Genomic DNA, 114,192 nt, shown 5'->3' with positions numbered 1-114,192 from the left:
TGGACACATCCTTTCTTAACTAAATATTATTTTAACTTAGTTCGTCTTAATGTGTCCACTACTTTATACTAACACCACTTACTTTTTAAAATAAACTCACTACTAATATGCGTTCGTAGAAGTAACTTTATTCTATTAATTATAAATATAAAATCTTAGTTAAATTTATAATTAAGCTTCTTCTTTAATTCCCATTATCATAGTAGCTGCAAAAGCAACACCTATTGCTATAATCATTCCTATGATATAGTTTAACATTGAAGTAGAATTTGTTATTGCTATTCCTGGTATTCCAGTAACACCAACTGCAGTCATTCCAACCTTCATGGCTACTACATATGCACCACCTACAGCACCACCTATTGCTGCACCTATAAATGGAGTTTTATATCTTAAGTTAACACCAAATATAGCTGCTTCAGTTATACCAAATAATGTACTTATTGCTGATGGAAGAGCAACAGCCTTCATCTTTTTATTTTTAGTTAATAAGAATGCTGCAAAACAAGCTCCACCTTGAGCTACATTTGCCATTGACCAAATTGGTAATAATGTATTTATACCAGTATCAGCTAAAAGCCCAAGTTCTACAGCATGGAAGCTATGATGGATACCAGTTATAACTATTGATGAATATGCTCCACCAAATAAAAGCCCTGCTATTATTCCAAGCTTCGTTATGGCAAATGTTAAGAATGAACTAATTCCAACTCCAATGATATTAGCTGCTGGTCCTATAACTGCTAAAGCTAAGAATCCAGTTATTAATACTGTTATTAATGGAGTTAATAATATATCTAGTAATTCTGGAACAATTTTTCTAGTTCCTCTTTCTATATATGACATAATAAATACTACAAGTAATATAGGTAACACAGTTCCTTGATATCCAAGTAATGGCATATCAATTATTCCTAAAACTTTAATAGTTTCATATCCAGCACCTTGATCCCATGCATTCATTAAAGCTGGATGAATCATAATTCCACCGATTGTTGCTGCCAAATACGGATTAGCTCCAAATACCTTTGCTGCACTTATAGCAACTAATATTGGTAAGAATATAAATGCTGCTGAACTAAACCAATCAAGCATCATCCACCACCAAGTGTTTGTATATTGATCTAATCCAAACTTACTTAGCATTCCCATTATACCCATTAAAAGTCCTGCTGCAACTATAGCTGGTATAATTGGTACAAATATATCAGATAATATTTTAGCTAACTTTTGAAATGGGTTTAATTTCTTAGCACCTTCTTGTTTTACTTCTGCTGTGCTCATTTCAGTTATTCCACAAATTTTTATTAGCTCTGCATATACTTTATTAACAGTCCCTTGTCCAATAATAACTTGGAATTGTCCCCCATTAATAAATGCTCCTTTAACTATGTCTAGTTTTTCCAGCTCTTCTTTATTAGCTAAACCTTGTTCTTTTAATACCATTCTTAATCTTGTTGCACAATGTGCTGCACTTGCAATGTTTTCTGCACCACCGATATATTTTAATATATCTTGAGCTGCATCATAATACTTGTTAGACCCCATTTTAAAATCCTCCTTAATAATTTTATAATCTTATAATTTCCTTGTATTAAAGGACTTATTCGCATAGTGGTAATGTTCCCACAATATTTATTTAAAAATGTGGTAATGTTCCCACCATTTTTATAAATTGTTTTACGTTTTCATTTTTGTCTTACTAGTTATGTCGAAATTTGTTATTATTCAATTTGAATATGATTATATAATTTAATTTTATATAAGTCTATAGTTTATTTAAAATTTTATATAGGAAATTTATAGTGTTTTTATATAAATTTATTATTTTTAATTTTAAATAGTTTTTATATAGGAACATTCCCACATAAAAACCATTTAAAACCTTTTCATAACCATATTATACACTATTTCTTTCAACTAGTAAACAATTTATCTTTACTTTTTTTACCACTTTTTCTTTTTTATCTATTTCATTATTTAGCTTTTTTAAAATTATCTCTGCTGCTTTTCTTCCAGCCGTTTTATAGTGATAATGTACTGTTGTAAGCTTTGGTGTTATTACTCTAGAAATCTTAGAATCTCCCATACCAACTACTGCTATATCCTCTGGCACCTTATAATTATTATCTAATAAATACTCTATTGCCCCTAGAGCTAAATTGTCAGTAACAGCAACAATTGCTGTAGGCGTATTTTTGCCTTCCATTATCTCTTTAGCTAGCCTATATCCACTTTCCTCATTAAAATCACCAATTTTAATATTTTCATAATTTATATTAATATTATTTTTTTCAAGAGTCTTTATGTAAGCTTGTTTTCTATAAAGTCCAACAGCTATATCTTCTTCATAGACACCAATATAACCTAATTTTTCATGACCTTTTTTAATTATATAATTAGTTATATCTTCTGTTGCTTGAAATTCATCAAAAAATACAGATGAACACTCTTTAATATCCTGTGCAACAACAACTATTGGAACTTCTAAACTTTCAATTGCTTTTACATGTTTTTCTGTTACTTTAGTTGCCATAAATATTATTCCATCAACTTGATTTGATTTGAATATATTAAGATATTCTAACTCCTTCTCTATAGATAAATTTGTATTTGCTATTAAAATATCATATCCATTAGGTGATAAAACTTCTGTAATTCCTTCAACCACCCTTGCTGGTGTTTCACTGCTTATCTTAGGAACTATTACTCCAATTAAGTTAGTTTTTTTAGTTCTCATCCCCTTGGCTTGTCTTTGAGGCGTAAAACCTGTTTCATCAAGTACTTTCTTTATTTTTTCTCTTGCTTCTTCACTAACATATCCATTATTTAAATATCTAGAGACAGTAGATTTTGATACTCCTGCTAGGTTTGCTATGTCAATTATATTTAATGCCATTAACCTTTTTCCTCCATTATTTTTGAAATCAATTACTATTTTATCATTTTTTAAATACTTTCACACTTAATTCTTAATATTTTTCCCTTATTATTATGAAATATATTCTTAAAAAAATAAATATATAACTTCAATTAACTTAATCAAAATTTGCAGCTTCACTCATATAGGAATAATTTCACTTATATATTTGTATATTAAAATAATTGTTATTTTAAATTTGGTAAATAATTCTTTCAAAATAGATAATACTATATATAGTACTTTTTCTATAATATAACTTGTTTTGAATTTATTATTTATAAGTACTTTTAACTAAATTATAATTTTACTTATGGATTTTCACTTAAAGGAGTGATATTATGCCAAACGATAAAGATAATAAATCTAAAATAGCCATTAAAAATATCATATTTAAAGTATTTTATTATATTTTAATAATAAACTTATTTGCTTATTTTTTCTATTGTATAGGTAAAGTACATCCTAGTAATTATGTTTCTAAAAATAAACTATTAAATAGCATAAATATTAGTACTAGTGTTGGTAGCTTTGATAATTCTAATATACCTGAAGATTCTATCGATCCATATGAAGATGAATTAAACGCCTTTATAACATCAGCTTTTAATACAAGAAATGATGGTTTTTTAAATGGTAAAGTTTCACGACTTTATGATTATTACGGTACTTCTTCAGCAAATGGTCAATATTCGCTAAGCTATGAATTTAAAAGAATTTCTTATTTGAGGGATTGGGCTTTAGAACGAGCTATAATTTTTACTTCAATTAATTCATTAGTAATTATAAATAATATTATTAGAAATGATAATAAAATTATTGTTGATTTAGATGAACACTATACTTTTAACTATATACACAACAAACAAGTTGCTGCAAATAAATTCACCTTAACAATTCCACATATATTAACTCTTTATACTACAGATAAATCTAATAATTCTTTTTATATAGATAAAGATTATTATTCTGATATATTTAATGATGATTTAGATAATTATATTTTTACATTATCTGAAGTAACTTTACCTTATACAACAAGAATTAATCCTAATTATGAGGTATCTAGCAGTTATAAGGAAGATGATATTATCCGCTTTGATAAATCATTTTTTACAGACCATAAAGCAATAATTTCTGGATATGATTCTAATGGGTATCCTTTAATAGATAGTAATTTATTTAACATTTCAAATATGCCCTTTGATTTGGGTTGGAAAGAAAAAAACATAAAACTTTCTTATTAATAAAAATAGCTCAATAAGTACAATTCTTATTGAGCTATTTTTTTAATATCTATTTCTTTCTTTCATTTGACGTTCAATATCTCTCTTATGAGCTTTTTCTAACATTGAATCTCTCTTATCATAATTCTTTTTACCTCTGCAGATTCCAAGAGCAACCTTAACTCTTCCATTCTTTAGATATAATGATAATGGAACTAATGTATATCCATCTCTAGATACTAATCCTGCAAGTCTACCAATCTGCTCTTTATGAAGTAAAAGCTTTCTCTCTCTTAATGGTTCAACATTAAATATATTTCCTTGTTCGTAAGGACTAATATGCATATTTAAAATAAATATTTCCCCATTTTTTATATCAGCATAACAATCCTTTAAATTACATTTACCACCTCTAATAGATTTAACTTCTGTCCCTACTAATTCAATTCCCGCCTCCATTGTTTCTTCAACAAAATAATCATGACGAGCTTTTCTATTTTCAGCTAAAGAATTACTATTTTTAACTCTTGCCATACTCTCACCCACTTTTTATTACGCGTTTTTCTTAATTATATCAAGAAGCATTTAAAAGTACAACACAGATAAATTACGAAGCAATTTATTTAGTGAAGAGTGAATAAGTAAGAGTGTTTCGCACTTTTATTCAATTACTCATTAAACTCTTCTTCCGGTTCAAATCCTTCTTAAACATCAAAAGCTTCTTCTTCTGGTTTTGTTCCAAACTCTTTTTTTACTTCTGCAATTATTGAAGCTGTTTCTTCACTTGGTACAATTTCTTCTAAGTTTTGTTCACTATCTAATATATCAAAGAAGATTTCTCTATTATCAATATCAACTTTAGCACATTTTACTTTTACAGAATCTCCAAGTCTATATATTTTTCTTGTTCTTTGTCCTAATAACATTAAATGTTGCTCATCATAAACATAATAATCATCATCTAAATCAGTTATATGAACAAGTCCTTCTATTGTATTTGGAAGTTCAACAAATATACCAAATGATGTAACTGAAGAAATAATTCCTTCGAACTCTTCTCCAATTCTATCCATCATATATTCTGCTTTCTTTAAATCATCAACTTCTCTTTCAGCTTCTTCTGCAAGTCTTTCCATTTCTGATGATTGTTTAGCCGCTATATCAACTATAGGAGCTAATCTAGTAGCTCTTTTTTCATCAATTTTACCATTTAAATATTCCTTAATTATTCTATGAATTTGTAAATCAGGATATCTTCTTATTGGTGATGTAAAATGACAATAGTAAGTTGCAGCTAATCCAAAGTGTGCTGAACATTCAGGCGTATATTTTGCCTTCATCATACTTCTTAATAAAAGAGTACTAACTACTGTTTCTTCTTTTTTACCCTTTACTTTTTCTAATACGTCTTGAAGAATTCTTGGATGGATATCTTGAGATACTTTCATTGTATATCCTAAGTTATAGATGAAATCTCTAAATTTCTCTAATTTTTCTTCATCTGGGCTTTCATGAACTCTATATACAAAAGGTAAATTAGTCCAGAACATATGCTCAGCAATAGTTTCATTACAAACAAGCATAAATTCTTCTATCATTCTATTTGCTATTTCTCTTTCATAAGGCTTTATATCAATTGGCTTACCATTATCATTTAATATTATTTTAGATTCTTCAAAGTCAAAATCTATAGCCCCTCTTTTCATTCTTTTTTCTCTAAGAATTAAACATAGCTCTTGCATTGTTTTAAAATCATCTATTAAGTAATCATATCTCTTAATAAGCTCTTCATCATTATCTCTTAATATTTTAGTAACATCTGTATAAGTCATTCTTTCAGATGTTTTTATAACTGTTTCAGCTATTTCATGATCACAGACTTTTCCCTTATTATCAATACTCATAAAACAACTTAATGCTAATCTATCAACTTGTGGGTTAAGTGAACAAATTCCATTAGACAGCTTTTTAGGCAACATCGGTATAACTCTATCTATTAAATATACAGAAGTACCTCTTTTTAACGCCTCTTTATCTAGTGGATTCTTTTCTCTTACATAATGTGTAACATCTGCAATATGAACACCTAATCTATATTTACCATTATCTAATCTTTCTATAGAAACAGCATCATCAAGATCTTTTGCATCCTCACCATCTATAGTAACCATTCTAAGATTTCTAATATCTTTTCTTCTTTGAATTTCTTTTTCTTCTATTTCTTCAGAAATCCCCTCTGCATATGCTAAAACCTTTGGTGGAAACTCTTCAGGAAGACCATATTTCTTTATTATAGTTAAAATATCTAGACCCTTTTCTCCCTTTTGGCCTAAAACTTCTTTAACAATTCCCTCTGGGCTTCTTCTTTTTTCTGGCCATTGAGTTACTTCTACTATAACTACATCTCCATGTTTAGCTCCATTTTTATCTTTCTTAGAAACAAATATATCTTGATTTAATCTAGTATCTTCAGGAACTACAAATCCAAAATTTCTACTATCTTCATATATACCAATTATTTTATTATTTGCTCTTTCAAGTACTTCTACAACTTCACCTTCTCTTTTCTTACCATTAACATCATCTCTAGTAATTTGAACAAGTACTCTATCATTATTCATTGCTCCATTAATAAATGAACTTGGAATAAATACGTCTCTTTCCCCTTCTTCTTCCGGTATTAAAAATCCAAATCCTTTTTTATGAGCTTGAAGCTTACCTTTTATTAATCCTAATTTTTCAGGAACTGCAAATTTATCCTTTTTAGTTCTTACTATTGAACCTTCTAATTCCATTACCTTTAATGCTCTCTTAAAAGCTTTATACTCATCTGGATTAATGTCAAAAACTGAAACAAGTTCTTGAATATCCATTGGTCTATATGCTTCTTCTTTCATGAAACTAAGTAATGTTTCTTTTATTCTCATGTACTGTCCTCCGTTTAAAATTATATTTAACCTCATCCAATATTTTCTTATACACACTATTTATTATACTACCACATGTATGTTTTTTTATTCAATAAGTAGTACTTTAAATATCTATATTATAGTTTATTCATCTTTGTCACCTTTAAACACAGTATGAATAAATTGCGAAGCAATTTTATTCAATTTTTATATAAAAATAGACCACTAATACTAGTGGTCTACGTTATATTTTTTAAATTATATTTAAAACTACTGTATTGATAGCAAATAAAAGCATTGAAACTATAGTAACTTTAACTAACATAGCTTCCTTAGTCTTTGATTTATTCTTAGTAAAGAATGTCTCACTTTTACTACCTTGAATTAACCCGCTTAAAGCATCAGCTTTACTCTTTTGCATTAATATTGAAATAACAACTATTAATCCTAAAACCGCTTCTAAAACAAATAAAAAAGTCTTCACGGTTACACCTCCCATATTGTACTTTCGTGCATTTTCACTTAATTTTATCATACCATATTAAATATTATATATCAAGATTATTTACAAATAACTCCATTATTATACAATTGTTACTTATTTACTAAAGCTTTATTATTGAGTTTACTTTTATTTAACCAACTTATATTTCTATTTTTTCTAGATACTTTAATAAAAAGTACAATTAATCCACTTATTATTACAAATGAATAAAAACTAATTCCTCTACTTAATAGCATTGCCGAACTTAAAGTATTTGCTGGAAATAATGTCTTAAATAAAGTTAAAAATCCACTTTCGCTACTTCCAACTGATCCTGGAAGAGGTATAGCTGATACAGTAATAAATAAAATTGATTGCATTGAAAAAACAGTAAAAAATGAAAATGTTGAAAGATTAAATGCTTTATATACAAAAAATGTTACACTATACATAAAACAAATTTGAGCAAATGCTGTTAATACTACCTTAACTATAACACTTTTATTATTTTTTATAAATAATGCACTTTCTTGATATTGCTTAACTTCTCTTTCTACTACAGATCTTAATTTTATTGAATTTATAAACTTTATTTTACTAGTTACTTTAAAAAATATATTTACTATCTTACTTATAAAATTATTAGAAAATATAGCTAAAACTATAAAACAAAACATAATAAAGTTAAATATAATTCCAACAAAAATTAATACTTTAATTCCAGTATTTAAACTTATAATAAAATCACAATTAATAATAAATGATATTATAGCAATAGATATTGTAACAAACTGAAAACTTGCAAGCTCTATAAGTAATATTAATGATGAATGTGAAAATTTAATATCATCTTTACTCATATAATAAACTTGCATTGGCTGTCCACCTGATGCTGATGGTGTAATTGAACTAAAGAAAAATCCTACAAATGAATATTTTAATCCCTTTAAAATACTTATATCATAGTTAAATAATTTCAACATACGTCTAATATTTATTCCTTCGCAGCAAATAAATATAAACATACATACCATGCCTAAAAACACATATATTAAATTAACATTTTTTAAGGATTCCATTATATTCTCTATACTATTATCTTTAAATAAAATAAAAAATGTAATAGCAATTAATCCTACAAACAATATACTACTCCTTAAAATTTCTTTTACACTCATAGTTTTATTCATAAAGTTCTCCTACCTTCAAAAATTTATACCCTTCTTCCAGCCAAATAGGTATTGTTTTTTCTAAAGCTTCAATGGTTCTTTTAGGCGCTTCATTTTCTCCTCTTCCATCATGCAAACAAATAATACTCCTATTTTTAGATTGTTCTAGTAATCTTCTTGATATTTCATCTGCTGTTATATTAGCCTTCCAATCACCTATAATTACATCCCAAAGAACTAATTTTAAGTCATGCTTTTTTAAATTATAAATAGTTTCTAAATTAAGATGTCCCCATGGAGGTCTAAAAGATTTTACATTTACATTTAAGCTTTTCATTATTTTTAAACTTTCTTCAAACTCTTTATTTGTATATATAGGTCCATTTAAAAGACCATTTTTATGCTCTAAAGAATGAAGTCCTATAGTATGCCCTTCTTTTTCCATTCTCTTTATGATTGCAGGATTTTTTTCTGCAAATTTAGCTACAACAAAAAATGTTGCCTTTATATCATATTTTTTAAGCAAATCTAAAAGAGTACTTGTATACTTTTCATCTGGTCCATCATCAAATGTTAGTGATAAAAACTTATTCTCGCTTACTTCATTAACAATAGGAGTTCCCCTAAATTTATAATAAAATGTAGGAACTATGCTATATGACACTATTAAAATTAATACTACAATTGTAAATATCATTCTTAAGCCTCCTTTCCAAATCTATTTATAATTCTTAAAATCTCTTCTTGATTAACATTTTCCTTAATTTTTTTCATATTATTTTTCATAATCTCTATAGACTCATCATCATTAATAATAGACAAAATATCATCTGTAATATCATCCTTCTCATTCCAAACAACTTGTCCGATTCCTCTTTCCTCAATAAATCTTGCATTTTTAACTTCTTGCATTAAAAATGGATTTACAACATAAATTGGCGTTTCACTATAAATAGCTTCAAACAGAGTTATACCTCCTGATTTAGACACTATTAAATCCGCATTTCTCATATACTCATTTATTTTATTTGTATATCCTATAACATTAATATTTTTATATTTACTTTTTAACTCTTCATACATACTTCTATTGTTCCCAGTTATGATAGTGGTCTTTATATCTTTTTCATTATTTAACTTATTAAATAAATCTTCATTAAAGGAAATTAAGCCTAATCCTCCACCCATTATAAGAATTTCTTTTGTTTTTTTCTTATTAAATTCTATAACATTGTTTTTAAACTGTTGTTTAACTGGAATTCCTGTAACAATTATTTTACTTTCGCTAATTCCTTTATTAATTAAACTTCTCTTTATACTTATATCTCCAACAAAATAGAAATCTGTATTTTTATGAATCCATTCATTATGACTTGAAATATCAGTTATAAATGTAAATAAAGGAATATTAGATTTCTTTATTGACTTATACTTAGAAATATATTGAGAACTTATAGGTAAAGTTGAAATAATTATATTAGGTTTATATTCTTCTAATAGTTTATCTATTTTTTTTACAAATATATAATTAAAAGTTTTTATATTATTTTCTTCATTATTTGTATTTATAAAATTATATAAATTTGACCATTTAGTTACTAATACATTAAAGCTTTTATAAATTAATTCACTTGCCTTTGGCATTAAATAATCTAATATATCAATAATCTCAACTTCTATATTTGAATTAGTATTATTTATTTCTTGTTTTATAGCTTCTGATACTGAATAATGTCCAAGACCAAAACGTCCTGTGAAAATTAATATTTTCATATCTACTTCCCCCAAGATTCTTTCTGTAATTTAATTATAAAAACTAAATCTTAACTTTTATTAACTCTTAATCTTAAGAATTCCTTATATAAATAACTCTAATTCTTAATATTTCATTAACATTTAAGTTACAGTTTGTTTTAAATATACTTTTACAATAAATATTCTAAAAAAATAATGGCAAACAGCTCAATTTATAATAAACTTGCCATTTGCCATATTAATAACTTTTATTCTTTTATATTAAAGAAAGCTTTCTTTCCTCTATATTCTGCTACGTCATCAAGTTCTTCAGCTATTCTTATTAATTGATTATATTTTGCAACTCTTTCTGATCTTGCTGGAGCCCCAGTCTTAATTTGTCCTGCATTAACAGCAACAACTAAGTCTGCTATAGTAGTATCTTCTGTTTCACCACTTCTATGTGAAATAACTGCTGTATATCCAGCTCTATTAGCCATTTCTATAGCATTTAAAGTTTCTGTTAAAGTACCAATTTGATTTAATTTAATAAGAATTGAATTAGCAACTCCTCTATAAATTCCATCTTCTAATCTTTGAGTATTAGTTACAAATAAGTCATCACCAACTAATTGAACTTTCTTACCTAATCTATCAGTAAGTAGCTTCCAACCTTCCCAATCTTCTTCTGCCATACCATCTTCAATTGAGATAATAGGATATTTATTAACCCAATCTTCAAAGAAATCAACCATTTCAGATGCAGTTAAAGTTTTTCCTTCATGTTCTAATACATATTTACCATCTTTATAATATTCAGATGAAGCAGCATCTATAGCTATAAATATATCTTTTCCTGGTTCATATCCTGCTTTTTTAATAGCCTCTAAAATAACATCAATAGCTTCTGCATTACTCTTTAAGTTTGGTGCAAATCCACCTTCATCTCCAACACCTGTTGAATATCCTTTTTCATTTAAAGTTTTCTTTAATGCATGATAAACTTCTGCACAAGCTTGAACTGCTTTATCAAAATTATCAAATCCTACTGGCATAACCATAAATTCTTGAAGGTCAACTGAATTATCAGCATGAGATCCACCATTTATGATATTCATCATTGGAACTGGTAATACCTTTGCATTAACTCCACCAACATATTGATATAAAGGTAATCCTAAATAATTAGCTGCTGCTTGTGCTACTGCTAAAGAAACACCAAGTATAGCATTAGCTCCTAATTTACCTTTATTATTACTTCCATCAAGTTCTATTAACATCTTATCAATATATGTTTGATCAAAAACATTACATCCAATTAATTCTTCAGCTATTGTATCATTAACATTTTCAACAGCTTTTAAAACACCTTTACCCATATAGTAATCTTTATCACCATCTCTTAATTCAACAGCTTCATAAATACCTGTTGATGCTCCTGATGGTACTGCCGCTCTTCCCATTGTTCCATCCTCTAGATAAACTTCTACTTCTACTGTTGGGAAGCATCTAGAGTCTAATATTTGTCTTGCTACGACATCTACAATTTCAACAAAATTTTTCATTTTATATCCTCCTTATTTTTAACATTAAATGAAATATTTTATTATCCTATCTAATATCTACCCATCTATTTTTTACAATGGTCTTAAATAATATTCCTCTATTCCTTCAAATTTTTAATTTAGTCAGATAAAACTTCCTTCGAGGCACATAAAAAAAAGGCTGATTTTCAACAATCAACCTTTGTCCATTTGTCCAATGAGCATATAGGCTTAATATTCCCTTGCATAATATTGATTAATTTTTTCTTCCCATTCTGCTCCTCTTCTTTTGTCAATTATATAAATTCCTCTTAAAAACTCCTCTAACACATCTATTCCATCAAGACCTTTCATTAAGTGCCTAGGATAATCAACTTTTCTTTTATAACATTGTTTTGGATCTATAACTTTTAACCTTTGATTTTTATCTACATATATATCTCTGCATCTTGCATCTAATTTTGTAAATTTCAATGACTTAAATTCATTAATTAACCTATATAAATTATATATAAGCTGCTGACTTAATCCATTCTCTTGTATATAATCATCTAATCTTTCCCCATTTACCATATCTCTTAATATATAATAGTCTCCACTCTTATATATCTTAGGAAAATATTTAGATTTCTTTACTCTATATAATATTTCTGCTTCACTCTTACAAACATTTTTGTCTGTAAATATTTTTATAGCTCTATTCCCAGGTACTTCATAAACAATTCCATTATGTCCTTCACCTAATAACTTTGCATCTTTAAATAGACTTTCTATATCTTTATCGAAGTCTGCTGAATATGCATATGTTCTTGCCATTATAACCTACCTTAATTAATATTTATACTATTATATTAATTACAATATAAATTTATAACAAAATAAGTTAGAATAAAAAATGTAAAGCACCTAAAAATATAATTAAACTATAATTGCATATTTTTGTTTATTTTTATAAATTGTAGGCAAAAAAATAGAGAGAACTTATTAGTTCCCTCTTGATATATTAATATTAATTAAAATCCATTATTTTCTGCTACTTCTTTAATCCATCTACCTGATTTTTTTATTGTCTTCTTTTGACTTGCTAAATCTACTGCAATATATCCATATCTATTCTTATAAGCATTACACCAAGACCAACAATCTATTGGAGTCCATGAATGATATCCAAAACAATTTGATCCCTCTTCTATTCCCTTGTGTAAATATTGTAAATGCTCTTCAAAGAATTCAATTCTATAATCATCTTGTATTGATCCATCTTCACCTATATACTTTTCTTCACCTTCAACACCCATTCCATTTTCAGAAATGTACCATGGAATATTATTATAGTTGTCTCTAATGTTTACTGCAATATCATACATGGCTTTAGGATATATTTCCCAACCTCTATATGGATTCATTCTTTTTCCTGGCATATCATAATAATCAAAGTACTTTTCAGGCATCCATCCCTTTGTATTATCAATTTCTGATTCTTTTGCTTTTACTCTTCTTGGTTGATAATAATTTACCCCTAAGAAATCAACAGTATTTTCTTTTATAATATTTAGCTCTTCATCTGTACTTTCCCATAAAATATTTTCTTCTTTTAATAATTTAACTAAAAGACTTGGAAATTCACCCTTTACTGCTGGATCTAAGAAAGAATAATTAAAGATTGTATCTGCAACCTTTGATGCATATAAGTCTTCCTCACTATTACTTCTTGGATAAGCCGGCGTTAAGTTAAGTACTACTCCTATCTTTCCACCTTCCTTTCTACATCCTAACTCTTTAAATTTACTAATAGCCTTTGCAGATGCTAAATTTAAGTTATACATAGTTTGTATAGCTTTTTTTCCATCAACTATCTTTGGATAATGAAATTCATATAAATACTGTCCTTCAACTACTACCATTGGTTCATTGAAAGTTGTCCAATGTTTTACTCTATCACTAAACAATTTAAAGGCTGTCTCTGCAAATTTTACAAATAAATCAACAACATGCTTTGATGTCCATCCACCATATTTATCATATAATTCAACTGGTAAATCAAAATGATGTAAATTCATTACTGGAGTCATTCCATTTTTTATAGTTTCATCTATAACATCATTATAAAATCTTATTCCATCTTCATCAGGTTCTCCTGTTTCTAAATCCTTAATAAGTCTTGTCCATTGTATTGAAGTTCTAAAACTATTTAATCCAATCTCCTTTAACATGGCTAAATCTTCTTTATAGCTGTTATAAAAGTTTGATGTTACTTCTGGTCCAACTCTATCAAAAAATATTTCTGGTTCTATTTCATACCAATAATCAAATACGCTTTTATGTGGCTTATTAAATGATCCTTCACTTTGTGGTCCTGATGTTGCTGAACCCCACCAAAAATTTTCTGGGAATATATATTTTTTATCCATAATTACCTCCTAAATTTTCAAATACCTTTTATATCTAAATTATATATATCTTTAATTAACATGTCTATACTTTTAATTAACATATAATTACTTTTATATATTTTTCTGAATTTATCCATATAAACTAGAAAATTTACAAAATAAAAATAAGTCATTAAACCTAAATAATCTAAATTGATTTAATGACTTATTTTTATATAACTGTTATTGTTTTAAATTCATATTTATCATATCTATGTCTAGCAAATGAATATTCAAAAGCTCTTCCATTTTCTAAATAAGCAACTCTTTCCACTTCAATAACTGGCTCATCCGCATTTAACTTTAATGAATCTCTATCAAGTTGTGTACTTTTATCAGCTCTTATAGTAGAGTGTGCACTTTGAATTTTTAATCCTAACTTATCTTTAATATAATTATATATTGACCCTTCTACATCTGACATTTTTATATCTGGAATTACGCTTATAGGCATATATGTTTTTTCTATAACTAAAGCCTCATTATCAACATATCTAACTCTATATATAAAATATACGAAGTCACCTTCTTCTATTTTTAAATTATTAGCTATTTCACGTTCTGCTGGAATAACCTTAAACTCTAAAATTTTACTAGTTACCTTATGACCTAAATTATTATTAGTTAGTCCTGAAAATTGTCTTTTATCTATTATTCCATGTATCTCTTTTTCAGTAATATCCTTAATAAAAGTACCAGATCCTCTTCTTTTTACTATTAACCCCTCTGATACTAATAAGTCTAGTGCTTTTTTTACAGTCATTTTACTAACATCATACTTATTACATATCTCTTTTTCAAATGGTAACCTTTCATTAGGCTTATACACACCATTAAGTATATCCGCTTTTATATCACTTGCAATTATTTCATATTTATTCATTAACTCACCTCCCTTTTAGAATTTATTTATATATATTATAACATAAAGCCGGCCTTAGCCGACTTTATCAAATTAATTCTATACTATAAATATCTCAAGTTGTTGTTTAAGCAATAAAAAAATAGGACCATATTAAAATTACTATTTCACAAGTTCACTAACTTGCTCAATACATATATTTTAATATAGTCCAATTTATACTTATCTATTTTCACCTAAAAATAATACTGCTAAAACTCCTGGTCCTGCATGAGCTCCTATAACATTTCCAACATAGTTAATAACTACATTTTTAAATTTAACTTCTTCTAATATCATATCCCTTAAAGTTTCTGCATCTTCTAAACAATCTCCGTGACATATATATAAAGTTTCATTCTCACTATTTGCAGCTTTTTCTTTTGCCTCATTAACTAAGAATCTTAAAACTTTCTTTTTCCCCTTAATTTTTTCACCTTGAGCTACTTTTCCTTCATCATCTATATATAATGATGGTTTAATATTTAAAAGTCCTCCAATAGCTGCTGTAGCACCCGAAATACGTCCACCTCTTTTTAAGTGACTTAAACTATCTACTACAAAAGAATGTACAACTTTCTTTTTATTTTCCTCTAACCAAGTAGCTATTTCTTCTACACCTAATCCTTTATTTCTCATTTCACAAGCTTTAACTACTAATAAACCTTGTCCACTAGCAACACTAAGTGAATCAATTAAAAAAATCTTTGCATCCGGATATTCTTCTAATATATTATTTCTTGCTATATTAGCACTATTAAAAGTACCACTTAACGCTGAAGATATTGTTATACAAATTATAGAATCTCCATTTTGTACAGATTTTACAAACTCTTCTTCAAATTCATGAGCATTAACTTGAGATGTTGTAGGCGTAGCCCCTTCTCTCATTTGTTCATAAAAATCCTTATAGCTTAATGTTTTACCTAAGTCATCTTTTATTACTTCCCCATTTAAGTTTAATACTAATGAAAGTAAGCCTATATTATTATTATCTATATATTCTCTTGCTAAATCACACGACGAATCTGTTATTATTTTTATTGCCATAATCTTCATCCTCCACTAACTCTATAAATAGTTGTGTTTTTGTCTTAATGAGATTATATATACAAATTACATCGTTGTCAAATCTTTTGATTCTCAAAGTTTTTGTTTTGTATTTTAATCAAAAAAAGAGAGGCTTATGCCTCTCTAATATATAAACTATTTAATTAATGATTCACCTGTCATTTCAGCTGGAACATCTAAGCCCATTACTGTTAACATTGTTGGTGCTATATCAGCAAGCTTACCATCTTTTAAAGATTTACCTTCTGTATTATTAGATACCCATACAAATGGAACTGGATCAGTTGTATGTGCTGTGAATGGATTTCCTGTTGTGAAATCAATCATAGTTTCAGCATTTCCGTGGTCAGCAGTTATGAATACTGTTCCATCTAATTCTAAAACTTTATCTACAACTCTTCCTAAGCATGTATCTACAGCTTCAACAGCAGCCTTAGCAGCTTCCATTACTCCTGTATGTCCAACCATATCTGGGTTAGCATAGTTTAATATAACCATGTCATATTTTCCTGAATCTAATCTATTGATTAATTCATCTGTTAATTCTGGTGCGCTCATTTCTGGTTTTAAGTCATAAGTTGCAACCTTTGGAGATGCAATAAGAGCTCTATCTTCACCTTCGTTTTCTTTTTCAACACCACCGTTGAAGAAGAATGTAACGTGAGCGTATTTTTCTGTTTCTGCTATTCTTAATTGATTTAATCCCTTAGAAGCAACATATTCACCTAAAGTGTTAGTTATAGCTTCTGGTCTGTAAGCAACTTCAACACCGTCTAAAGTCTTATCGTATTGAGTCATTGTTACAAATGTTAAATCTAATGTTTCTCTTTCAAATCCTGTGAATTCTCTATCATTGATAGCTCTAGTTATTTCTCTAGCTCTATCTGGTCTGAAGTTAAAGAATACTACTGAATCTCCGTTTTGGATTGTTCCAGTTGGAGCTCCGTTGCTTTCGATAACGCATGGTAATACGAACTCATCTGATTTATTATCAGCATAAGATTTTTCCATACATTCAACAGCAGATGTAGCAGTTTCACCTTTTCCAAGTACCATTGCATCGTAAGCTAATTGTACTCTTTCCCATCTGTTATCTCTATCCATTGCATAGTATCTTCCTGAAATAGTAGCAATTTTACCTACTCCGATTTCAGTCATGTAGTTTTCTAATTCAACTACGAAGTCTTTTCCTGAACCTGGAGCAACGTCTCTACCATCCATGAAGCAGTGAACATATACGTTCTTAACTTCTTGTTCTTTAGCTAATTTTAATAATCCTTTTAAATGATCTATATGAGAGTGAACTCCACCGTTAGATAATAATCCCATTAAATGTAATGAAGTATTATCTTTCTTTGCATTTTCCATAGCTTTTAATAAAGCTTCATTCTTGAAGAATCCACCTTCGTTTATTTCCTTAGTTATTCTTGTTAATTCTTGATATATAATTCTTCCTGCACCGATGTTTAAGTGTCCAACTTCTGAATTACCCATTTGTCCATCTGGTAATCCAACAAACATACCACTTGCTTGTAATTCTGAGTGAGGATAGTTAGCAACTAATCTATCATAATTTGGTTTTTTTGCAGCAGCAACTGCATTTCCATCGCTCTCTGGAGCTATTCCAAATCCATCTAATATCATTAACATTACAGGTTTCTTCGCCATAATTCCCTCCAAATATATATATACTTTTTTAGTTTCAAAAAAAGTGATAACTTTGTGAGTTTCATTATGAAATTAAAGTATGTTGAATCTCACTTGTCATTAGTATCTTTAATTGAACCATGTTTATTATACTATAATTATTATTACTAAACAATATAGATACTTTTTTGTAAACGATTGTCTAAAAAATTTTCTGATAATTTATTTTTTACTAAAAGAGGCAAAAATATTTAATTATTTTGAAAACACTAAAAAGATTATTAGACTTATTCATCTACTAATCTATATCCAACTCCAACTTCAGTTAATAAAAATCTTGGGTTTGCTGGTTCTTTTTCAATCTTTCTTCTTATATTAGCCATAAAAACCCTTAAAGATTGATTTTCACCACCAATTACCCCTCCCCATACCTCTTTAATAATATAATTATGAGTTAATACTTTCCCAGCATGCTTAACTAACAAAGCAAATATTTTAAATTCAATTGGTGTAAAGTGAACCTCCTCCCCCCTGAATCATTATCCTTCTTTTCTCTAAATCTACTTCTAATCCATCAACATTATAATTATTTACTATTTCTGAACTTTCTTTATTTCTTCCTACTCTTCTTAGTAGTACCCTTACTCTTGCAAGAAGCTCTCCCATACTAAATGGCTTAGATAAATAATCATCAGCACCCAAGTCCAAAGCATCTATCTTATCTCTGTCTTGTCCTCTTGCAGATACTATTATGATTGGTGTATCTTTAAACTCTCTAATTTTTCTAATTACCTCTATTCCATCCATATCAGGTAATCCTAAATCTAGTATTATTAACTCTGGATTATAAGACATTGTCAATGCTATAGCCTCATTACCAGTACAACCTTCTATAATCCTATATCCTTGTGTATCTAAAGATATTTTAATAAAATTTCTAATAGCCTTTTCATCCTCAACTACTAAAATCATAGTATTATTGTTCATAATTACACTCCTAATTATAAATTTTACTCAACAGGTAATGTAAATATAAATTTTGCTCCACCTGCTTCATTATTCCTAACCTTTATATCTCCACCATGAGCTAAAACAATAGATTTACATATGGCTAACCCTAGTCCTACTCCTCTTCTAGAGTCTGCATTATTCTTATTGCCTTTATAAAAGGTTTCAAATAAATGATCTATATCATTTTTATTTATTCCAGGGCCATTATCACTTATTTCAAAATAAACATTATTCTTATTTCCATAAACCTTTATCTTTACTACAGAACCTTCTGGAGTATACTTTACTGCGTTATCAACTAAATTAATTATTACCTGTTCTATGAGTTTTCCATCCATTGGCACAAATAATACATCTTGTGGAATATCCACAGTTAATTTATGATTATTTAATCTACTTTTCAAATGTTGTATAGATTCTGATAATATTTCTTCAACTATTTCTGGATTCTTTTTAATTTCTAACTTTCCACTTTCTATTCTCGTCATACTTAATAAGTTTTCAACTAACCTTATTAGCCATTCTGAATCATTATTAATTTCTTTTACAAGATCAATCATAACCTCCCTACTCAACTCATCATAAGAAGATAAAATTAAATTACTAGAACCTGCAATACCTGTTAATGGTGTTCTTAAATCATGAGAAATTGCTCTTAATAAATTGCTTCTTAATTGCTCTCTTTCAAATTCTAGCTTAGTTTCTTCCTTTTCTTTAACTAACTCTTCTCTATCTAAAGCTAATGACATCTGTGCTACTACGGCTTCAATTAAGCTCATATCATCTTTATCAACATCATCATTTCCAAAGTAAACTCCAAGAACTCCAAATATTTTTTCCTTAACTATTATTGGTATATAGTATACCTCACTTCCATTATGAGTATCTGTTCCTCTACCTGCCCTTTTCCTATTATTTAGTACCCAATATGCAATTTCAAAGTTCTTTTCATTACTTAATTGCTCTTGTCTAAAATTATTATTTATATTTTTTATAATATAATTGCCAGTTAAAATACCTTTTTTAGCTTCAAAGCATATAGTATCTCTTCTTAATCCTTGAGCAAGATGAGTAATACCAGTATTAATTATATTTTCTTCTCCTGATAAGTTAATAAAACTTCTACTTATTTGATATAACATTTGAGCCGCTTCTTCACGTTTTTCAAATATATCAGCTTGCTCCTTAATCCTAGTAGTTAAAGTTGATGTTATTGTTGCAACTAACACAAAAAACGGGAAAGTTACTAAATAAGTAGGATCATCGAACTGTAATGTTAATTTAGGATGTGTAAAGAAAAAATTAAAACATATTACATTTATAAAAGCAAAAATTATACCAATTGCATATCCCTTAGTATTAACAGAAATAAACAATATAGCTAGTATATATACCAATAATATATTAGCTTCTGCAAACCCTCAATAATTTATAATAATAGCTATAGTAGTTGCTAATAAAGAAAATGTAATTGCAATAATAATTCCCTTTTACTAAAATATAATTTATCCCTTAGTGTTTTATCCTTAATATTAAATTTTATTTTTTTAGGCATTGGTTTTATTGAAGTTGGAATTACATGAACTTCAATATGTTTAACCTTTTCTATTAATTTATCTACTATATCTTTTCTATTGATTTTTAATAATGCTTTTTTACTTGATACATTTCTTCCTATTATTATTTTAGTTACATTTCTATAATTACAAAATTTTATAATTGCTTCCACAATATCATCACCATGGATCATTTCAACTATAGCCCCTAGTCTCTCTGCTAAATTTATATGTTCTCTTAGTCTTTTCTTTTCTTCATCAGTCATAGTTTTAGAATTTAAATTTCCTACATATAAAGCTATCCATTCTGTTTTAAATGAAGATGCCATTCTAGCTGCATTCCTTATAACAGTTGATGATGATGGTGATGAACTTATACATGCCACTATTTTTTCCTTTGTAGGTAATATATCAATGTTTCCCTTTGATAATCTAGATATTTGAACAACACTATTAACTGTATCTGCAGTTTTTCTTAATGACAATTCTCTTAATGCCTTTAGATTATCATCAGTAAAAAAGTTACTTTTAGCTTTATCCACATTTTCTTTTTTATAGATTTTACCTTCATCAAATCTCTTTCTTAAATCACTAGTAGCTATATCTATAAGCTCTATTTTATCAGCTTTATCTACAATATAATCTGGTACTGTTTCTTTAACAAAGACACCAGTAATACTTGCTATAACATCATTTAAACTTTCCAAATGATGAACATTTAATGTAGTATAAACATTTATACCTGCATCTAAAAGCTCCTCAATATCTTGCCATCTTTTTTTATGCCTAAATCTTGGTGGATTAGTATGGAGCAATTCATCTACCAATAATACATCCGGACTTCTTTCTAATGCAGAATTAAGGTCAAATTCATCAATTTCTACACCTTTATAATCAACTTTTCTTGTACTTAAAATTTCTAACCCATTAATTAATTCTAATGTATCTTTTCTTGTATGTCTTTCAATATATCCTACTACGACATCAACATTATTATTTTTTAATTCATGTGCTTCTTGCAGCATAGCATAGGTTTTTCCTACACCAGCTGCATATCCAAAAAACACCTTAAGCTTTCCTTTTTTTAAATAGCCCTCTTCGTTTTCTACCATTTTTAATAACTGTCTCAAATTAGGCCTATTATCCTCTTCCATCATTAATTATCACCCCAAAATAATGTGAAAATTTCACCGCTTCCCGGAAAAGTAATATTCCATTTTTCGTTCTCACTGTAGTTCGCAGTTTTATTCAATAGCATAATTATACCAATTCCATTCATAAACCTCTATCTATTTTGTACTTCATCTAATTTTAAATTTAGTTCAACTACATTAACATAAGTTTACCCAAAGAAGCCTAAAATCCTTTTTTGTTTTACTTCATCTATTATATCTTGAACTTCTTTTTCACTCATATTTCTTGCTTCTGAAACTCTCTTAACTTGATATTCTGCTGCAGCTACTGATATATCTGGATCTAAACCACTACCTGAAGCTGTTACTAAATCTACTGGAATTTTCTCCTCTGTTCCATTATATTTTTGTAATTCTTCAACTCTTTTTGCTATAATTTCTTCTATCTCATCTCCTGCAGGTGTTTTATTCGAACCAGCACCAGCAACTCCATTATAAGGATAATCTGCTGTTGCTGATGGTCTTCCCCAGAAATATTCTGGTGATGTAAAGTTTTGTCCTATAAGCTTTGATGCTACCACTTCTCCATTTTTTTCTATTAGACTTCCATTAGCTTTATCTTTAAAAAATGTTTGAGCACATACAGTTATAAACGTTGGATATATAACTCCTACAATTAAAGTAAATATTAATAAAATCCCTAAAGATTTTTTAAATACTTTCCACATATCTTTTCCTCCCTAAAATATACCTAAAAGATTTATTAAAATATCAATTAGCTTTATAGCAATAAACGGTACTATAATTCCACCTAATCCATAAACTAATAAATTTTTCTTTAAAAGCTTATGAGCTGGTGCTTCTGAATACTTAACACCTTTTAATGAAAGTGGTATTAATACTACTATAATTACTGCATTATAAATAACTACTGATAGTATTGCACTTTCTGGACTTGATAATCTCATAATATTAAGCTTGTCTAACACAGGAAATATACTCATAAATAATGGTGGTATTATAGCAAAGTATTTAGCAACGTCATTTGCAATACTAAATGTTGTAAGGGCCCCTCTAGTCATTAATAATTGCTTACCTATCTTAACAATTTCAATAAGCTTTGTTGGGCTTGAATCTAAATCAACCATATTTCCAGCTTCCTTTGCTGCTTGTGTCCCTGAATTCATAGCAACTGCTACATCTGCTTGAGCAAGTGCTGGTGCATCATTTATTTGTTCCATCTCCAGTCATTGCAACTATATGACCAGCTTGTTGATAATCAGCAATTAAATTAAGCTTAGCTTCTGGAGTAGCTTCTGCTAAGTAAGTATCCACTCCTGCTTCTGCTGCTATTGCCGCTGCAGTTAATGGATTATCTCCAGTAATCATTACAGTCTTAATTCCCATTTCCCTTAAATCACTAAATTTTTCTTTAACACCTGATTTTATAATATCCTTTAAATGTACAACACCTAAAACTTTCTCATTTTCAACAACTACTAAAGGAGTTCCTCCTTTTCTAGATATTCTTTTAACTATAACATTACATTCATTTGGATAGTCTCCACCCATTTTTTGAACATATGCTTTAATTGCAGATTCTGATCCCTTTCTTATTTCTCTATTTTTATAATTCATACCACTCATCTTTGTTCTTGCTGTAAATGGCACAAATTCTCCTTCTTCATTTCCTTCTTCCTTGAAATTATATTGAGTTTTAGCTAACTCTACTATACTTTTACCTTCAGGTGTCTTATCTGCTAATGAACTTAATGCAGCAACTTCTGCTAACTCCTCTACTGATATATTTTCTAATGGTATAAATTCTGCTGCTTGTCTATTACCTAAGGTAATTGTTCCTGTTTTATCTAATAACAACACATCTACATCTCCAGCCGCTTCTATTGCCCTACCCGAAGTAGCTAAAACATTAGCACTAGTTAATCTACTCATTCCAGCTATTCCAATTGAAGATAATAAAGCTCCTATTGTTGTTGGTGCTAAACAAACTAATAATGCAATTAACGAAAGAATTGATATTGATTCTCCTCCACCATTTAACTTAACTGCAAAATCACCAAATACATAAAGGGTTGATGTTATTACTAAAAATATTATTGTTAATGAAACTAATAATATTTGAAGAGCAATTTCATTAGGGGTTTTCTTTCTTGCAGCTCCCTCAACCATTGAAATCATCTTATCTAAAAATCTTTCTCCACTACCCGCTGTGACCTTCATTACTATCCAATCCGAAACAACAGTTGTTCCACCTGTTACAGAACTTCTATCTCCACCATCTTCTCTTATAACTGGAGCACTTTCACCTGTTATAGCACTTTTGTCAACTGAAGCTATTCCCTCAATAACTTCACCATCTGCTGGTATTTGCTCCCCAGCTTTAACTAATACAATATCACCTTTTACTAAATCTGATGACTTAACTACATCTCCAAGTCTATCAACTATACTTCTTAACCTCCTACACATTACATCCTTTTTAGCTGCCCTTAATGCATCAGCTTGTGCCTTTCCTCTACCTTCTGCAATTGCTTCCGCAAAGTTTGCAAATAAAACAGTAAACCAAAGAAACAGTGTTATTAAAAAAGTAAATAATCTTTCTTGTCCTTGACTCTCATTAAAAAATGTTGATAAAAATATAACAGTTGTTAATATTGAACCTATATAAACCACAAACATTACTGGATTTTTATATTGAATCTTCGGTGATAATTTCTTAAAAGAATCCTTAAAGGCTTCTTTTACCATGTTTCCATCTATAAAAACTTGCTTCTTTTTACTCATAGCAAAATCTCTCCTTCACTTCAAACTACTAAAACAACATTTGTAACTGCTCTACTATTGGCCCTAAGGCTAATGCTGGGAAGAAGCTTAATGCTCCTATCATTAGTACAACTATTATCAACAATGTTACAAATACACCATTATTAGTTGCTAATGTTCTTGCTGAGCTTGGTATATATTTTTTCTTTCCTATTGAACCTGATATTGCAAGCATTAATACTATCGGTACAAATCTTGCTAACAACATTGCTATTCCTAATAAAATATTTAATGGAACTGTATCTGCACTAAATGCAGCAAATGCACTACCATTGTTGTTTCCTGCTGAAGAAAGTGCATATAAAATTTCTGAGAATCCATGAGCACCACCATTGTTTAAACTCTCCTGTATTGATGGTATTACACATGCTATAGCTGTACCAATTACCACTATTAACGGAGTTGTTATTACTGCTAATGATGCCATTTTCATCTCAAATGGTTCTATTTTTTTACCTAAATATTCAGGGGTTCTACCAACCATAAGCCCTGATATAAATACAGTCATAATTATAAATGCCATCATTCCATAAAGTCCACAACCCACTCCCCCAAATATAACCTCTCCTAACTGCATTAACAACATTGTTATTCCTCCACCTAATGGAGTATAAGAGTCATGCATTGAATTTACAGATCCATTAGAAGCTGCTGTAGTAGTAACTGCCCAAAATGATGAACTTGCTATACCAAATCTTACTTCCTTTCCTTCCATATTACCGCCAGCTTGTGTATCTGAATAACTTATATCTACTATTCCATTTTGTTCAATTTGAGGTGTAGCCTTTTGCTCTAGCATACCAACACTAAATAAGCAAAATGCATAAATTATAAACATTGCTAAAAATATAGCTCGTCCTTGTTTTTTATCTTTAACCATATATCCAAATGTAAAACATAGTGCAACTGCAATTAATAATATAGATATAACTTCAACAACATTTGATGCTAATGTTGGATTTTCTAATGGATGTGCTGAATTTACACCAAAGAATCCTCCTCCATTAGTTCCTAATTGCTTAATTGCTATTTGGCTTGCTGCTGGCCCACCTGGAATTATTTGAGTATCTATAACTGTTCCATCTTCTAATTTATATGGATCTATTAATTTAACTTCTTGATATTCTTTAAAGTTTTGAACTACTCCTTGTGATACTAAAAATAAAGAAACTACTATTGATAATGGCAATAATATATATAATAATGACTTAGTTAAATCCACCCAAAAGTTTCCTATTTCTTTTGACTTTCTTTTCATGAATCCTATTATTACAGCAATTAAAACTGCTATACCTACTGCTGCTGAAAGGAAATTTTGAACTGATAATCCTAACATTTGAGTTAAATAACTTAAAGTTGTTTCTCCACTATAAGCCTGCCAATTTGTATTAGTTGCAAAACTTGCAGCAGTATTAAATGCTAAATCTGATGATACATTTGATATCCCCTCTGGATTTAATGGTAAATACTTTTGTAATACCTGTAATAAGTAAACTACTATAAATCCTAATAAATTAAACATAAGAACAGCACCAGCATATTGCTTCCATCCCATGCCTTTTTCTTCATCTATTTTTAGCAACTTTTACAAAAACTTTTCAATAGGGCTTACTATAGGGCTTAAAAAGACTTTCTCTCCTGAAAATACTTTTCCCATATACTTACCTAATGGTACTGCTAATAAAACTAAAACAACTGTATATACAACTATTTGCAAAATAACATTAATCATAAATTTTCACCCCCAACTAAGCAATAAACTAAGTAGCATAATAGTGAAACTACTAGAATGAATGATACTATTACTAATCCATCCATATTTACCCCTCCTTGATTTTTACTACAAGTTTATAATATAGTTTTGAAAATTAAGATGGTGTTAAGATGTTAAGAAAGTATAAAGATTTTTAAGTTCCATGATGAACTTAATATTAGTAGGTATTCATATAATAAATCATAAGTAATTACAAAGGATGATTTATTATGAAAAAACTTTTGATTTATGTTATTATTCTTACATTAACTTTGGTTATATGCTTAAATTTATTTTTATTTTATAATAACTCTTCTTTATCTAGTATTGTAAATAATTCTTCAGATAACAGAAATACTATAATAGAATTGGATGAATTTAAAAGTAATATAACTGAAATGAGTGATGCTAAGGAATCTTTTATTCTAACTGGAAATTCAAAATATAAAACTAATTACGAAGCTTCACTAAATAATGCTTATGATAATGCAAATTCACTTTTAGATAATAATATAATATCCACAGAAGATAAAAATACTATTGTTGATTTGATTAATGATTATGATTCAATTAACCAATCTATTTTTAATAGCAGTATAACTTATCCTGTTTCACCAGAATTTGAAACATTAATTACTAACTCTAGTAATGCTAAATTAAAGGTTCTCCATTCAGTTAGTAACCTTATAGCAAATCATAGAAGTTCTCTAGAAAAATCTTCAAACTCACTTTCAAAATATATAGGTAATCAAAAAACATTTGTAAGTTGGATTAGTAGTATTTTTACTGCCTTAATGGCAATTCCTCCACTATTAGCAAAGAAATTTCTTAAAAATTCTAAAGATATTACTAATGGTATTAATTCCATTGTACAATCTGACTCTACTACAACTACTTCTACTGATACTAGTGATTCATCTCCATTATTAGATTCAATTAATGCTCTTGAAACATTTTTTAACTTTCAAAATAATGTAGAAGGAATAAAAGAAGTACGAAGTCAATTAATTCAAAATGCTACATTAATTAATTATATTCGTATATCATCACTTAATAATTCTACAATTAATGATAAGTGCCAAGACTGTAGTAACACACTTAAATCAATATTAGATAATCTTGTTGAATTTGAAAAATTATATTCAACTAACCTATCTTCCAATCAATTAGATATAGTTTCATATATTACTAAACTTAAATATTCATTAAATCAACTCTCAAGTGAACTGTCTCAATTAAATGAATATAATAACTATCTATTAAAATTAAATAATCTTCTTCTTAATAAAGAAACTAATAATTAATAATATAAATAAAGGCTATCTCAAAATTATTTTGAGATAGCCTCTTTCCTTAATAAATATTACATATTTTATTTAATACAATAAGGATTATTTTTCATCTTCTTTTCTCTTTATCATACTAGTTCCACATCCTGCAAGTAAAGCTCCTAATGCTAATACTGTCACTGCAGAAGTAGCAGCTCCTGTTTTAGGTAGGCTAGTATTGCTATTATTACTATTGCTACTGTTACTATTAGTATTAGAATTATTGTTGTTATTATTTCCATTACTATTTGCATTTCCGTTATTGTTTGTTGCTCCATTATTATTTTCATCATTATTTCCGTTACCTGAATTACTATTGTCATTTCCTGAATTTGATGCAATTAAACCTTGCATTGCTACATCTAATTCATCTTCAGCTTTTGTAATATCTTTTTCACTTGCATTTTCATCAGACATAACTACTTTTGCCTTTTGTAATGCTTTTTCGAATTTTTTCCAAGTCTTTTCTGTGTAATCTTCCTTATTTAAAGATTCAGCCTTATTTATTAAATCCTCAAGTTTATCCTTACTTGGTTTTAATCTTAACTCTAAGTAAGCTCTTAATAAATTATCATAGGCTGTATCTACTTGTTCTTGAGTTGCATCTTCATTCACTAATATTTCATTAGCTGACTCTAAGACCTTCTCTATATTCTTCCAAGTGCTGTCTATATATTCATCTGAATTTAATTCACTTATCATATCTACAAGCCCTTGAAGTAATTCTTTGTTTACATCTTTCTTAACTAAAGAGTTTATTGCATCTTTTAAATTATTAGTTGCATCTTCTATATCAGCAGCAAGAGCATTTTCATCTTCATACACTTCCTTAGCTATAGTCAACTCTTCTTGTAATTTTGCCCATGATTCCTTAGTATAATCTTTTTCATTTAATTTTTCTGCTAACTCAATATTTGCCTTAAGAGTTTCTTTATCTCCACCCTTAAACTCTAACATCCAAATAGCATTTAATAATCTGTTAGTAATTGCATCTACTTCAGCTTCAGTAGCCTTTTCATTTGCTAATACAATCTTAGCTTGTTCTAAAGCAGCATTAAATTCCCTAACTACTGCAGGAACTACACCTTCTAATGCGTCATCTGCTTTTACTTCTTCAGCATATTCAATTGTATATTGTAATAATGATTTATCAACAGTGCTTTCTCCATCTCCAGCTTCTCTTGTTATTGAAATTGTATATTTTACTTCCTTTAATCCATCTTCTGATGTAATTACTACATCAATTTTTTCTTTACCATTAATAGAATAAGTAGATTTTTCACTACTTTCTACTGTGTAAACAGTTGTTACTGATGCATTATTATTTACATCTACTGTTATCTCTGGTAAAGCTTCATCATTCTTAAGTGTTAATGAATAATCTAAAGTTTCTGGATTAAATCCTTCTAAAGCATTGCCATTAGCTTTAATAGATTTCACTTCAAAATCATTATTTGCCACTACTCTTTCTTCAAAAGCCTTAATTTCAGTTATACCTAATCCCATATTTGTTTGTGCATCCATCTTAATTCTTAATGCATAAGTTTTTACCATATCAAATGTGTAGTAATTAGTAGCTGATCCTGATGTTGAAGTTGGATTTGTAACTAAGTTAGTTACATCTCTCCAATTGTTATCATCATTTAATGGTGAGCTTTCTTCTTTTAAAACATGAGCAGGATTGCTAGGTTTAACAATTTCATTACCAACATAGTATTGAATTGTTATATTACTAGGAATCTTTGTACCGTTATCTTCAAAGAAATCAACTTCTAAGTTATTGATATATCTTTCTAGTGGATCTGCAACACCAAACATAATACCAACCCATTCGCTAGTATGCTTATCTGTTCTCTTCCAGTTTGACCATCTATTATTAGCTGCACTTGGATTATGCTCTATTAATCCATCATTAACCTTTTCTATACTATCTTGAGAAGCAGAATCTACTGTTGTATCATTCGTATATGAAGCAATTGCCATTGGAAGGTCATATCCATTTCTAGCTCTAGCTATATTATCACCCTTAACAACCTCAGAAGAAACTCTGATATTTGCTTTTGCTATAATATCTACACCATCAACAACTCCAGTTACTTCAAATACACCTTCTTGTAGTAATAATTCTTTGTTATACTCTTCCCAAACAACAGCTAAATCCTTAACTGTTCCATCTGTATAATACGCTTTAACTGTATCTGGTAAAGTAGGTTCAACACCAACATTAGTTACTAATGCTAAGTTTCCTAATGCAGAAATTCCCTTAACTACAACTTTAGCTGTTGCCTTTAATTCTTGACCTTCTACAGTTCCTTTAACTTCAAATACACCATACTCATTATATTTTGCTTCATCAATTTCATCCCAAGTTACTTCTACATCCCTTGGTAATCCAATGTCAAAAGTAGCTTTAACCTTTGCTGGAAGCTCTGGCTTAACTCCTTTTTCAGTTTCAACAATAACTTTTTCATATGCTATTGCAGTCTTATCTGCAGTGTTTTCTGAAATAGTAAATTTTAATGTATTACTACTCTTTGTTACACCCTTATAAGTTACATCTGCATATAAGCTTATATCACCTGCTGTATATGCTGTAAGTTTATTTCCTTCTATTTTTACTTCTCCATTATTTTCAGATGTTGCATAGTATTTTATATCTAAATTAGACATTTCTACTGTACTATTATCTTGTAACTTAGCATTTACATTAATATCAACAATATCATCTTCTATTATATTTTCCTTTGATAATGATATTTCTACATTATCTAACTTAGCTGCTTCTTCCTTAAATCTAATTGAATATACCTTTTTAGTAATTCCATCTTCAGCAGTTACTAAAACTTTTGCTACTCCATTAGTTGTAAGTGCAGGTACTACAAATATACTTGCATTATCTTTAGCTGTAGCCGAAACCTCTGGAATTTCAGATCCATAAGGAATAATAACTGAATATTCAGTAGTGTTTTCTTCAAATCCTTCAACAGTCACTCCATTTACCTTTATATCATTTAATAAGGCAGTTCCTTCACTAACCATAACATTTGAGTAAACTTCAAATTCAGTAAGCCCAACAGCTTTATTTTGTGCTGTATCCTCTTTTAATAATGCTCTTATCTTTGTTGTAGTTACCGCATCAAAAGTTATTTCTTCTGTTCCCTCTACTGTGAAGCCAGTAGTTTTACTTTGATTTGCTACTTGTACCCAATCTGTTCCATTAAAGTATTCTACTATTATTTCACTTGGTATTGCTACTCCATGATCACTATAAAGAGAAAGTCCTATTTTATTTATTGTATATTCTCTATTAAATTCAATACCTACATAATCATCATAATTTTGACTTCCTTTTCCCCAGTTTGTCCATCTATTTTGAGGACTATTTCCCTTAGAAATTACACCATCATTTATATTATTAATGTTGTCTGGTCCAGAATATGATGTAAATGCCTTTGGATATTCTCCATTTTCTCTTAAAGCAACATTCTTTTCTTCATAATTATTAGAAACTACTATTATAGCTTTTGCTTTTATTCCTGATACACCTTCAATAGTTCCTAGAATTTCAACTGTACCAACACTAGCTACATCTTCTGCTGTTAATGTTCTTTCCCAAGTAACACCATGTTCCTCTGTAGTTCCATCGTTAAACACTACTGATGTAGTATTAGGAAGAGTTACTAATTGATTAACAGCTGTTAGTATTCTTACATCTTGAGCTCCAATCATATCTCTAACTACAACATTTATAACTACAGGTATATTACTATTTTCTATACTTCCAGTTACCTTAAATGTTCCTGGTTGTGCTAACTTATCACTTGAAACCTCTTCCCAAGTAACATTAACATCATTCTTAGTTCCATCAGTGTATAATGCTGTTACTGTTTTAGGTAAATTTAATTCACCATTTACAGGAACTGTAATATCACTAACATCATATCCAACAATCTTATTTTTATCTAAATCCTCTTCTTCTACTGTATAAACATTTATAGTATCAGTAGATAAACCATTACTTGTTGCTGTTAAAGTAAATGAACCAGCATTCTTAGTTGATTGAACAATTACTAAAGCTTTACCATTAAAGGCTTCTCTTTTATTATCCTTATATCTTTCAACACTTGCTGCATTACCATTATCAACACCAACAATTACACCATTACCACTAACTTCAAAATTAACTAAATTACTTGCATCTGGTACTAATGTTCCATTTTCATCAACTATATCAACAGTTATATATGATAAATCATATCCATCTGCTTCTATAACTTGTCTATCTGCACTTAAATCTATTGCTTTAGCTTCATTTGCAGTTTTAACTACATCTCTTGCAATTTCTTGACCATTTTCATCCTTTGCAACAGCTGTTAATTTACCTGGTCTATATTCAACTCTAAACTCTAAATGTAATTTACCATCACTAGTTTCTTTATATTGTCCATTATATCCAGCATTAGTAACTTCATATTCATCACTTGCAACTAATGATCCTAATTCATTACTATTAACATCTTCGTTATAATATAAATCTACACTATTTGCATTTGTATATGCTTTAACTAATATCTTATTACCATCAACTTTTATACTATCATCATTTTCCCAATTCCAATGTGGTAGTAAGTGTACCATTGGCTCATTAGACCATTGACTTTGATAGAAATAATATATATCCTTCTCAAAACCTGCTGTGTCTATTGCTCCAAAATATGAAGACTTAGATGGGAAAGTGCTATAATATGGAGTTGGTTCTCCTATATAGTCAAATCCAGTCCAAATATATTCACCTAAAATATATTCTTTGTCTCTATCTCTTTTCCATGCATCTTCTGCAGTTCTTCCCCAACCTACATGATCATTATCATAATCTGATTGTTGTAAGTTGTCATGTTTATCCATTTGATTTGTACTTTCTGGATGTGCATAGAATCCACGACTTCTAGTTGCTGAAGATGTTTCTGATCCATATAAAACCCAATCTGGATATTTTTCATGGAAAGAATCATAGTTTGCTTCAGCATAGTTAAATCCAACAACATCAAATACATTAGCTACATTTTCATGAGCACCTGTTCCAGATCCCATTCTAAATTTATCCTCTCCTAAAGTTGTTGGTCTTGTAGTGTCTATTTCCTTAACCCAACTTTGAAGGTTTTGTGCTGTTTGTACAGCCTTTGTTTGGTTTGTTTCCCAAATTTCATTACCAAGAGACCACATAATTATACTTGGAGCATTCTTTCCTCTATTAACCATTTGCTTAACATCATATTCTGCCCAAGTCATATCACCATGAATTGATTTTTGTTCAAAGAATCTTCCATAGTCATAAGTCTTCTTACCACCATACCAAGTATCAAATGCTTCATCTATTAATAGAATTCCCTCTTCATTACAAATATCTATTAATGTTTGAGCTGCAGGGTTATGTGTAACTCTTATAGAGTTTACTCCCATATCCTTTAATTTTTTAACTTGTCTTCTTATTGCAGCTTCATTTGCAACCGCCCCTAAAGCTCCTTGATCATGATGCATACAAACTCCTTCAAGCTTCATTTGTTCACCATTTAAGAAGAAACCATTATCAGTAGTAAAATCAAACCATCTCATACCAAATTCTGTTGTATACTCATCTACAACTTCATTATTAATTAATACCTTTGTAACAACATCATATAAATATGGATTTTCAGTTCCCCAAAGCTTAGGATTTTGAACCTCTACATTTTGATCATATTTATAAGTACTATTTGCTGTTATAACTTGCGTTGAGCTACTATCTCCAACTACATTTCCCTCACTATCATATATAGTTGAAACTAAAGTAACTTCTTTATCACTACCTTCTTCATTTGCTATATCTGTTTTTATATTAACAGTAGCCTTACCTGTTGAATATTCACTCTTTAAGTTAGGTGTAGTTACATATGTTCCATATTGTTCTACATGAACTTTATCTGTTACAGTAAGCTTAACATCTCTATATATACCGCTTCCTGAATACCATCTACTACTTGGCTGTCTATTATTAACCTTTACTGAAATTACATTTTCAGTAACTCCGTCACATATTAAATTATCTGTTATATCAAATGAAAATGGTGTATATCCATAAGGATGATTACCAACCTGTACTCCATTTACATAGATGTAACTATCCATATAAACTCCATCAAAATCAATTGTTATCTTTTTGCCTTCCATTTCCTTTGGTAATACAAAAGATTTTCTATACCATCCAATACCACCATCTAAGAATCCACCTTCATGAGTAGATGGTGAATTTTTGTTAAAATCCTGTTCTATACTCCAATCATGAGGTAATGTTAGGTTTCTCCATGCTTCATCATCATAATTTTTATTCTTAGCATCAGGTACATCACCTAAATTAAACTTCCATCCATCATTAAATAATGTTGAACGTTGAAATCCCGTTTCTGCCATATTAACCCTAGACACCTTATTACCAATACTTTCAGCAAATGTTACCACTCCTGAAGATGTAGTTATTAGTGTTAAAGATAGAATAGTGCTTAATATCTTCTTATACTTCATTCTCTTCTCCCCCTATTATTAATGTTAATCATCTATATTAATCGTTTACCTATAATATAGCTCTTTAATGGAAATGCCTTAATTAAGGCATTTCCAATTTAATTATTTATCTGTTTTTTTCTTTTTCATCATAACAACTCCTACACCTACAACTACAACTGCTAAAATAATTATAATTGCAGAAGAAACTACCGCACCTGTTTTTGGTAGAGAGTTTGTTAAATTTGAATTACCTTTATCCCCATTACTATTTGGTTTATTAGTATTGTCATTTGAGTTGTTTGATCCATTTGAATTATTAGATTCATTTGAATTTGCAACTAAATTAGCTTTAGCTATTTCAAGTTCTGAAATTGCCTTATCAATATCTTTTTGAGTAGCCTCATCATTAGCCAAAGTCTCACTAGCTGTAGCTAAAGCAAGATTTAAATTATTAACACTTTCTTTTGTATATTTTGATAAATCTATTTCCTTAACTTTGTTTACTAAATCTTCAAGCTTAGATTTATCTGGTTTTAATCTTAATCCAAGATAAGATACTAATAAATCATTATATGCCTTATCTACTTCAGCTTGAGTTGCATCGCTGTTATTTAATATTCCTACAGCAATATTAACTTTACTTTCTAGTGCATTCCATGTAGATTCTATATATTCATCTTTATTTAATGAAGAAATTTTATCTACTAGACTTTGTAATTCTTCCTTGTTTACGTTATTTATAACTAAATTATCTATTGCAGCTTTTAAAGACTCTGCTGCTTTATCAACTTCATCTTGCATTGCATTTTCATCATTATATACTGATTTAGCCTTTTCAAGCTCTTCAACAAGCTTTATCCAAGACTCATTAGTATATACTTTTTCATCTAAAGCTTCAGCACTATCTATAAGATTCTTTAATGCTTCCTTATTACCTTGTTTAAATTCAAGCATATGAATGGCATTTGTTAATCTCTTAAATGTTGCATCAACTTCAACTGCTGTTGCTTCATTATTTTCATAAACTTTTTTAGCTTCATTTAAAGCTTCATTAAATTCTCTTACAACTGCAGGTACTACATCTTCCAAATCACCATTTTCTATTATTTCTAAAGCATAGTCTATTGCAAATTTTAATGCAGTCTTATTAACTTCAGGTTTTTCTTCATTATTTTCTTTTTCTTTATAAACATTAAATTCTGCCGCTGCTGCAAATCCACCAACACCTTGTAATGCTTCAAATTTAATATAATTTGCTTCAATAGGAGTATCGAACTTTATTGTTTTTAACTTAATATTATTCTCAAAATTTCCTTCTGAAACTTTTGTAAATTCTTCTCCATCAATACTTGTGTATATTGCATATTTAGTTATTATCCCGTTTGTTCCTCCTGCTTGTCTTGGAAGATATGTGAATCTATCTACTTTATAAGTGTTACCTAGATTTATAGTTACACTTTGAGGTAGTTCATCCTTTGGAGAATATTTAGTATGCCATATAGTTCCTTCATCACCATCTAAAGCAAAGCTAGCTAAACCTTCAGTTCCAACATTAGGATGCTCACTTGTTGCAGTTATAGTCATTTGTGATTGTGGTATTAATGTCTCATCATATATAGTAGCTACATTAGCAATAATTAAATTGTCAACTTGTCCTTTAAATGCATTAGTTTCACTACCAACAGTTTCTAATGGGAATACAAATGTTCCAAACTTTCCTTCAGAACCTGATTTACTTATCTCATCAACATATTCTCCATTTACATAAAGTTCTGTTTTATTAATTTTACCTATTATAGTTATATCTACCCATTCTCCCTTTGGAAGAGTGTAGTTAAAAGAATAATTATACCCTTCTCTTGAGAATCCAACCTTACCAGTTTCACTTTGTACAGCCTTAAATGATCCTTGTGGTGATTCAAATAGAATTTGTTCACTTTCATCACTATCTGTTGATCTATTTACGCTAAATGAAATTGAATAGTTTGGACCTATATTTTTAACTGGAGTTTTAAGATAACTATTTTCACCATTTAAGTTTAATGTTCCTTCTTCAATAGATGAATTATTTAGACCAACTGAATCATATTCATTTCCGGATTTATCTTCTACTAAATTTCCATTTACATTATTAAAATCATACTCAATAACTTTTTCAGTTTTACTCTCAACCTCATATTTAGGGTTAGTGTTTGGTGCTAAGCTTACTTCATTTACAACTTCTTTAAATTCGTTATATGTCTTATCATCAGCTTCTCCCCACATCTTTTCAGCTAAAACTTGAATTGCAGGAAGTGTTCTATCAAATAAATCATATTCAACAATTCCATTTGCAGATTTATCTATCATATCATTCCAAAGTGCAAACATACCTCCACGCATTTGCTTTGCTCCTTGTGGAATAACAACACCATTACTAAACTTATTTACTTCCCAATTATTATATAACCATTGGCTATTTAAATAATTCATATAATAATTAGCTCCTGGTACAATATAAAGATATGCATCATCAGTATTTATTAAATCATATCCTTGATTATACATAGCTTGAGGATTTGCCCAACCACAATTCCATATATTCATTTCTATATTTTCAGATGTTACAGGAGTGCTTCCTGATTTATGAGTTAAGCTACCCCATACTCTTGTAGTTCTTCCTTTTTCATCTCTTACATACTTTAACATTTCATCTAAGTATGCTCTATATTCTTCTGAATCTCCATAGAATTCATCTGACCCTATATGGAAAGTAGCATTTCTAAATACAGAGTCATCTCCACCATCTAGATATTCATCATATATACCTTTTATATAATCTATAACTTCTGGATTTGTTACATCTAGCATAGCTGCATTTTCACCTTGCCCATCTCTATAAGCATATTCTGGATGAGCTTTTACAAATGCTAATGCATGTCCAGGTGTATCAAATTCTGGCACTATATTTACTCCATAAACCTTAGAATTATCAATAAATTCGCCAAATTCAGCCTTAGTATAATATAAATCTTGTGCTGTTAATGATACTCCATTTTCACCTACATCATTAGATTCAAGACGGAATGCTGCATATGCATTCATAGCATCTTCGCCTATATTTGAGTAATCTCTTTCTAACCATATATAGTTATCATTTAAATGCACTTGGAAATCATTCATCTTATACCAAGACATAGTTTTTACTACTTCATATAAATAATCAAGTGAAATAGGCTTTCTTCCTACATCTAACATAAATCCTCTTATGTCATATTGTGGATAATCCCTAACTAATCCTTTAGGTATAAAATCTTCATTTTGTTTAAGAATTTGAAGTATTGTTCTACTAGCTAAGAAAATTGCTTGTTCAGTATTTGCTTCAATACTTACAAAATCATCAACATTCATATAATATCCTTCTTCTCTAAGTTCAGGATAATTTGAATTTAAAGCAATATAGAAATCTCCACTTTTAGGGCTATTTGATACAACAACTTCTATCTCTTTTCCTGTTATATCTTCATAATCCTTAGCAAAAACTTCAGCTGTTTCTCTAAGTTTTGCTTCTGATTCTTCATTTATTACTATTCTTGAAGTGTTGCTTATTGTAAAGTTACCACTCTTTCCTGCCCACTCTCTTAACTCTGGAATTACTGTTGGTTTTTTATTTCCTTCAACATTATGAGCACCAGGAACAGTAATTTCTATAACTGGAGAAGTTGCCTTTTCTTTACCTTTACGCACCTCAAAATTCACTTCAACATTTGTATCTACTAATGGTTTATGAATATTCATTTCATAATCAATAACTTCTTCATAATCAGCTCCAACAAAAGAAATTTCAAATCCCTCTGGAACTGACGGCATAGTAAGAACAGTATCTTCACTTGTAAGTTCCTGTACCACTAAGTTATTTGCTACTTCTGAAACTGTTTTTGGAGCTTCTGGAATCCCTCCATTATATACTTCTAATTCATATACTGATACTGTATTCCAATTTACACCTTCTGAATTTGCAATATGCTCATCTATATATAATCTTATATATCTTGCTTTTACAGCCTCTGATAATTCTATATTTTCTCTAAAATTGGCCGGATATTTATTTGCAGCATATACATCAGTCCATGTACTGTCATCATCTGAAACTTGTATCCTATAATTATTTGAGTTTCTTCTTTCCCATTCAATTACAAAACTATCAAACTTAGTTGCTTTTCCTAAGTCAACTTTTAACCATTGTGGGTCTGAAGAAACAGCACTTGCCCATCTTGATTTTTTAGTAGTTGTTCTATCTACTACTCCATCAAAGGCTTTATTCCCTGTAAAATCATTTGTTTCAATTGATGAAGCACTTGCAGTTTTATTTAGTGCTATATTTACTCCTGGTTCTGGATCCTGATCTACAATTGTTCCTTCTCCATAAACTTCGATTTCATATATAGATACTGTTTCCCAAGTTACATTTTCTGCTGTTGCTGAATAATCATCAATAACTACTCTAATATATCTAGCTTCTTGATTACCAACATTTACAGCTTCAACAAAATCTGTTGCTCCTCCTCCTACATAAATTGATGTCCAGTTTTCTGAATCATCTGATATTTCAATTTTATAGGAATTAACATTTCTACGCTCCCAAGTAATATTTACCTCATCAAAACTTTGTTTTTGTCCTAAATCTATTGCTACCCATGGACCATTTTCATATCTTTCACATGCCCATCTTGATGATTTAGAACCTTCCCTATCAACTATTCCGTCTGTTACCTTTTTTGCAGTAAAAGTATTTGTCTCTTCACTTGATGCAAAAGCTGCTTTGTTTAAAGCTAGATTAACTTTTTCCGATGCTTTTTCGTCATTTGTGTTTACATATGCCGATACATTACTAATTAACATAGTAAATGTAAGCATCGTTGCTAAAGATAAATTAATTATTTTTTTCTTCTTTAGACCTCTCATTATTCTACTCCTCTCTAAATTTTGTTTATAATTTTATATAAATATCAATTTATAAATATAAATTGATAGTTTAACAAATAATAAAAACTTCTAATATTTAGAGCATTATGCCTATTGCTTCTTACTTCCTTACCACATTTAATTTACTAATAAATACTTATTTTTAGGCATCACAAATTGACTCATCTAAATAAAACTTTCATCAGATAAGTCCTCTAATGCCCTCTTAAGGTAACACGATATATTTACAAAATTTATTCTTTTAATTAAATATATCAGTTTTTACCATTATTGTAAATGTTTTTAACGAATTCTAACATAGCAAGTTTCTTATACTTTACTGCAATATATTAATATTTTTTTACTTTTTATTATGTGTTTACATTATTTTTATAAATTAAACGATACTTTAAAATATTATTAACTCATATTTTAAAGTATCGTTTTAATTTTATTCTAATCTTCTTTTTTTCTTAATATAAATGTCCCACCAACTGTTAATAATCCTAATATTATTAAATTTACTGATGATGAAACTATATCACCAGTCTTTGGTAAACTTTCATTGTTTTTATCTATACTTGAATTATTATTACTATTATTATCATTCTCGTTTTCATTAGAATTACTAATATAATCTTTTTCTACTAAAGCTCCTTTAGCACTTCTAAGATTTTCTACTGCTTCATTAACCTCTTCTTCTGTAGCTTCTTTATTATTTAATACCACACTAGCATTTGCTAATTCCTTCTTCATCATATTAACACTTTTAGTAGTATATTTAGATAAATCTAATTCTTCTATCTCTTTAATTAATCCTTCAAGCAAAGTCTTATCAGGAGTTAACCTTAAACTTAGATACGCTCTTAATAAAGAATTATATACTTCATTTACTTCTACTTGAGTAGCCGTTTGGGATTCTAATAGTTCACTTGCATTTTTAAGTGCACCTTCAAATGATATCCATGTTGATTCTATATATTTTGAAGAATCTGTTTCTTTTACTCTATTAACAAGATCTTGAAGCGCTGATTTATCTATCTTATTAGCTTCCTCTAGATTTTTAATAGCTTGTTTCAAATTCTCAGTCATTTCATTTATCTCTTCTTGCATTGCATTGTCATCTATTAGCACCTTATTTGCTTCTTCAAGTATAGACTCTAAATTCAACCAACTCTCATCAGTATAATCATTTCTATTTAAAGCGTTAGCTGAATTAATTAAGTTTTCTAATTCTGATTTATCACCTTGCTTAAATTCAAGCATATGAATTGCTTCTGCTAAATTATTAAATGCTTCATCTACTTCAGTTTGAGTAGCAAACTCATTATTATATACTATATAAGCTTCTTCTAAAGCCTTATTAAAGCTTTTAATTACAACTGGTACAACTCCCTCAAGAGCACCACTTTCCTTTAGTTCTTCAGCATAATCAATATTAATTCTTAATGCTAATTTATTTATCTCTTCTGGTTTATTATCATTTTCTTCTAATTGTGAAATAGCAACTTCTACTGCTTCTTTAGCAACATCTATTTGTTCTTGAGTTGCTTCATCATTTATTAAAACTTCTTCTGCAATATTTATTGCTTCCTTCAATGAATCTATAGTTTCCTTTGTATACTTATCAGCTTCATTTTCAACTATACTCTTGGCACTTTCTATAATTGCCTTTAATTCATCCTTATTTATTACTTCATCAGGCTTTTCATCTGGTATATTTTCACTTGATTTCTTTACTGTTATTATTTCATTTATAATTAGTTTAACACCATTCCATGTAAACTTAATATCTAAAACATTATTTAAATTACTAGTATCAAAATAATTATAAGAATTAGATAAAGCTCCAATCTCATGCCATCCATCTAAATCTCTTATTTCAACACTTGCATTTGAAATACCTGTTGGTCCTTGTAAAATAATCAATTCACCAACTTCACTGTAATCAGAAAGCCTATATAATAATTCACCCTCTAACTCTTCTCCAGCAGGTGTATAGAATGTAGATAATTTTTTATCTATTACAGTTTCAGAATTATTACTTAATTCACCTTCTGGTTTAGCTATTAATGATAAATTTGTATTTGTATCTATATTAATACCTTCATTTATTAGTATTTCATTTAATGCTAACCATGCATTACTATTATTTTTTGATATTAATCTAATATATCTAGCTCTTTTATTAATGCCTTCCATAGTTCTATATCTATAAGGAGCTTTAAGTGTTGGGAAATTAGCCTCTCTACTTTCACCTGTTATTTCATCTATAACTTCCCATGTTTCTCCATCTAAAGATACTTCTAAGTTTCCATTTCTAAAATAATCCTTTTCAGAATCTCCTATTACTAAATCTATCTTGTCGATATCAACTACTCCACCTAAGTCTACTTGTACATATTTATCTTTTCCCTGCGCTGAACCAAACCAAACCTTACTTTCTAGCTTTTTATCAAAAATACTTTCTATATTTCCACTATATATACTTCCATAATTATGAGTAATTTTTACATGTTGAAACTTATTAAGAGTAACTGATAATTTATTTAAATCAAATGTTATATCATTACTTTCTTTGTTTATCACTCTAATATATCTTGCTTCATTTATATCAGCGGCTTCACTCCATTCAACTCCATTAATAGAAGTTTCTATAGTTAGATTTTCTGATGAAGCTTCACATATTATATCAGCAATTCTTTCTATTCCAGTTAACTTAAATCCTAAATATTCATTTGTTTTTAATGTAATATTTGATTTATTTAATATTTCTGCTTTTGACTCCGATATAATAATTTCAGTATCTTCTAGCTCTTTAGCATTAGTAAATAAAACTGGTTTATTTTCCTCTTTATTTATTTTTATTTCTCTTACTGCAGTCCATAAATCTGGCTTTCCACCTGGTACTCCTGCAATTGTTGCTCTATATCTTATATATCTTGCTTTTATAGATAAATTATTTTCTACTATTCTAGAGTCTGTTCTTTCCTCACCGATAGCTGACCAATGCTCCCCATCCTCTGAATATTCTAAAATACCCTTATGAAATCTATCATGATCAGTATCATTTCTTCCTTGAACAATTTCTATATTATTAACATCAATAACTTTTCCTAAATCAACTCCATACCAATCTCCTACTTTTTGTAGAGTTTTAAAATAAGCATATGTTTCTTCATCTCCATCAACTATTAAATCTAATTCATTTGATTTATATGAAGACATTGGTATTCTACTACTTGCTTGTGGATCCATTTCCATATATATTTTTGAATCTAAACTACTTATTAACTCATTTGCAAATGGAATTAATCTCTTTGCTCCACTTTCAACAACAACATCTGGATAATTTAACTTTTTAGTTGTAAAAGTTTGAGATGTTTGTTTGAAAACTGTAGCATTTGATAATTCTGTCCATGCTACATCAAGATTAGATTCTCTAATTGCAATAGCACTATTAACTGATGCTTTACATGCCTTTACTATATATTCTAAAGATCCTAACCAAGGCTTTATTTCACTCTTCATTTTTTCATTTAAATTTTTTTCTGAATTAAATACTACAATTGCCTCCAATATCTTATCAAATTCATAAATTAATCTACTTCCTACCTCACTAATCTCTTCTCCACTATTATAATTATTTAAAAACAACTCTAAATCTTCTTTTATATATTCTGACTCTTCTAAAACTAAATTTCTATTACTTGGAGATGGATCACTTAAATGAGAAGCTATAGTATGGAATTCTTCTGCTACTTCTGGATTTATATATTTAAATGAATCCTCCCAGCTTTTATCATCATTAAATTCGTCAGTATTCCATGTATAATCTGCAATAGCAAATATAGCTGTCTTTGATAATTCTGCATATTCTAATGGATTAGTTACTATTCCTGAAATATTATGAACTCCAGGATTCATAACCTCTCCCTTTCCAAGCATTAATCGTGCTGAGTTATGTCCATTAACTGGCCAATTAAGCCACATATAAGTATCTCTTCCTATTATATCTTTTGGCCATTGCATTTCTGACTCAACTACTTGACCACAAACATCTACTCCAGTCCACATTATTTCAACATTCTCTGGAACATTTGCTAATGCTCGTAAATATGGCTTACCCTTCTCTCCAGTCCATGCCTGATTATAATATGGTGGACAATATACTAATGAATAACAATCACCCTTTTCATTAACCCAATTAGCTACATCTGTCACAAGTCTTACATGCCACTCTTTATCAGCTAATGATTGATCAGTACTTATATCATCCATAAATAATCCAAATTGTCTCACTCCGATATCATATAATTGTTCTAATTTGTTTAATAATGTTTGAAGTTCATTATCATAATCATTCCAATTAATCATATTAAAGCCTGGATGAATTGCCCAAATAAATTGTGTTTTACTCTTGTGTCCTACATCTACTAATTCTTTTATTTCAGCTAGCTTATCTTCTGGATATAGTTCTCTCCATTGTCTATTATGATAAGGGTCATCCTTAGGCGCAAATATATATGAATTCATTTTAAAGTTTCCACCAAACTCCATTAAACTCTTTCTATCTTCATTCGACCAAGGATAACCATAAAAACCTTCAATAAATCCTCTCCATTTAGCATCTGCAAAATCTTCATACATAACATTTTCTATTTGATTATTTTCTATTTGATTAAAAATCATTTTTAAAGTTGCTATACCATAATATGCAGAATCTGTTGTATCACCTAATATTGCAATTACACCATTTTCCTTCAAACTATTATCTACCTTTAAAACATAAGCATCTTCTTCTAAAAATATTTCTTGATTATATTCTATATTTTCATTAAAATAATTATCTACATATCCGGCAGATCCCCTTACTCCAATAATAATATTAGTTTTATTATCAACCACTTCTTTAGAAAAAGTATTATTAATACCATTATTAGCTAAGATTTCAACAATAAAATTTCTAGTAGATTCATCAATCCCATCTTCTAATACTATGTTAACTTCATCTGTAATTCTAAAATCAGAACCTAAATATACCTCATTTTGTGGTAATGGATATATTTCATAATTCTTTTCTACTTGAATATTTGTATCATTCCCCCTAGCACTAACCCTTATAGCTACAGTATTAAATAGACCAATACTTAAAGTAGTTGCTAATATTAAACTAGTTAATCTTTTCATTTTTTATACTCCCCCTATTACTTTATATTTATAATATAAAAAAATGTCCCCTCCTTTATAATAATTATGTAAACAACCTTTTTTTAACAATTATACCAGGAGTATATTTTTTGTGTAAACATTTACCAAAAAATTTCGCAATAAAAAAATAGACTTAAACTATATATTATAAGTTTAAGTCTATTTTAAAAAATTTTAGTAGTTTACGATTTGAGCAAAATCAGCAGCAACTAAGCTAGCTCCACCAACTAAAGCACCATCGATATCAGATTGAGCCATTTGAGCTTTTATAGTTCCAGGCTTAACTGATCCACCGTATTGAATTCTTACTTTATCAGCAACTTCTTTACCGAACATTTCAGCAACAACGCCTCTTACAGCCATTATTGTTTCGTTAGCTTGCTCATCAGTAGCAGTTTTACCAGTTCCGATAGCCCAGATTGGTTCGTAAGCTATAACAACTTTTTCTGCTAATTCTGGTGATAAACCTTCTAAATCAGCTTTGATTTGAGCTCCAACAACTTCATTAGTTGTTCCGTTTTCTCTTTGTTCTAAAGTTTCTCCACAACAAAGGATTGGAGTCATGTTATGAGCAAAAGTAGCTTTAACTTTTTTGTTTAAAGCTTCATCAGTTTCATTGAACATTTCTCTTCTTTCACTGTGTCCTAAAACTACGTAATCTACACCCATAGCTTCTAACATTCTTGGAGCGATTTCACCAGTGAAAGCTCCCTTTTCTTCAAAGTGCATGTTTTGAGCAGCAACTTTGATGTTTGATCCTTCAACTGCTTTTAATACAGCATCTAAACAAACAAAAGTAGGACAAACTACTACATCACAAGTAGCATCCTTTACTAATGGTTTTAATTCATTTATAACATTAACAGCTTCTTCTGGAGTGTAATGCATCTTCCAGTTTCCAGCAATAATAGCTTTTCTCATTCTATTCACCTCATAATTTTAGTTAAGAGTTAAGAGTTAAAAGTTAAGAATATTGGAAGAAACTACATCCGTAGTTTCTAAAAATTTAATTTCAAAATCTACCTTAAAAGTTTTTCCTTTAATTCTTGATCTTTTATACTTAATTCTTGATTATATTTTATTAATGATTTTAGAAAGTCAGAGCTAACTGACTTTCTATCTTAATTATCAACGGTTCTTACTTATCGTTTAAAGCAGCGATTCCTGGTAATGTTTTACCTTCTAAGAATTCTAATGAAGCTCCACCACCTGTAGAGATGTGAGTCATTTTGTCTCCGAATCCTAAGATGTTAACAGCAGCAGCTGAGTCTCCTCCACCAATAACTGTTGTAGCATCTGCATCAGCCATAGCTTTAGCAACTGCAATTGTTCCTTTGTTGAAGTTTTCGAATTCGAATACTCCCATTGGTCCATTCCAGATAACAGTCTTAGCATCTTTAATAGCTTCAGCATAGATAGCTTCTGTCTTCGGTCCGATATCTAATCCCATGAATCCAGCTGGAATGTTTTGATCTTCAGTAACTGTAGCTTCAACATCCTTGAATCCATCAGCAATTCTGTGGTCTACTGGTAATAAGAATTTAACACCGTTAGCTTCTGCTTTAGCGATCATTTCCTTAGCGTAGTCCATTCTATCGTCTTCACATAAAGAAGTTCCGATTTCGTATCCTTGAGCTTTTAAGAATGTGTAAGCCATTCCTCCACCGATGATGATTGTATCAACTTTTTCTAATAAGTTGTTGATAACAGCAATTTTATCAGAAACCTTTGATCCACCTAATATAGCAACGAAAGGTCTAACTGGGTTGTTTACAGCTTCTCCTAAGAACTTTAATTCTTTTTGGATTAAGTATCCGCATACAGCTGTATCTACAAACTTAGTAACACCTTCAGTTGAAGAGTGAGCTCTGTGAGCAGTTCCGAATGCATCATTAACGTAGATATCACATAAAGAAGCTAATTCTTTAGATAATTCTTCTCCGTTCTTAGTTTCTTCTTTTCTGCATCTAGTGTTTTCTAATAATACAACGTCTCCGTCTTTCATATCAGCAACAGCTTTTCTAGCGTTTTCTCCAACAACTTCTTCGTCTCTAGCGAAAACAACTTCTTTACCTAACATTTCGCTTAATCTTACAGCAACTGGTGCTAAAGTCTTAGAAGCATCTTTTCCTAGGTGTGAGCAAAGTATAACTTTAGCTCCATTTTCAACTAAGTATTTGATTGTTGGAAGAGCTCCTACTAATCTATTTTCGTCAGTGATAACGCCTTCTTTTAATGGTACGTTAAAGTCACATCTTACTAAAACTCTTTTACCGTTAACTTGAATATCTTCAATTGTTTTCTTATTAAAGCTCATTCTTTTCACCTCATAATTTTTTTCATAGTTTATTTATAATTTTAAAAGAGGCCCGGTCTTATAAGTATGCCTTAGAGACCGGACCCGTTTTAGGATCTTATAAGAGTGCTTTTATAAGCATCTAAATCCGTATATAATTATCTATTAAAATTAAGCTAATTCAGCGAAGTATTTAATAGTTCTAACCATTTGGCTAGTGTATGAGTTTTCGTTGTCATACCATGAAACAACTTGAACTTGGTATAATCCTTCTCCGATTTCAGATACCATTGTTTGAGTTGCATCGAATAATGAACCGAATTTGATTCCTACGATGTCTGAAGAAACTAATTCTTCTTCAGTGTAACCGAATGATTCGTTTGAAGCAGCTTTCATAGCAGCGTTGATTCCTTCTACAGTTACATTTTCACCCTTAACTACAGCAACTAATATAGTTGATGATCCAGTTGGAACTGGTACTCTTTGTGCAGAACCGATTAATTTTCCGTTTAATTCTGGAATAACTAATCCGATAGCTTTAGCAGCTCCAGTTGAGTTAGGAACTATGTTAACAGCTCCAGCTCTAGCTCTTCTTAAATCACCTTTTCTTTGAGGACCATCTAAGATCATTTGGTCTCCAGTGTAAGCGTGGATAGTTGACATTATTCCTGATTGGATTTCAGCATAGTTATTTAAAGCTTGAGCCATTGGAGCTAAGCAGTTTGTAGTACAAGATGCAGCTGAGATTATGTTATCTTCAGCAGTTAATATATCTTGGTTTACGTTGAATACAACTGTTGGAAGGTCGTTTCCAGCTGGAGCTGATATAACAACTTTCTTAGCACCTGCTTCGATGTGAGCTTGAGATTTAGCTTTTGATACGTAGAATCCAGTACATTCTAAAACTACGTCAACACCAATTTCTCCCCATGGTAATTTAGAAGCGTCAGCTTCAGCATATATTCTTACTTCTTTTCCATCAACTGTGATAGAATTTTCTCCAGCAACAACTGTATCACCTAAAGCGTATCTTCCTTGTGCTGAATCATATTTTAATAAATGAGCTAACATTTTTGGGCTTGTTAAATCGTTGATAGCAACTATTTCATACCCTTCTGCTCCAAACATTTGTCTAAATGCAAGACGTCCTATACGTCCAAATCCGTTTATTGCAACTCTTACCATTACAATTACCTCCTAAAAATAGATATTATATATTTAAAATTAAATTTTAAATCAAATTAATTGGTTTTAATTAATTCTGCAATCTTTCTTCCTGCAGCTTCATCAGTAACTAAAATAGCATTAGAATTATTCATTTCTGTTGCAATTATAGCTTCTACTTTATTTTCTCCTGCAGCTACCGCAATATGCGTATTAATTTTTTTTGCATCATTAATATTAATTCCGATTGGAGTATTTTCTGAAACTACTTGAGAATATTTATTAAAATAACACCCAAATGCTTCTCCTACAGCTCCTAGTTCTTCAAGCTTATTTATATACTCCTCTGACAATCCACGCTTTTTAGCCATATGAATTGCATTACCTATTCCATAAATTAAAATATCAGCATTGTGAATATTATCTATAACTTCTTTTATTTGTTTTTCTTTAAGAAGTCCTTCTAACACCCTTGAACTAACATTTTCAGGAATATGTAATAATTTATAGCTACCATCAACCTTATTAGCTAATGCTGCAGCTAAATAATTAGCTTGACTTTCAACTTTTCTTCCCATTCCGCCTCTAGCTGGAATAACAAGAATATCGGAAACATTATTTACTTTTGGAAATGCTTCAACAACTTCTTTAATTGTGCTTCCTCCAGTAATGGCGATTATATCATTATCTTTTATTATATTTTTCACACAATTTGCTGCTGCTTTTCCTAATTCCTTAAGTGTTGAAGGATTATCTTCAACATTTCCTGGAACTATAACAACATCTTTTAATCCCAAAACTGACTTAATACTTTTCTCAATATCATTTAAACCCTTTATTTGATGTATGAACTCCTTTAACCCTTCTAGGACATTTTGTCCATCTTTAGTTACTGTCATACCTGGGGTATTAATTTCTATTAAGTTTTGTGATTTCAATAAATCAATTTCATTTCTGACTATTCTTTCGCCAAGATTAAGTTCACTTGCAAGCATTCTTCTTCCAATAGGTTGGTTATAGAAAATTGTCCTTAAAACATTGTAGCGTTTTTCTAGGACTTCCACCAGCTCAGGAACTATCTTTCTTTGCAAATCTAATATTTCCTGCACTACAGACCCTCCTTTGGACAAAAAATGTCCCAGCAATGACTTTTATGTCCCACATCTATTATTATAAAACAGATATATAAATTTTAAAAGTCTTTCTAGTAATTTTTTTATATTTTTTTTATTTTTACTATTTTTTCATTTATATACTTAATAAAATTCATTTATTTTGAATATTTAAATATATATATAGCTTTTTATTACACATTTAAAATTTCACTTTAATTTTTTCTATAATATTTTGTGCTATTTTTATCGATATATTACAAAATAGAGCTCATTTTTTTATTCCATCTAATGTTATTTATAACTTTATAGGTATAATATAACTTTATATATAAAAAAATAGTAAGTAATAAAACTATTACTTACTATCTAACTCTCTATTTTTCAACAAAGAAAAACCCACATGCTCCAACTCCTGAATGTATACCTACTGTACATCCAACAATTCCATGAACATAATTTATATTTTTCTCTTCACAATATTTTTTAAGTCCCTCAAATATTTCATCATTTAAAATTTCATCAATAACTATTGGTGAGTCAAAATCAACATTTGCGCTTTCAAAATCAGAAATTACTTTCTTTAAAGCTTTTTTGCTTCCTCTTACTTTATCTTTAACTGCCATTTGGCCATCTTTAACTTCTAAAATAAGTCTTAATCCTAAAACACTTCCTATAGTACCAGCTGTTTTAGAAAGTCTTCCACCTCTTACTAGGTTCTCTAGAGATTCAAAGCTTAATGAACTTTTTACCTTAGGAATTATATTTTTAATTTTTTCTTCTATTTCAAATATACTATCACCATTATCTCTGAATTCACAAGCTTTTAATGCTAAAATTCCTAAACCTGATGTTACATTTCTAGAATCAATAACTACTATATCATCAGTTTCTAACATATTTTTAGCTATACATGCTGATTGGTATGTTCCACTCATCTCTGACGATAATACTAAAGTAACAATTTTATATCCTTCATCTAGGTACTTTTTAAATACTTCTTCAAATCTATTTGGTGTTACTTGAGCTGTAGTCGGAAGTACATTATCCTTTTTTATTTTCTCTAACATCTCTTTAGTATTTATTTCTACTCCATCTAAATAACTTTCTTCACCAAAGTTAATTAATAACGGTAAAACTTCTATATTCTTCTCTTTTATAAGATCTGATGGTAAATCTAAAGTACTATCAGTAATAATCTTGATTTTTTCCATAAAAGTACCTCCTATTTTTTATTTCATATTCGGAAATCCTATCTGCTTTAAAACTTCATATGCTATAATAGCTACTGTGTTTGATAAATTTAAACTTCTTGTACTTGTTTGTACCATAGGTACTCTTATTCCTTTATGTGCATTATGTACATCTTCTGGAACCCCTGATGATTCCCTTCCAAACATTATAAAATCTCCATTTTGAAATTTTTCTTCTGAATATATATTTCCACCATGTGTAGTAGATAAAAATATTCTTCTGTCTCCGTACTTAGCCATAAATTCTTCATAAGATTCATGAACTTCTAACTTCAAGTCCTTCCAGTAATCTAAACCTGATCTTCTAACGGCTTTATCATCAATACTAAATCCTAACGGCTTTATTAAATGAAGAGTTGAGTCAGTTAAAACGCAAGTTCTCGCTATATTTCCAGTATTTTGTGGTATTTCTGGTTGATATAAAACTATATTTAAATTCAATGAATTCACCCTCCAAAATAAAAAGTAAGATGCTATACACCTTACTTTACACTATTTATATATCTTCAATCATACTATATAGTTTTTTAATAGTCAAAGCATTTTACATTTTGTTAATTTTTAATTTAATAATGTATTTTATACTTTATTATTGAAAATTATGGTTTATAAATAATAATTATATTTCTTATAAAATAGGGACATATCAAATTGTTATTAAGCAAAATAACTATATTGCTCAATTATCTATTTTGATACATCCCTATTAAATAACTATTTTTATACCTAAGCAGCAGGCGCTTCTTGTTCCGGTGTTGTTTCTTCCGGAGTAGGCACACTAGGTGTTTCTACTTTTTTAGTTCCAACACTAACAATTTGATTTCTAGTTGAATATACATCTGTTGATATAAGCTCCTTATTTACTTGAACTCCATTTTCATAAGTAACTAAATATCCACTAGCCTTACATCCATTAGCTCCAGATGATGTTACTACTCTTGTTCCTTCTGGTAATGTAGGGTCTTGTACTTCTTCTGTTTTATAATTATAAGTTTCTAATATTTCATTAACAAGCTGATAAGTTTTTCCACCCATTGCTTCTTTATTACCAAAAATATTAAAAACTACATTATTTCCAGATAAATATCCTTGAATGTATATTGGGAAATCATATGTATTTACAAATTTATAATCTATATATCCAGCTGCAACAGTGGCATCTAATCCTGGCTTTGCATAACCAACTGTCATTGAGTGATTACGTCTTTCAGTTGATCTTATATTAGCTTGTATAACAGCTCTATAAAGAGTACTTGATACTTGGCATACTCCGCCTCCATATCCAGGAACTATTTTTGATCCAACATATGTATTTGCTTCTTTATATCCTCTTTCTGGAGTTGTTTCACCTATTGTATTATTATAGCTAAATTCATCGCCTGGCATTAATAATGTTCCATTAATATATCCACTTGCAATTCTTAAGTTTTCTACTCTTCCTGAATCCCCAGTACTAAATGAAGTAGAATATGATGACATTATTCCATCAATCTTATTTAAATCAGCTGCAGTTATTCTTGGAGAGTAATCTTGTAAATCTACAGTTACACTTTCAACCTTTTCAGGATTTGGATCTACACACTCTTTTATTTTATTGCATAACTCATCTATATTTATATTCTTTCCTATAGTTTCTGGCGTAATAGAAATATTTGTACCATTAATTGATATTTTAGCATCAATGGCATCAACTTTAACTTGATCACTTACACTATTTGCAAATTCTTTAATTTTTTCTTCATCATAGCTTAATACAGTATCAACCTTATAATCAACACCATCTTCTATCATTTGTTTCTTTTCAAGCATCTTCTTATCTTTTCCATAATCTAATGCTTGTTCTACAGTTTCATCTGCACTTACTGACGGACTGATATCGGAATATTTTAATTCAAAAGATTTATCACCAACAGTTACTGTTATTACTTTATCCCCTATTAAAGGAAGTAACTGTTCATTTATTATGTTTACTGCCTCTTCTTTAGTTTTGCCACCTAAATCTATACCATAAGCTTGTACCCCAGGATATATTTTATCAGCCCATGAATCTACTTTGTTTTTTATACTAGTAAAATATCCAAAAGTTATACCAGCAATTAATATTATAATAGTAGATATTATAATTATTAATTTTTTATTTTTAGACATAGCTTTCCCGCTTTTACTATCATTAGATTTTTCATTGCTCACAGTTCCACGCCTCCCAAAATTTTATATATAATTGCTATAATTGCATTATGTTCTAATTATATTCTATTATTTAATTTTATACAATTAATAAAATCATACCACTTAATAACTATAATCTTAGTATAATAAGAATAGCCTTATATTATTACATATAATTTATTTTTTATATGGTATATTTAACATATAAATATAAAGCTATTCTATATTACTCTTTTATTTTATATTGTAAAGCTACTTCTCTTCTTAGATGTTTCACCATCATTATCAAATGCCTCTATACTAATCTTTACAGTTCCTTTAACTTCAAAAGGTAATTGATTTATATTAATTGAAAAGCTAGTATCGTCAGCATCTACTGTTCCTATCCAGTAATTATTAGCAAAAATATTATATCCTAATAAATCTGTATCGGTATTCTTCTTCCAACTAATATTTAAAACATTTCCTTTTCTATTAACAGTAAGTCCTGTTACATTTCTAGGCTGAGTTAATAAGTCTATGCTATCAGGCCCCCAATTTGCATCAACTGGATTTCCAACACCTGCAACATTTGCACTTTCACTATATTGCCATATTCTCCACCTAGTCCATCCACCTACATCTGGTGGAACAGGAGCATTTCCTGCAATTGCAGTATAATGGGCAATCCATAAAATCATATTTTTTAAAGGATATCCTCTACCTTGTATAAAAAAGTTATCATACATTTCAACAAAAAATACACCAGTATAAAGCATTAATCTTCTTCTTGTTTTTTTCTCAAATCTCTTTCTAAACCTATCTATCCAATTAATTAAGGTAGATGTAGAAATTGACTTATCTGTAGGAGTTTCAACATCTAAAACTGGAAACAAATCTCCATAGTCCCTTTGACCAAACCCCTCCTGAAGTATATTAATAAAATCATCACATTGTGAATCTGCTGTAGTTAAGTCTGAACTAGGAACGCCAAAATGATATGCTCCAACAGGTATTCTAAAATTTCTTGCTTGTCTAGCAAACTGCAAAAATTTTTTATCTACTCTAAATCTTCCTGTTGCTGAGCCTGATGATCTTAGGTATAAAAAGTCTATAGTTGTTGCTAGAACTGTAAAGTCTACATTTTGTGTATATTCATTAATATCTATACCAAAAAGACTTTTGTCACTTCTATTTTGCATAAAGCCCTCCAATAAAAAATTCTCCTTACTACATATAATATTTAAAAATTTTGTTATGGTTACATCAAAAAATATTGAAAAGCAATATTTTAAATTACTTTATAAATATTAGACAATTTACATACCTAAAAAGTTTCATTTAAAACAAAATAATTTTAACTATATAAAAAACTCAGCTTACGCTGAGTTTTAAAATACATATATTAAATACTTCTTTTAACTTTTAAAGATGTTTCTATTATCTTATCTAAAAGTCCTGCATAGCTAATTTCTATGGCAGCTGCACTCTTAGGGAAAAGACTTGCTGGAGTCATTCCTGGTAATGTATTTACCTCTAATATATAAGGAACTCCATTTTTATCAATTATCATATCAACTCTAGCATATACTTGGCACTTTAAAGACTTATAAGTTTCTAAAGCCATTTTTTCAACTTCTTTATGAAGTTCTTCTTCTAATTCAATAACTATTTCATCTGCTCCATCAGCTGCATACTTTTGAGTATAATCAAAGAAATCTGATTTTGGCTTAATAGCTATAACAGGCCACATTTCACCATCAAACACTGGACATGTTATTTCATCACCTTCAACAAACTCTTCTATCATTACTTCCGTGTCCCATTTTAAACCTTCTTCAACAGCAGCTTGAATCTCATCCTTACTTTTTATCTTAAATGTAGCAACACTTGATCCTCCATTTGTTGGCTTAACAAAAACAGGATATCCCATTTCTTCGATTTTATCATAATCTATTTCTTCTACAGATGATACATTTATCCATCTTGCAGTTCTAACATCATTTGCTTTTAATATTCTTTTTGTAAAATCTTTATCCATACATACACCTGAACTTATAGGTCCACACCCTGAATAAGGTATGTCTAAAGTTTGAAGTACTGATTGAACTGTTCCATCTTCGCCAAATTTTCCATGAAGAGCTAATAAAGCAAAATCTATATCCTTAACTTTATTCACTATATCTTCTTTATTATCTATAACTACAGGCACTACTTCATACTTGTTTTTATCAATTTTTTCTACTATTGAATTACCACTCTTAAGTGAAATTTCTCTTTCTGAAGAAATTCCCCCCATTATTACTCCAACTTTCATGTATATCCTCCTAAAATTTCAGTAATTATGTAAGTATTACTATATATTTTCACATTCAATTATATCATAAATGAATCTCCAAATCTTCGATTTGGCTAGATGAATTTACCTTTAAAACTTTTACTTCTTTTTTGACTTATTAGCCTTAAAATATACACATCTATTTGTAAGTGAACACTCACTACATTTAGGATTTCTCGCTATACAGCATCTTCTCCCATGAAATATTAATAAATGATGTGCTAAACTCCACTCCTTTTTAGGAAGTTCTGCTTGAAGTTGTTTTTCTACCTCTAAAACATTATCTGAATCTGCAAGTCCGAGTCTATTCGAAACTCTAAAAACATGTGTATCAACAGCAATAGACGGAACTCCAAATGCATTAGACAAAACAACATTTGCAGTTTTTCTTCCTGCACCTGCTAAACTAGTTATTTCATCCATAGTTTTAGGTACTTCTCCATTAAACTTAGTTTTTAATTGATTACACATAATTAATATATTCTTAGCTTTACTTCTATATAAACCTATTTGTTTTATTCTTGCTTCAAGCTCATTTATAGATAAAGTTAGAAATGCATCAACATCTGGATAATCTCTAAATAAACTTTCGGTTACTTCATTAACCTTTTTATCTGTAGTTTGTGCAGATAAAATTGTTGCAACTAATAACTGAAAAGGAGTTTCATGATTTAATTCGCATTTAGCATCTGGATATAATCTTTTTAATTCTTCTAATATAATTTTAGTCCTTTGTTTCATCTAATTTTCCTCCTAATGAAATTTTAACATCATCACTTTACTAATATCATAATTCCTAATATTTCAACTTATTAATTAGCTATAATTTTTTTAATTTCTTAAATACTAACTATTTATAAACACCTCTATATTCCTCTGGCAATCCATTGGCTATTGACTTCATTATATAAGTTAAGCATCTATCATCATATTCATGTTTAGATTCATCTTTATTCTTTTTAGGAATCTCTATATACTCCCCTATTCTTACATTTATCTCAGCCTCATTCCATTGTTCGCCTGCCATATCACCATTCTTATTAATTGGTAATAACTTTTCAGTTCCATACAATGAAATAGGTACTATCTTTGCTTTACTCATTCTAGCAACTAATAATACTCCTTTTTTTCCCTCTATCATGCTACCACTTCTACTTCTTGTCCCTTCCGGAAAAAGAACAAGATTCTCTCCATCCTTTAATACATTTATCATAGACATAATAGCATCTCTATCAGCACTATTAGGCTTTATCGCAATATTCTTAACTATTTTAGTTCCTAAATTAGTAACCGGATCATTAGAAAGTTTAACACCAGCAACAAAAGTTGGATCATAATCATCCTTTAATACCTTTTCTATAATAAATCCATCTGAATTACTTAAATGGTTACAAATAAATATTTTAGCCCCATCAGCTCTTTTAATATTTTCATATCCACTTATATTTATTCTTGCATATTTTTTTAAATACCCATCTATCTTATTTCTTGCTATTTTTACAACTAATTTTTCTGGCAACAGCTTTATAAGTCTTGCCACACTTTTTGACATCATATTAATTACCCCCTTGAGTATAATATGCACATACACATTATATTTTATATATCCCTTTAAAACAATTAACTTATTTTAATCTATCTATATATTCATTTATATAAGGTGAATCTCCTCTATATCTAGATATATCTTCACCCTCATTATGTAACTTTATTATAGCATTTCTTTTAATAACATTTTTTCCTCTCCATCCACAAGATGTTTTAGAAATATTATCTTTAAAAAATTTATTATTCATATCAGCATAAATATCACTACTCAAATTACACATAAATTCTAGTGGTTTGAATTCTTCAAGCTTTGAAAATTTTATTGATTCATTATAGGGACATATATTTTGACATATATCACACCCAAATACATTATTCTTTAATAGCTTTATCTCTACATCACTTAATTCTTTTTTTTGGGTTATATATGATGAACATATATTAGGATTAATTCTATTTATATTAATAGAGTTTGTTGGGCATTCTTTATAGCATCTAGTGCATTTTCCACACTCTTTATATTTCTTTATATTTTCAAATCTTCTTACATCATCATCAGCTAACTCTAAATCAGTAATTATCTCACCTAAAAAAACATAAGATCCATACTTTTCAGTTATAATCATATTATTTCTACCAATGAATCCAACACCAGATAAATATGCAATATATCTCTCAGGTAATGTATTACTATCTACAAAAGAAATAGCCTCTCCCCCATTACTTTTAATAAAGTCACAAATTCTATCTAGATATTTTTTTACTACTCTGTGATAATCAAATCCCTTAGTATATTTAGAAAAACCATTTTCTATATTATTTTCAACCCAAAGATAGGGAAAAGCTATTGAAATAATAGTTTTTCCCTCTTCCATATACCACATTGGATTTACCCTTTTTTCTATATCAGCCTCTTCAAATTCATTTTCCAAAGCCATTTCTTTTCTATAATTATAAAATTCTATTAGTTCATCAAACCTTCTGCATTTAATAAATCCGACAGTGTCTAGCTCTAATGAATTACAGTACTTTATTATATCTTCTTTAATCATAAATTAAATCACCATGTTATTATAAATTTCTTTGCTTGTTCCTCTATAATCTTCTATTTCTATTATATCAGCTACATCTTCTTGAACCCTTATTATATTTTTAGCAGGAATACCAACTGCTGTAGCCCCTTCTGGAACATCTTTCAAAACTACAGAATTAGCACCAATTTTAGAATTACTTCCTATATATATTGGGCCAAGCACCTTAGCTCCAGCTCCTATTATAACATTGTCACCTAATGTTGGATGCCTCTTTCCTTTATCCTTTCCAGTACCACCTAAGGTTACTCCATGATATAACAATACATTTTCCCCAATCTCTGCTGTTTCACCAATTACTACTCCCATTCCATGGTCTATAACTAACCCCTTACCAATCTTAGCTCCTGGATGTATCTCTATTCCAGTAAAAAATCTTGATACCTGTGATATAAGTCTAGCTAAAAAGAATAATCTTTTAGTATATAATAAATGAGCTATCCTATATGCAATTAATGCATGAATGGTAGGATAAAGTAAAAATACCTCAACCCTACTTCTAGCAGCAGGATCATTCTCCATAACTCTATTTAAATCATATTTCAAATTTTTAAACAAACCTACTCCTCCTTTTTAATAGTTAATAGTTTTTAGTTAGTAGTTAAGCATGAAATTCCTATCTGAATTTATTCATTAACTACTAACTTCTAACTCCTCACTCTTTATCTATTTAGTAATTTTATTCGTATATTCCCATTGAAATATACTTTTCTCCTCCATCTGGAGCTATAGCTAAAACCTTTTTTCCTTTACCAAGCTTCTTAGCTATTTCTATAGCTGCATAAATTGCTGCACCTGATGATATTCCTATTAAGATACCTTCTTGCTTAGCAAAATTCACTGCTGTCTCTATTGCATTATTATCAGTAACAGCAACTACCTTATCAACATATTCCCCTTTATAGTTTCCTGGTATAAATCCTGCTCCAATACCTTGTATTTTATGTGGCCCTGGATTCTTACCTGAAAGTACTTGTGAATTACTTGGCTCAACTGCAACAATTTCTATACCATCTATTTTTCCCTTTAAATTTTTCCCTATACCTGATACAGTTCCACCTGTTCCTACGCCTGCTACAAATACATCTAAATCATTAATATCTTCATAAATTTCTTGAGCTGTTGTAGCATAATGCTTTTCAGGGTTAGCTATATTCTCAAATTGTTGTGGCATAAAATATCCATATTCATTTACCATTTCAGTTGCTTTTTCTATAGCTCCCTTCATTCCCTTAGCTCCTTCTGTTAATACAAGCTCCGCACCATATGCTTTAATTAAATCTCTTCTTTCTTTACTCATAGTTTCTGGCATAACTATTATAACCTTATAGCCCTTAACTCTTCCTATCATAGCTAAAGCAATACCAGTATTCCCACTTGTAGGTTCAACAATTACAGATCCTTCTTTTAAAATTCCTGCTTCTTCTGCCTTTTCAATCATCCCAAGAGCTGCTCTATCTTTTACACTTCCACCTGGATTAAATTTTTCTAACTTTACATATACATCCGCACTATTTTTATCTACCATCTTTGTTAACTTTAATATTGGTGTTCTTCCTATTAATTCAATTGCTCCATCATAAATCATATCTATACCTCCAAAATTTATTTTTTTATATTTTTATATAAAAAAACTTCGTCTCTATATATAGAGACGAAGTATATTCGCGGTTCCACTCTAATTAAACCATCATAACAATAATGATTTCACTCATTCTACGGTACAATATAATACCTGATCACTATAACGGGTGCTACCGTAAAACCTTACTATTATTTCAGGCATAAACTCCAAAGGGCACTTCATATAAGTGAATCTTAGCTTCAATATAAGCTTAGAGGAACTTATCTAGGATTGTGCTAATGTTAACTTCTTAGAAGTTTTACAGTAGCTAGACATTAGATAAATTACCAGCAAAAAGTTCTCAGCATCCTTTTCTCTCTGTAACCTTCGCTTATACTACTTTCCTTTTTCATAGTTTTAATTCCGAGTATTTAACTAAACTTTATATTTTTATTATATTCTTATGATAAAAAAAGTCAACAACTAATTTCAATTTTTTTACTTATTTTTCTTTTTCCACATAGGATATAAAACTTCATCTATTAAATCATGAGTATTTACAACTCCAATTAACACATCATTATTATCAACAACCGGTATTGCCAATAAATCATATTTAGCAGCTATTTCAATAGCTTCATTAATAGCTTCATTATGCTTAAGTATATTTATATTTTCATCCATTATTTCTTTTACTTTTAATTTACTATCATTTAAAATTAAATCTTTTAATTCTATGATACCAATTACTTTTTCTTCTTCATCTTTAATGAATATTGAGTTTAATTCTTCATCTTCTGGATTACTTTCCCTTAAAATATCTATTATTTCTCCAATTGTAATATCTAAATTAAAAGAAATAAAATCCTTACTCATTATACTACCTACTGTTTCATCCTCATATTTAAGAAGTTCTTTTACTTCTTCCGCATCCTCTGTTTCTAAGTTAACAAGTATTTTTTCTCTTTCCTCATCATCTAATTCATCTAATATATCTGCAATTTCATCATTAGGCATGTTTTCTAAAACTTCAACTGCTTTAGCCTCACTTAAATCCTTTATGATACTACTTTTATATTCTGGTTCAATTTCTTCTAAAGTATCCGCTGCCAAATCTTCATCTAGGGATTCAAAAATTTGTTTTCTTGAACTTGCATCAAGATTTTCTAATATATCTGCTAAATCTGCTGGATGCAATGTTGATAGTTTTTTATATGGAACTGCTATTTGAAGATTTTTATTAACCATTTCTAAAGATTCAACGTCATCCCACATAATAACTTTATCTTCAAAATCCTTATTTAAAACTTTATATACAAACTTTCCTAACCCTGGACAGTTCATTCTTCTAAACTTAGCAAGAGGCCCTGTTTCAACTGCAATTACTCTATATTCACCTGCAATTTCTGCAATTCTTAAATCATCAACTCTAACAACTTGCTTTCCATTGATATCTACAATTTTCTTATCTAATAAATTCCTAGATAATAAATAAGAATAGGTTCTTGGAAGTATTTCCTTACTACCACGTGTCATTATTTTAACTTTATTGTCTACATTGTAAAACATTATACTTCTAAACTCATAATGAAAAGTTATTCCATCACGCTTAACTTTGTATCCAATAACTCTAGGATATCCTTGCTCCGTTGTTACATATATATCTTTTAATTCACCAAGCACATCATCAAATTCATCATACATCTTCTTTCCTAATATGCTAGTAAATAAAAAAACAGATAATCTTTGCATAAAAATTCCTCCTCAATTAATAGAGGAGATATTTGATTTAAATCTGAGTTTCCCCTCTACTATTTCTTATATTCAATTTTCTTAAATTAATACTCTGAGGGACACCCTCCATTTAATCTCACCACCGTTATTTTCAAAAATTATTTAGTGTAAATTTAACAACAAATTTGCAATAAAAATGCCCTTTATTGGGCATTCTATATTAATATTATATTAACAACCCACTAAAAGGCAATACTCTAAAAACAATATTTATTTATTAATTTTTATTTTTTAATTTTAAATGTTGTTATAGCCTTATATGAACATCCTAAAATGCATATTTCTCCCAGTAATGGGTAAGGAAAAATCCTTATTCCCCCTAAAAATATTACAAATTCTATAACTGTAATTATTAATGATACTAAAAGTAATTTCATTCCATTAGTATTACTATATGGCTTATCAATAAATAACAAGCTTATAACTACAAATGAAGAAATTAATATTAAGTAAATTAAACTTGGAATTAAAATTTCTCTATAACTTACTATAAATCCAAATATACTATCTACTCTTATATCTAACTTATAAAATATATTTATTACAACGTATACTAAAAATAATAAAATCATAAAAGTATAATTATAATTAAAACTTCTATTTTCATCCCTCAAAAATATATAAATAGCTGCTAATACTAAAAGTGGCATTCCTACTAAACTTAACTGTGTTAATACTTTAATAAAGTAAATTATTCTTTGACGTTGTATTAACCATAAAGAAAGTAATGACAAATACCTCACTACAATTATCAATAAGCTTACTAAATAAAATTTTCGTATCTTTGATGGACACTTATTAGAACTTAAATATATTAGGTATACTGAAAAAATAATTATAAATAATAATATACATAAATAAATAAAGGCTATCATTTTTATCTCCTTTACAAAAGTACTATTATTTATAATTATTAAATTTTTAATTTATTTATTCTTTAAATTTCTATTTAACTCCTAAAATTTTCAATCCACCCTTAATACATTTTATATCTAGTGGAAAATCTGGTCCTTTTTCTCCATCTATATCTGTAACTATATCTTCATTACAATCTATATGCAATCTATCTGTTTTAAAATATATAACCTTATCTGAATCTAAATGCTCTCCTTTAAGAACTTTTATAAATAAATGTATTAATTCATATACTGGAACAGCCTTGAATACTATTACATCAAGCATTCCATCTGTAGCATCTGCTCTAGTTGCTAAGTTAAAATTCCCTGCAGTCTTTCCATTAAAGATTAACATAAGATACATAGTACCATCAAAGTTTACTTGTTCTGATGTTATTTTTACCTTTAAAGGTCTAAAATTAGGTAATTCTTCTAATCCTTTTAAATAATATGCTAGCTTTCCAATTGTATTCTTTAAATTTACATCAGTTTTTTGAGACACATCTGTAAAAAGTCCTGTACTAGCAACATTTACAAAGTATTTATCATTTATATTTCCTAAATCTACAGTAGTTGCTGTTGAACCAATTATTTGCTTACAAGCTTCTTCTACATCAAATGGTATCCCTAAGAACTTCGAAAAATCATTTGCTGTACCTACTGGTAATATTCCTATAGGTAATGAAATCCCTTGCTTTGCCATAGTGTTTACTACTGAATCAACAGTTCCATCCCCTCCAGCAACTAGTACATATTCATATTCACCTGGTTTTATATCATGAAATGCACTTTCTATTCCACATTCCTTTCTTATTCTATAAGGTACTATAGTAAGCCCTGCTTGTTGATGTATGTTAATTATTGCATCTAATTTTGACAAAATAACATTCTCTCCAGAATACGGATTATAAATTAACTTTACCTTTTTCATTGTATCCCTCCTATTATATATATAAAATTATACCACATAGATTTTATTACGCTATATGTTGAATATACTTAAAGTTTACTCTATATACTATATTATATTTGTAAACCTAGCTTTTTTTGCTACTTAACAAATTTTTAAATATTGACTTTTAGGGATTGTTAATTTTTTTTAAAATTTATGCTATAATTATCTTTATGTAAGATAAACTTAGGAGTGATTATATGAGAAAAAGCAGTATTCCTAACATCTTTACCTTTATTAATTTATCATTTGGAATATTATCATTGCTTTCTACCTTTGATGGCAACTATTCGTTAGCTTGTATTTTTATATTACTTGCTGCATTAGTTGATCGATATGATGGTAGAATAGCTCGCTATCTACAAGTTTCAAGCGATTTAGGCAAAGAGCTAGATTCATTAGCTGATTTAGTGTCTTTTGGTGTTGCACCATCTATACTAGTATTTTTATTATTTGATTTTTATACACTAGGCCCTGCTGGCATATTAGGAATTCTTCCACTTTTACTATTTCCTATATGCGGCGCTTTTAGACTAGCTAGATATAATGCAAGTGAATTTAATGGAGTTTTTACAGGTGTTCCTATTACTGTTACCGGTAGTGCTTTAGCATTATTCTGTTTATTTACCATTAATAAAAATATTTCTGCACTTATTCCATTTTTATTATTATTATTAGGTTCTTATTTAATGGTAAGTACGTTTAAACTGAAAAAATTCTAAAAAAAAGCTATATCAAAGCTAATTAAATAAATTTCACTTTGATATAGCCTATTTTATTTTTTAATTTTTTAATTTTTCTTCCTGCTCTTTTTTATAAGCCTTTAACATTTCAAACTCTTCTCTAGTAGACGAATCTTGAAAAAACAGTTCATCATCTACTTCCGTTAAAATTACTTTATTATCACTTTTCTTTAAAATATACTCTCCAACTACAGAACAATATTTAAAATAACTTTCCCCACATTCTTCTAATAAATCAATTACATTATCTATTGTATCCCCCAATTTATTAGCTCTATGAACAGCTTCCTTAACATAACTACTTTTTGCCTCATATATATTATTTAATTCCGCTGCTCCTCCTATTAAAAGCCTATAAGAGTCTACCATTGTTTTTAGCAATTGATTTAAATTATTAATATTAACATAATATTCTTTCATCAATTGTTGGTATTTCATTTAAATACCTCCAAATCATAATTATTTCTTTTCGTTACAACCTTTAATTTCAATATTTTCTATAAATTCATCATCTATTAGTTCAAAAATTTTCCCTACCTCATTACACATTTTATTCAAATCAATTTCTCCCTTTAAAGGCATGTACATTGTAGTTCCTTCTTCCTTTGTCTCTGTTTTAGTAATTTCTTTATTTCCACATTGTTCTTCATTCATATTTACTTCAACATCAATAATATCTTGCTTTTCTTTTATAGCTTTGCTATTTTTTAGATATTCTTTATTCATTTCTAAATTATCATTATTTTTTTTACCAGTACTTTCTCTATACATATTTAAATCTAATTCTAAATTATTATTTTCTTCATTTAATATAAATGTATCACCAAAAATAACTGGTACAAAAAATTCCTTTGGTATTGATATAAACATCCTTCATAACTCCTTATACATTTTTAATTTCGCAATATGGTTTAAAATAAGCTCTTGGATACCCACATAATGGACACTTTTCTGGTACTTCTTTGCCCTCGTGTATATATCCACAATTCATACAAACCCACTTAGAATCTTCTGGTCCACTAAACATTGTTCCCTTATCTAATCTATCATATAAATCTTTAAACCTATCTGAATGTTCTTCCTCTACTTCTCTAAGTTCCTTATAAAATTCAGCAATATTATTAAATCCTTCTTCTCTTGCTTCTTTTTCAAACTTAGCATATAAATCCTTATACTCTGCTGTTTCACCACATATTGCATCAACTAAATTTTCCTTGGTACTACAAACTAATCTTAAAAAATCTCTATAGATTCTCCTTGCATGAGCTAATTCATTTATTGCTGTAGTATCAAAAATTTGTCCTACCCACTCATCGCCTTCACTTCTTGCCTTCTCCGCATACAAATTATATTTAGTTCTTGCCCTACTTTCTCCTGCAAAGGTTCTATATAAGTTTTTCTCAGTTTTACTGCCTTTAAAATCCATTTTAATCTCCTCTAAAATATTTCTAATATTAAACTATTCAAAACATACAAAAATGATGAATCATAAATGATAGTAAACATAGTACTTCTCATTTTTAATTCATCATTTTCTCTTTAATCTTAATTTACCGTTACTCTTCTGTCATTATCACATACTATTTCTATACTTCTACCTTCTTTAGTATGTGTTTTTAATATAATCTTATGGCCCCAAAGATCAAATAAATATTTTATTGTTTCCTTTGCATAAAGCAACTCAAGTTCTCTTCCATCAAAAACATGTTCTAATGTCAAAGTTCCATCACGCTTATTCAAATCAGTAATTCTTATATAAGGAATAGATCCAACTCCACAGGAATCAGACATAGTATCTCTTATAACTTTCCAACCCTCTTCATCTGATACTTCATCAACCACAAATTCAAAACTCTTCTTTGCATATTGGAATAAACCTAATTCTCTACATAAATCTTGAGTTAAATATTTTCTTAAAAAAGAATTATCTCTTTCTATATATCTAACTTCAAACATCTTATCTCTTCCATAGCGCTTCTCAATATCCTCAAATATCTTGAACCCAACATAATATGGATTTAATCCACCTAATGCAGGTGCTATAACATCATTATGACGTTTTATAAACTCAAGATGTAATCCATCTGGTAAGTTTAAACTCTTCAAAATATTATAGTGACAATAGCTTGCCCATCCTTCATTCATTATCTTAGTCTCAATTTGAGGTATAAAGTATTGAGTTTCCCTTTTAACTATTTTTAATATAGATTTTTCCCACTCTTCTAAAGATCCGTATTTAATTATAAAACCTATAACATCATCACAAGGTTCTATAGGTATTTTACTTAAGTCTGGTAGTTCAATTTCCTCATCACTATTTAATATATCCCTACCTTCAATTTTCATATTATACTCTTCTATTAACTTAGACTTAATTTCTTCATCACTTAATTCCTTCATACCAACAACTCTTGGTATTTGGTATCTAAGTGCATGTGCTGCATCTAAAATCTTTTCAACTCTACTATATCCTATATTAGGATCATTTATATAGCTTCTAATTATATCCGCATCTAATTTAAACATCTCTAAAGTATAATAGGCCTTAGTTCCTTCTCTAAATAACCTATTATTCTTAAAGAAATCATTATGTCCATATACATGGGCCATAGTTAGAATTTGTAAAAGCAACGTATTTTCTTTCATTAAATATGCAAGAGATGGATTCGAGTTTATAACCATTTCATAAGGTAATCCTGTTAAGTTTAATGAATATAAAGTTTTACTTTTTTCATATGCCTTACCATAGCTCCAATGTGGATACTTAGATGGCATTCCAACATAAGCTTCATAAGCTAACATCTCATTAAATCCAACAATTTCAAACTCTTGTGGATAATAATCAAGTCCATATTCAGTTGCTTTCTTTTCAATTTTCACATTCCATTCTTCTAATTCCTTTAATGTGTACTCCATTATTCATCCTCCCTCAGCTCCTTGCTTAGCATTAACTTAAGAGCATCCCACAGATTCTTTTTCTCTTTAACAATAACAGAGACAAATTTCTTATCAGAAACTTCTTTATTAAATCTATAATACATAGTTGTTGAATAAGTTGATGGTAATAATTCAGCATATCCAAACATATTACTTATTTCGCAAAGCTTCTTTACAGATTCAATTGCTCTTTCATTATCCTCAGACCAGTTATCACCATCACTTGCATATACGGGATATATATTCCAAACATCTGGAGAATATTTTTCCTCAATAAGCTTTAGTGCTAAGTTTAAACCACTAGAAATATATGTTCCTCCAGATTCTGCTTTATGGAAAAATTCATATTCATTAACTTGCTTTGCAACTGTTGTATGAGAAATAAACTCAAATGCAATATTATTATATTTCCTCTTTATAAAAGTAGATAAAACAAAGAAAAATGATCTTGCTAAATACTTTTTAGTACTATCCATAGAACCAGATACGTCCATTATAAATATCATTACAGCATTACTTTCCTTTTTAGGTTTTGTTTTTACCCTATAATACCTAATATCATCTTCTCTAAATGGAAATCTTTCTAATTCAGTATCTAACCCTGCTTCTTTCAGAGCTCTCTTCTTTCCTTGCTTTCTAGCTGTTTTAGCCATAACTGTCTTTTTCTTTGCTAGTCTTGGATTAATACCATGTCTTTGGTATCCCCTTTTTCTACTAGCACTTTCAGTAATAACTTCTGAATATTTTTTCTTATCTAAATTAGGTAAATCTAAATCCTCAACAATATAATCCATTAACTCTTCTAAAGTTATTTCTGTTTCATATACATCGTCACCTTCAGAATTACCTGCACCTTTATTCCCCTTTTTACCACTTGAAGAATCAGCTGATCCTATTTTATCACCACGTTTTTCTTCACCTGTACCGGTAGCAACACCTTTATTGTTGCTACCATATACAAATTGATATTCTTTTATTCCCCTAATGGGAATTTTGAATTTTTTATTTTTAGTTTCACCTACAATACTTTCTTCAGAGAGTATATCTCCTAAATTTTCTTTAATAGATTTCTCAACCAACTGCCTATGTCTTCTTCTATCCTCAATACTTCTATCATGTTCAACAGGATTTATAGTATTATCTCTAAATATAGCCATTTCTTATCAATCCTTCCACAAGTTGTTAGCGGCATATTTAAGAATTACATCGCAGCAGTGTTGGCAATATCCATTTCTTTGCATTTCATCAACCATAGCATTATATTTTTCAGTTTGCTCTTTATCTCTAACTCTTGATTTAGTAATTATTCTAGATAAATCTCTTACTGATGCTATAAGTTTCTTTTCTATAGCTTCTTTTAGAGGTTCATAAGATTTGTAATCTATCTTTGATCCATTTCTTATTAGATAGAACATATAAGATGTTACATCAGCTCTAAATCCTTTGCTTGATGCCTCTGATACTCCTATTTGTTCTTCTATACTTCTCATAAACTCTTCATCAGGATTTAATTCTTCACCAGTTTGAGCATCTTTAATTCTAGTTTTATTAACAAAAGCCTCAGCATTATCTATATAATTATTGAAAAGACTTTCAGCTTGTTCTCTAAATGAATGAATAAATGCCTTTGTTATTTCTTTTTCTAATATCTTATTATATTCTTTACGTATAGTGTCTTGAATAAATGCTAAATACTTCTTCTTATCATCAGCTGCTATATCCATATCTTTAATAGATTTAATTATACTTTCCATTATGCTTAATGGGTTTATACAATCATACTCTGAATTTGAAAGTGCATTATCAATTGCCTTTATAATAAATCTTGTACTAATCCCTTTCATTCCTTCATAAGGACCAGCTTCTTCTCTTAATTCTGAAATATCAATCTTCTTAGTTGTTCCCTTTTCAACTAAATCCTCACCATTATAAATCTTAAGCTTAGTCATTGGGTCAACCTTTGCAGAAGGTGTTAATCTTGAAAGTATAGCAAACATAGCTGCGACTTCAATTGTATGCGGTGCTATATGCGCATTAAAGTTGCTCTTTCTTAATATCTTTTCATAAATCTTAATTTCCTCTTCAAGCTCTAAGCAATAAGGAACTTCGATTTTTACAATTCTATCTAATATAGCTTCGTTAGTATGATCTGATTTAAACTTATTCCATTCAGCCTCATTTGAGTGAGCGATTATTAATCCATCAAAGTAAATCATTGATCCTTTACCTGGTGATGGTATAGATTTTTCTTGTGTTGCAGTTATAATTGTGTGTAGATATTCAACATCATTTTTAAATACTTCTATAAATTCTACTAATCCTCTATTACCAACATTAAATGCACCATTTAATGAGAATATTCTTGGGTCATCTTCTGGATACATATCCATCTTAGAAATATCAATAGAACCTGTTAATATTGAAGTATCTTGATTATTAGGGTCAACTGGTGGAACAACTCCAACTCCCTTTCTTGATCTTATAGAGAATCCTTTTCTCTCAACAGGGAAATTTTCATATTCCCCATTAAACTCATGAAGTAATCTATATTTACATACAGGACATAAATCTCCTTCTATTTGAACACCTAACATTTCATTAAACTTAGGTCTTAAGTGATTTGGCACTAGGTGTAAAGGTTCTTCATGCATAGGACAACCCTTTAAAGAATATATTGGTTCACATTGAACTAATGCGCTCTTTAATGATTCTACTAATGATGATTTACCAGCTCCAACAGGTCCTACTAAGTATAAAACTTGTCTAGATTCCTCACCTTTCATAGATGCAGAGTGTAAATAATTAACTAGCTTCATTAGAATTTTATCAATTCCAAAGAAATCTTCTTTAAAATATCCATATTCCCTAATTGTTTCATTACCATATATTTTTCTTATTCTTGGGTGCTCATCGCCCTTTAAAACATCTACCCCCTTACTCATAATAAAGTCATATAACCTCTTATGTGAAAGTTTTGCTACATCTGGATTTTGTTTTACAATTTCTAAGTAATCCAAAAATGTTCCTTCAAATTTTTCATTATTTCTATTTTCTCTATCTGTAGTTATAAATTCCTTGAAGTTCATAGACTCATCCCTCCCCTTTAATCTAATATATTATTGTATTAAATAGTTATATTCCTATTTTTTTATTTACACTTCTCTATATTTTATATGTTTAAATTTTACAATTATTATTAACTGAACATATTTTTTAAAATTATTGCACTGTGTACCTAATTTACAGTATTAATAATAAAAATTCCTTATAAGTAAAATTACAATATTACAATTTTACTCATAAGGAATTACTTATCTTTTATACTATTTTAACCTTTTAACTTTTTTAGAATCTCTTCTCCATACTTATTAAATTTCTTTTCACCCATACCTCGTATTTCTAAAAGTTCCTTCTCATTTTTAGGTAATTTATTACACAATTCAATCAATGTTGCATCTGAAAAAATTATATAAGGCTTTACCCCTTCCTTAATAGCAGTGTCTCTTCTCCATAACCTTAATTTGTTAAATAAATCACTATTAATAATTTTCTCTTCATCTTGATAACTTAACTTAAACATTACTTTTTGTTTTGACTTTAAAATACTATATGACTTTTCATTTAATTTCAGCATTGAATAAGTTCCATCCTTTAAGCTAACATACCCAAAATCAATTAATGCCTTTATTAAGTTTCGTATGAACTTACTGCTATATTCTTTCATTATTCCATATGTAGTTAACTCATTTAATTTATCATTAACTATCTTAGGCCCAACCATTCCCCTAAGTACATCTATAAGAACCGCTACTCCATAACGCTCTCTAGTTCTATATACACAAGATAATATTTTTTGAGCCTCTATAGTATAATCCCTAAGCTCATCACTATTTAAACAATTGCTACAATTGTTACAGTAATCTCTAACATTTTCTTCGCCAAAATATTTTAAAATAAAACCTCGTAAACACTCTTTACTTTCACAAAAATCTATCATCCTTTGAAGCTTCTTTATTTCTGATTCTTTTCTTTCTATTTGAACTGTTGTATATATTAAATATTCAAGAGTCCTAATATCACTTCTATTAAATAAAATATGACATTCTGATATAGCTCCATCTCTACCTGCTCTGCCAATTTCTTGATAATAACTTTCTATATTTTTAGGAATTGTAAAATGAATTATATATCTTACATTTGACTTATCTATTCCCATTCCAAATGCATTAGTTGCAATCATAACATTAGAACTTTCATTTAAGAATTCATCTTGATAATATTCCTTTTCTTCATCCTTCAACCCACCATGATACTTTAATACATCATATCCTAAATCTTTAAGATAAAAATGTAAGCCTTCAACTTCTTTTCTTGTAGCACAGTAAATAATTCCAGCCTCATTTTCTTTATCCTTAATAATATCTTTTACTAATTCTAATTTATCTTCTTCAATATGTACTCTTATTGATAAATTATCCCTATCAAAGCTGCCTATATATGTATAAGGATTTCTTAAACCTAAAAGCTCAACAATATCTTTTCTGACTATTTCTGTCGCTGTAGCAGTAAATGCTGTTATTACTGGTCTAATAATTAAAGAATTTATGAAATTATTAATTAGTCCATAACTTTTTCTAAAATCATGTCCCCACATTGATACACAATGAGCTTCGTCTATAGCTAATTGACTTATATTAAGTTTTCTAAGCTTCTTTTTAAAGAATTCATTTTCTAATCTTTCTGGTGCAATATAAAGTAATTTTACTTTACCATTTCTACACATTTCCATAATTCTATCTATATTTTCTAAATTTTTAGTGCTATTTATATATTCAGCATTTATTCCATTTGCCTTTAAATTATCAACTTGATCCTTCATTAGAGCAATTAATGGTGAAATAACTATAGTAACACCATTAAACAAAAGCGCTGGAATCTGATAGCAAATTGATTTCCCCCCACCCGTTGGTAAAATACAAAATGTATCTCTTTTACTCAATATATTATTTATAATTTCATATTGACCTTTTCTAAAGGAATTATATCCATAATACTTATAAAGTACTTCAAACACCTTATTCATAATAGCTCACCAATTTCCATAAATATATTTCTTTTATATTATCATTTTTTTCATAACTATTACATATTTTTTATTATTTTTAATTTTTCTATTGACTTATTCTTAATATTATATTAGAATAAATCTTGCCTGCTGAAGTGGCGGAACAGGCAGACGCACAGGACTTAAAATCCTGCGGTAGCGATACCGTACCGGTTCGATTCCGGTCTTCAGCACCAAAAGACTGTATAAATTTATACAGTCTTTTTTTATTGCTTTCACTAAATATTATTCCTTTTTATAAATATCTGACAATTCCATTTCAAACATATATTCTAAAGATGAATACTCTATTAAATTTTCATTTTCTCTATCTTCTACTATTCTTATAGGCAATGAAATTATAAATTTAGTTCCTTCATTTGATTTACTTTTTACTGCTATTTCTCCATTATGTAAATCTACTAATCCTTTTACTATAAATAACCCTAAACCACTACCTTCATTTTTTCTATTAAATCCATCATTCAAATCTGCTCTCTTAAACTTCTCAAATAAATGTTTTTTTATCTCTTCAGACATTCCAACACCATCATCACAAATTTCTATAATAACATTATCAACTTCCCTTTTTACAAAAACCATAATCTTTCCACCATCATTAGTAAACTTTATAGCATTAGATAATAAGTTTAGAATAATTCTTTCCATTTTAACTTTATCTATAGCCATTATTATTTCCTCTTCTTCAGTATCAAAAATTACATTTAAATTAAATGATTTAGCTAAATCTACAATAGTTAATGTTATATCCTCAACTACACTTACTATATTTTCATTAGTAAACCTAGCATCCATATATCCCATTTCTAGCTTACTTACATCAATTAAATTATTAATATACCTACGTAATCTATTAGCATTTTTCATTATATAACTTAATCTCTCATTAAAGAAACTCTTATCACATTCATTATTATTTAACTTTATCTTTAATAGATTAGTTGCATTTATTATTATATTTAATGGAGTTCTAAGCTCATGAGAGATTGTAACAATAAAATCATTCTTTATCTTTTCCCTTTCAACAGATTCTAATAATAATAACTTGCTTTCTCTAGCTTTTCTTTTATTTATTACATATAAATAAATTAATCCTCCAACACCTAATATAGCTAATAAAATCAAGAACCATACTATTATAATTAAGTATTTAGGCAATAATAACTGAAATGGCTTTTTATTAATAATCTTACTGTCAGATGGCAGCTTAAAAGGATTAATATCATATTCAACTATAGCATCATAATTAAAAATCGGTATACTAAATGTATCATGTACTGGCAGTATAGTATATTTATAGGTTTCTGATACAATATTATTTAAAAGAGTATATGTAACCTCTCCTAGTTTATATCCATCATTAACTATTCCTCCAACTGCTCCTGCATAAATATACTCTTCTAATTTTGCATAAATTGGAGCTTTAGTTACCTTTTTAATTTCGCTTACAACTTCATCTGGTTGAATAATATTAGATTCATCAGAATCCTTGAATGTACCACATAAATATATTGCACAATCTTTATTAGGAATTTTCCTACATTGATCTTTTATAGAATCAAAGCTTGTATCTTGGATAATATGATATTCAAACTTTTTTTCTGCCATATCAACAATTTTAGTAAATTCCTGTTTTACAGTATCACAATAAATACTATTATCTAAAATTAGATATATATCATTAATATTTTTTCCTGCTGTTAATATTGTATTTACTATAGGTAAATTGTCTTGATATTCTAATATTCCAGTAATATAATTTCCTTCATCCTCACTTAAATTTATAGCTTCATTTACTCCAACAAAAATAATTTTTTTCTTATATGTAAATAATTCTTCATTAAATAAATTACTTCTAATTAATTTAAATGACTCATCATCTAGAGCAATTATATAATCAATATTAGCATCTCTATATTTAACATTTAAAAAATTAATAAAACTATCATCATACTCCTTAGATTCTGAAACCTTGCTATCTAAAAATTCATACTTCAGTATATACTTATTATTATTATTACTTTCGAATCCCTTTAAAATAGAATTCTCCCAATTATTCTCTGAAGAGTACGAACCTATTGCAAGAATTTTAGGATTAGATAAAGTATTAGCTTTAACTAATATATTACTACCGAAAATTAATACAAAAATAAAAACAACCTTTAATCCGCTTTTCATTATTTTTTTAGTAGACATAATACTATACCCCTATTTTTTAAACAATATTTATATTATGTGTAATATAAATTATAATTATAATAGAGTTTTTTACTTTATGTATTAATAGTTATTCATTAAATATAAATAATAAAAACGAACTGTTATAACTAATACTCTTGTTATAACAGTTCGTTTTTACTTCTAAAATATATAAATATTATTTATTTAATAAATTACAATATTTTTTCTAAATTTAACTTAGTATCATCAGCCTTAACTGCGCCTAAATAATATTCTATGCCTTTACTTACAGCTCCAAAATCTCCATGACTATCAGATCCAGCAGTTATTATTAAATCATTTTTTCTACAAAACTCTAAACATGTCTCTGTCATTAAATCACTATTTGCAGGATAATAGCATTCAACTCCATCTATTCCATCTGATTTTAATATTTCAAGCTTTTCTAATATCTCTTCTCTAGTTTTATCCTTATAGTAATTACATGGGTGTGCTAATACTACATAACCGCCTGCATTATGAGTAATATCACAAACTTCTTTTACAGTTGGAAAATCAAATTTTTCATGCCCACATTCATATTTTCCATAAAGCTTCATCCCATCAAAAAGTCCTTCTGTAATATTTTTATCAAATAAATAGTGTATTCCCTTCCATCCACCTTTTCTTCTATCATACTCATAAGAATTATAATCTTCTAAAGATATATTTTCATATTCTTTTTCCATTCTTCTTATAAGCTCAATGCTAGTTTCTAATAGCTGTTCTTTTGCCCTATTTACTAACGCAAAAAAATCTTCATTATCATTAAACTTATATGCTAATAAATGTACTAAATGCCCTTCAAAAATAGAGTCTATTTCTACACCTCTTATCACTTTAATATTAGCTTTTTCTGCTTCCACTTTTAACTCTTCATAAGAATCTAAAACATCATGATCCGTTATTGAAATAATTTCTAACCCTCTATTTTTAGCCTCTTCTACTATCTCCTGTGGTGACATTGTGCCATCTGAATAATAACTATGTATATGTAAATCCGTTAACATTTTTCCTCCTAAGTTTAAAAAAGTATTTGTATTTAATATATCACATTTTTTTATTTTAAATTAACTTATTTTAAACAAAGAACTTCTTATATTATATTAAAACTTATTTTTTTGTTTTCATTCCAATCAATTTAAGGTATAATATGCAATGGAGAATAAATTGATATACATAATTGTTAATTTTATAACATTAAGTAAAACTTAACGAATTCTCTATAATATTTTAAAATATACGGAGGTATTGCCATGTTAGTTTCAGCTAAAGAAATGTTAAACAAAGCAAGAGAAGGAAAATACGCTGTTGGTCAATTCAACATCAATAACTTAGAATGGACTAAAGCTATTTTATTAACTGCACAAGAAAATAACTCACCAGTAATCTTAGGAGTATCTGAAGGTGCTGGAAAATATATGTGTGGATACAAGACTATCGTAGGAATGGTTAACGGTATGTTAGAAGAATTAAACATCACTGTACCAGTTGCTCTACACTTAGACCACGGTAGCTACGAAGGATGCTACAAAGCTATGGAAGCTGGATTCTCATCAGTTATGTTTGATGGATCTCACTACCCAATCGCTGAAAACATCGAAAAGACTACTGAATTAGTTAAAGTTACTGCAGAAAAAGGATTATCTTTAGAAGCAGAAGTTGGATCAATCGGTGGAGAAGAAGACGGAGTTGTTGGTAAAGGTGAAGTTGCTGATGCTCAAGAATGTAAATCAATAGCTGATTTAGGAGTTACTATGTTAGCTGCTGGTATCGGAAACATCCACGGAAAATACCCAGCAAACTGGCAAGGACTTGCTTTTGATGCTTTAGAAGAAATCAACAACGCTTGTGGAAACATGCCATTAGTATTACACGGTGGTACTGGAATTCCAGAAGAAATGATCAAGAAAGCTATATCTTTAGGAGTTTCTAAAATCAACGTTAACACTGAATGTCAATTAGCATTCCAAGAAGCTACAAGAGCTTACGTTGAAGCTGGAAAAGATAAAGAAGGAAAAGGATTTGACCCAAGAAAATTATTAAATCCTGGATTCGAAGCTATCAAAGCTACAGTTAAAGAAAAAATGGAATTATTCGGATCAATTAACAAAGCTTAATTCCTTTTAATATAAAAAGAGCACATTCGTGCTCTTTTTATTTTTAATATCTTTTAAAAGAATAACATATATCTCCATAAGACTTTATTTTATCTATATCAATTTTATATATTTCATTTAATAGATATTCTTCTATATTCTCATCACTACATCTAACATCATCCAACACTCTTTGCTCTCCAATATAAAAAGCTATTGTTGAGATTAATATAGCCTGAATTATTTCACTTTTGTTTTTACATACTCCAATGCTAGTGGCTAACATTCCTGTATATATATCATCTAATTCATTTTTATTTAAAAAATAATTATTATTACCTTTTATAAAAAACTCACTATATCCATCAGTTATATAATAATTATCTTCTTTTATAATTAATATAGTATTATTTTTCTTTGAAAAATTTCTATACTTATAGTTGACATTACTCTCATTTAATTTTTCTTCTTCAACATTTTCTTGAAATTTTATCAAAGTTTCTATTTCACTCTTTGTTCCTTTAATAACATTAATATCATATCTATTTATAATGCTTAATGCTAAATTTCTTTTGTTAATTAACGAATCTATTCCATTGGCTTCTAATAATACTCTCTCTCTTTTATTCATAGCTATTAAAGCTTTTTCTATATCTAATATACTCTCTGAATTCATTTCATCTAAAAAAATCAATAGTGTATTTATTGGATATTCCTCTTTACTAAGCTTACTATCTTTATAGCTAAATATTCCGTTATAATGCTTGATTGTATCTTCTAAGATACCTAACCTTTCATTATTAGCACAACAATAAATAAGAGGTAGCATATTCTTTTGCAAGTCTAAAATATACTTTATAGACTCTTCACTAAGCCTCATAGCGCGTCCTCACTTTATTATCTATAGTGCAACTCTTGCCTAATACTATACTATTCGACAAAATCTACAATGTGCGCAATTTTATTCTATTCTTCTCCAAATACTTTTTTACGAAGTTCAAGTCCTGCTTTTGTAACAGCAACTCCCCCCATTGCAGTTTCTCTAAGTGCTGATGGAAGGCTCTTTCCTACCTTATACATAGCAGATACTGTGTCATCAAAAGGTATTTTACTTCCTACACCAGCCATAACCATATCAGCTGTACAAAGAGCACTTATAGCTCCTGCTGCATTTCTTTTTGCACAAGGTATTTCTACAAGCCCTGCCACTGGATCACATACAAGTCCAAGTATATTCTTTAAAACTATTGCACCTGCATCTAAACACATCTTAGGAGTTCCTCCCATCATTTCAACAACTGCTGCTGATCCCATTGCTGCTGCTGAACCACATTCTGCCTGACATCCTCCTTCTGCTCCTGAAAGAGTTGCATTCATTCCAATTATCATCCCTACTGCAGCTGAAGTAAATAACGCATCTATCAGCTCTTCATCTGTCTTTCCTAGTTTTTCTCCTGCTGATAAAATTACAGCTGGTAGTATTCCACAAGACCCTGCTGTTGGACATGCTACTATTCTTCCCATACCTGCATTAACTTCTGATGATGATAATGCCATTGCCATTGCTTTTACAGTTACATCCCCAGTTAAAGTATTTCCCTTTTCTAAATACTTTTGAATTTTATAACCATCTCCACCAATAAGCCCACTTAATGAATATACTTCTTTTTCTCTTCCTTCAGTAGCCCCTTCTTTCATTACTTTTAAATTTTTAGCCATCTTTTCATATACTTCTTCTCTAGATAGCCCCTTATCTTCCATTTCTATTCTTATTGCATATTCACTTAAAGATATATTTTCTTCTTCACATATCTTTAATAACTCTTCACCTGATCTTGCTAGCATATTATTCACCGTCCTTAATTGGATTAATCATTATTACTTTATTTATACCGTTAATTGCTTTAACATTACCTATTATTTCTGATGTAACCTCATGATCAACTTCAAATACCATTGTTGCATCTCTACCCTTTTGACTTCTAAACACTTTCATAAATGCAATATTTATATCATTCTCATAAAGTATTGATGCTACCTTAGATACTACACCTGGAACGTCTTTATTAGAAACAATAATAGTTGGATATGCGCCAGTAAAGTTAACTAAGTTTCCATTAACAGAAGTAACTTCAATACTTCCTCCACCAATTGAAGAGCCTACAAGCTCATATGTACCTTCTTTTCCCTTTATAACAAATTTAACTGTATTAGGATGAACATCTCCTAAATCAGCTTCTCTAAATCTTATTTTTAATCCCATTTCTTTAGCTATTTCCAAAGAATCTCTAAGTCGTAAATCACTTGGTTCCATTCCTAAAATTCCAGCAACTAATGCTCTATCAGTTCCGTGGCCTTTATAAGTTTTAGCAAATGAACCATGTAAATAAAATGTTACATCTTCTATATCAGCTCCTGCAACAGCTCTTGCAACTTTTCCAAGCCTTGCAGCTCCTGCTGTATGTGATGATGATGGTCCAACCATTATAGGACCTAATATATCAAAAACTCCTACACTTTTCATATGTAACCTCCAAAATTATTATGTTAAATTTTAAATACACTTACTTTGAATTTATATGAATACTTTTAATAAATTGCGAAGCAATTTATTTAGTTAAGGGCCTTCAGCCGGTTAAGTTTTTGAACAGCGCTTCGCTAGTTCAAAAAGGGTAAGAGTTGTCTTCGACAACGGTAAAAGCCTTACGGCTAGTTAAGGAAGAAACTTTTTACCCTTTGCGCTAGCAAACACTTACCTATGGTTAATGAGCGTAAGCTATATTAACCAATTTAACTGGCCGCTAGGCCTTTAACTTTTATTTTCCTTCGCAATATTATTGAAGTATTCATAATAGCTTTAAAACATTTTAGTATTTATAAAAAATGCTTCCTCCAATAAACTCTCTTAAAATTGAATTTTCAGGAACAACATTTTTATCAACCTCTCTGAAGAACCCTAATAAAGCCTTTAGCCTTTTAGCTTCATCATAGACTATACTATCTTCTTTAATTTTATTAAGTTCTTCAAGTGCATATTTTTTTAATACACATAACTCATAGACTAAAGTAGAATTAAACATTACGTCTGCTTCTTCTTGGTAAACAAAAATATTTTTTTCTTCACCTCTTTTTATCTTATGCCACATCTTTAAGGTATCTTCAGCTCCGTGACCTCTTGATAATTGATCCCTTACAATTCTTCTAATTCTTCTTACATCTGTTGTAGTAATTCTATTATGATTATCTAAATTTAATTGAGTTAATGCTGAAATATAAACTCTAAATTTATATTTTTCATCAATATGAGCTGTTAATATAGGATTTAATCCATGAATCCCTTCCACTATAATAACTCCATTTGAAGGCAATTTAACTTTCTTTCCAACCCATTCTCTTTCACCCTTTATAAAATTAAATTCTGGAATTTCAACCTCTTCACCTTGTAATATCAAATTTAAATGTTTATTAAATAATTCTGTATCTACTGATCCAATTGTTTCAAAATCATACTCTCCATTTTCATCTACTGGCGTTTGATCTCTATTTACAAAATAATCATCTAACGATATTGGTATTGGTGTAATTCCATTAACTCGTAATTGAATTCCTAATCTATTAGCAAAGGTTGTTTTTCCTGAAGAACTTGGGCCTGCAATTAATACTAATTTAACATCTTCCTTAGAATTAATTTTATCAGCAATTTCTGCAATTTTCTTTTCATGTAAAGCTTCAGAAATCATTACTAAATTAATTAATTCTCCCTTATCAATTTTATCATTCAATGCTCCCACATTTCCTACATCTAAAATATCTAACCACTTTTCAGTTTCTCTAAATATTTTTGTCATTTTTCTTTGCTCAACAAATTCTGATAAAGTAAAGGTTTGATAATCATTAGGTCTTCTTAATATAAACCCATTTTCATAATAAATTAAATCAAAAGCCTTTATGTCACTTGTTTTTTTAGTCATGTGCCCATAAAAATAGTCATATCTTCCGTCTAATTCATATAAATTAACTGTTTTAAAATCTACTTGCTCTAATAAAAGAACTTTATCACTCATATTATAAGACTTAAAAATATTAATGGCTTCTTCTTTTGTAACTTTAATTTTATTAATAGGTAAATCTCTATTTATTAGCTCTTGCATTTTTAATTTTATATTTTCTATATCTTTTTCATTAAGAGCATTTTCTTTAAATATTTCTCCAAATATACCCTTACCTACACTATGTTGTATTGTTATTTTGGCATTTGGAAACAAATCCAAAGTAGCTTTAATAAAGATAAATTGTAATGTTCTTGTATAGTCTTTTTCAATAGATTCATTCTTAGTGTTTACTAAATTAATATTTTCTTTCATCCTTACTCCACCCTTCTAAACCCTTATAATACCATTGATTAACAAAAAAATTATATTATAAAATTTAGTGCGAAATTTTGTTTCATCATAATTATTAAAAATAATTTCTCTATACTCTTATTATATACGGCTTTAAGAATTATTCTATTATTTTATATAGTAAAATTGCTATATTTTTCATTAAAAATTTAGAGTTTCATATAACTTATAGTAACCAAATATAAAATTTAGAATCTCACTTAGGAATAAAAGTATTTTTTTTACAAATACTTAATTAAGAGGTGATTTAATTATGTTCATTGTTCTAATAAGAACTGCTTTTTTATATTTCTTAGTAATACTTGTAATGAGATTGATGGGTAAAAGGCAAATTGGTGAATTGCAACCCTATGAATTTGTTATAACAATAATGATATCAGATTTAGCAGCCCTTCCCATGCAAGATACTAGATTACCTTTAATTCTTGGTATTATTCCAATAGTTACCTTGTTATTTATAAAAACAGTGTTAACTCAACTTCAACTTAAAAGTCAATTTACTCGAAAAATACTTGAAGGTGAACCTTGTATTTTAGTTTGTAAAGGTAAAATAAATTATCAGGCTCTCAAAAAACAACAAATAAATTTAGATGAACTTATGGAAGAACTAAGACTTGCTGGATATTTTGATTTAAATGAAATTCAATATGCAATATTAGAAAATAATGGTCAGTTATCATTTTTAACTTCTCAAAGTAGCTCTAGTGGCGCTTCTGTTGATGCTGCTTGTAGCTCTAATACACAACCATTATCATCAGGAAGCAAGAACTCTTCATCTGCCCAAAGTAGCTCTAATAATACTCAAAATACTAATAGCAATGCTTCTGGAAGTGAGAGTTCTTCTAAAAACAATAAAAAAAGTAATTCTACTAGTTCTAGTGGAAGTAATACTTCATCTTCATCAAACTCTAGTAATTCTAGCCAACCACCTAGATTACCTATAATTTATGTCTTAGATGGGCATGTTAATAATAATGCTCTTACTACTAGCGGTAGAAATAAAGTTTGGATTGAACATGAATTAAAAAAACATCATATTGATTCAATTAAAGATGTACTAATTGCTATGATTGATACTCAAGGAAAATTTGTTTATCAATTATACGATAAAAATGAAAAAGGAGCTAAAAAATGAAGAATTCATTATTTTCTATTTTTCTTTTTATATTGTTATTAGGCTTTTTAACTTATACAGATATAAGTTTTAAAAATCTTTGTACTGATGTTATAAATATGTGTGATGAAATGGAAAAAAGTATCGATTATTCTACAAAAGAAAAAAGCTTTGAAGATGCTATGGCTATTTTTAATCTAATTCAAGATAAAGGTAGTATTGCATCTATTTATATTAATCATATGGATTATGATGTAATGTTAAACGAGGCTTTAAAGTTAACTGTATACATAGAAAAAGATGATTCAAGTGAAACTGAAGCTTCACTTCATTTATTAAAATATAGTACCGAGCATATGAAAGAACTTCAAGTTCCTAACATTCAAAACATATTTTAAAAAAGCAAAAGGCATAAACTCCTTTTGCTTTTTGCATATATCTAATAATATTTATGCATATTTTTTAAATAATTTGCATAAACATTTTTATCCATTAAGCAAAACCTTTGATTTCACTTGGTTTTAAAGCCCTTAATTAATTATTTTATAAAATTTCCTTTTTTCTATTGCATAATTATTCATCATTTTGTATAATTATAAACATCAAGAATACATAGCTATTTTTACTAGTTAAAAGTTATAAGTTATAGCTTAATGAATATACTCTCCTTTGAGTTTCCTCCTTAGCTATTAACTAATAACTAATAACTACTAACTATTTTAAAGGGGGCTTTTATATATGAAAAAATTTAATAAAGTTGTTTTAGCTTATTCAGGAGGATTAGATACATCAATTATAATCTCTTGGCTTAAAGAAAATTACGGTTGTGAAGTTATTGCAGTAGTTGGTAATGTTGGCCAAGCTGATGAACTAGAAGGATTAGAAGAAAAAGCATTAAAAACTGGGGCATCAAAAATTTATATTGAAGATTTAACAAAGGAATTTGTTTACGACTATATCTTCCCTACACTTCAAGCTGGGGCAGTGTATGAAGGAAAATATTTACTTGGAACTTCTTTTGCTAGACCTTTAATCGGAAAGAGACTTGTTGAAATTGCAGAAAAAGAAGGGGCTGATGCAATTTGTCATGGTTGTACTGGTAAAGGAAACGATCAAGTTCGTTTTGAACTTGCAGTTAAAAACTTTGCACCAGAAATGCCAATTATAGCACCTTGGAGAATTTGGGATATTAAATCTCGTGAAGAAGAAATTCAATATGCCTTAGATAGAGAAATTCCAATAAAGATTACTTATGAAACTAACTATAGTAAAGATAAAAACTTATGGCATTTAAGTCATGAAGGTTTAGATTTAGAATTTCCTGAAAATGAACCTAAGTATGATAAAATTCTAGAAATGTGTAATACATTAGAATCTGCACCTAACGAAGCAACTTATATTACTTTAACCTTTGAAAAAGGTATTCCAGTTGCACTTAATGGTGTAAAGATGGATGGTGTTAAATTAATAGAGGAATTAAATAAAGTTGGTGGAGAAAACGCCATTGGTATTATGGATATGGTAGAAAACAGACTTGTTGGTATGAAATCAAGAGGTGTTTACGAAACTCCAGGTGGAACTATTCTTTATAAAGCACATGCTGATTTAGAAGAAATTTGCTTAGATAAAGATACTCATCACTTTAAACAATCAATTGCATTAAAGTTTGCTGATTTAGTTTATAACGGTGAATGGTTCACTCCACTTAGAGAAAGTCTTTCAGCTTTTGTTGATAAAACTCAAGAAACTGTTACTGGTGAAGTTAAGCTTAAACTATACAAAGGCAATATTATTAATGCCGGAATGACATCTCCTTATTCATTATATAGCGAAGAATATGCTACTTTCGGTGAAGATGGCGTATATAATCAAAAGGATTCTGAAGGATTTATTAATCTTTATGGTTTACCAACAGTAGTAAATTCAAAGATGAAAGAATCTTTAAAGAAACAGGAGAAATAAAAATGAAACTTTGGGGCGGAAGATTTACAGAGGGAGTTAATAAGCTCGTTAATACCTTTAACTCCTCAATTTCAATTGATTCAAGAATGTATAAGGAAGATATAGAAGGTAGCCTTGCTCATGTTAAAATGCTTGGAAAGCAAGGTATTATTCCTTCTGAAGATAGTGAAAAAATAGTTGAAGGCTTAAAAGAAATATTAATAAGAATTAATAATAATACTATAGAAATAGATAATGATTCAGAAGATATTCATAGCTTTATTGAAAGCATTCTGACTTACTATATTGGTGATGAAGGTAAAAAGCTTCATACTGGTAGAAGTAGAAATGATCAAGTTACTTTAGATACAAAGCTTTATTTAAAGAAATATATTCAAATTATAATAAATGAAGTTTTAAAGCTTCATGAAACATTATTAGAAAAAGCTAATGAAAATATAAATACAATAATGCCAGGATATACTCATATGCAAAAAGCTCAACCAATTACTTTTGCACATCATATCTTAGCATATTGTGAAATGTTTAAAAGGGATATCGGAAGACTTTTTGATGCCTATAAAAGACTTGATGAAATGCCACTTGGAAGTGGTGCCTTAGCAACATCTACATACCCTATTGATAGAGAGTTTGTAGCATCAGAGCTTGGCTTTTCTAAAATTACACTTAATAGTTTAGATTCTGTTTCAGATAGAGATTATGCAATCGAAACATTATCTTCACTTTCATTAATTATGATGCACTTATCAAGATTTTCTGAAGAAATTATACTTTGGTGTACTGGTGAATTTAACTTTATTGAACTTGATGATAGTTATAGTACAGGAAGTAGTATAATGCCTCAAAAGAAAAATCCTGATGTTGCAGAATTAGTTAGAGGTAAAAGTGCACGAGTTTATGGAGATTTAATGACTTTACTTACAGTTATGAAAGGTATCCCTTTAGCTTACAATAAAGATATGCAAGAGGATAAAGAAGCATTATTTGACGGTTTAGATACTGCTCTTCTTTCACTTCAAACCTTTAATGGAATGATTAAAACTATGAAAGTAAAAAAAGCTAATATGAAAAAATCTGCATCTGGTGGATTTACAAATGCTACCGATGTTGCTGACTATCTTGTTAAAAAAGGTATGGCCTTTAGAAATGCTCATGAAGTTGTAGGTAGAATAGTTCTTTATTGTATAAATAAAGATATTGCTATAGATGATTTAAGTATGGCTGAATTTAAAGACTTCTCTCCTATTTTTGAAGAAGATATATATAAAGCAATTGATTTATTAACTTGTGTTGAAGAAAGAAGTGTCATTGGGGGACCTAGTTCTTCATCTGTTAAAATGCAAATAGAAGTTTTAGAAAACTTTATAAAAGAAAATAAGGAGAATTTATCATGTTTAAAGTAGGAATAATTGGTGCTACAGGATACGTTGGGGTTGAATTACTAAGGCTTTTACTTAATCATGATAAGGTTACAGTTACCGCTATCTCCTCCTCTACTTTTAAAGATGAGGAGATAAGCTCTGTATACAAAAGCTTTTTTAATAAAACAACTTTAGTATGTGAAGATAAAAGTGAAGTTATTGAAAAATCTGATATTATATTTACTGCTCTTCCTCATGGATTAAGTGAGGAAATTGCAGATGAAGCAATAAGCAAAAATAAAAAGGTAATAGATCTTGGGGCTGATTTTAGATTAGAATCTGAAAATTCTTATGAAGAGTGGTATGGAAAAAAATTCACATGTAAAACTATTCATAAAGATAGTGTATATGGACTACCAGAATTTAATGGTTCTAAAGTTAAAGAATATAATATAGTTGCTAATCCTGGTTGTTATCCTACAAGCATTTCACTAGGCCTTATGCCACTATTAAAAAATAAACTAATTAATACTCAAAATATAATTTGTGATTCAAAATCAGGAATTACTGGTACTGGAAGAGGGCTTTCCTTAAAAACTCACTTTGCGGAAGCCAACGAAAACTTTGCTGCATACGGCATTGGTAGTCACAGGCATACTCCTGAAATTGAACAAACCCTATCATATATGGCAAATGAAAATGTAGAAGTAACATTTACTCCTCACCTATTACCTATCAATAGAGGAATACTTTCTACAATCTATTGCGAACCTAAAGATCAACTTACCTTAGAAAAAATTCATGAAATATATATAAACCAATATGAAAACGAAGAGTTTGTCCATGTACTACCATTAGGTCAAACTGCTGAAATAAAACACGTTAAATATACAAATAATTGTCATATTTCTATTCATCAAAATTATAGAAAAAACAAAATAATAATTGTTAGTGTTATAGATAATATGGTTAAAGGAGCTGCTGGACAAGCTATTCAAAATATGAACTTGTTATTGGGACTTCCTGAAAATACTGGACTTAAACTAATAGCTCCTAGTTTTTAATTAAAGGATGTGTAATTTTTATGATTAATATAGATGAAAATTTAACTGTGACTTCTCCTGCGGGTTTTAAAGCATCAGGAGTTCACTGTGGATTAAAAAAAAGCTTATTAAAAAAGGATTTAGCTTTAATATATTCTGATGTTGTTGCTACTTCCTGTGGAGTTTATACCAAAAACAAAGTAAAAGGTGCTCCACTTACAGTAACTAAACAACACCTAGTTAATAAAAAAGCTCAAGCAATAATTATTAATAGTGGAAATGCTAATACTTGCAATGGTGATGATGGTCTATCAAAGGCAAAAAAAATGGCTAACCTTTGTGCTAAAGAATTAAATATAAAAAATGATAATGTACTGGTTGCTTCTACTGGAGTTATTGGAGTACCCCTAAATATAGATGTAATAAAAGATGGAATTCCTCAATTGGTAAATAATTTATCTAGCGAAATTCAAGGTGCTAAAAATGCATCTATGGCAATTATGACTACTGATACTATTGAAAAACAAGCTGGAATAGAAATTGAAGTTGGTGGTAAAAAAATCACCATAGCTGCTATGGCTAAAGGTTCTGGTATGATACATCCAAACATGGCTACTATGCTTTCTTTTATAACAACTGATATTTCAATATCTCCTGCATTATTAAAAGAAGCATTAAAACAAAGTGTTAATATTTCTTATAACAGAATAAGTGTTGATGGTGATTCTAGTACTAATGATATGGTTTTAATTATGGCAAATGGACTTGCTGATAATGAAACTATTATAGAAAAGAATGAAGACTATAATTTATTTTTAGAAGCATTAACAACTTTAAATATTTATATTTCAAAAAAAATTGCTAAAGATGGTGAAGGTGCCACCAAACTTATAGAATGCACTGTTAGTAATGCTAATTCTATAGAAGATGCTGAAACTCTATCTAAAAGTGTCGTTACTTCAAGTCTTGTTAAAGCTGCAATCTTTGGTAGTGATGCTAACTGGGGAAGAATACTTTGTGCATTAGGCTATTCAGGTATCGACTTTGATCCTGAAAAAGTTGATGTTTCATTTGCAAGCAATGCAGGTGAAATTATAGTTTGCATTGATGGTTCATCAGTAAATTTTGATGAAGCAAAAGCAAAGGAAATTTTATTACAAGATGAAATTAAAATTTTAATAGATATGAAACAAGGACTATCAGAAGTTACAACTTGGGGTTGTGATTTAACTTATGACTATGTAAAAATAAACGGCGACTACCGTAGTTAATTTTACCTGAGGGATCAATTTATATATTGGATTGACCCATCAGGAAAGAGGAGGAATTAAATTGAATTATGCTCAACATGCAAATATATTAATACAAGCATTACCTTATATACAAGAATATTACGGTAAAACTATTGTAATAAAGTATGGTGGAAATGCCATGATTAATGATGAATTAACTCAAACTGTAATAAATGATATTATCCTTATGAAATGCATAGGAATTAATCCTATAATAGTTCATGGTGGTGGTCCTGATATTAGCAATACTTTAGCTAAAATGAATCATGAAAGTAAGTTTATAAATGGATTAAGATATACTGACGAAACTACAATAAAAGTTGCTCAAATGGTTTTAGCAGGTAAAGTAAATAAGGATTTAGTTAAACTTATTGAAAAAAATGGTGGCAAAGCAATAGGTCTATCCGGTATTGATGGAGGTATGATTAAGGCAACAAAGCTAAATAAAGACATAGACTTAGGTTATGTAGGGGAAATAACTTCTGTAAATACAGATCTTTTAAACCTATCAATGAACTCTGGCTATATACCGGTAGTTTCTTCTATTGCTATTGGTGAAAAGGATGATAATAGTTATAACATAAATGCTGATACTTGTGCTTCAAAAATTGCATCTGCATTAAAAGCAGAAAAACTAATTCTTCTAACTGATGTACCTGGTGTAATGAGAAATCCTTCTGATTCTTCTACTCTAATTTCAACTTTAAGATTACATCAAATTCCAAAATTAACTGTAGATAAAATAATTAACGGTGGTATGATTCCAAAAATAAATTGCTGTGTAGAATCAGTAAGAATGGGTGTTAAAAAAGCTCATATAATTGATGGCAGAATTAAACACTCTATTCTACTTGAACTATTATCCGAAAAAGGAATAGGAACAGAAATCTACTAACTACTAATTTTTATAACGGGGGCTATTTAAAAATGAATTTATTTGAAGAAGAAAATCAATATCTAATGAATACTTATGCTACCTTACCAATTGAAATTTCATATGGTGAAGGATCATATTTATTTGATAAAAATAATAAAAAATATATAGATTTTACTAGTGGAATTGGTGTCAATTCATTAGGATATAATAACGAAGCTTGGAAGAAGGAAGTAGTATCTCAACTAAATTCATTTCAACATTTATCAAATATTTTTACTAATAATTCTACTGTATTATTAGCAAAAAAACTTTGTCAGCTTTCTGGGATGAGCAAAGTATTCTTTGCAAACTCTGGCGCAGAAGCAAATGAATGTGCTATTAAGCTTGCAAGAAAATATAGTTTTAATAAATATGGTAAAGAAAGAGGTACTATACTTTCTCTAAATCAATCATTTCACGGTAGAACTTTAGCTACATTAACAGCAACAGGGCAAGATAAATTCCATAACTACTTCTTCCCCTTCCCTACTGGATTTAAATATACACCTGCTAATTCTATAGATGACTTAAAAGAAAATCTCACTTCAGATGTTTGTGCAATTATAATGGAAGCTATTCAAGGTGAAGGCGGTGTACATCCATTAGATAAAAGCTTTGTTTTAGAAGCTTGTAAACTTGCTAAAGAAAAAGACATATTAATAATTTTTGATGAAGTTCAATGCGGAATAGCTAGAACTGGAAAGCCATTTGGATACAACAACTTTAATATTCAACCAGATATAGTAACTAGCGCTAAAGGCCTTGGGGCAGGTCTTCCTATAGGGGCAGTTTTATGTACTGAGAAACTTTCAACTACATTTGTACCTGGCGATCATGGTTCAACCTTTGGTGGAAATCCAGTTGTATGTGCTGGAGCATCTTCTGTCTTAAACGAACTTTGTAATACTAACTCTTACAATGAAATCATTTTTAAAGGCGAATTTATTAAACAAACTATTTTAAATAAAAATCTAGAAATAGTAAAAGATATTCGTGGTTTAGGATTAATGATAGGAATAGAGATTAATGGAGACTCTTCTACTATTCAAAAGAAAGCTTTAGAAAATGGATTACTAGTATTAACTGCTGGTAAAAATGTAGTAAGACTACTTCCTCCATTAAATATTTCACTTGCTGATGTTAAAGAAGGAGTTAATATACTTACGTCTGTTCTTGAAGAATATAAATAAATTACGAAGCAATTTATTTCAATTTCTCATTATTACTAAACAATGCATAAGTTTAAATTTACACTTGCCAAAAGGGGGCTTATTTATGAATAAAGATTTATTACGTATGGACAATCTTTCAAAGGAAGAAATTTTAGATTTATTAAACCTTGCAGATCAATTAAAATATGAACAAAAACATGGTATAGAGCATCATTTACTTAAAGGAAAATCACTAGGTATGATTTTTGAAAAAGCATCAACTCGTACTAGAGTTTCATTTGAAGTAGGAATGTATCAACTTGGAGGACATCCACTTTTCTTAAGCTCTAAGGACTTACAAATAGGTCGTGGGGAACCAATCCAAGATACTGCTAGAGTTTTATCTAGATATTTAGATGGAATAATGATAAGAACATTTTCTCAAAAAGGAATTGAGACTTTAGCTGAATGTTCATCTATTCCAATTATTAACGGACTAACAGATGATGAACATCCGTGCCAAATTTTAGCTGATTTAATGACTATAAGAGAAAAGAAACTTATACTTGAAGGCTTAAAGGTTGCTTATATTGGCGATGGTAATAATATGTGTAACTCTTTAATTATAGGTTGTTTAACTTTAGGTATGAATATATCAATTGCTAATCCTATTGGATATAAACCACCTAAATATTATATTGAAAAAGGTATTGCATTAGCCGAAGAAAATGATGTTTCTTTTGAAATGACAGAAGATCCTAAAATTGCTATTAAAAATGCTGATGTAATTATAACTGACGTTTGGGCAAGTATGGGGCAAGAAGATGAAGCTAAAAAACGTCAAATTGCATTTGAAGGCTACCAAGTTAATTCAGAAATTATGAAATTAGCTAATGATGATTCAATTGTTCTTCATTGTCTTCCAGCTCATAGGGAAGAGGAAATAACTGAAGAAGTACTTGAAGCTCATGCTGATGAAATATTTGAAGAAGCTGAAAATAGACTTCATGCTCAAAAAGCGGTACTAGTTAAACTTCTTTCATAATATAATCAAACTATAAGCTTATAGTAATACTACAAAATGAAGTATTAATTTTCAATGGACTATGAAACATTTCCTTGAATTTAATATTTCATTTTTTTTAATGAGTTTTCTTTCATTAAATTTAAAAATTTAATAAAGTTTCATTTAACATAACTTTAATTCCTCCTAAGTTTTTTATTTTTTAATATATCATTTATATATATTTTCTCATATCTATTATCTTTTATCAAATACTAAAGAAATAGCATTAATACGATAAAATAAATTTACTAAAAAGCAATTTATTTTTTATTTTTTACACATACTAGACATAAGAAAAATAATATACAATATCGGAGAGAATTATATATGGATAAAGCAAGTTTAAAGAAAAATATTATATCAAAAACCATTCTATTCTTTGCAATAATGATTTTTGTAGTTATATTTAAATCATTGTTTGGAAATGAAAATACACCAATAGGAATTACTACTATAATTGCTTTACTTATGCTATTAGGTAAAGATTTAACTAAGAACCCATTTAAAAATTTCTTAATACTTCTTGGAATAAATCTTGCAATAGGATTTGGATCCTTTATAGCTGCAAACAATATATGGATAGGAATAATTATAGACTTTTTATCATTATCATTAATAGGATATTATTTTAGCTATAACCTTACTAAAGGTTTAATACTACCTTATGGATTACAATATTTATTCTTATTAAATGGTCCTGTCTATGGCGAGCTCTTTGTAAAAAGAATAGCAGGCTTAATATTTGGTGCTATAGTTATTATGGTAAGTCAATTTATAGTAAATTCTAAGAAAAAAAATACCTTTAATAAAGAAAATTCAATAATAGGGTTTAATACCCATGAAAGTGATAAAGCTTATAGAACTGTATCTATATTCGGTAAAGAAGTAAAAATTCATACTGTCAGAGCTTCTTATGCAATAAGAGTAGGTGTTCTTACAGCATTAACTTCTTTTATTTCATTTTATTTTAAATTACCAGAGGGACGTTGGATGGTATATACTATTTTCTCGTTAACAGAACTATACTCTGAAAATTGTAAAATTAAAGCTGTTAAAAGAATCCAAGGAACTATTATAGGAGCTCTCATTGTAGTAATAGCATTTATGTTTATTAAAAGTCCTGCTTTAAGAGGTATAATAATATTAATTGCTGGATACTTGAACTCCTTTGCTGTAGATTATAGAGATATGATAGTATTAACAACTATTTCTGCAATAGCTCCTATAGCTATTACAAACGGATCTGTTGAGGTTGCATTAGAAAGATTAATGTATGTAGCAATTGGAACTATTTTAGCTCTATTAGCCAATAGATTCATTTTAAGAAAAACCAAAGCTGATACTATTTCTGAATAAATATAACAATATAGAGGCTATTGTGATTACTTAATACAATAGCCTCTATTTTTAATACAAAAATATATAATAATAAATTCAACAGCTTTTATTTTTCAATATAATTAATTACATGTTTAATTATCATGTTGATACTTCCATCTCCATTACGCTGAATTTCAAATTTAGAATTATCATGATAAGCTTCTTCATTTATATATAAATCAATATCTTTATCAATTTTAAGTCTTACTCTCTTAAGTTTCTTTTCTACCCATGCTTTATCTACAGAAACCCCATTCTCTAATCCATTTCCCTTCATGAATATTTCAAAATCCTGTTTCTTTGTTGGTTGATCTTTAAATAACTCATTAGAAACTTCTTCTATATTAATAAACTCTTCATCCTTAAGCTTACTTTTTATTTTTGTTCTTATTTTTTCAGCCTCATCTGCATTTTCAGTAATATTACTTCTAGTCCAAGTTTCTGTAGCCTTTAAAAATGTCTTTGTCATGTCCCTCTTATTAGTAACAATACTACATCCTAAGAAACTATTCATAAAATAATTAGCTCCATACTCATCATCTTCAGCTGATTTTTTTTGCTTATCAATTACATACAAATCAAATACTTGCTCTTCTCTAATTGGTTTTATAAATGCCGCCTTTTGAATTCTTTGACTACTACCTGGTAACCCTGCAGCTTGCGGTACTATCCCTATTCCTATTTTATCATTTACAAATTCAACAGAATGAGTAAAATTCTTAACATAATCCATCTTAAGTATTCCTATCATGGGACCTACATCTGTAATTAATGAAACTATTATTAAATCACAAGATGGAATATTAACATTTCCCTTCATAATAGAAAAAAGCTGTCTAGATAATTCCTTAGATAATCCTAAAAAGTCACTATCAACTCCATTTAAATAGTCTTGAACTATTTCCTTTACAATATTTCTCTCTGAATTAAAAGCTGCTGTCTTTAACTCTTCATCCTTTAAACATTTTTCAATATGCTTATGTAAAAACTTATAAATATCTTCATTTAACTCTAATGTATACTCATTTAAAATTGGCTCAGATGAATTACTATCTAAAATATGTATCACAGCTTCTTGAATATTTATGTCATTAATGTATTCCAAAATATCACCTCTATATATTATCTAATATTTTTCTCAAAACATTATAGCATTTATTTTAAAATTTATCTTTACTATACTCTAAGCTATATTTCTTAAATAAATTAACCGAAGGAGTAAGATATCTATTTTTTAAAGTTGCTAAATAAATAAACCTTTCATGCTTAGGGTTTGTTATTGGTAATACTTTAACATTATAATACTTTAAAGATGATATCCTTGGAAGAACTGCTATTCCATAATTTATTTCAACTAATCCTGCTACTGCATTATCCTCTTCTACTTCACATATAGTATTAGGTACAATATCTACCTTTTTAAATAACTCTTCTATGATTGATCTTATACCACTCTTTTCACTAAATCCTATAAAAGGATAGCTACCTATTTCTTTTAAATCTATAGATTCCTTTTTAGCTAATGGATGATCATTACATACAATAACAACAAGCTCCTCATTTGCTATTGGAATAAAATCTATATCTGGTTCATTTTCTACCTTTGAACAAAATACCATATCGAACTTTTCTTCCTTTAAGCCTTCAATAAGAGACTTTGTAGTACCTTGCCCAAATATGAATTTTATATTTTCATTATTATCTAGAGATGTAAACTCCTTAATAAGATGAGGAATGAACTTTGGTCCTAGTGTGTATATATAACCTAATTCTATAGTTCCTGTAGAAACATTAGTCAACTCTCTAAGCTTTTTTTCTCCCTTTTCTAATTCACTTAATGCTCTATCTACATATTCATAATATATTTTTCCATATTTAGTTAACTTAATATTCCTTCCTTGCTTTTCAAAAAGATAAGTTCCTAAATCCTTTTCTAATGTCGCCATAGCATGGCTTAAGCTTGGTTGTGTTATAGATAATTCTTCTGCTGCTTGAGTATAATGTTCTAATCTTGCTAAAACCCTAAAATAACTTAAATGATTTAAATTCATTTTTATCTTCCTTTCCTAACATCCCATTTTTATACTGTATATTAACTTTGTTATAATTTAAACTTATTTTTCTTTTTAAATCTAAAATATTATAACATATATATAGATATTTTCTATAAATAAACACAAAAATATGTATTAGAATAATTGAAAATAATATATTAAAATTTATTTTGTAATCTTACAAAAAACTTTATACATAAATTAGTTAAATTTTTATCAAAAGGAGTATTAAAATGCAAAATACGCTTACTAAAAATAAGTATATGCCTACGGCATTAGCTATGTATATTAACTACTTTATACATGGTATGGGTGCTATCATCTTAGCACAAAACATCGATTTCTTAATGGAACAATTCAATACTAACAAAGCTGGTGTATCATATGTTATTTCAGCTCTTGGATTAGGTAGATTAATTGTATTATTTGTATCAGGTATATTATCAGACAAATATGGTAGAAAGCCATTTATTCTTTTAGGCATGGGAACTTATGCAATATTTATGGGTGGTATATTAGTAAGTACTAACGTTACTATGGCCTTCTTCTTTGCATTATTAGCTGGTATGGCTAACTCATTTATGGATGCTGGTACTTATCCTGCATTAACTGAATGTTTCCCTAAAGCATCAGGAAGTGCAAACGTTGCTATTAAAGCCTTTATATCTGCTGGACAATTTATATTACCTTGGATGATAAGCTTCTTAATAGCTAACGACCTTTACTTCGGATGGACATTCATATTCTGTATTGCTGTTTTCGTAATAAACGGAATATTCATAATGAAGCTTTCTTTCCCAGCTTTCAAAGCTGTTGAAAACACTAAGGAAGTTGCTACTGAACAAAAAACTGAAGCAACTGAAAAAGCTAACTTCTGGATTGAAGGTATTTGCTTAATCTTAATCGGATTTACTGCTACTGCTACATTCCAAATAATCGCAAACTGGTTACCATCATTTGCAAGAGAAGTTGCTGGTGTTGAACAAACAGTTTCGCTTAAACTAATAAGTATCTACAGTACTGGTTCTATTGTATCTGTATTTGTTACTTCAATATTAGTTGCTAAATGGATTAAGCAAGTTAGATTTACATTTGTTTATCCATTAATATCTTTAATAATGTTAGTAGTACTTTGGATGTTCCCAAGCACTATTACTTGTATAGTTGCTGCATTCGTAATTGGATTCTCAGCTGCTGGTGGAGTTTTACAATTAGCATTAACTTCAATGTCAGAATTATTCCCATCAAGTAAGGGTAAAATTACTGGTATAGTATTTACAGCTTCAAGTATAGCTTCTACTGTAGTACCAAGTATAACTGGTATATTAGCAGATATAAACTTAAGTCATGTAATACTATTTGATATCGGAGTTACAGCTTTAGGTGTTGTACTAGCACTTATCGTTAATATAAGATATAACGTAGTAAAAAAAGATGAATTAAAAGCTAACAAAGTAGCTTAAAAAAAAAGAGTTTGTACCAATAGTGTACAAACTCTTTTTTATCTATCTTTCTGCTTCAATTAAACTCTTCATAGTTTCCTTATCCATAGCCCCTGGTATATACTTACTTACAAACCCTTCTTTATCTATTATAAGAGTAGATGGAAAAGCACTAATTCCATATTCAATAATCATAGGGCCGCCCTCATCAAATACTACCGGAAACTTATAGTAATTTTCAGATAAGAATTTCTTAACATCATCTTCTGACCCTTCTCTTCCTAAATTAGGTGATGCTACTCCAAGAATTACTACATCATCTTGATTTTTATTATATTCTTCATACAATTCATCTATATAAGGCATTTCCTCTCTACATGGCGGACACCATGTTGCCCAGAAATTTAAGAATATTGTTTTTCCCTTATATTCACTAAGAGTATGCTCTTTACCATATTGATCATATAAAGTAAAATCTATTGGTAAAATCTTGCCATTATCTTCTTTATTATTTTCATTTACATTCTCACTATTTTCTGTTTGATTTTCATTCTTAATACTTACTTGCTTATTTACATTAATAGCACCATTAGCAAGCATAACTATTCCTGCTATAATTATGAAAATACCACTTATCTTTTTTATTTCATTCATATATTTTTTTACTGAATCAAATTTTTTAAATAACTTTCCATAAAATATTGATGCTATTATAAACGGTAATATAAATCCTAAAGTGTAAATTGCAATTAATAAATTAGAAGCAAATAAATTATCTGATGTTGATGCCATAACTAGTACTGATGCTAAGATAGGACCAATACAAGGTGTCCAACCAAAACTAAATGTAAATCCTAACACAAAAGCAGACACCGGAGACATAGTTTTATAATTAACATTTAATCTTTTTTCTCTATTTAATAAATCTAATTTTATTATTCCTAAATAAAATAGTCCCATAAATATAATAATAATTCCACCAATTATCATTATAATATTCTTATTAGCATTCAAAAATGTACTTAGAGCACTTATTGATGAACCTAATATAAAAAATGTAGTTGATATTCCTAGTGCAAAAAATATGGTATTCTTTATTAAAGTTCCACTTCTAAATTTTGAATCCCTTAATTCATCTACACTACTATTTGATAACATACTTAAGTATATCGGCAGTATCGGCAATATACATGGAGAGAAAATCGATAATATCCCCTCAATAAACACTATGAAAAAATTAATATTTCCCACTAACTGTTTCCTCCTATTATTCTTTTTTTCTTTATATTAATATAAAGACTTTATATTCACAATTAGTCACTTTTTAGTAACTATATTTTTTAAAAGGTAGTATGGAATAATAGTAAAATTAGAACTCTTATTTCATACTACCTTAATTTATCTTATTGTTAGCTATCACAATACTAACAATATATACTCCCCTAGATAATATTTTCTAACCTTCACAAGAAAGATTACTATTACCCCAATTAATCATTCTTTCCATAATTGGTAGTAATAATATTCCAGAGTCACTTAAATAATAATTTGATTCAACCGTATTGTTTATAGTCTTTTTTTCATTTATTACAATATTATTTTCTATTAATAAATCTAATTGTTGGGTTAGCATCTTTTTACTACATCCATCTAAAATTCTTTGTAGCTCTCCAAACCTAATTCTTTTATCCTGGATATTCCATATTATTTCTGCAACCCACTTCTTTCCTAAGATATTAGATAATGCTTCAACTGGACAGTTATATACCTCTTCTTTTACCTTATACATTTTACAACACCTCTCTTTATTGTTTAGATACCACATCCTAAACTTGATAAAATTTCATTAAATAACTTACTTTCATCTATCTCTTTAATATTATTAACTACTCTTATCGAACCTACTAAATTAACATCCATAATTATACCATAATCTATATTCTCTTCTAATTTTACTTTACCATAAAACTTTCCATTCTCATATTGCAACGGAAACTGACTGCCATCTTCAGGATTTATTATATAAACATCTTTATCAGAATTTATGCCTTCTAAATTAATCAAAAATTCATCTTTCTTATTTATAACTGTTACAAAACTATTTAAATATTTTCCGTCTAATTTTTTATTAATTGTATCTTTATCACTTAATTCAAATGAATATCCCAATACATTTTTTTCAACATTAACACTTTTGTTTTTTAAATTAATTATACTACCAGATATTACTCCTACTATAAATACTGATATAATAAATAATATTACTTTTTTATTTTTCACTAATTTTTCTCCTTGTACTTAAATTAATGCAAACAAATCATTTAATGCTTCACTCATAGTTGGATGAGTAAATATATTGTCACGAATAAATGTATAATCTAAATTTGCTCTCATTGCAATGCTTATTATATTTATCAATTCACTAGACTCAGGAGATAATAATGTACATCCTAATATTTTATTTGTCTTTGCATCTACTATAGCCTTCATAATCCCTTCAATTTCTCCAATTACCCTTGCTCTTGGAATTGCAGCTACTTGTAATTTTGCTACTTTTATATCATATCCTTGTGCTCTTTCCTCTTCTTCACTTAATCCAACCCTAGATAAATTTGGTTCAATAAATACAGAATAAGGTATAACTTGTCTATCATCAGTTGTTCTCTTACCTTCACCAAGTAAATTATCCTTAATAATTCTAAAATCATCTAAAGATATATATGTGAATTGAGGTCCACCATTAACATCTCCAATAGCCCATATATTATCAACGCTTGTCTTTAACTTATTATCAACAGCTATTGCCCCTCTTTCAGTAACCTTTACTCCTGCTAAATCTAAATTTAATCCTTCTATATTAGGTTTTCTTCCAGTTGCAATTAATACTGCGTCACCATTAATATTTTCATCCTTATTATATAATTTATTAAAGTATGAAACAGTGACTTCATCACTATTTTCATTAAATGATGTAACATTAGAGTTTAATATAAATGAAATACCTTTATTTTCTAGTATTTCTCTAATATTATCTGAAATATCTTTGTCTTCTCTTCCTGCTATTCTATCTGATGTTTCTATTACAGTAACCTTTGATCCAAAACTTGCATATATTGATGCAAACTCTAATCCAATATAACCTCCACCAACAATTACTAAATGCTTAGGTAATTCCTTTAAATCTAATATTTGAGTACTTGTATATATTCTCTTACTATCATTTATTCCTGGAATATTAGGTATTACAGTAGTTGCTCCAGTATTTATAAATATTTTTTCACCTTCTATAATTAATTTTCTATCTTCAGTATATATTTCAACCTCTGTATTAGATATAAAAGATGCTGTTCCTGTGTATATAGTTATATTTTCATTGTTATCTAACATGTTATAATTTTTTCCTCTTAACATTTTAACTAGCTCTTCTTTTTCTTCTATTGCCCTTCTATATTCTTCAGCTTTTTCTTCAAAAGAATTTAACTTCTTATATAAAGCTACTTTTGACTTATGAACTAACCTTTTAGTTGGAATACATCCAATATTAATACAAGTTCCACCATACATCATTTCTGACTTTTCAATTAAAGCTACTTTTTTTCCTTGTTTTCCTAAAAACCCAGCTAGAGTTTTTCCACCTTTTCCAAATCCAATTATTATAGCATCATACTTATTCATATTTTTTGTCCTCCTCATTATAAAAAATCCCCAGGAGAAAATTAATAATTCTTTATCTCCTGGGAGTAGGCTAACCTAAATTGATTTATTTATCATTTCTACTAAAGCACCCTTAGGTAAGAACCCCACATTTGTAGTAATTTCTTCTCCATTTTTAAATACTTTTATTGTTGGTATATTTTTAACTTTATACTCACTTGCTACATTAGGGTTTTCATCTATATCAACCTTAACTATTTTTACATTCTTCATTTCTTCTTGAACATCTTCTAATACAGGAGCTAACATTTTACAAGGTCCACACCAAGTTGCAAAGAAATCTACAACAACCATTCCCTCTTCCTTTAAAACTTCCATGTTAAATTCTTTTTCATTTATATGTTTTATCATATTAATTCCTCCAAAATATTCATATTTTATTAACTTAATCTTATTATTTTTGTAATCTATTAACTGACTTCATTGTATCAACCTATTTATCTTCTAACAATTAGGCACTTTTAAGTTACTACTGCAACAATTTATTCTTATAAAATAAAAATGGAGCTATATCAAACTATGATAATTGAACAATAAAAAACTTTGTCCAATTATAATTTTAATAAAACTCCATTAAATAATTAACTAATATAATTTCTTCTACTAGATGCACTGCTACTTAATTTCTACTGAAATTTCAGTTACATAATCTTCTTCATATCCTTGTCTATATAAAGAAACTTCAGACTCATATGAGTTTTTACCAATAACTAAATTATTTTCATTAGCATACTTTTCTATAATATTATAAATCTCTACTGGTTTATATTCACCTTTATGTATATACTTTATATATTTTCCCTTAGCTTTTATATGAAGCCTTTCACATTCTACTTTTGAATAAACCTTACTAGCAATATAATATTTAAAATCTCTTTCTTCTTCAGCAAGTATTGCCATATATGATAATTGATACTCTATACTAAACCTATTTTCTTCACAGTATCTTAAATGATTATTAATACTTTTCATCCACTCACTATTTGATTCAACATCCTTTAATGCAGTTATAACAAAATATTCATCATCTTCTTCACTAATATAACAACTATTAAAATTTACATAATCTTTTATTAAATCATATTTATTAATACTTTGTTTAATAACCTGTTCTCTTTTTTCTATATTCCGTTTTTCTATTAATATTTGTTCTAATTGCTCTTCTAATAATACCCTTAAGTCAGCTTCTTCATTATTAATATATTTATTTATTTGATTCAAAGAACAACCTGTATTTTTTAAAGTATTTATTAAATAATAATCATATAATTGACTTTGCGAATAATATTGATACCCATTCTGCTCTTTTACCTCTGGCTTTAAAAGTCCTATATTTTTATAATGTCTAAGAGTCTCTTTTGTTGTTTCACATAACTCTGCAAACTTACCTGTTGTAAATAATGATTTTTTCATTCTTCCTCCTTGACTATGTTGTAACAACATAGTTTATATTTTCTATTGTATTCTTAAATAATTAAATAGACAAGGAGATGATTTTATGAATTGTTCTATGGAAAAATCACAAGAAACATCTATAGATAATTATACTGATAATGCATTAGATAAAAAAATTACAGCAAAATCACTATTTTTATTTTCTCTTCCATCAATTATTGGAATGGTATTTATGAATTTATATACTATGGTAGATGGAATGTTTGTTTCAAGATTTGTTGGAACTGATGCTTTATCTGCAATAAATATAGTCTTCCCAATAATCATGACTGTTATTGCTATATCTACAATGCTTTCTACAGGTGGTAATGCTATAATCTCTAAAAAAATGGGAGAAAGAAAAGAAAATGAAGCAAGAAAGGATTTTTCAACTATAGTTTTTATTTCTATAGCTTTAAGTGTTATTATTTCTATATTGAGTTTTATATTTATAAATCCACTTTTAAAGTTTTTAGGAGCAAATGACTCTATTTATAATTATTGCTTTAACTATGCAGTAATAAGTTTAATATTTTTGCCTGCAACTATGTTTTCTGTAGTATTCCAAACATTTTTTATTACTATTGGAAAGGCTAATTTAGGTCTTACTTTTACTATTATAGGTGGGATAAGTAATGTAATTTTAGATTATGTTTTTATAAAGGTCCTTAACTTTGGTATTTCCGGAGCTGCTATTGCTACAGGTATAGGATATTCTATCCCTGGACTTTTAGGTTTAGCATATTTTATATTCAATCGTAAGAATTCATTATATATTGTAAAAACTAAGATTTTTAACTTAAAACTTTTATCTGAAACTTGTATTAATGGTTCTTCTGAAATGGTATCTTCTCTCTCTGCTAGCATAGTAACTTTATTATTTAATAACATTTTAATGAAGTTAATAGGTGTAGATGGCGTTGCTGCAGTTACTGTAATACTTTATATTCAAGGATTATTAGTAGCTGTCTTTATGGGATATTCTATGGGATGCTCTCCATTAATAAGCTTTAATTATGGCAAAAAAGATAATGATCGCCTTCATAAAATTTATAAGCTTAGCATAATTGGAATTCTTGTAGTATCTATTCTTGTATTTATGTTTGGATTATTAAAATCTGATTTATTAGTTTCAATATTCACAAGCAATGGAACTAATGTATATAAATTATCTAATATAGGTTTAAAACTTTTTTCTATTTCATTTTTATTTATGGGATTAAATCTTTTTACATCTGCATTATTTACAGCTCTTTCTAATGGTAAGATATCAGCAATTATATCTTTCCTAAGAACCTTAGTATTTATAGTAATATCTGTTTTAGTATTACCATTACTAATTGGAATAAATGGAGTTTGGTTATCCGTACCTGTTTCTGAACTTTTATCACTTATAGTATCTATATTTTATCTAAAAAAATATAAATCTAAATATAAATATGCTTAATAAAATTTATTAAAATAAAAACTACTTTCACTTGAAATAAAATCAATTGAAAGTAGTTTTGTTTTATATTAATTAACTTTTACATTACGTACATTCCATTTAATAAATAACATAAGCCCAATATTACATATAGCAGATACAATAAGTATTATACTTATTGGTACTCCCCTATCTATAACTTGTCCAAATAGTATTTGTCCTGGTGCAACACTTATAGTTGCTACTGCTGTTGAAAATGCTGATACTCTCCCTAACATATTACCTGGAATTTGTTTTTGTATAAATGTTAAAGTTAATACATTAGATAAAGCTAATGATAACATTATTGCAAGTCCACCAAAAGCAAAAATTCCTGCTAAAGCATAAGCATTTAACCTTATAAAACCTAATATAGACATAAGAATAACTCCAAATATCATTGGAAAATATGTATAATGTACTTTTTTAATAGAGAACATATTAGGTTTTACACTTATCCAGAACCCTCCTAATATCATTCCTAAAACACATATTGCTTCTACTATTCCAAAAACTTGTGATGGAAGTCCTAAGAATACATTTATAAAGTATGGTGCAACTATTGATAATATTGGTACTAAGAAAATATTACATAATGCATAAGAAGCTATAATTCCTAATATAACCTTCTTTTCTTTCTTTAAGTAAATAAAGCTTTCTTTCATATCTACACATGATTTTTTTACAAAATTCATAGATATTACTTTTTCATTTTTATCACTACTTGATTCTTCTTTTTTAACTATGTCTGGAATATCTAAAAACATTTCCATAATAGCTGATATTAAGAAGCTTATAGCATTTATTATTACTATAATTTTAATACCTAATATTCCATAAAGTAATCCTGCAAGTATTGGCCCTGCAAAGTTTACAATTGATCCAACTTGATTTATTATTCCATTTGCAGAAGTTAATTTTTCTTCTTCTACTATTTGTGGAATAGATGAAGTAACTGCTGGTCCATATAAGGTTGCACATATTGATAATACAAACATTACAGTTCCAACTATAATTTCATGATCATGACCTCTTAATAATATAAATGCATAACCTCCAATTAATAATGAACAGATTAAATCTAAATAAACCATTATCTTTTTTCTGTTTATATTATCAGAAAGCCTACCTGAAATTGGTGCAAATATAATATAAGGTATAGTTGATATTGCTAATATAGTAGAAAAAACAGCTGTACTCCCTGTAAATTCTAATAGATATAATGACATACTAAATCTTTGAATGGCATTACCAAACAGCGAAATAATCTGCCCTATAACTATTATTATAAAATTTTTATTTTTCATTAGTCCCCCTGAATAAGTCATATTCCATACATATTGGATACTTACCATCTTCACTTATTGTAAGATTAGCATCAATTCCATATATTGTTTTTAAATTTTCTTTATTAATAACATCCAATGGCTTACCTTGGCATATAATCTTACCTTTTTTAAGTCCAATTATGTTATGAGCGAATCTACAAGCATTATTAAGTTCATGAAGAACTATAACTACTGTAATATTCTTTTCTTTATTAAGCTTTTCAAGCACCTCTAAAACTTCTAATTGATAAGACATATCTAAGTATGTAGTAGGTTCATCAAGCATTATTATTTCTGTTTCTTGAGCTAAAGTCATTGCAATCCATGCTCTTTGTCTTTGTCCACCTGATAAATTTTCAACTTCTCTATCTGCAAATTCACTAAGTCCTGTTTCTTCTATTGCCCAATCAATAAGCTCCTTATCATGAGTAGTAAGTCCACCTATCATTTTTTGATGAGGAAATCTTCCAAAAGCAACAAGTTCTCTTACTGTAAGTCCATCTGGACATACAGGTCCTTGAGGAAGAAATGCAACTTCTTTAGCTATATTCTTTTCTTTAACTTTCTTTATGTTCTTTCCATTTATAAAGATATCACCATTCTTTGGCTTATTAATTCTTGCTACTGTCTTAAGTAAGGTTGATTTACCACATCCATTAGCTCCAATTATTATACTTATTTTTCCCTTTGGTATTGATAAGCTCATATCCTCAATTATAGTATTATTTTCATATGCAACACTTAAGTTCTTTACACTAATAGCTTCCATAATTACTTCTCCTTCATCATTAAATAAATAAAGTATGGTACACCAAATATTGATACTGTTATTCCAACTGGTATTTCAATTGGTGAGAATAGATTTCTTGAAACTGCATCTGCAAGAATAACTATAATAACACTTATCATTGCTGATACTATAATAAATTTTTTATGATAAGGTCCAACTAACTTTCTTGCAATATGAGGAGCTATAAGTCCTAAAAACCCTATATTTCCTGCAAAAGCTGTTGCTGTTCCTGCTAAAATTACTGCAAAGCTCAAAAACCTTTTTCTTTCTCTTTCTAAGTTTAAACCTAATGATATAGCAAGCTCATCTGAAAGATTTAATACATCTAACTTTTTATGATTTAATAAAACTATCATAAACATTACTGCTACTATTGGAATAATCACTTTTGCATAACTCCATCCTGATCCCCAAAGGCTTCCTGATGTCCAAACTAACACTCTATTGTAGTCTCCAACACCACCTCTAAAAGTAAAGAAAGTTATAAATGCATTTAATCCAGCATTTAATCCAATACCAATTAATAAAAGTCTCTTAGGTTTTATTCCTTTTCTACTAGACATCATATAAATTATAAAAGCAGTAATACTTGCCCCTACTATAGCCATAAATGGTAAAACAAATATTGAAAGCTGTCCTAACTCACTATAATATGCTCCTGTTGAATATGTAATAAACATTATTGCTGCTACTGCTGCTCCAGCATTTATTCCTATTATCCCAGTATCAGCTAAATCATTTTTAGTAACTGTTTGAAGAATTGCCCCTGCTGTTGATAATGCAATTGCTACAAATACTCCTACTAACATTCTTGGAAGTCTTATTGTTAATATTGCTGTATTTTGAAGCTTTGTTCCATTACCTAAAAGAGTGTTTATAACTTCTAAAGGTGAAATTTTATATGTACCCCAACATAAAGTAACTAAAAAAGAGATAACTAATAAAACTGTTAATACAGCTATAACTATATTAAATTTTTTCTTATTCATTATCCTCTCTCCTTTCTAGCTACTGATATAAAGAATGGTATTCCTATTAATGCTGTAAATACACCAATTGGTGTTTCATAAGGATTAAATATCATTCTTGCTGCAACATCTGCAAAAGTTAAAAGAACTGCTCCAAGTAAAAATGCACATGGAATATTTCTTCTATAATCTTCACCTAATAATTTTCTAACTATTTGTGGTACTATAAGGCCAACAAATGCTATATTTTTTCCTACTGCAACTGCTGCTGCACACATTGGTATCATAACCATAAGAGTAATAAATCTTATTTTTTCTGGATTTTCTCCAAGTCCAATTGCTACATCATCACCTAAGTTTAATATATTTATCTTTGGTGATAATAATATTGCAATAATAAGACCAATAACTCCTACAATAAATATTAATTTAAAATCTGCCCAACTTGCATTTCTAAAGCCACCTGATACCCAAAAACCTATCATTTGCGATTGGTTTGATAAAAGTCCAATTACGGTAGTTAAAGAAATAAAGAATGTACTCATAGCTGTTCCTGCTAAAAGTATCTTTGCAATTGAGTTATTATTTGCTTTTTTTGATATAAAACCTAAAACTATAATTCCAGTTATTACTGCACCTATAAAAGATGCTATCATTACATTTTGAGTTGTTATTCCTATTCCAGCTGCATAAAAAATAGCTATTACTAAAGTTGCCCCTTGGCTTATACCTAATATTGATGGTTCTGCTATTGGGTTTCTAGTAACACCTTGAATCATTGCTCCTGTTACTCCTAAAACTCCTCCAGTAAATAACACACAAAGTGTTCTTGGAATACGTACATCTCTAACTAGCATAAGTTCTAAAGTTTCATTGTAATTGAAGATACTATTCCAAATATCTGAAAAAGTAATATGGACTGACCCTAACCTTACAGCTAAAGTCAATCCTCCTACTAAGAGTAACAAACTACAAATTACAAATATTATTGTACGTTTATTACTTTGTTTCATTTAACATGTCACCTATTTCATTTACTAATACTTCTCTACCTATTGAGCTATATCCTTGGTTAAAGTATGGTGATGATGGTAATACTACTACTTTACCTTCTTTAACTGCAGGTAAGCTGTTCCAAATTGCATTTGATTCTAATTGTGCTAAATCTTCATCTGTTGCAATTAAGAATATATAATCTGTTTGAATTGCTGCTAATCCTTCATAAGTTACAACTGGTAAACTAATATCAGTTTGTTCTGGCATTCCTGCTGGTTTAGCTAATCCCATATCGTTATATAATACATCACCAAATCCTGCACCATCGAATATAAAGAATTGTCCACCACTTGCTAAGAATGAAAGATAAGTTGTATCTTCACCATATTCAGCTTTAATCTTGTCTCCTTCTTCTTTAGCTTCTGTTTCATATTTAGTTAACCATTCATTTGCAACATCTTCTTTATTAAATACTTTTGCTAAAGCTCTAACATCATCTTTCCAGTTTAAAGCTTCTAATTGAATCATTACAGTTGGAGCAATTTCACTTAATGCATCATACATTTTTTCTTGAACTGTTGATATAACTATTAAATCTGGTTTTAAGTTCATAACAGCTTCTACATCCATAGTATCTTGCATGCTATATCCTAATATCTCTGCTCCACTTAATGTTTCTTCTAAGTATGAAGGGAACTTAGTGTAATCATAAGCATCACTATTTGCAGTTCCTATAACCTTATATCCTAAAATTGATAAAATATCACTATTACCACTTAAATCTACTATTCTTTGAGGATCTGCAGGTATTTCAACTTCTCCTCTTACATCTGTAACTGTTACAGTTTTTCCTATAGCTTTATCTTCATTTGTTGCACTATTGCTTGCACATCCTACAAACATCATAGCTGTCATGCAAGTTGCAACTAATGTCTTTAATATTTTCTTCTTCATTTTATACCTCCATATATCTTATAACTAACTTCGATTTTTCTCTCATTTGACTCGAATTAATTGTATATGAGAGTCATTCTCATTTCAACCATTGCACCTAATTTAATAATTTTATCATCTATTTAAATTGTTTTTTTATTAGTGTAAAATGTATAATTTAGATAGTAAATAATAAATCTTATTTATATAATCTATTAAAAATATTATTTCCTAAATTTAAACAAATAATTTATTACGGAGAGGTATTCATGATTTCTAAAACAACAAAAGATTTTCAAAATAGAGTTTTAAAAGAAATGACTTTTACTCCTTACGAAACAGAAAACTATACAATTTACAAAAATGAAAATAAACCTGAACTTGGATATTTTATTAAATATAGTAGAGAGGGGTATTATGACTTTGGAATTGGTGATTATACTATACCTAGTGATTTTTCTATTTCCTTTGATCATAAAGAACACTTAATGAGATTTGGAACTGTTTATACGGGAGAAACTGAATTTAAAATTGAAAATAATCCCATATCTTCTTTTAGTCCTTCTTCTTTTTTCGTTGCTGAACAAGCTATAAAAGGTAAACAAACATGGAAAAAAGGTCAGCATTTTCATGGTGCTGAAATAACTATTTATAAAAAGTACTTTAATGAAATAATTGAACCAAATTTTCCCAACACCTTAGATTTTGATAACTTTATTAGTAATTATACATATAGATATCTTCCCCTTGAAATATCTACTATCATTCAAAGATTAAGAAGTATGTCTGAAGTTAATGAACTTACCCCTATATATTTAGAAAGCAAAATTTTAGAATCTATCGCTTTACTTTCTAAGGAATTAAACTCTTCACCAGAAAATGTTTTTACTAATCAATTAGATTATGGAAAGATCCAAATAGGTAAAGATAGATTTATCACATTAACCGCTTCTGATGCTAATGCAATACAAAAAGCGCATGATATATTAACTGAGGAATTTTGTAATCCTCCTACTATTAAGAGTTTAAGTAAGATGGTATTTTTAAATGAGCAAAAGCTAAAAGCAGGATTTTCTGCTAAATATCATATGTCTATTAGTGAATATACTAATTCTATAAGAATGACAATGGCTGAAAATTTGCTTTCTACTACTGAGTTAAGTGTTGAAGAAATAGCTAAAAAACTTGGTTATAATTACAGTGGAAACTTTGTTAAAAGCTTTAAAAAGGTACATGGAAAAACTCCTCTTAATTTTAGAAAGATGAAAATATAACTAAAAATACCCTATCAGCTAGATAAGAAAAAAATATCTAACTGATAGGGGTATTTTTTATACTGATAATTAAGCTATTTTGTTAAATGTACTGTTATTCTAGTTCCTATTTCTTTTCTACTTAAAACACTAAAATATCCATTATGATTATCAATAATCCATTTAGCTATAGATAATCCTAGACCAGTCCCTCCATCTTTTCTAACTCTTGCTGTGTCAGCTCTAAAGAATCTTTCAAATATATGAGGTATATCATCTTCATCCATTCCAATCCCATTGTCTTGAATAGAAAAATAAGCTTCACCCTTACTACTTTTACCAACCTTAAGAGTTATTTCTTCTCCTTCTTCTGTATACTTTGCTGCATTTTCAACTAAAATCCTAGCAGTTTGTTTAATAAGTCCAATATCACCATATACATTAATATCTTCTTCAAAGTAAACATAATTATATATATGTTTATCATCTATCATTTTAGATTCTTCAGCAACTTCCTTAATCAGTTTATTAATAGAAAACTTAGTTAAAGTAAGCTGAGTTTTTCCATTAATACCTCTAGCTAAAAACAATAACTGTTCTACTAAATTCTTCATACTTTCAGATTCTGATTTTATTGCAGCTATGGATTCTTCCAATACACTTTCATCATCTTTTCCCCATCTATCAAGCATATTGGCATATCCTTGTATTACCGAAATTGGAGTTCTAAGCTCATGAGAGGCATCTGATACAAATCTTGCTTGCTGCCTATATGAATCCCTCATTCTATCTAATAATTTATTTATTGCCTCTTCTAACCCTTGAAACTCACTATCCTCAATCTTTATTCTTTCATCAGAAGTTACAGGACTTATTTTAGATATAGCATTCTCTAAGTTATGGAACTTTTCTTCATCAAAGTCCAAATTACTAAGTCTGCTTGTTGTTTCTGCTATTTCATTAAGAGGTCTTAAAGTTCTTCTAACCTTTGATGTCCCAAAAATTATTTCTTCTAATAAAAATATTCCTTCTGCAATTCCTAATATTATAATTATTTTTCTTATATTATATAGAAACTCACTAGCTTCCTTAACCATAGTCTTTCCACTATCCCAAATTACTGTATATGTTGCTGTTTCTATAGGATAAAAATTTATTTTTCTTTGAGCACTTTCTACTACTGATCCATAAAAACTCTTTTCTGAATCAATGCACCATAAAATTAGTAATATAGCCAGTAATATGGTATCAATTATAAGAAACTTAAAGAATAAATCTCTCACCTGTATAGCATTAAGCTTTATTGCAATAGATGTAACTTTTTTATTCTTCTTATTCTTACTCATCCTTTATTACGTATCCAACTCCACGAACTGTTGTTATTATTTTTGTTTTAAATGCATCATCAATTTTAGTTCTTAAAAATCTTACATAAACATCTATTACATTTGTTTCACCAATATAATCATAACCACAGACTTTTTCTATAAGTACATCTCTAGTTAATACTATATTTTTATTTTCCATTAATATTTGAAGCAAGTTAAATTCTCTATTAGTTAATTCAATTTCAGTATTATCATACATTACCTTATGCTTCATTTTATCTAAACTTAATGATCCACAGCTTATTACATCTTCATTTTTCTTTTCTGTAACTATTCTCTTTTTAAGAGCTGTTCTTATTCTTGCAAGTAATTCTTCTATTGCAAATGGCTTAGTTATATAATCATCTGCCCCTGCATCAAGACCTGATACCTTATCCATAACTGCATCTCTTGCAGTAAGCATTATTATAGGAATATTTGAAACTCTCCTAAGCCTTCTTAATACTTCAAGTCCATTAATCTCCGGAAGCATTACATCAAGAAGAACTAAATCTACCTTACCTTGCTCTGCTATTTCAAGGCCTATCCTTCCATTAGTTGCTTTTATTACTTCATAACCTTCATGCTTAAGTTCTAGCTCCACAAATCTAGCTAGCTTTTCTTCATCTTCAACAATTAAAATTTTAATCATGTTTAGCCCCCTTTTTTACTTTTTCTTTTATCTCATAAACTATTTCTTCAATTCTGCTTATTACTTTATTAGCTTTATCTGTATTTATATTTTTAGAATACACTTTAAATTTGATTTCAAAAAACAATCCAATAATTATTAAAGGAATCAGAATCCAAAATGCAAAAAATAATAATACTATCACTACTGTAAGAGGTAATTTAAAAAGCAATTCATTATCTCTTTTTACCTCAATTAAAATATTATTACATGTGTCTATAGCATTACATATCACTTCAAAAACTCCATAAAAATCATTTTTCTTCTTATATTGATTTTCGCTATTATCCTTGTTATAATCTTCTTTACCTTCTTCTTCATTCTTACTATATTCGTACTGCTGATTATTGCTATAAAATACACTTACAGCAGGCTTTTTTATCATTCCTATATCTTCTAAATAAAGCATAGCCTCTAATATATCCCAATTACTATTTTCTAAAGCCATCTTAGCTTCTTCATAACTTATATTAGTCTTATCTTTTAATTTATCTACAAGCTCCAGCTTTTCCATTCTATTCTCCCAAATTTAATTAATAAATTCTCTTTATAAGTATTCTACTAAATTATAACATCTAAACTATTATTTTCACAAAAAATAAAGGAATAAGTTTTACCCTATTCCTCATTAATCTATTATTCTTCATAACCTTTTTTGAAATCTTTTTTAATAGTATCTGCTGATTTTGAGACTTCTTCAAAAATATTATTTACGCTTTCATAATTTACTTTTTTCCCTGATAATGAATATTTATATCCACAGAATAATCCAATAACTAATAATATTAATACTGGTGGCATAAAGAATATTAATAATAGTATTGATATTGTTAAAGATATTCTTATTGGCTTTTCATTATCTTTTCTAATTTCAAAGAAATTTTCATTTCCTTTTCTAAATATTTTACCTATAAATTTAAATATTCTTCCAACAACTTCCCCTATACCACCAAAATTTTCTTCATGCTTTTTACTGTCATTTTTACTTTCTTCTTTTTCTTCTTTAATTTCAATTATAGTAGTTGTTTCATTGTTCTCTACTTTTCCTCTTCTCTCTAAGTAAACAATAGCATCTAACAAATCAAAATTACAGTTCTCTAAAGCTTGTTCTGCTTCCTCTCTAGTTACATTAGCCTTTCCCATTAATACTTCGATCATTTCATTTCTTTCCATTTATATTACCTCCATGATTTTTAATTCTTAATTACTTTTGTCGTTCACCATGGTTATATAATACTTTTGGAAAATTAATCTAAAATATAAGAAAGATTAAAATTAGATTAAAAAATAATAAATTATTTTATTTATTATTTTTTAACCACATAATTGCAGAATATGTATGCATAGCTGCTCCAGTAACTAATATATCTTCATTAAATACCACCTTTTCATTGTGCATTGCTTCTCCATACAATGGATTTTCTTGTTTTGTACCAGCACCTAGCATAAGATAAACACTTGGAACCTTATATGAATATGAAGCAAAATCCTCAGATCCCATTCCCCCACCTTCAAATAATACTACTGATTTTTCACCTAATAAATCCTTTAAATAAGAAGTAACCTCCTTAGATAACTCCGTATCATTAGTCAATGGTGGAACTGATGATAACTCTATTAACTCTGCTTCTCCTCTAAACATCTTAGCAGTGGAAATAACAATATCATTAACTCTATTAAATATAAACTCCCCAATTTCCTTATTTAAACTTCTTATTGTACCTTCCATAACAACTTCACCTGGTATTATATTAGCTGCTTCTCCAGCAACAAATTTACCTATAGTTAACACGGCTGATTGTGTAGCTGATATTTCTCTAGCAATTATTTCTTGTAAAGATATATATATATGAGCTGCTATGTTTATTGGATCTACACCCAATTCAGGCATAGCCCCGTGACATCCATTTCCTCTTACTACTATTCTAAATCTATTACATCCTGCAATGCTAGTTCCTAATCCACATAAAACAACATTAGATGGCGTTCCTGAATGAACATGCATTGCCATAGCTGCATCAACCTTTGGATTTTCTAAAACTCCTGATTGTATCATTTTTTTTGCCCCTGTAAATCCTTCTTCATCTGGCTGAAATACTAATTTTACAGTTCCCTCTATTTTATCTTGATTTTGTTTTAATAGCTTAGCTGCCCCTAAAAGCATTGAAGTATGCATATCATGACCACATGAATGCATACTTCCATTATTTGATTTAAAATCACATTCAGTTACCTCTTTCATTGGTAATGCATCCATATCTGCTCTTAATAAAAATACTTTTCCTTCTTTATTTCCCTTAATTGTAGCAACTATACCACTTTCACATATTTCTTGAGGCTCATATCCGAACTCCTTTAATTTATCCATAACATATGCTTTTGTTTTAGGTAACTCTGAACCTACCTCTGGGTTACTATGCATAGTCCTTCTATAACTTATTAATTCATCTTTTATTAATTTAGCTTGATTCATAATTTCCTTCATAAAATACACCTCATTTTCATTTTTATCGTACTTTATCTTCTAATTTTAATTTTAGTACTTATAAAAAAATATTATAAATCAATTTATTACTTTTGCAACTTGTTATTTAAAATTCCTATATTATCTGTTTCCTATTAAATACTACTAATACAACCTTAAGCATTGTTAAATAAAGTTAAATTATTGTTATAAAAATTTAACATTGGAGTATTAATAAAGTTATTGAAATTAGATATTTGATTATATATAATTATCCATAAAACCACATGGAAATACTTAGGTGTTGTTCTTAATGATTCCATTATTTTAAATATATTTAAATATAAAATCTAGTAACCTTTAAAATTATTAAGGCATTATTTACATATTTTTAAATTGTAAATTATGTCTTTTTGCATAAAAACTATTAATACCTATTGAATAAAAAAGAAGCAATATTTTTATTATGGAAGAGTTTAATCAAGAGTATTTTGAATATAAAATATCAATTAATATTTTTGAACAAGCTATTGTATATTTATCAATAAAATTATTTCAATTTTTTATAATTATTAATAAAAATCTTAATATAAAAATAATATTCAATAAAAGTTATGAATTTAACAGTAGTTAATTATTTAACTTTATAAAGCATGTTAATAACAAGCTATTATTTTATTCTTGAGGAAGTGACTTTTAAATGAAATTAATTAAGAAAATTAAACCCGGCAGAATCATTGTATTAGGTTTTTTGATAGTAATATTGTTAGGAACTATATTATTAATGCTACCTATATCTATAAATGAAGGTAAAAATGTATCCTTTATAAATGCACTATTCACATCTACAAGTGCTGTTTGCGTAACAGGCTTAATAGCAATAGATACTGCTGATACCTTTACCGTATTTGGATGAGCTATCATAGCTTTACTAATTCAAATAGGAGGACTAGGAGTTACATCTGTTGGCGTTGGATTCATCATGTTAATGAAGAAAAAGGTAGGAATTAAGGAGAAAACTCTTATAAAAGAATCTATGAATTTAGACTCTTTAAAAGGCGTAGTAAAATTAGTTAAATCAATTTTAATTATGACCTTAATCTTTGAGAGTATAGGTGTAATTTTAAGTTATATAGTATTTTCCAAAGATTATGCACCATTAGATGCTTTAGGCATTAGTTTGTTTCACTCTATTGCTGCTTTTAACAATTCAGGATTTGATATATTAGGAGGACTTCAAAACTTAATACCTTATCAAAATAATATACTTTTAAATTTAACTACCTGTGGATTAATTATATTTGGTGGGATAGGATTTTTAGTTATTAAGGAGATTATTGAAATAAGATCTTTAAAAAAATTCACTCTACATACAAAAATAGTTCTTATCATGACAGGGATACTATTAATAGTTGGAACTATATTATTGAAGCTTACTGAAAATATATCATGGCTTGGAGCATTCTTTTTTAGTACATCTGCAAGAACAGCGGGATTTAGTACTTATTCATTAAGTACTTTTACAAATGCAGGATTATTTGTATTAATTATTTTAATGTTTATAGGCGCATCACCTGGATCAACTGGTGGCGGTATAAAAACTACAACTTTATTTACCTTGTATAAAAGTATTTATAGTACATCTACTAACAGGCATTGTGTTGCCTTTAAAAGAAAAATACCACTTGGTGTGATATTAAAATCATTTAATATTACTATTTTAGCATTGTTTGTTATATGTATAGGAACATTTACCTTAAGTATTTTAGAACCAAATTACACATTTATGCAATTATTATTTGAAGTAACTAGCGCTTTTGGTACAGTAGGATTATCAACTGGGATAACTCCTGATCTTTCTGATTTAAGTAAATTTATTATTTCATTAATTATCGGTTTTGACCTTGATAATATTTCTCGGAGTTTGTCTTTATGCTTCCTTACTGATTGTTTAGATATGCTTGAGTA

87 protein-coding genes, 1 tRNA gene and 3 pseudogenes are annotated in these 114,192 nt (G+C 28.7%); 20 read left to right on the top strand and 71 right to left on the bottom strand.

Going from position 1 to position 114,192, the window contains the following annotated elements; translation table 11 throughout:
• Positions 1 to 171: 171 nt before the first annotated feature.
• Together HCG76_RS08240 and HCG76_RS08235 are read right to left on the bottom strand one after the other, a co-directional pair.
• Complete coding sequence (locus HCG76_RS08240; protein WP_221699872.1) at positions 172 to 1,548, bottom strand: sucrose-specific PTS transporter subunit IIBC; 1,377 nt, start codon at positions 1,546 to 1,548, stop codon at positions 172 to 174.
• A 352-nt stretch (positions 1,549 to 1,900) separates the two neighbouring features.
• Complete coding sequence (locus HCG76_RS08235) at positions 1,901 to 2,899, bottom strand: LacI family DNA-binding transcriptional regulator (RefSeq protein WP_221699871.1); 999 nt, start codon at positions 2,897 to 2,899, stop codon at positions 1,901 to 1,903.
• A 362-nt stretch (positions 2,900 to 3,261) separates the two neighbouring features.
• Here HCG76_RS08235 and HCG76_RS08230 point away from each other — a divergent pair, with 362 nt between their 5' ends.
• Positions 3,262 to 4,167 (top strand): hypothetical protein, encoded by a 906-nt coding sequence (locus HCG76_RS08230; RefSeq protein WP_221699870.1) that lies wholly within the window; start codon positions 3,262 to 3,264, stop codon positions 4,165 to 4,167.
• A 42-nt stretch (positions 4,168 to 4,209) separates the two neighbouring features.
• Here HCG76_RS08230 and smpB read toward each other — a convergent pair whose 3' ends face one another.
• From smpB to kdpA, 18 genes and pseudogenes are all read right to left on the bottom strand, one after another.
• Positions 4,210 to 4,680: an SsrA-binding protein SmpB gene (smpB, locus tag HCG76_RS08225; RefSeq protein ID WP_195988641.1), complete on the bottom strand. Its 471-nt coding sequence runs from the start codon at positions 4,678 to 4,680 to the stop codon at positions 4,210 to 4,212.
• A gap of 170 nt (positions 4,681 to 4,850) precedes the next feature.
• Complete coding sequence (gene rnr / locus HCG76_RS08220; protein WP_221699869.1) at positions 4,851 to 7,073, bottom strand: ribonuclease R; 2,223 nt, start codon at positions 7,071 to 7,073, stop codon at positions 4,851 to 4,853.
• Positions 7,074 to 7,308: 235 nt separating this feature from the next.
• On the bottom strand, positions 7,309 to 7,539 hold the full coding sequence (gene secG / locus HCG76_RS08215) for a preprotein translocase subunit SecG (RefSeq protein ID WP_221699868.1): 231 nt from the start codon (positions 7,537 to 7,539) through the stop codon (positions 7,309 to 7,311).
• Positions 7,540 to 7,649: 110 nt separating this feature from the next.
• Entirely contained in the window at positions 7,650 to 8,729 is a 1,080-nt protein-coding gene (locus HCG76_RS08210) for a lysylphosphatidylglycerol synthase transmembrane domain-containing protein (protein ID WP_221699867.1), read from the bottom strand.
• Positions 8,722 to 9,405, bottom strand: a complete 684-nt coding sequence (locus HCG76_RS08205) for a polysaccharide deacetylase family protein (protein WP_221699866.1) — start codon at positions 9,403 to 9,405, stop codon at positions 8,722 to 8,724. The genes HCG76_RS08210 and HCG76_RS08205 overlap by 8 nt, the downstream gene beginning before the upstream one ends.
• A gap of 2 nt (positions 9,406 to 9,407) precedes the next feature.
• Positions 9,408 to 10,481 (bottom strand): MGDG synthase family glycosyltransferase, encoded by a 1,074-nt coding sequence (locus HCG76_RS08200; RefSeq protein WP_221699865.1) that lies wholly within the window; start codon positions 10,479 to 10,481, stop codon positions 9,408 to 9,410.
• A gap of 230 nt (positions 10,482 to 10,711) precedes the next feature.
• Positions 10,712 to 12,007: a phosphopyruvate hydratase gene (gene eno, locus HCG76_RS08195; RefSeq protein ID WP_221699864.1), complete on the bottom strand. Its 1,296-nt coding sequence runs from the start codon at positions 12,005 to 12,007 to the stop codon at positions 10,712 to 10,714.
• A gap of 210 nt (positions 12,008 to 12,217) precedes the next feature.
• Positions 12,218 to 12,802, bottom strand: a complete 585-nt coding sequence (locus HCG76_RS08190; protein ID WP_221699863.1) for a protein kinase — start codon at positions 12,800 to 12,802, stop codon at positions 12,218 to 12,220.
• Positions 12,803 to 12,999: 197 nt separating this feature from the next.
• Entirely contained in the window at positions 13,000 to 14,397 is a 1,398-nt protein-coding gene (locus tag HCG76_RS08185; protein WP_221699862.1) for a glycoside hydrolase family 1 protein, read from the bottom strand.
• A gap of 193 nt (positions 14,398 to 14,590) precedes the next feature.
• Positions 14,591 to 15,301 carry a GntR family transcriptional regulator gene (locus HCG76_RS08180; RefSeq protein ID WP_221699861.1) on the bottom strand — a complete coding sequence of 237 codons (711 nt, stop codon included), beginning with the start codon at positions 15,299 to 15,301 and terminating at the stop codon, positions 14,591 to 14,593.
• A 201-nt stretch (positions 15,302 to 15,502) separates the two neighbouring features.
• Positions 15,503 to 16,369 (bottom strand): DegV family protein, encoded by an 867-nt coding sequence (locus HCG76_RS08175; RefSeq protein ID WP_260458076.1) that lies wholly within the window; start codon positions 16,367 to 16,369, stop codon positions 15,503 to 15,505.
• 156 nt (positions 16,370 to 16,525) lie between these two features.
• Positions 16,526 to 18,058 carry a 2,3-bisphosphoglycerate-independent phosphoglycerate mutase gene (gene gpmI, locus HCG76_RS08170; RefSeq protein WP_221699859.1) on the bottom strand — a complete coding sequence of 511 codons (1,533 nt, stop codon included), beginning with the start codon at positions 18,056 to 18,058 and terminating at the stop codon, positions 16,526 to 16,528.
• A 266-nt stretch (positions 18,059 to 18,324) separates the two neighbouring features.
• Positions 18,325 to 19,024: pseudogene (locus tag HCG76_RS08165) on the bottom strand (response regulator).
• 23 nt (positions 19,025 to 19,047) lie between these two features.
• Positions 19,048 to 20,451, bottom strand: a complete 1,404-nt coding sequence (locus HCG76_RS19060) for an ATP-binding protein (RefSeq protein WP_370778827.1) — start codon at positions 20,449 to 20,451, stop codon at positions 19,048 to 19,050.
• A gap of 50 nt (positions 20,452 to 20,501) precedes the next feature.
• Positions 20,502 to 21,761: a sensor protein KdpD gene (locus HCG76_RS19055; RefSeq protein ID WP_260458074.1), complete on the bottom strand. Its 1,260-nt coding sequence runs from the start codon at positions 21,759 to 21,761 to the stop codon at positions 20,502 to 20,504.
• 185 nt (positions 21,762 to 21,946) lie between these two features.
• Entirely contained in the window at positions 21,947 to 22,465 is a 519-nt protein-coding gene (gene kdpC / locus HCG76_RS08155) for a potassium-transporting ATPase subunit KdpC (protein ID WP_221699858.1), read from the bottom strand.
• 12 nt (positions 22,466 to 22,477) lie between these two features.
• Positions 22,478 to 24,542: pseudogene (kdpB, locus tag HCG76_RS08150) on the bottom strand (potassium-transporting ATPase subunit KdpB).
• 28 nt (positions 24,543 to 24,570) lie between these two features.
• Positions 24,571 to 26,313 (bottom strand): annotated as a pseudogene (gene kdpA / locus HCG76_RS08145) (potassium-transporting ATPase subunit KdpA).
• Between the two features lie 251 nt (positions 26,314 to 26,564).
• On the opposite strand from kdpA, the gene HCG76_RS08140 reads away from it, so the two are divergent.
• Positions 26,565 to 27,638, top strand: a complete 1,074-nt coding sequence (locus HCG76_RS08140) for a CHASE3 domain-containing protein (protein ID WP_221699857.1) — start codon at positions 26,565 to 26,567, stop codon at positions 27,636 to 27,638.
• Between the two features lie 87 nt (positions 27,639 to 27,725).
• Here the strand turns inward: HCG76_RS08140 and HCG76_RS08135 are convergent, their stop codons facing one another.
• The 20 genes from HCG76_RS08135 to HCG76_RS08040 all read right to left on the bottom strand — a co-directional run bounded on the left by HCG76_RS08135 (position 27,726) and on the right by HCG76_RS08040 (position 62,492).
• The gene (locus HCG76_RS08135; protein ID WP_221699856.1) at positions 27,726 to 34,220 is read right to left on the bottom strand and encodes an Ig-like domain-containing protein; all 6,495 of its coding nucleotides are present in this window, start codon (positions 34,218 to 34,220) and stop codon (positions 27,726 to 27,728) included.
• A 102-nt stretch (positions 34,221 to 34,322) separates the two neighbouring features.
• Positions 34,323 to 39,146, bottom strand: a complete 4,824-nt coding sequence (locus tag HCG76_RS08130; protein ID WP_221699855.1) for a discoidin domain-containing protein — start codon at positions 39,144 to 39,146, stop codon at positions 34,323 to 34,325.
• Positions 39,147 to 39,602: 456 nt separating this feature from the next.
• Complete coding sequence (locus tag HCG76_RS08125) at positions 39,603 to 44,336, bottom strand: beta-N-acetylglucosaminidase domain-containing protein (RefSeq protein ID WP_221699854.1); 4,734 nt, start codon at positions 44,334 to 44,336, stop codon at positions 39,603 to 39,605.
• A 195-nt stretch (positions 44,337 to 44,531) separates the two neighbouring features.
• The gene (tpiA, locus tag HCG76_RS08120) at positions 44,532 to 45,278 is read right to left on the bottom strand and encodes a triose-phosphate isomerase (RefSeq protein WP_221699853.1); all 747 of its coding nucleotides are present in this window, start codon (positions 45,276 to 45,278) and stop codon (positions 44,532 to 44,534) included.
• 217 nt (positions 45,279 to 45,495) lie between these two features.
• Positions 45,496 to 46,674 carry a phosphoglycerate kinase gene (locus HCG76_RS08115; protein ID WP_221699852.1) on the bottom strand — a complete coding sequence of 393 codons (1,179 nt, stop codon included), beginning with the start codon at positions 46,672 to 46,674 and terminating at the stop codon, positions 45,496 to 45,498.
• A gap of 150 nt (positions 46,675 to 46,824) precedes the next feature.
• Entirely contained in the window at positions 46,825 to 47,838 is a 1,014-nt protein-coding gene (gap, locus tag HCG76_RS08110; protein ID WP_221699851.1) for a type I glyceraldehyde-3-phosphate dehydrogenase, read from the bottom strand.
• Positions 47,839 to 47,894: 56 nt separating this feature from the next.
• The gene (locus tag HCG76_RS08105) at positions 47,895 to 48,926 is read right to left on the bottom strand and encodes a sugar-binding transcriptional regulator (protein ID WP_221699850.1); all 1,032 of its coding nucleotides are present in this window, start codon (positions 48,924 to 48,926) and stop codon (positions 47,895 to 47,897) included.
• 380 nt (positions 48,927 to 49,306) lie between these two features.
• Positions 49,307 to 50,143 carry a DegV family protein gene (locus HCG76_RS08100; RefSeq protein ID WP_221699849.1) on the bottom strand — a complete coding sequence of 279 codons (837 nt, stop codon included), beginning with the start codon at positions 50,141 to 50,143 and terminating at the stop codon, positions 49,307 to 49,309.
• Positions 50,144 to 50,161: 18 nt separating this feature from the next.
• Positions 50,162 to 50,623, bottom strand: coding sequence for a tRNA (cytidine(34)-2'-O)-methyltransferase (locus tag HCG76_RS08095; protein ID WP_221699848.1), 462 nt, complete (start codon positions 50,621 to 50,623; stop codon positions 50,162 to 50,164).
• A 285-nt stretch (positions 50,624 to 50,908) separates the two neighbouring features.
• Positions 50,909 to 52,372, bottom strand: a complete 1,464-nt coding sequence (locus HCG76_RS08090; protein ID WP_311776389.1) for a VanW family protein — start codon at positions 52,370 to 52,372, stop codon at positions 50,909 to 50,911.
• A 218-nt stretch (positions 52,373 to 52,590) separates the two neighbouring features.
• Positions 52,591 to 53,532: a glycoside hydrolase family 25 protein gene (locus HCG76_RS08085; protein ID WP_221699847.1), complete on the bottom strand. Its 942-nt coding sequence runs from the start codon at positions 53,530 to 53,532 to the stop codon at positions 52,591 to 52,593.
• Positions 53,533 to 53,735: 203 nt separating this feature from the next.
• Positions 53,736 to 54,647, bottom strand: coding sequence for a D-alanine--D-alanine ligase (locus tag HCG76_RS08080; RefSeq protein ID WP_221699846.1), 912 nt, complete (start codon positions 54,645 to 54,647; stop codon positions 53,736 to 53,738).
• 120 nt (positions 54,648 to 54,767) lie between these two features.
• The gene (gene nth / locus HCG76_RS08075) at positions 54,768 to 55,409 is read right to left on the bottom strand and encodes an endonuclease III (protein ID WP_221699845.1); all 642 of its coding nucleotides are present in this window, start codon (positions 55,407 to 55,409) and stop codon (positions 54,768 to 54,770) included.
• A 109-nt stretch (positions 55,410 to 55,518) separates the two neighbouring features.
• Positions 55,519 to 56,223: a lysophospholipid acyltransferase family protein gene (locus HCG76_RS08070; RefSeq protein ID WP_221699844.1), complete on the bottom strand. Its 705-nt coding sequence runs from the start codon at positions 56,221 to 56,223 to the stop codon at positions 55,519 to 55,521.
• Positions 56,224 to 56,293: 70 nt separating this feature from the next.
• On the bottom strand, positions 56,294 to 57,268 hold the full coding sequence (queG, locus tag HCG76_RS08065) for a tRNA epoxyqueuosine(34) reductase QueG (protein WP_221699843.1): 975 nt from the start codon (positions 57,266 to 57,268) through the stop codon (positions 56,294 to 56,296).
• Positions 57,269 to 57,271: 3 nt separating this feature from the next.
• Positions 57,272 to 57,865 (bottom strand): serine O-acetyltransferase EpsC, encoded by a 594-nt coding sequence (gene epsC / locus HCG76_RS08060; RefSeq protein WP_221699842.1) that lies wholly within the window; start codon positions 57,863 to 57,865, stop codon positions 57,272 to 57,274.
• Positions 57,866 to 57,986: 121 nt separating this feature from the next.
• Positions 57,987 to 58,895 (bottom strand): cysteine synthase A, encoded by a 909-nt coding sequence (gene cysK / locus HCG76_RS08055; RefSeq protein WP_221699841.1) that lies wholly within the window; start codon positions 58,893 to 58,895, stop codon positions 57,987 to 57,989.
• 474 nt (positions 58,896 to 59,369) lie between these two features.
• On the bottom strand, positions 59,370 to 60,623 hold the full coding sequence (locus HCG76_RS08050) for a magnesium transporter (protein ID WP_221699840.1): 1,254 nt from the start codon (positions 60,621 to 60,623) through the stop codon (positions 59,370 to 59,372).
• A gap of 266 nt (positions 60,624 to 60,889) precedes the next feature.
• Positions 60,890 to 61,399, bottom strand: a complete 510-nt coding sequence (locus tag HCG76_RS08045; RefSeq protein WP_221699839.1) for a hypothetical protein — start codon at positions 61,397 to 61,399, stop codon at positions 60,890 to 60,892.
• A 211-nt stretch (positions 61,400 to 61,610) separates the two neighbouring features.
• A complete protein-coding gene (locus HCG76_RS08040) occupies positions 61,611 to 62,492 on the bottom strand; it encodes a YegS/Rv2252/BmrU family lipid kinase (protein ID WP_221699838.1) in 882 nt (293 codons plus the stop codon).
• Between the two features lie 221 nt (positions 62,493 to 62,713).
• Here HCG76_RS08040 and pssA point away from each other — a divergent pair, with 221 nt between their 5' ends.
• On the top strand, positions 62,714 to 63,235 hold the full coding sequence (gene pssA / locus HCG76_RS08035; RefSeq protein ID WP_221699837.1) for a CDP-diacylglycerol--serine O-phosphatidyltransferase: 522 nt from the start codon (positions 62,714 to 62,716) through the stop codon (positions 63,233 to 63,235).
• A 60-nt stretch (positions 63,236 to 63,295) separates the two neighbouring features.
• Here the strand turns inward: pssA and HCG76_RS08030 are convergent, their stop codons facing one another.
• From HCG76_RS08030 to recQ, 7 genes are all read right to left on the bottom strand, one after another.
• Entirely contained in the window at positions 63,296 to 63,694 is a 399-nt protein-coding gene (locus tag HCG76_RS08030; RefSeq protein ID WP_221699836.1) for a hypothetical protein, read from the bottom strand.
• Between the two features lie 21 nt (positions 63,695 to 63,715).
• Complete coding sequence (locus HCG76_RS08025) at positions 63,716 to 64,126, bottom strand: hypothetical protein (protein WP_221699835.1); 411 nt, start codon at positions 64,124 to 64,126, stop codon at positions 63,716 to 63,718.
• 13 nt (positions 64,127 to 64,139) lie between these two features.
• Positions 64,140 to 64,682 (bottom strand): rubrerythrin family protein, encoded by a 543-nt coding sequence (locus HCG76_RS08020; protein ID WP_221699834.1) that lies wholly within the window; start codon positions 64,680 to 64,682, stop codon positions 64,140 to 64,142.
• Positions 64,683 to 64,801: 119 nt separating this feature from the next.
• Positions 64,802 to 66,172 carry a SpoVR family protein gene (locus tag HCG76_RS08015; protein ID WP_221699833.1) on the bottom strand — a complete coding sequence of 457 codons (1,371 nt, stop codon included), beginning with the start codon at positions 66,170 to 66,172 and terminating at the stop codon, positions 64,802 to 64,804.
• Positions 66,172 to 67,350, bottom strand: a complete 1,179-nt coding sequence (gene yhbH / locus HCG76_RS08010) for a sporulation protein YhbH (protein WP_221699832.1) — start codon at positions 67,348 to 67,350, stop codon at positions 66,172 to 66,174. The genes HCG76_RS08015 and yhbH overlap by 1 nt, the downstream gene beginning before the upstream one ends.
• 6 nt (positions 67,351 to 67,356) lie before the next feature.
• Positions 67,357 to 69,279, bottom strand: a complete 1,923-nt coding sequence (locus HCG76_RS08005) for a PrkA family serine protein kinase (protein WP_221699831.1) — start codon at positions 69,277 to 69,279, stop codon at positions 67,357 to 67,359.
• A 242-nt stretch (positions 69,280 to 69,521) separates the two neighbouring features.
• A complete protein-coding gene (gene recQ, locus HCG76_RS08000) occupies positions 69,522 to 71,276 on the bottom strand; it encodes a DNA helicase RecQ (protein ID WP_221699830.1) in 1,755 nt (584 codons plus the stop codon).
• Between the two features lie 131 nt (positions 71,277 to 71,407).
• Between recQ and HCG76_RS07995 the strand changes: the two genes are divergently transcribed.
• A tRNA-Leu gene (locus HCG76_RS07995) sits at positions 71,408 to 71,494 on the top strand.
• A gap of 49 nt (positions 71,495 to 71,543) precedes the next feature.
• On the opposite strand, the gene HCG76_RS07990 is transcribed toward HCG76_RS07995, so the two are convergent.
• Positions 71,544 to 73,514, bottom strand: a complete 1,971-nt coding sequence (locus tag HCG76_RS07990; RefSeq protein WP_221699829.1) for a sensor histidine kinase — start codon at positions 73,512 to 73,514, stop codon at positions 71,544 to 71,546.
• Positions 73,515 to 73,711: 197 nt separating this feature from the next.
• Positions 73,712 to 74,548, bottom strand: coding sequence for a PHP domain-containing protein (locus HCG76_RS07985; protein ID WP_221699828.1), 837 nt, complete (start codon positions 74,546 to 74,548; stop codon positions 73,712 to 73,714).
• A 246-nt stretch (positions 74,549 to 74,794) separates the two neighbouring features.
• Here HCG76_RS07985 and fba point away from each other — a divergent pair, with 246 nt between their 5' ends.
• A complete protein-coding gene (gene fba / locus HCG76_RS07980) occupies positions 74,795 to 75,658 on the top strand; it encodes a class II fructose-1,6-bisphosphate aldolase (protein ID WP_221699827.1) in 864 nt (287 codons plus the stop codon).
• Between the two features lie 43 nt (positions 75,659 to 75,701).
• Here fba and HCG76_RS07975 read toward each other — a convergent pair whose 3' ends face one another.
• The 4 genes from HCG76_RS07975 to HCG76_RS07960 all read right to left on the bottom strand — a co-directional run bounded on the left by HCG76_RS07975 (position 75,702) and on the right by HCG76_RS07960 (position 80,001).
• A complete protein-coding gene (locus tag HCG76_RS07975; RefSeq protein ID WP_221699826.1) occupies positions 75,702 to 76,517 on the bottom strand; it encodes a hydroxyethylthiazole kinase in 816 nt (271 codons plus the stop codon).
• Positions 76,518 to 76,603: 86 nt separating this feature from the next.
• Positions 76,604 to 77,482, bottom strand: coding sequence for an L-serine ammonia-lyase, iron-sulfur-dependent, subunit alpha (sdaAA, locus tag HCG76_RS07970; RefSeq protein WP_221699825.1), 879 nt, complete (start codon positions 77,480 to 77,482; stop codon positions 76,604 to 76,606).
• A gap of 1 nt (position 77,483) precedes the next feature.
• A complete protein-coding gene (gene sdaAB / locus HCG76_RS07965) occupies positions 77,484 to 78,161 on the bottom strand; it encodes an L-serine ammonia-lyase, iron-sulfur-dependent subunit beta (RefSeq protein ID WP_221699824.1) in 678 nt (225 codons plus the stop codon).
• Positions 78,162 to 78,504: 343 nt separating this feature from the next.
• A complete protein-coding gene (locus HCG76_RS07960; RefSeq protein WP_221699822.1) occupies positions 78,505 to 80,001 on the bottom strand; it encodes a nucleoside kinase in 1,497 nt (498 codons plus the stop codon).
• Between the two features lie 292 nt (positions 80,002 to 80,293).
• Here HCG76_RS07960 and HCG76_RS19610 point away from each other — a divergent pair, with 292 nt between their 5' ends.
• The 10 genes from HCG76_RS19610 to HCG76_RS07910 all read left to right on the top strand — a co-directional run bounded on the left by HCG76_RS19610 (position 80,294) and on the right by HCG76_RS07910 (position 91,301).
• Positions 80,294 to 81,175, top strand: coding sequence for a YetF domain-containing protein (locus HCG76_RS19610; protein WP_221699820.1), 882 nt, complete (start codon positions 80,294 to 80,296; stop codon positions 81,173 to 81,175).
• Entirely contained in the window at positions 81,172 to 81,552 is a 381-nt protein-coding gene (locus HCG76_RS07950; protein ID WP_221699818.1) for a DUF4363 family protein, read from the top strand. Before HCG76_RS19610 ends, HCG76_RS07950 begins: the two co-directional genes overlap by 4 nt.
• A gap of 340 nt (positions 81,553 to 81,892) precedes the next feature.
• On the top strand, positions 81,893 to 83,116 hold the full coding sequence (locus HCG76_RS07945) for an argininosuccinate synthase (protein WP_221699815.1): 1,224 nt from the start codon (positions 81,893 to 81,895) through the stop codon (positions 83,114 to 83,116).
• Between the two features lie 2 nt (positions 83,117 to 83,118).
• Positions 83,119 to 84,519: an argininosuccinate lyase gene (argH, locus tag HCG76_RS07940; RefSeq protein WP_221699813.1), complete on the top strand. Its 1,401-nt coding sequence runs from the start codon at positions 83,119 to 83,121 to the stop codon at positions 84,517 to 84,519.
• Positions 84,507 to 85,541, top strand: coding sequence for an N-acetyl-gamma-glutamyl-phosphate reductase (gene argC, locus HCG76_RS07935; RefSeq protein WP_221699804.1), 1,035 nt, complete (start codon positions 84,507 to 84,509; stop codon positions 85,539 to 85,541). The genes argH and argC overlap by 13 nt, the downstream gene beginning before the upstream one ends.
• A 20-nt stretch (positions 85,542 to 85,561) precedes the next feature.
• Positions 85,562 to 86,791 (top strand): bifunctional ornithine acetyltransferase/N-acetylglutamate synthase, encoded by a 1,230-nt coding sequence (argJ, locus tag HCG76_RS07930; protein WP_221699801.1) that lies wholly within the window; start codon positions 85,562 to 85,564, stop codon positions 86,789 to 86,791.
• Between the two features lie 61 nt (positions 86,792 to 86,852).
• Entirely contained in the window at positions 86,853 to 87,707 is an 855-nt protein-coding gene (argB, locus tag HCG76_RS07925) for an acetylglutamate kinase (RefSeq protein ID WP_221699799.1), read from the top strand.
• A 32-nt stretch (positions 87,708 to 87,739) separates the two neighbouring features.
• Positions 87,740 to 88,918, top strand: a complete 1,179-nt coding sequence (locus HCG76_RS07920; protein WP_221699797.1) for an aspartate aminotransferase family protein — start codon at positions 87,740 to 87,742, stop codon at positions 88,916 to 88,918.
• Between the two features lie 85 nt (positions 88,919 to 89,003).
• Positions 89,004 to 89,924: an ornithine carbamoyltransferase gene (gene argF / locus HCG76_RS07915; protein ID WP_221699795.1), complete on the top strand. Its 921-nt coding sequence runs from the start codon at positions 89,004 to 89,006 to the stop codon at positions 89,922 to 89,924.
• Positions 89,925 to 90,272: 348 nt separating this feature from the next.
• Complete coding sequence (locus HCG76_RS07910; RefSeq protein WP_221699794.1) at positions 90,273 to 91,301, top strand: FUSC family protein; 1,029 nt, start codon at positions 90,273 to 90,275, stop codon at positions 91,299 to 91,301.
• Between the two features lie 88 nt (positions 91,302 to 91,389).
• Here the strand turns inward: HCG76_RS07910 and HCG76_RS07905 are convergent, their stop codons facing one another.
• Positions 91,390 to 92,430, bottom strand: a complete 1,041-nt coding sequence (locus HCG76_RS07905) for a nucleoid-associated protein (RefSeq protein ID WP_221699792.1) — start codon at positions 92,428 to 92,430, stop codon at positions 91,390 to 91,392.
• Positions 92,431 to 92,485: 55 nt separating this feature from the next.
• On the bottom strand, positions 92,486 to 93,376 hold the full coding sequence (locus HCG76_RS07900) for a LysR family transcriptional regulator (protein ID WP_221699790.1): 891 nt from the start codon (positions 93,374 to 93,376) through the stop codon (positions 92,486 to 92,488).
• Between the two features lie 236 nt (positions 93,377 to 93,612).
• Here HCG76_RS07900 and HCG76_RS07895 point away from each other — a divergent pair, with 236 nt between their 5' ends.
• Positions 93,613 to 94,842, top strand: coding sequence for an MFS transporter (locus HCG76_RS07895; protein WP_221699788.1), 1,230 nt, complete (start codon positions 93,613 to 93,615; stop codon positions 94,840 to 94,842).
• 42 nt (positions 94,843 to 94,884) lie between these two features.
• Here the strand turns inward: HCG76_RS07895 and HCG76_RS07890 are convergent, their stop codons facing one another.
• The 6 genes from HCG76_RS07890 to HCG76_RS07865 all read right to left on the bottom strand — a co-directional run bounded on the left by HCG76_RS07890 (position 94,885) and on the right by HCG76_RS07865 (position 99,948).
• On the bottom strand, positions 94,885 to 96,072 hold the full coding sequence (locus HCG76_RS07890) for a redoxin family protein (RefSeq protein WP_221699786.1): 1,188 nt from the start codon (positions 96,070 to 96,072) through the stop codon (positions 94,885 to 94,887).
• Between the two features lie 205 nt (positions 96,073 to 96,277).
• The gene (locus tag HCG76_RS07885; RefSeq protein WP_195988950.1) at positions 96,278 to 96,610 is read right to left on the bottom strand and encodes a winged helix-turn-helix transcriptional regulator; all 333 of its coding nucleotides are present in this window, start codon (positions 96,608 to 96,610) and stop codon (positions 96,278 to 96,280) included.
• Between the two features lie 23 nt (positions 96,611 to 96,633).
• Positions 96,634 to 97,101, bottom strand: coding sequence for a hypothetical protein (locus HCG76_RS07880; RefSeq protein ID WP_221699784.1), 468 nt, complete (start codon positions 97,099 to 97,101; stop codon positions 96,634 to 96,636).
• 18 nt (positions 97,102 to 97,119) lie between these two features.
• Complete coding sequence (locus HCG76_RS07875; protein WP_221699782.1) at positions 97,120 to 98,496, bottom strand: FAD-dependent oxidoreductase; 1,377 nt, start codon at positions 98,494 to 98,496, stop codon at positions 97,120 to 97,122.
• A 75-nt stretch (positions 98,497 to 98,571) separates the two neighbouring features.
• Positions 98,572 to 98,886, bottom strand: a complete 315-nt coding sequence (gene trxA / locus HCG76_RS07870) for a thioredoxin (RefSeq protein ID WP_221699780.1) — start codon at positions 98,884 to 98,886, stop codon at positions 98,572 to 98,574.
• Positions 98,887 to 99,150: 264 nt separating this feature from the next.
• A complete protein-coding gene (locus tag HCG76_RS07865) occupies positions 99,151 to 99,948 on the bottom strand; it encodes a MerR family transcriptional regulator (protein WP_221699778.1) in 798 nt (265 codons plus the stop codon).
• A gap of 85 nt (positions 99,949 to 100,033) precedes the next feature.
• Between HCG76_RS07865 and HCG76_RS07860 the strand changes: the two genes are divergently transcribed.
• Positions 100,034 to 101,416 (top strand): MATE family efflux transporter, encoded by a 1,383-nt coding sequence (locus HCG76_RS07860; protein ID WP_260458072.1) that lies wholly within the window; start codon positions 100,034 to 100,036, stop codon positions 101,414 to 101,416.
• A gap of 68 nt (positions 101,417 to 101,484) precedes the next feature.
• Here the strand turns inward: HCG76_RS07860 and HCG76_RS07855 are convergent, their stop codons facing one another.
• Genes HCG76_RS07855 through HCG76_RS07835 form a run of 5 tightly spaced genes read right to left on the bottom strand, consistent with a single transcriptional unit; the run spans position 101,485 to position 106,470 of the window.
• Entirely contained in the window at positions 101,485 to 102,741 is a 1,257-nt protein-coding gene (locus HCG76_RS07855) for an MFS transporter (protein WP_221699776.1), read from the bottom strand.
• Positions 102,731 to 103,531 carry an ABC transporter ATP-binding protein gene (locus HCG76_RS07850; protein ID WP_221699766.1) on the bottom strand — a complete coding sequence of 267 codons (801 nt, stop codon included), beginning with the start codon at positions 103,529 to 103,531 and terminating at the stop codon, positions 102,731 to 102,733. The genes HCG76_RS07855 and HCG76_RS07850 overlap by 11 nt, the downstream gene beginning before the upstream one ends.
• A 2-nt stretch (positions 103,532 to 103,533) precedes the next feature.
• Positions 103,534 to 104,541: a FecCD family ABC transporter permease gene (locus tag HCG76_RS07845; RefSeq protein ID WP_221699764.1), complete on the bottom strand. Its 1,008-nt coding sequence runs from the start codon at positions 104,539 to 104,541 to the stop codon at positions 103,534 to 103,536.
• Positions 104,541 to 105,533: a FecCD family ABC transporter permease gene (locus HCG76_RS07840; protein WP_221699763.1), complete on the bottom strand. Its 993-nt coding sequence runs from the start codon at positions 105,531 to 105,533 to the stop codon at positions 104,541 to 104,543. Before HCG76_RS07840 ends, HCG76_RS07845 begins: the two co-directional genes overlap by 1 nt.
• Positions 105,520 to 106,470: an ABC transporter substrate-binding protein gene (locus HCG76_RS07835; protein WP_221699761.1), complete on the bottom strand. Its 951-nt coding sequence runs from the start codon at positions 106,468 to 106,470 to the stop codon at positions 105,520 to 105,522. Before HCG76_RS07835 ends, HCG76_RS07840 begins: the two co-directional genes overlap by 14 nt.
• Before the next feature lie 248 nt (positions 106,471 to 106,718).
• Between HCG76_RS07835 and HCG76_RS07830 the strand changes: the two genes are divergently transcribed.
• On the top strand, positions 106,719 to 107,723 hold the full coding sequence (locus tag HCG76_RS07830; protein WP_221699759.1) for a helix-turn-helix domain-containing protein: 1,005 nt from the start codon (positions 106,719 to 106,721) through the stop codon (positions 107,721 to 107,723).
• Between the two features lie 74 nt (positions 107,724 to 107,797).
• Here the strand turns inward: HCG76_RS07830 and HCG76_RS07825 are convergent, their stop codons facing one another.
• The 5 genes from HCG76_RS07825 to HCG76_RS07805 all read right to left on the bottom strand — a co-directional run bounded on the left by HCG76_RS07825 (position 107,798) and on the right by HCG76_RS07805 (position 112,245).
• On the bottom strand, positions 107,798 to 109,048 hold the full coding sequence (locus HCG76_RS07825) for a sensor histidine kinase (protein WP_221699757.1): 1,251 nt from the start codon (positions 109,046 to 109,048) through the stop codon (positions 107,798 to 107,800).
• Entirely contained in the window at positions 109,041 to 109,721 is a 681-nt protein-coding gene (locus HCG76_RS07820) for a response regulator transcription factor (RefSeq protein ID WP_221699755.1), read from the bottom strand. The genes HCG76_RS07825 and HCG76_RS07820 overlap by 8 nt, the downstream gene beginning before the upstream one ends.
• Positions 109,714 to 110,274, bottom strand: coding sequence for a ubiquitin (locus tag HCG76_RS07815; protein WP_221699753.1), 561 nt, complete (start codon positions 110,272 to 110,274; stop codon positions 109,714 to 109,716). Before HCG76_RS07815 ends, HCG76_RS07820 begins: the two co-directional genes overlap by 8 nt.
• 122 nt (positions 110,275 to 110,396) lie before the next feature.
• Positions 110,397 to 110,933, bottom strand: a complete 537-nt coding sequence (locus HCG76_RS07810; protein ID WP_221699752.1) for a DUF4342 domain-containing protein — start codon at positions 110,931 to 110,933, stop codon at positions 110,397 to 110,399.
• Positions 110,934 to 111,060: 127 nt separating this feature from the next.
• Positions 111,061 to 112,245: a M20 metallopeptidase family protein gene (locus HCG76_RS07805; RefSeq protein ID WP_221699749.1), complete on the bottom strand. Its 1,185-nt coding sequence runs from the start codon at positions 112,243 to 112,245 to the stop codon at positions 111,061 to 111,063.
• Positions 112,246 to 112,924: 679 nt separating this feature from the next.
• Between HCG76_RS07805 and HCG76_RS19515 the strand changes: the two genes are divergently transcribed.
• Positions 112,925 to 113,140, top strand: a complete 216-nt coding sequence (locus HCG76_RS19515; protein WP_365941434.1) for a hypothetical protein — start codon at positions 112,925 to 112,927, stop codon at positions 113,138 to 113,140.
• A 66-nt stretch (positions 113,141 to 113,206) separates the two neighbouring features.
• Positions 113,207 to 114,192, top strand: a 986-nt coding sequence (locus HCG76_RS07800; protein WP_396020911.1) for a TrkH family potassium uptake protein, incomplete at its 3' end; no start/stop codon positions are given.

It is taken from the genome of Clostridium sp. K13, from assembly GCF_019734195.1.
Lineage (GTDB): Bacteria > Bacillota > Clostridia > Clostridiales > Clostridiaceae > Clostridium.
This window is presented reverse-complemented; position numbering and strand designations above follow the sequence as displayed.

Coding starts and splice junctions, on each gene's coding strand:
- HCG76_RS08240 (WP_221699872.1), bottom strand. CDS start 1,548: ATGGGGTCTAACAAGTATTATGATGCAGCTCAAGATATATTAAAATAT.
- HCG76_RS08235 (WP_221699871.1), bottom strand. CDS start 2,899: ATGGCATTAAATATAATTGACATAGCAAACCTAGCAGGAGTATCAAAA.
- HCG76_RS08230 (WP_221699870.1), top strand. CDS start 3,262: ATGCCAAACGATAAAGATAATAAATCTAAAATAGCCATTAAAAATATC.
- smpB (WP_195988641.1), bottom strand. CDS start 4,680: ATGGCAAGAGTTAAAAATAGTAATTCTTTAGCTGAAAATAGAAAAGCT.
- rnr (WP_221699869.1), bottom strand. CDS start 7,073: ATGAGAATAAAAGAAACATTACTTAGTTTCATGAAAGAAGAAGCATAT.
- HCG76_RS08210 (WP_221699867.1), bottom strand. CDS start 8,729: ATGAATAAAACTATGAGTGTAAAAGAAATTTTAAGGAGTAGTATATTG.
- HCG76_RS08205 (WP_221699866.1), bottom strand. CDS start 9,405: ATGATATTTACAATTGTAGTATTAATTTTAATAGTGTCATATAGCATA.
- HCG76_RS08200 (WP_221699865.1), bottom strand. CDS start 10,481: ATGAAAATATTAATTTTCACAGGACGTTTTGGTCTTGGACATTATTCA.
- eno (WP_221699864.1), bottom strand. CDS start 12,007: ATGAAAAATTTTGTTGAAATTGTAGATGTCGTAGCAAGACAAATATTA.
- HCG76_RS08190 (WP_221699863.1), bottom strand. CDS start 12,802: ATGGCAAGAACATATGCATATTCAGCAGACTTCGATAAAGATATAGAA.
- HCG76_RS08185 (WP_221699862.1), bottom strand. CDS start 14,397: ATGGATAAAAAATATATATTCCCAGAAAATTTTTGGTGGGGTTCAGCA.
- HCG76_RS08180 (WP_221699861.1), bottom strand. CDS start 15,301: ATGAATAAATATGAAATAATTGCAAGTGATATAAAAGCGGATATACTT.
- HCG76_RS08175 (WP_260458076.1), bottom strand. CDS start 16,369: ATGGCAATAAAAATAATAACAGATTCGTCGTGTGATTTAGCAAGAGAA.
- gpmI (WP_221699859.1), bottom strand. CDS start 18,058: ATGGCGAAGAAACCTGTAATGTTAATGATATTAGATGGATTTGGAATA.
- HCG76_RS19055 (WP_260458074.1), bottom strand. CDS start 21,761: ATGATGGAAGAGGATAATAGGCCTAATTTGAGACAGTTATTAAAAATG.
- kdpC (WP_221699858.1), bottom strand. CDS start 22,465: ATGTGGAAAGTATTTAAAAAATCTTTAGGGATTTTATTAATATTTACT.
- HCG76_RS08140 (WP_221699857.1), top strand. CDS start 26,565: ATGAAAAAACTTTTGATTTATGTTATTATTCTTACATTAACTTTGGTT.
- HCG76_RS08135 (WP_221699856.1), bottom strand. CDS start 34,220: ATGAAGTATAAGAAGATATTAAGCACTATTCTATCTTTAACACTAATA.
- HCG76_RS08130 (WP_221699855.1), bottom strand. CDS start 39,146: ATGAGAGGTCTAAAGAAGAAAAAAATAATTAATTTATCTTTAGCAACG.
- HCG76_RS08125 (WP_221699854.1), bottom strand. CDS start 44,336: ATGAAAAGATTAACTAGTTTAATATTAGCAACTACTTTAAGTATTGGT.
- tpiA (WP_221699853.1), bottom strand. CDS start 45,278: ATGAGAAAAGCTATTATTGCTGGAAACTGGAAGATGCATTACACTCCA.
- HCG76_RS08115 (WP_221699852.1), bottom strand. CDS start 46,674: ATGAGCTTTAATAAGAAAACAATTGAAGATATTCAAGTTAACGGTAAA.
- gap (WP_221699851.1), bottom strand. CDS start 47,838: ATGGTAAGAGTTGCAATAAACGGATTTGGACGTATAGGACGTCTTGCA.
- HCG76_RS08100 (WP_221699849.1), bottom strand. CDS start 50,143: ATGGAAAAAATCAAGATTATTACTGATAGTACTTTAGATTTACCATCA.
- HCG76_RS08085 (WP_221699847.1), bottom strand. CDS start 53,532: ATGCAAAATAGAAGTGACAAAAGTCTTTTTGGTATAGATATTAATGAA.
- HCG76_RS08080 (WP_221699846.1), bottom strand. CDS start 54,647: ATGAAAGTTGGAGTAATAATGGGGGGAATTTCTTCAGAAAGAGAAATT.
- nth (WP_221699845.1), bottom strand. CDS start 55,409: ATGAAACAAAGGACTAAAATTATATTAGAAGAATTAAAAAGATTATAT.
- HCG76_RS08070 (WP_221699844.1), bottom strand. CDS start 56,223: ATGATGTCAAAAAGTGTGGCAAGACTTATAAAGCTGTTGCCAGAAAAA.
- queG (WP_221699843.1), bottom strand. CDS start 57,268: ATGATTAAAGAAGATATAATAAAGTACTGTAATTCATTAGAGCTAGAC.
- cysK (WP_221699841.1), bottom strand. CDS start 58,895: ATGATTTATGATGGAGCAATTGAATTAATAGGAAGAACACCAATATTA.
- HCG76_RS08050 (WP_221699840.1), bottom strand. CDS start 60,623: ATGCAAAGATTATCTGTTTTTTTATTTACTAGCATATTAGGAAAGAAG.
- HCG76_RS08040 (WP_221699838.1), bottom strand. CDS start 62,492: ATGAAAAAGGTAAAGTTAATTTATAATCCGTATTCTGGAGAGAATGTT.
- pssA (WP_221699837.1), top strand. CDS start 62,714: ATGAGAAAAAGCAGTATTCCTAACATCTTTACCTTTATTAATTTATCA.
- HCG76_RS08030 (WP_221699836.1), bottom strand. CDS start 63,694: ATGAAATACCAACAATTGATGAAAGAATATTATGTTAATATTAATAAT.
- HCG76_RS08025 (WP_221699835.1), bottom strand. CDS start 64,126: ATGTTTATATCAATACCAAAGGAATTTTTTGTACCAGTTATTTTTGGT.
- HCG76_RS08020 (WP_221699834.1), bottom strand. CDS start 64,682: ATGGATTTTAAAGGCAGTAAAACTGAGAAAAACTTATATAGAACCTTT.
- HCG76_RS08015 (WP_221699833.1), bottom strand. CDS start 66,172: ATGGAGTACACATTAAAGGAATTAGAAGAATGGAATGTGAAAATTGAA.
- yhbH (WP_221699832.1), bottom strand. CDS start 67,350: ATGGCTATATTTAGAGATAATACTATAAATCCTGTTGAACATGATAGA.
- HCG76_RS08005 (WP_221699831.1), bottom strand. CDS start 69,279: ATGAACTTCAAGGAATTTATAACTACAGATAGAGAAAATAGAAATAAT.
- recQ (WP_221699830.1), bottom strand. CDS start 71,276: ATGAATAAGGTGTTTGAAGTACTTTATAAGTATTATGGATATAATTCC.
- HCG76_RS07990 (WP_221699829.1), bottom strand. CDS start 73,514: ATGTCTACTAAAAAAATAATGAAAAGCGGATTAAAGGTTGTTTTTATT.
- HCG76_RS07985 (WP_221699828.1), bottom strand. CDS start 74,548: ATGTTAACGGATTTACATATACATAGTTATTATTCAGATGGCACAATG.
- fba (WP_221699827.1), top strand. CDS start 74,795: ATGTTAGTTTCAGCTAAAGAAATGTTAAACAAAGCAAGAGAAGGAAAA.
- HCG76_RS07975 (WP_221699826.1), bottom strand. CDS start 76,517: ATGAGGCTTAGTGAAGAGTCTATAAAGTATATTTTAGACTTGCAAAAG.
- sdaAA (WP_221699825.1), bottom strand. CDS start 77,482: ATGCTAGCAAGATCAGGTGAAGAGTTATTAAAGATATGTGAAGAAGAA.
- sdaAB (WP_221699824.1), bottom strand. CDS start 78,161: ATGAAAAGTGTAGGAGTTTTTGATATATTAGGTCCTATAATGGTTGGA.
- HCG76_RS07960 (WP_221699822.1), bottom strand. CDS start 80,001: ATGAAAGAAAATATTAATTTAGTAAACACTAAGAATGAATCTATTGAA.
- HCG76_RS19610 (WP_221699820.1), top strand. CDS start 80,294: ATGTTCATTGTTCTAATAAGAACTGCTTTTTTATATTTCTTAGTAATA.
- HCG76_RS07950 (WP_221699818.1), top strand. CDS start 81,172: ATGAAGAATTCATTATTTTCTATTTTTCTTTTTATATTGTTATTAGGC.
- HCG76_RS07945 (WP_221699815.1), top strand. CDS start 81,893: ATGAAAAAATTTAATAAAGTTGTTTTAGCTTATTCAGGAGGATTAGAT.
- argH (WP_221699813.1), top strand. CDS start 83,119: ATGAAACTTTGGGGCGGAAGATTTACAGAGGGAGTTAATAAGCTCGTT.
- argC (WP_221699804.1), top strand. CDS start 84,507: ATGTTTAAAGTAGGAATAATTGGTGCTACAGGATACGTTGGGGTTGAA.
- argJ (WP_221699801.1), top strand. CDS start 85,562: ATGATTAATATAGATGAAAATTTAACTGTGACTTCTCCTGCGGGTTTT.
- HCG76_RS07920 (WP_221699797.1), top strand. CDS start 87,740: ATGAATTTATTTGAAGAAGAAAATCAATATCTAATGAATACTTATGCT.
- argF (WP_221699795.1), top strand. CDS start 89,004: ATGAATAAAGATTTATTACGTATGGACAATCTTTCAAAGGAAGAAATT.
- HCG76_RS07910 (WP_221699794.1), top strand. CDS start 90,273: ATGGATAAAGCAAGTTTAAAGAAAAATATTATATCAAAAACCATTCTA.
- HCG76_RS07900 (WP_221699790.1), bottom strand. CDS start 93,376: ATGAATTTAAATCATTTAAGTTATTTTAGGGTTTTAGCAAGATTAGAA.
- HCG76_RS07895 (WP_221699788.1), top strand. CDS start 93,613: ATGCAAAATACGCTTACTAAAAATAAGTATATGCCTACGGCATTAGCT.
- HCG76_RS07885 (WP_195988950.1), bottom strand. CDS start 96,610: ATGTATAAGGTAAAAGAAGAGGTATATAACTGTCCAGTTGAAGCATTA.
- HCG76_RS07875 (WP_221699782.1), bottom strand. CDS start 98,496: ATGAATAAGTATGATGCTATAATAATTGGATTTGGAAAAGGTGGAAAA.
- trxA (WP_221699780.1), bottom strand. CDS start 98,886: ATGATAAAACATATAAATGAAAAAGAATTTAACATGGAAGTTTTAAAG.
- HCG76_RS07865 (WP_221699778.1), bottom strand. CDS start 99,948: ATGAAAAAATCATTATTTACAACAGGTAAGTTTGCAGAGTTATGTGAA.
- HCG76_RS07860 (WP_260458072.1), top strand. CDS start 100,034: ATGAATTGTTCTATGGAAAAATCACAAGAAACATCTATAGATAATTAT.
- HCG76_RS07855 (WP_221699776.1), bottom strand. CDS start 102,741: ATGAAAAATAAAAATTTTATAATAATAGTTATAGGGCAGATTATTTCG.
- HCG76_RS07850 (WP_221699766.1), bottom strand. CDS start 103,531: ATGGAAGCTATTAGTGTAAAGAACTTAAGTGTTGCATATGAAAATAAT.
- HCG76_RS07845 (WP_221699764.1), bottom strand. CDS start 104,541: ATGAATAAGAAAAAATTTAATATAGTTATAGCTGTATTAACAGTTTTA.
- HCG76_RS07840 (WP_221699763.1), bottom strand. CDS start 105,533: ATGAAACAAAGTAATAAACGTACAATAATATTTGTAATTTGTAGTTTG.
- HCG76_RS07835 (WP_221699761.1), bottom strand. CDS start 106,470: ATGAAGAAGAAAATATTAAAGACATTAGTTGCAACTTGCATGACAGCT.
- HCG76_RS07830 (WP_221699759.1), top strand. CDS start 106,719: ATGATTTCTAAAACAACAAAAGATTTTCAAAATAGAGTTTTAAAAGAA.
- HCG76_RS07825 (WP_221699757.1), bottom strand. CDS start 109,048: ATGAGTAAGAATAAGAAGAATAAAAAAGTTACATCTATTGCAATAAAG.
- HCG76_RS07820 (WP_221699755.1), bottom strand. CDS start 109,721: ATGATTAAAATTTTAATTGTTGAAGATGAAGAAAAGCTAGCTAGATTT.
- HCG76_RS07815 (WP_221699753.1), bottom strand. CDS start 110,274: ATGGAAAAGCTGGAGCTTGTAGATAAATTAAAAGATAAGACTAATATA.
- HCG76_RS07810 (WP_221699752.1), bottom strand. CDS start 110,933: ATGGAAAGAAATGAAATGATCGAAGTATTAATGGGAAAGGCTAATGTA.
- HCG76_RS07805 (WP_221699749.1), bottom strand. CDS start 112,245: ATGAAGGAAATTATGAATCAAGCTAAATTAATAAAAGATGAATTAATA.
- HCG76_RS19515 (WP_365941434.1), top strand. CDS start 112,925: ATGAAATTAATTAAGAAAATTAAACCCGGCAGAATCATTGTATTAGGT.